The following is a 115,343-nucleotide window of genomic DNA, read 5'->3' as shown; positions in this document are numbered from 1 at the left end:
ATGCGCTTCCCATTCTCGCCGACGGCTCCACCGACGGCGTAACGCGTGATGTCCTCAATCCCGCCGATCACCGGGATGTCGTCGGCACCGTAACCGAAGTGAAGGTAGAAGAGGCTGCCCGTGTCGTCGCGATGGCGGCGGAATACGCGCCGCAATGGGCTGCCGTGCCGCCGGCCGAGCGCGCCGCCTGCCTCGATCGGGCGGCCGATATCATGCAGGCTCGTATCAAGGTGCTGATGGGCATCGTCATGCGCGAGGCCGGCAAGTCCGCCGCCAACGCAGTCGGCGAAGTACGCGAGGCGGTCGACTTCCTGCGGTATTATGCCGATCAGGCGCGCAAAACCCTCGGTCCGTCGCATCTGCCGCTCGGGCCGATCGTCTGCATAAGCCCGTGGAATTTCCCGCTGGCGATTTTCACCGGCCAGGTTGCCGCTGCCCTCGTGGCCGGCAATCCCGTGCTGGCGAAACCTGCCGGTGTCACGCCGATCATCGCTTCGGAGAGTGTCAAAATTCTCCACGAGGCCGGCGTGCCTGTCGGCGCCCTGCAATTCGTGCCCGGCAGCGGCCGCCTCGGCGCCGGCATGGTCGGGGCGCAGCAAACGGCGGGCGTCATGTTTACCGGCTCGACCGAGGTGGCCCGTATGATCCAGGCGCAGCTCGCTGAACGCCTGTCGGCAACCGGCAAGCCGATCCCGCTGATTGCCGAAACCGGCGGCCAGAACGGCATGATCGTCGATTCTTCCGCCCTGGCTGAGCAGGTCGTGGCCGACGTCGTGACATCGGCTTTCGACAGCGCCGGCCAGCGCTGCTCGGCGTTGCGTGTTCTCTGCCTGCAGGACGACATTGCCGACAGGACGCTCGCCATGCTGAAGGGCGCCTTCCGTGAATTGACCATCGGCCGCACCGATCGCTTAAGCATCGACGTAGGGCCTGTCATCAACGACGGCGCGAAGACGGAGATCGACCAGCATATCGAAGCAATGCGCGGCGCCGGCCGCAAGGTGGAACAGCTGCCGCTGCCGGAAAGCGCAGCAAAAGGCACCTTCGTTCCGCCGACGATCATCGAGATCAAATCCCTCTCGGACCTGACGAAGGAGGTCTTCGGGCCGGTCCTGCATGTCGTCCGCTTCAAGAGAAACGGCCTCGATCGCCTGATCGACGACATCAACGCCTCGGGTTATGGCCTCACCTTCGGGCTTCACACGCGGCTTGACGAAACGATCGCGCATGTGACGAGCCGCATCAAGGCCGGCAACCTCTACGTCAACCGCAACATCATCGGTGCGGTTGTCGGTGTGCAGCCTTTCGGCGGCCGTGGCCTCTCGGGAACCGGTCCAAAGGCCGGCGGCCCGCTTTATATCGGCCGCCTGGTGCAGCGCGCCCCCGTGCCGCCGCAGCAGGATTCCGTCCATACCGACCTCGCCCTTCGCGATTATATCGTCTGGCTCGATAAGAAGGGCCTGACGGGCGAAGGTGAAGCGGCGCGCGGCTATGCAAGCCGCTCGGCGCTCGGGCTCGAACGCGAACTCACCGGCCCTGTTGGCGAGCGCAATCTCTATGCGCTCCATCCGCGCGGCCGAATCCTGCTCGTGCCGCAGACCGAAACCGGACTGCATCGCCAGATCGCCGCGGCCCTTTCCACAGGCAACCACGTCGTAGTCGATGCGGCTTCCATATCGAAGTCGGTGCTGGCAGATCTTCCGGCGGCTGTCGCCAGCCGCCTTTCCTGGACATCGGATTGGGAAAAGGACGGGCCTTTCTCCGGCGCGCTCGTCGAAGGGGACCGCGACAGGGTTCTTGCCGTCAACCGGAAGATCGCCGCGCTGCCCGGCCCGCTTCTCTTGGTCCAGGCTGCGACGAGCGAGGAACTGGCAAGCGATCCGGAAGCCTATTGCCTCAACTGGCTGCTGGAGGAGGTGTCGACCTCGATCAACACCGCCGCTGCGGGTGGCAATGCGAGCCTGATGGCCATCGGCTGATCGATAGGCCGAGGGGGCAGAAATGCGCCCTCCAGGCCGGCTGCCCAGGTTCCAACTCCCCTTTCGTCATGCTCGGGCCTGTTCCGAGCATCTGCGACCGGTCGAAAGGAGCGGATCCTCGGCACAAGGCAGCACAAGGCCGACGATGACGCCGGGTAAAGAGCGAGCTTTGTCAGCGAGTCTGATGAGGCAGAAAATGCGGCGCCTCGGCCATGCCTCCGATGCTCCGAACAAACTCGACACCATTGACCATTTTTTTAGCAGTTGCGGCTATCGTCGCGCCATCAGGCGTGACCATTCCTGGGGCGGGGCTTTTATGGCGTTGATTGATCGACTGTTGCAGCGTATGCGGATTGTCACGAAGGTTCTCTTCTTCGTGGTGCCTCTGATCGTCCTCATAGCGGGCATAGGTCTTTTCGGCTATTTCACCGCCGGCACGCTCAAAGGCCAGATGACTCTGACGCGGCAGACGATCGACACGCTTTCCAGTTTCCAGCAGCTCAGATCCTCGTTGACGGCCTTTACCGACCTTCCGACGGCGGTCACGCGCGATCGGCTGATCGCCAGCATCTCCGATCAGGAGAAGGGCGCTGCGACGCTCGATGCCATGTTGATCGATCCGTCCCAGAAGCAGCAGATCTCGGCGGTGCGCGAGCTCGGCGGCAAGATGCAGGGGAGCGCCGACGCGCTTTGGGCCGTGGCACAGGAGCGCACGAGTACCGAACAGGCGATCGATACGGCTGTGGCGCAGCTTTTCAAGGAGAGCCAGACTGCCCGCAAGCAGCTCGACGTCCTTCAGGATCAGGCGAACGGAAAGGAAGCCTTCGTCCGGGCGCTTCTTCTCGATGCCTCCGCTTACAAGAACATCGCCCAGCGCATTGCGAAATTGCGCAAGGCGACCGCTCAGGCGACGGTACCCACGGATATCGCCGGCGCTCTCGGCAGCCTGCTGCCGCCGCTCGTCAAGGAGGTCGGCGGGAGCGCCGCAGTCGCCTCCGACAAGGCCCAAAGCCAGATTGCCGAGCTGAAGCCGGTATTGGACAAGCTCGCGGCGATGGCCAAGGACAGCGCTAACCTTACGCTCGACGGCTATGCCCCCGTCGACCAGGATCTGCAGGGCTTTGAGGAGAAGTTCGTAAAGCTCGCCTCAGGGAATGCGGATACCGCTATCGAGCGTTTTGTCGGCATGGATGCGAACATCGGCACGCTTCGCTCGATGGTGGCGATCGTCGGTACAGCTTTCAAATCGATCGACGATCTGCGCCTGCATCTGAGTGAACTGAACAGGCGGGTCGATGCCGAGGCGCGGGACGCCGTTCTTGTCGATCTCAAGGCGCTGCGCGAAAGCGCTGCTCAGCTTGTACCATTGAGCGGGAAAAACGCCGCCTTGCAGGAACTTGCGAAGAAGATCGAGCCCTCCCTCGCGACGATCGAAAAGGATACGTCGCTGCTGATATCCGTCGCAGACCGGTGGCGGGCAGAGCGGGGGACGGCGACCGAGCTCGTGGCCTCCGCAAGCCATACTCTGGAGCAATTTGTCAGCACCGCGCAGGAGAGCGGCAAGGACATCAGCCAGCGTTCGGCCGCCATGTCGCTCGCGGCGATGATTGCCGGCACGGTGCTTGCGATCATCGGCGGCCTCATGCTGATCGAAACGCTGCGCGGACCGTTGAAGCGGATCACCCAGACGATGACGAGACTTGCCGCGGGCGATCTTAACGTGCCGATCGGCGATGGCAAGCGTGGTGACGAAATCGGCGATATGATCCGGTCCGTGACCGTCTTCCGCGACCAGGCGCTCGAAAAGACCAGGCTCGAAGAGGTCGCTGAAACGAACAGGGCGCGGGACGAACAGGAGCAGGCTCGTCGCGCAGCCGAGCAGGCGCGCATCGAAGCCGAGCAGAGCGAGGCCCTGGACGCACTCTCCGACATGCTCGGCAAGCTTGCCGACGGCAACCTCGCAGCTGTGATGAGCGAGGAGCTGGCCGCCGATTATGTCGCGATGGCCAGGACCTATAACCAGGCGATCGATGCGCTTCGCCGCACACTCGCCGAGGTTCGCAACACCAGCTACGAAATCGCCGAGGGCAGCACCAATCTTTCAGGCGCGGCCGACGATCTGGCGCGGCGCACGGAACAGCAGGCGGCCGCTCTCGAAGACAGTTCACGTGTGCTTGGCGAACTCACCGCCAGCGTTCGCACGACAGCGGAAAATGCGCGCCAGACATCGGTTTCCGTCGCCGAGGCACATCGGCAGGCGGAGCACTCCGCGGCCGTCGTCGCCAAGGCCGTCGACGCCATGGACGCCATCAACCGTTCGTCGGACAAGGTCTCCAGCATTATCGGTGTGATCGACGAGATTGCCTTTCAGACCAATCTTCTCGCCCTCAATGCCGGCGTCGAGGCGGCGCGGGCGGGGGAGGCCGGCAGGGGGTTTGCCGTCGTCGCACAGGAAGTGCGCGAGCTTGCACAGCGCTGCGCCAAGGCTGCCCGCGAAATCAAGGATCTCATCTCCAACAGCGCATCGCAGGTGGCCACGGGCGTCAGGCTCGTCGAGGAGACCGGTGAGGCGCTTTCGGCGATAATCGAGCATTTTACCTCTATCAACGGGCTGGTGCAGGTCATCTCGACTGCCACCAGCACGCAGTACAAAGGCATCGACGAGGTCAACAGCGCCGTTCGCGACATCGAGCATATCACGCAGCACAATGCCGCAATGGTGGAGGAAAACACTGCCGAAATTCACAGGCTTCGGCAGCAGGTGGAACTGCTGAACGAGCGGATTTCCCGCTTCCAGACCGCCGACGCCGGCAAGGCTCCGCCGGCCGTAAGCCCACGGATGGCCTTGGCCTCCTGAGGGACCCGGCCTTCTCTTTGCGACGCGCTCTAGAAATCGGCGACTTTGCCCCAGGCGGACGCCGCGAAGCGGTTGGGATGATAAGGCCGCGGATCGACGATCGGCTCGTCGCCCGTGACGATATCGGCGATCAGATGACCGGCGCCGGGTCCGATGCCGAAGCCGTGGCCGCTGAAGCCCGCAGCGAGGATGAAACCTGGAAGGGTGGCGATTTCGCCGATCGCCGGCACGCCGTCCGGCGTGCTGTCGATATAGCCCGCCCAGGCGGCGTTGATTTCGGTGTTCTTCAAGGCGGGCAGCAGCTTGAGCGCCCGTGAATGCGTGAGGGTAATGGTGGCCTGGTCGACTGCCGGATCGAGGATGCGCATGCGCTCCATCGGCGTCGGCCTGTCGAGCCGCCAGCGCGCCAGAGATTCGTGACCTGAGCGAATCCCCTCCAATCCGCCGGGTGCCAGACTCCGCCAGCGGCGGGCGAACATGGGCAGGAACTGCGGCGCGAAACGAAGCTGCTGCGCGGTGGGATCGACGCGGCCGCGGCCGCTGATCGCCAGGGTGTAACCGCCGTTGCCGCGACGTGTCACGGAAACCGCCGATGTATGCAGCGCATCCGGCAGGCCGGGTGCACCCGGCGAAACCGACAGGATCGACGAACGGATCGAGGCCTGCGGAAATCGAATGCCGAGCTGGCGGCAGAAGGACGAGGCCCAGGCGCCGCCCGCCAGGATCGCGACTTTTGTCTGGATCGTGCCCTGTTCGGTGACGACGCCTGAAACTCTGCCGCCTTCAATGTCGATGCCGCGGGCCGCACAGGATTGATGCACCGTGCCGCCGAGCTTCAGGATCGCACGCGCGATGGCAGGCGCGGCTCTTGCAGGATCGGCGGTGCCGTCGGTCGGCGAAAAGACCCCACCTTTCCACGCCGTGCCGGTGGCCCGCCCGCGTTCGGTTGCCTCCGCACCGCTCAGCATATGCGTCGTGACGCCGACCGATCGGGCGAAATCGCGCCAACGCGCCCAGCCGGAGAGTTCCTCATCGCTGTTGCTGAGATAGAAGAGGCCGCATCGGCGGAAGCCGGTGTCCTCGCCGGTCTCAGCGGCGAAGCGCTCCCACAGATCGAGACTCTTCGTCGACATCGGCAATTCGCGGGCGTCGCGGTTCTGCTGCCGGCACCAACCCCAGTTGCGGCTCGATTGTTCCGCCCCGACAAGGCCTTTCTCGACGAGGGCGACTTTCATTCCACGTCTGGCCAGATAATAGGCCGCGAAAACGCCGACGATGCCGCCGCCGATCACGACCGCATCGGCGGCAGCGGGCAGCTGCGGTGTGGTGTTGACGCGCGTGAGCGGTGCGGGCATGGTATGGTCTCCGTTTCAGTCCAGTCTAGCGGATCCGACGCGGCACCTTTGCCGGAGTTCATCCAGCGACAGCAGAAGATTCCGTCTTGCGGGCCAGTCGGCAACCAATTGTGCTTCGGCATGTCCCGCAATCCGGTCGACACCCCTTTGTGATGTGCTAAGCTCGACGTTGAAAAGGCTGCAGCATAATCTGCTGCGCCGTTGGGCGATCTCGAGCAAGCGAAGGCGCGTGTGATGATGAAACTTGACCGGATCGACATAAAAATCCTCTACGAACTGCAGAAGAATGGCCGCGTCACCAATGTGGAGCTCGCCGAGCTGGTCAATCTGTCGCCGAGCCCCTGCCTGATGCGAGTGAAGAAGCTGCAGTCCGAGGGTTACATCGAAGGCTATTCTGCGCAGATCAACGTCAGCAAACTCGGTCAGACGCTGACCGTGTTTACCGAGATTACCTTGAAAAACCATCGGCAGATCGATTTCGCCCGTTTCCTCGCAGCGATCGAGAAGGTCGACCAGGTGATCGAATGCCATCTGGTTTCGGGTGGCTATGATTACCTGCTGAAATTCGTAACCGCCGGGATCGATGAATACCAGACGATCATGGAAAGGCTCACCGACATGGACGTCGGCATCGACAAATATTTCAGTTTCGTCGTCCTGAAATCGCCAATCGTCAAAGCCCACATGCCGCTGACCACCCTGTTTCCGCACTAGAGAGGATGGCGAAGGCCTTCAATGTCGGGCACCGGGGGTCTAAGACCCTTCGCGCAGGTGACGGTTTCGTCATGAAGTCACGTTCGTTGGTGTTGGCGCACGACAGAGGCTGTGCGCCAGATCTACGTTTGTGTGGCCGAGCAGCCGCTTCTGTGGCGAGGCACCTCATCGCGAGTATGCTTGGACCCTGCACGACCTTGTCATACGTCAGGCATCTCAGGCGGGATATTGCAGATTTGAGATTCAGTCGTTCAAGAAGCCGACGATGCCCTTGACCTCGGTAAACTCGTGCAGTCCGAACTTGCCATATTCCCGGCCGTTGCCCGATTGCTTGTAGCCGCCAAAAGGCGCGGCGCTGTCCCAGGCGGCACTGTTAAGGCGAACGCTGCCGGCGCGCAGCCTGCCCGCGAGCGCCCGCGCCTCCTCTGGGTCGCCCTGTATGTAGGCGGCCAGGCCGTAGGGCGTATCGTTGGCGATCGCGATCGCTTCATCTTCGCTTTGATAGCCGATAATCGACAACACCGGGCCGAAGATTTCCTCGCGCGCGATCGTCATCTGGTTGGTGACGCGGGCAAATACGGTCGGACGCACATAATAGCCCGCATCGAGATGCGGAGGGCGGCCGAGGCCACCTGCGATGAGCTCGGCTCCTTCGGCAATGCCGCGCTCGATCAGTGTCTGGATCTTGTCAAACTGGGCGCTGCTCGCGACCGGTCCGAGGTCGGTGCGCGGATCGGAGGGAGGGCCGACAACGAGCACAGCCGCTTCGCTGGCAGCGATCGAGCTTGCTTGCTCCATTCGCTCTACAGGTACCAGCATCCGCGTCGGCGCGGTACAGGTCTGGCCGGAGTTGCCGAAGCACCGGCGGACGCCTGCCGTGACCGCGGCTGAGAAGTCGGCGCTGCGCAGGATGATGTTCGGGGACTTGCCCCCAAGCTCCTGATGCACCCGCTTGACGGTCGGTGCAGCCGCCTGTGCCACGGCAATGCCGGCGCGGGTCGACCCGGTGAAGGACACCATGTCGACATCAGGGTGGCCGGCCAGTTCCACACCAACCGTGAGCCCGTCGCCCTGAACGAGATTGAAGACGCCCTTCGGTACGCCGGCCTCATCCATGATCTCCGCGAAGATTACAGCGTTGAAGGGAGCGATTTCCGATGGCTTCAATACCATGGTACATCCGGTGGCGAGGGCCGGAGCGACCTTGCAGGCGATCTGATTGATCGGCCAGTTCCACGGCGTGATCATGCCTATGGTCCCGATCGGCTCGCGTAGGATGCGGGTAGAGCCCTGCATGTAGTCGAAGGCAAATGTCTCCAAGGCTTTGATCGTCTGCTCGAAATGGGTAGCGCCGATGCCGGCCTGCTCGGCCCGGGCCATGGCGAGCGGCGCGCCCATTTCGCGCGAGATGATGTCGCCGAGTTCGTCATTGCGGCGCTTGAGGATCGCCACTATGCGCTTCAGCAGATCGATGCGCTCGGCCTTGGAGGTCCGCGAGAAGAAGGCAAAGGCCCGCCGCGCGGCCGTGACCGCCCTCTCCACATCGGCGGCGCTGCCGAGTGCTATCGTGCCCGCCGGCTGCTCCGTCGAGGGATCGATGACCTCGAGCGTTTTCGGGACGCAGGGTTCGACCCACTCACCGTCGATATAGAACCTGTAGGCATGTATCACTGATGGCTCCTACTGATTTGCCCCTCTTGCCTGCCGAACGAAACCCGCGACTCGCCCTGTCGTGGCGGCCGAATGTTTGCGTTTGCATAGAGGATGGGAGGATCGCTGTTCAAACGTGATCGTAGTCGGGAACTGACCGGAGTTGGAACCCATTATCCCGCCGCATTGTATATCTCGGCGAGGTCGCCTAGATCCCAGTTCCCGCCGGACAGCACCGCACAGACTTTCTCCTCTGGCTTCACGTGTATGCTGCCTGCCAACAAGGCTCCGATTCCGATGGAGGCCGCCGGTTCAGCGATCAGTTTTGCATCTTTAGCAAGGGCACGCATCCCGGCAATGATGTGTTCGTCTTCGACAAGAACTATTTCGTCGACGTATTTTTCGATAATCGGATAGGGGTTCTGACCCGGGACGCTTATTCTCAAGCCATCGGCAATCGTGTTCTTCAAGGGAAGCGTGGTCCGCTCCTTGTTGATCCGGCTATGAAAATACTTCGGTGTCAACGCAGGTTCCGCGCCTATGACCCGCACCGATGGCTTCGTTTCCTTTATGGCGGTGGCGATTCCCGAGATCAGTCCTCCGCCCCCTACGGGCACGATGACGGTATCCACATCGCTCAGATCCTGCAATATTTCACAACCGATCGTTCCCTGACCGGCCATTACGATGGGGTCCTCAAAGGCGTGAACAGCCGCGTAGCTGTTTTCTTCGGCGATTTCATATACCCTTTTCCATCTGGCAGCGGTGTCGCCGTCGAAGAGAATAACCTCCGCCCCAAGGGCTTTCGTGTTTTCGATTTTGATCTTGGGTGTGGTGACCGGAAGGACCAAAATCGCTTTCACACCCAGCATCCTGGCGGCATAAGCAAGCCCTTGGGCATGGTTGCCCGACGAGGTCGCGATGATCCCGTTTGCAATCTCTTCCCGGGAAAGCGAGAGAGCCTTGTTCAGGGCGCCGCGGATCTTGAACGCGCCAGTAATCTGCAGGGTTTCCGGCTTGAGATAGAGCTGACAACCAACCGCTTTCTCGATCTTGTCCGCACGCAATAGGGGAGTGTGTCTGACGTGCGATTTTAGCCGCTCTTGAGCTTCACGGATGTCGCCAATGGTGGGGTAATTGCGCATCGTCATTACTCGAAAAACTGAAAGAAGGTGCCGACGTTATTGGCTATGGCGTTATGATAAATTTTGCCGGCCGTCGTATTGTCCTGTATGGCCATACCCGTGGAGTCGAAGATCGTGATTTCGTCATCACTTTCTCGTCCCGGTTTCCTTCCCAGCAGTATCTCGCCGATTTCACCATGAATGTCGTCTTTGGTGATGATATTTTTGTTCAGGGGATGCCAGGTTTCGCCCTTCTCGGTGCACTGCCCGATCGAGTCGACGACTAGCTTTGCGTTCCTGAATATCTCCGGATCCAATTCCTGCTTGCCTTGTTGATCCGTGCCGATCGCAACAATGTGCGTGCCGGGCCTGACCCAATCCGCTTCTACGAGCGAGCCTTTTCCGCGGGTCGTGGTAACAACGATATCGGCCTGCTCGACGGCCTTCTTTTTGGAATTCGCCATCATGACAGGAATGCCAAGCTCGCCTTCAATATCCGTCTTGTATTTGAAGAGCGTGTCTGGGTTGCTGTCCCAGGCGTGGATCTCCTCGATCTTCATGATCTCGTTGATCGAGCGGATCTGCATTCTTGCTTGATTGCCAGTGCCGATCGATGCGACCGTCGTGGCGTTCTTCCTCGCCAGCGCTTTGACGGAGATGGCTCCAGCCGCCCCCGTTCTAAGACCAAGGATCAAGCTTCCGTCCATAACGCAGATCAAGGCACCGCTCCTGGCGTCGAACAGCAAAATTGTCGCCATGCCATTGGGCACTCCGTGTGCAGTCGGGTTATCAATGAACCCGCCGGAAGAGGCTTTCATGGAGATCATTTCATTGGCTTTGTAGTAGCCGAGCTTAAAGTCGATTTCCCCACGAGGCGACGGGAGATCTATCCCCAGGTAGTCAGGTTGCTCCACCTGATCATTGCTAAAGGCCTTGTACGCCTCTTCCACGGCGGCGATCACTTCGGTGACGCTGATCAGGCGACTTACTTCGTCCTTTTTAAGCAGCAGCGTTTTCATGCACCAGTTCTCTATTTCTTGATTCAACCAACGCTTCGATTATTCCGCCCAATTCCGCGATCATCATAATCGCCGAGCTTTGGCTTTATTAGCCATATGCGCGGAACCCCAGGCAGATTATTTTATATTGCGCTCAGCTTTTGGCAGAGCGTGCGGCCCGCGCCTTGTTGGCGCCCATGGATTGTGTCCTGTGCGCCATCAGCGCCGCGTTTCTATGAACCCGGCGACAGCGACGATGGCTGCATCCGTGTGCGGCCAAGCGGCTAGCCCGCCCAGCGTCACTGGTTTGATGGGCGGGCGCAGCCGATAGTAACCAGCCTCGCTGGGCGAGCCGCCACGGCATTTTGCCAGCAGTTCGACCGCAGTCAGGCCGCACAGCCGGCCTTGACATGGGCCCATTCCACATCGTGTGAACGCCTTCATCTGGTTCGGGCCCGGCACGCCGAGCGCTGCAACCTCACGCAGCTTGCCAGCCGTAATTTCTTCGCAGCGGCAGACGATGGTGCTGTCGTGCTCTGGAATCCGGAATTTCTCGCCAGAACGAAAGCGACGCTCGATGAACGTCCTGCCTCTCATGGCACGAGCTAGCTCTCGAGTGAGCCGTGCCCGACGCTCTCCGTAGGCATTTCGGTCAATGAGGTTTAAGTCGAATGAGGCATTGAGGCCAGCCAACTGCCCTTGGAGAGCGGAGGCAACCGCGCCGACGATGCCGGCACCATCGCCGGCGATCAAAACACCTGGAACGGAACTTGCGCCGCAGGCATCGACGCTCGGGCGGAAAACGGCCGAATGGTCGTCCCAGTAATAATCGCATCCCGCCGCTAGCGTGAGATTGAGGTTTGGCGCGATTCCTTGGTGCAGGAGGAGAAGGTCGCCTTCAATCTCGAGAGAATTCTTGCCCCTGCTCGCGCGCAAAGCGCTGAATTTTTCCTGCCCAACGGCCTCGATTGCGGTCACCCCGCGAATGACTCGCGCCCGCCGGTGAACATCGAAGAGAAGTTTCAGGCCTTTAAGGGCATGGGGTGAGCTGACAAAGGCGGGCAGATGAACGAGAGCCGTACGCCAGTTCTCGCGTGGCGTGGCGTCGACAACTGCGATGACATCTACGCCTGCCCGGAGAAGCTGGCTTGCCACTAAGTACAGCAGCGCCCCGGTTCCGGCGAGGATGGTGCGCCCGGACGGCACGAGACCTGACGACTTCATCAAGATCTGCGCCGCTCCCGCCGTCATGACACCCGGCATGGTCCACCCTGGGAACGGGAACGGGCGTTCGAGCGCGCCTGTTGCGAGGATCACCCGATGGGCGGCGATCGGTCGAGCAATCCCGCCGAGGGAAATCCCGACCTCGAGCGGATGCGCGCCGTCCAATTCTTCGTCAGCAGGCCCGACACTCCACACAGTCGCACGGGGGGCGTAGCTCAAGTTTCCTTGCCGAAATCGCTCGATGAGCTTCCGCCCGGCAGCGTAGTCCGGCCCCATGCGGGCGAGGTCGGCATCTGATGCATGCTCGACCGACCGATAAATCTGCCCGCCAGGGAATTCATTTTCATCGGCGAGCAAAACCGCGAGACCGTGGATCGAGGCTTCGATGGCTGCCGAGAGGCCGGCAGGGCCCGCGCCAACGACGACGACGTCATAGGCAGGCGCGAGATCGGTGGCAGACTGAATGTTTCTAATCACCCTTCCTGCCTCGGCATGGCCGCGCCCTCCTGTGTTTCGATCCGCATCCCCTCCGCAACGTTGGTCATGCAACCCTGTTGGTTCGGCCGGCCATCGATTTTGACGAGGCACTCGAAGCAGACACCCATCATGCAGTAAGGACCACGGGCGGCGCCGGAGACCGGGCTGCGACGCGTGCTGCCATATCCCGCGGCCAGCAGTGCGGCGGCAACGCTATCGCCTTGTCTGGCCATGGTCGGCATGCCGTTGAATGTGAATGAAATTGAACTCTCCTTTCGGTCAGGCAGCCGCCGGAACATGGAACCTCCGGGAATGAAATGCGGAAAGATCGTCAGAAAGCGCGCCGGCTGAAATCTGCCGCGACAGGACCAGCGCATGATTGGCCGCCAGAGTCACGCCGGAATGGCAGGCACATGCGAACGCACCAGGAAACCTCTCTGACTGCTCGTAAATGGGGTAGCCGTCCGGCGTCACCACTCGGAATGCGGCCCAGATCCGCACTGCACTGGCGTCCTTTAGAAGTGGGAATGTGCGCACGGCGCGCTCAGCCAGGACCGCAGTAATTGGCCCGCGCGGCCGCTGGTGATCGATTGTGGTTTCCTTGCTTTCGCCGATCAGCACAGATCCCTCGTCTGTCTGCCGCAGATGGCCGGTGGCATGGCTTAGGAAGGGCTTCAGCCGCTCGGTCACAATGATCTGGCCGCGGCTGGGCGAGAGCGGAACGTTCAGCCCGACCATCGGAGCGAGCGCGGTGTTGCCGAGCCCGGCAGCAAGGACGATCTTGCCGGCACCGAGTCGCCACCCGTCTCCTGCCAATTCGAACGTACCTGCGCGATGACTGATCGTAATCGTCTGCCGATGCGGCAGATAATGAACGCCACGCTGCTTAAGCGCCTTATGAAAGCCTGCGAACAGCCGCAGCGGATTAACGTGTCCATCGAGCGGGCTGAAAATCGCCCCTGCCACGGTCTCGCCGACCAGCGGCAAGCGGCGACGCGTCTCCGCCTGATCGAGTATCTCATATTCGAGCGGTGGGGTTCCTTCCGCCTCCATTCCGGGCTGGCCGGCCAGCTTCGCCATGGATGTGATCCCGCGTTCCAGCTCCGTAGACGTGAGCCGAATTGAGAAGCCGCCCGATTGGACGAATCCAGTGTCGACGCCGGTTTCGGCCTTGAGCTCGGCCGCCAACTGGTGCCAGTTTGCAGTCGAGATTCGCGACCACCGCGAATAGGCGGCGTTGCCGAGGCCCTTGCTTGAACTCCATACGAGACCGAAATTCGCCCGTGCCGCCCTGTTTGCCACATCGCCTTCATCGATGACGGCAATCCTTTGTCCGCACGTGGACAGACCCCAGGCAATCGATACGCCCACAAGGCCGCCGCCGATGATGATTACGTCGTAATCCATTTCGCTAGCTTCCTTCCATGCGTATATCAACGGCCTCTTGCTGGCCGGCACTCACGTTCAGATGGCACCTACCTTAACTTTCGAACCGTCCACCAGGCGCGACAGGCGGAAGGGGGTGGGGTCGACACAGGGTGTATCGTTGGCAACGAGGTCGGCGGCCAGGCGGCCGATGCCCGGGCCGAGGCCGAAGCCGTGCCCGGAGCCGCCCGCGGCCAGGTAAAGGCCCTTCACACCATCGGCCGGCGAGATGACCGGCACCGCGTCCGGCGTGAAATCCACGTAGGCTCCCCAGCTGTCGGCGATTTCGACGCCCGCCAACGCAGGAAACTGCTCGGTGACCCGTTTCAAAATGGCCGCGATCGTGCGGCGGCTCGGCGGCGGGTCGAGAACGCGCATCCGCTCGAAGGCCGACGGTTTACTCTTGTTCAAGCTTCCGAATGCCTCCGGACCCTGGAGGAAGGATTTGCCGATGCCGAACTGCACCGCTTTCAGACGCTTCATGAACATCGGCATGAACCAGCGGGCGTAGCGAATGCCTTGTGGAGTGATATCCAGCATTGCCCTGCCGCTGATCGCAAGCGTGTAACTCCCATCCAACCGGCGGGTCAGCGCGCAGTCCGGCGTATAGATCGCCTCACCCAGATCCTTCGTGGGCCGCGTACGAAGCGCTGTCTGGCGCACGCTCGCCTGTGGAAACACAACGCCGTGCTGGCGGCAAAACATCGACGTCCAGGCACCGCCAGCACAAAGGACGGCTTGTGTCCGGATGGTTCCCTTTTCGGTGATGACCCCCGCCACCGCTCCATTGACCAGATCGAGGCCTCGCGCAGCGCACTCCTGGTGGATCGTCGCGCCAAATTTGCGAGCGCCGTTCGCGATCGTCGGCGCGGCGATGGCGGGCTCGCCCTTGCCATCATCGATCGAATGCACGCCGCCGAGCCATCGGCGTCCATTTGCCGGGATCGTGGCAGCAGCTTCCTTTGCGCTGAGCATCTTCGTATTGACGTTGAACTGCCGGGCGGTCTCGCGCCATGCTTCCCATTCCGCCAGTTGCCGCGGATTGTCCGTAGCGTAAAGCAGACCGTATCGGCGGAAGCCCACGTCCTCACCGAGTTTTGCCGCAAACTCATCCCAAGCTTGCAAAGCGATGCCCGAGAGCGGTAACTCGCGTGCATCCCGGTTCTGCCGCCGGCACCAACCCCAGTTGCGGCTCGACTGCTCGCAGCCGACATAGCCCTTTTCGACCAGAGCTACGGACAGTCCCCGCTCCGCGAGAAAGAAAGCTGCCGTTGCACCAATAATGCCGCCGCCAATGACGACAACGTCAGCCTTTGCGGGAAGCTCTTGATCGTTTGGTATGCGCTTGACAATTGGAGACATGGGGCTGACCTGAACTGATTTTGGCGGCCGATCTATACGGCACTGTTTCCTGCTCCTCCGGAAGGAGCAACTGAGGCAATGACGGCTATCGCATCGACTTCGACGAGATAGCCCTAGTGAAGTTCCGGTACCGGAACGACGTGCGAGTCGGGCGGGAAGCGCCCAAGCCTAGCCGTTCGGACGGATGCATTTCGATGACGCCTTCCGCCGGACGCAGGAAATTCCCGACGGACAGGGCAGGTCTGGATCAAAGTTTGATGTCATCGCGCTCGAAGGGACGTCATGTGAAGCTACCGAGCGGAGGTGAGCAGCATGTATCGAATGCAAATGCAGGGGCGGCAGGAAATTCCGTTTTCGGCGGCGCGACAGTCACAGCTAGGACGGTCGACCGGGTAAGCTACAGAGCATCGTCTGACGACAGCGGTTTTTGAATTGATTTCCCGTCGAGCACGACAGATGCCCTGATCAGGTCCATGTCACCCCCGCTGCTACAGCCTCACGATAAAGAGCATGCACAATAAAAAACCGAGATATTACTATGACTACAGGCAGTTATGAGTCCCCTGCGCTTGCGATGATCCACACGGTCCACGGGATCATCCCCGCGTTCAACGAACTCGTTAGCCGCCATCTGCCCGGTTGGCGCCCGTTCAATATGTTGGATGAGAGCTTGCTGGGGAACACGATCCGCGAAGGCGCGCTGTCACGTCAGACCATGCGGCGGCTTGCGACTCACATTTGGTCGGCGGTGGATGCGGGGGCTTCCGCAGTCCTCGTCACTTGTTCGTCGCTCGGCCCTGCAGTGGATGCGGCAATGCCACTCTGCCCCGTACCTCTCTTCCGTATAGATGATGGGGTGGCAATTGAGGCCTTGAAATGCGGAGATCGAATTGGCGTCCTCGCAACGCTGTTTACAACATTGAGCCCGACGACCCATTTGATCGAACGCCATGCTCAGCGAATGGGTCGCGAAATTCTCCTTACAAGTCATCTCTGCGAAGGGGCGTTTGAGAAACTGCGGGACGGAGACAGAGCGGCGCATGATGCGCTGATACGTGAAGGCCTTGCTGCTCTGTTGGGCAACGTTGACGTGGTTGTTCTAGCTCAAGCATCGATGGCAAATGCGCTCAGCGAGGTGAAAGGCACACCGGTGGCAATACTAGCTAGTCCCGAACTTGGAGTGCTGCACATGTCCTCAGCGCTGAAGAGCGCGACGTCGGGGAAAGCCCTGAGAGGCTAGGTAACCCATCGATATTCCGGCAGCTCAACGGATGGTTGAGACTGGGTTCGCGTCGTTCAGGGGCGACGCGGCAGAAATGATAGGCGCACTGCTCATCCAAGGATCAACTGGCGGCCAGCAAAATCGGCGAACATCAGGAAATCGTGGAGCGACCTGATGAACAATGGATGTGGCATCGACAATATTTGCGCCACCTGCGCTGAAACTCGCCGAGCGTCAAGTCGCACCTACCGCTGAGAGCCTCCTTCCCGCAATTATCCGCCTCCGACGGCGCGGATCAGCTTCGGATCCTGCTTGAGCCCGTCGAGCCAGGCCGGGTCGAGCTTCGGGACGGAGGAGAACAGTAGCTGTGAGTAGGGGTGGCTCGCGCTGCTGCTCATGGCCGAGGGAGGGAGTTGCTCGATCTTTTCCCCCGCATACATCACCGCGACTTCGTCGCAGATCGCCTCGACCACGGAGAGGTCGTGGCTGATAAAAATGTAGGAGAGAGAAAGCTCCCGCTGCAGCTCCTTGAGAAGGTCGATGACGGCTGCGGCAACAACGGTATCAAGTGCCGACGTAACCTCGTCACACAGGATCAGTTTTGGCTCGGCAGCGAGCGCGCGAGCGAAGTTGACGCGCTGCTTCTGACCCCCGGACAGTTCTGACGGGCGCCGGTGCTTCAAGGCCCGGGGCAGGCGAACCATATCCAGGAGTTCGTCGATCCGCTTCTCACGCTTCTCACCTGTCGTGCCGTGATAAAAAGCCAACGGTCGCCCGAGAATATCGCTGATCGATTTGGCCGGATTGAGTGCGGTGTCGGCGTATTGGAAAACGATCTGCAGCTCTCGCAACTGTTCTCGCGTACGGGCGCCGGCGGCTGGCGCCAGCGTCTGTCCATTGAAGGTGATCTTGCCCGCGGTCGCAGGAATGATGCCGGCAATCGTTCGAGCCAGGGTGGATTTGCCGCAGCCGGACTCACCGATAATTCCCAGATTGCAACCGCTCTCAACCTCGACGCTGACGGATTTCAGGGCTTTGACGAGGGGGGTGCCATCGGCCTGGATGGGTCCATAGCCTGCGATAAGGTCCTGCACCTGAAGAATCGCTTTGCTCTGCTGCTTGTCAGGGGATTTGGCCCGCGCTTCCGGCTTGAAAGCGCCTAACAACTCCTTGGTATAAGGATGCTGCGGTCTGCTGAGGATTTGCTCGGTGCTTCCGATCTCCTGGACTTCGCCTCCTTTGAGGACAACGATGCGATCGGCAATTTGGGCCACTACGGCAAGATCGTGCGAGACGTACACGCCGCCGATGCGACCCTTGTGCATTACGGATTTAAAGGCGCGCAGCACTTCGATCTGTGTGGTCACATCAAGCGCCGTCGTGGGCTCGTCGAAGATGACAAGTTTTGGATCACCGATCAGGGCCATCGCGGCCGACAGGCGCTGCAACTGACCGCCGGAAACCTGATGCGGATACCGGGTACCGATCGTTTCCGGATCGGGAAGCGAAAGCGCCTTGAATAGGCTTACCGCGCGGGTGCGGGCCTCTTCGGCGGGCATCAGGTCATGGATGCGAGCGATCTCGATGACCTGTTCCATGATCGTCTGTGACGGATTGAAGGCCGCGGCGGCACTTTGTGGTACATATGAGACGACGGTTCCCCGGATCTTGGCCCGTTTTCGCTCCGGAAGGCTTGCCATGTCCTGACCGGCGAGCACGACGGAGCCGCCGCTGATCCGACAGCCGGCGCGGGCATGGCCCATCAGAGTGAGAGCGATGGTCGTCTTGCCTGACCCACTTTCACCGATCAGAGCGACGATCTCCCCTTCAGCGACTTCGAAACTGACGCCACGGATGATTTCGACGATGCGGCCGGAGTCGGTCTTGGCTTCGACCTTGAGGTCACGGATTTCGACGAGGTTGGCCATCATTCGCTCCGATCGCGTATTTTTTGAGGAAGGTTGTCGATCAGCAGATTGACGCTGATCGTCAGCGTGGCGATAGCGATCGAGGGGAAAATTACAGCGGGTGCGCCGAGAGGGAGGCCGCCGATATTCTCACGCACCAGGGCTCCCCAATCCGCAAAGGGTGGCTGCACGCCAAGCCCGAGGAACGAAAGACCCGATAGGAGCAGCACGATGAAGACGAAGCGCAGGCCCAGGTCGGCAAGAACCGGCCCGACAATATTGGGCAGGATTTCGGACGCGACCAAGTAAACTATACCTTCGCCGCGAGCGCGGGCTACGGTGATAAAGTCCATCGTATTGATGTTGACTGCAAGAGCCCGGGCGAAGCGATAGGAGCCGGGCGTGTAGATCACGGCAAGTGTCAGCACCAGAACGGGAATGGACGATCCGACCGCCGCCACGACCACGAGGCCGAAAAGTTTGCTTGGGATGGAATTCAGGGCATCGAGAAAGCGACTGAGAAGGGTGTCGACCCAGCCGCCAGACACCGCGGCGATCATGCCGAGCACGACGCCCGAGCAGCAGGCGATCGTAACGGCGACTAACGAAATGCCGACAGTATAGCGTGCTCCCATCAGGATGCGCGAAAGCATGTCACGCCCCAGATAGTCCGAACCGAGCCAGAACTGCTGGCTCATGGGGCCGAAATAGTCAAAATCGAGTATCTCGCCTACCGGATGGGGGATGATCCAGGGAGCAATGACGGCGATGATTGCCCAGAAAGCAATGACGGCGAAGCCCACTACACCGACCAGATTGATGCGATAGGCGAATTTCCGACGCTTTGGCGCATGTGTTTCGATCGTGGTCATCATCGTAGCCTCGGGTTGGCAAGAATAGCGATGATATCGGCCGTCGTGATCAGGATCAGATAGCCAACGCAGAATATCATCGCGCAGGATTGGATGAGGGGGAGATCGCGGGTGGCGACGGCGTCGACCATCAGCTTGGCGATGCCGGGATAGTTGAAGATCGTCTCGACGATGATTACGCCGCCCAGAAGGTATGAAAGCGAGAGGGCAATCGCATTGACGATGGGACCGAGGGCGTTCGGCAGCGCATGTTTCAACACGATGCGGCTTCGAGAGGCACCCTTCAACAGTGCCATTTCGGCATAGGGTGTATTCAGTGTTTCCACCACAGCAGCCCGCGTCATGCGGATCATCTGCGCGGAGACCCCAAAGGTGAGGGTGATCACCGGCATCGCGTATACGCGCACTATGTCGGTAATAGTGTGGACTTCATTGGTGAATGAGATCGCGGGCAGCCATTGCAAATAGACTGCAAAGAACATGACAGCCAACGTCGCTATCATGAATTCCGGGACCGATATGACGCCGATTGTAAATACGGTAACCGCCCGATCATAAAGCGAGCCCCTTACCATGGCGGCGGTGATGCCGAGCGTCAATGCAATCGGTACTGCGAACAAGGCCGTGATGCCCGCAAGCTTCATCGAGTTCGCGAACCGGCCGCTGATCAGGTCGGCGACCGGCATGTTGTTGGCGTAGGACGTGCCAAGGTCACCCGACAGCAGTCCGCCCATCCAATAGATAAAACGCAAAAACGCCGGGTCGTCGAGATGCATGGCCTTGCGCAATCCTGCGACGGCCTCCGGCGTTGCAGCCTGGCCGAGCAGGATTGACGCAGTATCCCCCGGCAGGAGCGACGTCGCTGTAAAGACCGCGAACGAGACGATGACCAAGGTGATCAGGGCGATGAGCAGCCTACTCAGCACCAGGGATAGGACCTCTTTGTTCACACTCGCTTCCTTCCAGTTATCGGAACCAAAGTGCAGAGGGGCCACAGCAAGGTGGCGGCAGCCCCAAGCCTACTTTGTCATTCAAGATTCAAACCAGACATGCTCGGCCATGCGATAACCCATCATACCTCCGAGCGGGTTGGTTTCCATGCCCTTGAGCTTGTCCGTGATGGCGTCGATCCCGGTCAGGTAGGCCGGAATGATGGTGCCGGCCTCGTCTGCAATCATCACCTGCATCTCATTGTAAATCGCTTTGCGCTTCTCCTGATCGAGCGAGCCGCGCGCCTCGATCAGCATCTTGTCGAATTTGTCCGATTTGTAATGGCTCTCATTCCAGGGTGCGCCGGATGCGTACAGCAACGAGAACAGGATGTCGGGCGTCGGCCTGTAATTGATATTGCCGAAATGGATCGGCGCCTTGAGCCAATACTTGTCCCAATAGCCGTCGGAGGGCACGCGCTGGACGTCGAGCTTCATGCCGATTTCGGCGCCCGCGGCCTGAACGATCATCGCCATGTCGATTGCGGAGTTCGCGGCCTCGGACGCGATCACCGGGATCGACTGACCGAGAACGCCCGCCTTGTTGAAATAGAACTTAGCCTTTTCAGGGTCGTACGGCTTCGACTTGAGATCGTCGTTGCGATAGGGGTTGCCCGGGAAAATAGGCTGGTCGTTGCCGATTTCACCGCGCCCGCGCAGAGCTGCCCTCAGGATCTGCTCACGATTGACCAGGTGCTTCATGCCCGCGACGAAATCGCTGTTTTGACCAGGGGTCGCATCAAGGCGCATGTTGAGGTTGGTGTAGCTGTTGGCGCTCGATTTCGACAGAACGAAGCCGGGCCTGCCTTCGACGAGCCGCTCCGAGCGGGGATTGATAGCGGCCGCGACATGGATGTCTCCCGACAGCAAGGCATTCACGCGCGAGCTGTCGTCGCTGATCGCAAAGAACTCAAAGGAGTCGACAAATGGTCCTTTCGACTTCCAGTAATGGTCGTTCCGCCGCATAAGCGAGCGCACACCGGGTTCGAAGTTTTCGAGAACGAAAGGCCCTGTGCCGTTCCCCTTCGAGAAGTCGGCGGTCCCTTCTGCGACGATCATGAAGTGCTGTAGTGCCAGGATGGTCGGCAGGTCGGCGTTGGCGTCTGCGAGTGTTATTTCGAGAGTGAGATCGTCGAGCGCCTTGAACCCCGTCATTTGCTTTGCGATGGCATTGACCTTGGAGCCGACGTTGGGATCCAGGTGGCGCTTGAGCGAGTAGATCACATCTGCGGACGTAAGTTGTTTGCCGTCGTGAAAGGTGACGCCCTTGCGCAGCTTCACGGTCCACACCTTGCCATCGGTGCTCTCGATGCTTTCCGCCAGCTCCATCTCGACCGCGCCGGACCTGTCGAGGTTGGAAAGGCGGCTATAGACTGCGGAACACCGTGAATAATCCGTTGAATTCGATGCTTTGGCCGGGTCGAGCGTGTCTGCGGTCGAAGACGTGAAGCCTGCCGCCTTGAGGTGTCCTCCGGTGACAGGAGTGGCGGCGATCGCTTTGGTGGCGCGACCAACGATGACGCCGCCAGCGGACATGGCGACGCCCCCAGCGAGAAGCATCTGCAGCAGTTCACGGCGGGTGGCGCCGCGTCTGATGGCGCATTCGACCACTGCGTCGTCGGCGCGGGTCCAGTTCGTAGTCCTTAAGTCGGTCATGGCATTCCCCTTTTCTTTCTGTGACGGCCGCCTGCCGGCGAGCCGATCCGGTTTTAAAAGTCAGGCGCGCGAAGTGGCCACGGCCTCCGCGGGGCGGCCATCGACGTGAAATGATCGGGTGCGGTGAACTCCGCCGGCTCGATCGTGCCGTCGCAGCCCTTGTGGGCATGCCGCCGCTCCCGCAGCGGCCCGCCGGCGGGCAGGCCAAGCTCCGTCCCGCTCGCGAGATAGGCGCGCACGAGATCGTCGGGAAAGAGGTCATCATCGTCTGAATAGCGGTGGGCCTCGCGATAGAGGCTGAGCGTCGCCCGCTCGCCATGGATCTCGTGTCCCGTTTCGGCTGAAGCGATGAGCAAGCCGACCTCGTCGAAGCCCATGTAGCTGATTTCCGGAAGACTTTTGCTCACGCGAATTCCCCAGTGTTCGGCTCCGATGGAGCGCGGCTTCTCAAAGAAGAATATTCCGTTCCCGGCAGGATCGTTGTCCCGCTCTTGTATCAAGGCCGGATTTGTTGTGATCCGTGCCTTTCGTCTGTTTCAGTTTGTCACTTGCGCTGCGCCGGATTCTCCGAAAAGGCGCCCTGGCGCGGCACAAAACACCGAATCTAACCGTTTCGCGCTATTCTCAGACCCGCAGCGCCCCGCGCACATCCGGGTCCTCAAGCGTCTCGTCCAGCGTCAAACGCGTGCGCTCGACGATCGCATCGATTTCCGTTTCGGTGCAGCACAGCGGCGGCGCATAACCGAGCACGCCGTTGCCGAAGGCGCGGATGACGAGGCCGTTTTCCCAGGCGCGATCGAAGATCCGGCGGGCGGGTTCGGCGGATGCCGGCAGCGGCGTTTTGTTGATTTTGTCGGCCACGAGCTCGACGGCGGCGAGCATTCCGCGGCCGCGGACATCACCGACGAGCGGGTGATCTCTCAGCGATTCCAACCCCTGCATCAGCCGCGTCCCGGCCTTGACGCCATTGTCGAGCAGGCCGTTTTCATAAAGCGTCAGGACTTCAAGGCCGACGGCGGCGCTGACGGGATGGGCCGAATAGGTGTAGCCGTGTCCGATAGCGGCGGCGCCGGCACCCTCGGCAATCGTCTCATAGACGTGGTCGGCCATGAAGACGGCGCCCATCGGGACGTAGCCGGAGGTGAGACCCTTGGCGGTCGTCATGAAATCCGGCACGACTCCCTCTTCGCTGCAGGCAAAAAGCGGCCCTGTGCGGCCAAAGCCGGTGATCACCTCATCGGCCACGAAGAGGATGTCGTGCTCGCGGCAAAATTCGCGCATCGCCTTCACCCAGCCTTTCGGCGGTACGAGCACGCCGCCCGAACCCTGGATCGGTTCGACGTAGAAGGCGGCGACGCGCTCCGGCCCGATCGCCTCGACCTTGCTTCTCAGCGCTGCCAGCGAGGCCTCGATAATCGCCTGCGGATCCTCGCCGACCGGGTTGCGGTAGGCGTAATGAGACGGAATTTTATGCTGCCAGTCGAAGGGAAGGCCGAAGCCGGCATGGAAGGCGGGCAAAGCGGTCAGGCCCGCACCGGCCGTCGAGGAGCCGTGATAGCCCTGTTCGACCGAAATGAACTGATCGCGCTCGGGCCGTCCCCGAGCATTCCAGTAGTAGCGGATGAACCGGATCGTGCTGTCCACCGCGTCAGAGCCGCCGAGGGTGAAATAAACATGGTTGAGATCACCAGGCGCCCGATCGGCGAGTTCTGAGGCAAGCCGGATCGCCGGCTCGGAGCCGAGGCCGAAATAGGCCGTTGCATAGGGAAGCTCCCGCATCTGCCGGGCTGCTGCCTCGACGATGCTTTCGTGGCCGTAACCGGCATTGACGCACCAGAGGCCGGCGAAGCCGTCGATCAGTTGTTTGCCGGAGGCGTCGGTGACCGTTGCGCCCTTGGCCGAGGCCAGTACGCGCACGCCGTGCTTCTCGTGACTGCGGTAGGAGGCCACAGGATGGATGAGATGGGCGCGGTCGAGTTCGATGAGCGAGTTGGCGTACATGGGGTCTCCGATCAGCCCAGCGCCTGGCTGGCAAGGGCGAAGGTGGTGGCAGCAGGGGCGGCGGCGTGGCCGGCCGATGGATTTCGCATTGCGATGCCGCCGCCGACATGGGCGAAGCCCTGTTCGGCGAGCCAAGGGGAAAGTCCTGTTTCGGCGGTGGTATCCACCCTGAGGAAGTGTCCTGGGCGTCTCGCGATGTGATGTTCGATGAGTTTCCTGGCGTCCTCGATGTTCGTTGCAACCACGGGTCCGATCACTTCGCCACGCCCGAAGGCGCGCATGCACGCGAAGCCCGAGACGCCGCCGTCGCGGCGAATGACGGCGAACTCGCCGACCTTGGCGAGATAGGAGAGCAGGTTTTCGCGGTCGGCGCCGAAGGCAACGCGATCGAGCGTCATGATTTCAGGGAGGTCGTCAGCGGTGGCGGCCTCAGTGCCGGCAGGCGCAGGGATTTCTCGGGCAAGGCCCTGGTGCTGCAGCACGGTTCCGGTTTCATGGAAGCCAAGCTTTTGGTAGAGCGGCAGGCCCGCCGTCGTCGCGACCAGCCGTAGCGGCCGGTCTCCTGCGATCCGCAGCGCGGCGTCCATCAGCCTGCGGCCGAGGCCACGCCCACGTATGGTTTCGTCGACGATGACCATGTTGATCGTCGCGCAATCTTGCTTGTATGGCGTGACGAGCACAGTGCCGACGACCCTGTCGTCTTCGAGTGCGATCATCCCGTCGCTCAAGGCGAGCGCCATCTGCCAGTCTTCCGTCCGATGCGGCCAGCCCGCCTGTTTGGAGAGCGCGACGGCGGCGGCCAGGTGGTCGAGGCTGAACGGGACGATTTCGATCTGGCTTGCTTGCATGGGGGCGTCCTTCATGTCGTGCCCGCCAGTCTGCCGGAGCGCCGGCGGGCAGATCGTCTGAAGGCGGTGGTTCAGGCAGTATCTTATGGCTTTGCGATCACCGGCCGCCGCATCTTATGCTGGAGGACCGAGCCTTTCGCAAAACCTTGTCACCGCATCATCGCCAGCGCTGCGCCGAAGAAATCTTCGCCGCCGAAATTTCCTGATTTCAACGCCAGAAGCATGTCGCCCTGCCTATTGCCGACCGTGCGCAGCACCGGCACGCCGGGCGCAATTTCGGGGCCGATCAGAAAAGCCGGGATGGCGAGCTTGTCGACTGCGGCTCCCGAGGTCTCGCCGCCTGCGACGACGAGGCGCCGCACGCCTCGATCCACCAGCTCGGCGGCGATAATCGATGTGGCGGTCTCGATCACGTGGCCGGAGGCCTCGCGCCCATATTGCGATTGCAGCCGGGATACCGTTTCGGGCGCCGCGCTCGCGGCGACCACGACCGGGCCGGCAGAAATGCGGTCTCCCGCCCACGAAATCGCCGCGGCGATCTCATCCGGACCGGCGGCCAGCAGACGCTCCGGATCAAGCCGCAGCACGGGCATCGATTGCTCGGCGATGTCGAGTTGGCGCAGCGTCGCTTTCGAACAGCTGCCGGCAATGATCGCCGAAAGCCCGCCGACTGGGCGAATGACGTCTTCACCTGTCGCGCTGCCGGATATCCGGCCGGAGCGGACGAGCGCGCGGGCAAGGCCGAGGCCGAGGCCGGACGCACCGGTGGATACCGGCATTTCCAGCGCGATCTCGCCCAACGTTTCCAGATCCCGCTCGAAAATCGAGTCGGCGATAGCCATGGTCGCGCCCGTCGTTCGCAGGGCGTCGAACTTCGCCTTGGCGGCGGCCGGCCCGGCAGCGATGGCTGCCAGATCGATCAGTCCGACGGCGCCGAGCGATTGCCGGGCGAGAACCCGGACGAGATTGGCATCGTGCATCGGGTTCAGCGGGTGGTCCTTGAGCGGGCTTTCGTTCAATGGCTGGCCGCCGACGAAGAGGTGGCCGAGATAGACGGTGCGCCCGGTTTCCGGAAAGGCTGGCGTCACCAGCACGCCACCGCCGCCCGCAGCCTCGCTCAAAGCCTCGGTGACGGGGCCGATATTGCCGGCATCGGTGGAATCGAAGGTCGAACAGATCTTGTAAAGCACATGGCCCGCACCCTGGTGGCGCAGCCAGCGCTCAGCTTCGGTCGCGGCGGTCACGGCCTCCGAAGCCGGAACGGAGCGAATTTTCAGGGAGACGACCACCGCATCGACCTCCGGCAGCGCGAGCGACGGATCGGGAATGCCGACCGTCTGCACTGTCCGCAGACCGTTCTTCGTCAGCGTGTTGGCGAGATCGGACGCGCCGGTGTAGTCGTCTGCTATTGATCCAAGTGAAATGGCCATCGTCTAGCTCCGTGCAAAAGGTTTGAACCAGCCAAGGCCATCCAGTGTCTGGCTGCGCGGGACGTATTCGCAGCCGATAAAACCGTCATAACCCAGCCGGTCGATTTCGCTGAACAGGTAGGGATAGTTCAGCTCCTCTCCATCAGGCTCGTTGCGGGAGGGCACGCTGGCGATCTGGATATGGCCGGTGATCTCTAGCAGGCGCCGCAACGCCTTGGTGACGTCGCCATGGAGGATCTGACGGTGATAGATGTCGAATTGCAGTTTCAGGTTCGGCAGGCCGCATTCGGCGATCAGCCGTTCGGCGATCGCGAAGTCGTTGAGGAAATATCCCGGCATGTTGCGCCCGTTGATCGGCTCCAACAGCAGATCGATGCCTTTTTCCGCAAGCCGGCCGGCAGTGTAGGCGACGCAGCGCCGGTAGGAGGCGGCGGCCTCTTGATCATGAGGGTCGGCGATGCCCGCCATCAGGTGCAATCGCTTGACGCCCGTCGCCGCCGCATAGTCCAACGCCCGCTCGACATCCGCTTTGAGATCGTCGAACCGTTCGGGGAGAGCCGCGATCCCGCGCTCGCCCGCACCCCAATCCCCTGGCGGCAGATTGAACAAAGCCTGCTGCAGATCGTTGCGGGCAAGTCGTTCGGCGATGGCCTCCGGCGCGGCCTCGTAGGGAAACAGATATTCGACGGCGGAAAACCCCGCATCGGCTGCGGCGTCGAAGCGGTCGAGGAAGTCCCATTCATTGAACATCATCGTCAGGTTGGCGGCGAAAACGGGCATGTCGATAGTCCTTAGCGGCTCTGTGGTTCTTTGGCGGAGCCGGGCAATTGCGTGCCGGAAAGCTGCGCGTAGAGGCGCGCGAGCGAGGAATCGTCGTCACGGCCCATGCCGGCTCCGGCCGCCGCCAAATACATCTGCAGAGCCGCCGCCGCGAGCGGTGCCGGATAACGCTCGGAACGGGCCATATCCTGGACGATGCCGAGATCCTTGACGAAGATCTCGATGCTGCTGAGCGGGGTGTAATCTCCGGCCAGCACATGCGGCATACGATTTTCGAACATCCAGGAATTGCCGGCCGAGGCGGTGATGACTTCATAGACCTTGTCGAGGTCGAGGCCCTGCTTGGCGGCAAAGCTTATCGCCTCGCAGGCGGCTGCGATGTGCACGCCGGCGAGAAGCTGGTTGATCATCTTGAAGGCGGCGCCCGTTCCGGCGGCATCGCCGAGCTCGTAGACCTTGCCGGCCATGGCGTTCAGAGCGGGGCGCGCCGCATCGAAGGCTCGGCCGGAGCCGGAAGCCATGATCGTCAGCTCGCCAAGTGCGGCCTTGGCCGCGCCGCCTGAAATCGGCGCATCGAGATAAAGCAGGCCGAGGGCCTCCGTCCGCGCCGCCAGATCGCGCGCGACGGCGGGATCCATGGTCGCCGACGAGATGAAGACGGCGCCGGGCTTCATCGTATCCGCAGCGCCCTGCGGCCCGAACAGCACGGTCTCGGTCTGAGCACCGTTGACCACCACGGAAACGACGATGTCGGCGTTTTTGGCGGCCTCGGCTGGCGTCGCTGCGCCGCGCCCGCCTTCGGCGACGAAGCGGTCCACCGCTGCCGGGGTTATGTCATATCCAACGACGTCGAGACCCGCGCGCTTCATCGACCGGGCCATTCCCAGTCCCATGGAGCCAAGACCGATGACGGCCGCGACGACGGCAAAACCTGGGTTTTCAGCAAGCGGTGTCATGAGAGGTTCTCCAGTCTCGTGAGGAAGATCCGTGCCCCTCCGGAAGTCGTCCCGGAGGGGCTGTCGCTTAGCGATTGACGGTTTTAGCCGGGACCGTCAACACGGCCAGCGAACCGATGACGAGCGCGGCCGCCAGCAGATACATGCCGGCGCTGTTGGTGCCGGTGAAGTCCTTCAGATAGCCGACCAGAAACGGTCCGAGGAACCCGGCGAGATTGCCGACCGAATTGATCCAGGCGATGCCGGCCGCAGCGCCGGTGCCGGCGAGGAAAGCGGTCGGAAGCGACCAGAAAAGCGGCGCGCAGCTGATGGCGCCCGCAGCAGCCAGCGAGAGGCAGATGATCGACACCGTCGTGCTCGTCGCGAGCGTTGCGGCAACGAAGCCGCCGGCGGCGATAAGAGCCGGGACGACGAGGTGCCACCGCCGTTCGCGCAGCCTGTCGGCGGAACGTCCGAGCGCCAGCATGGCGACGAATGTGCAGATATAGGGGATGGCGGAAATGAGGCCGATGTTGAGATTTCCGCTGACGCCCGAGGCTTTCACGATGGTCGGCATCCAGAAATTCAGGCCATATTGCCCGAGCACGAAGCAGAAATAAATCAGGCACATCAGCCAGACGCGACGGTCGGTCAGCGTGCCCGAGATGCTGTGCGGGCTTGCTGTCTTGGCTTTATTCTCCGCCTCGATATTGGCCGTCAGCACCCGCTTTTCCTCATCGTCCAGCCACGTCGCGTCAGCGATCCTATCATCAAGATAAAAGAACGTCGCGACGCCGAAAAGAATGGCCGGAACGGCTTCGATCAGGAACATCCACTGCCAGCCGGACAGACCGTGCGTTCCGTGAAAGCTGTCCATCAAAAAGCCTGAAAGCGGATTGCCGAAAATGGCGGATACTGGGATAGCGGACATGAAAGTGGTAATGATCTTGGCGCGGCGATGCGCCGGATACCAGGATGTCAGATACAAAATGATGCCGGGGAAAAATCCTGCCTCGGCAACGCCCAGCAGGAAACGCAGGACATAGAACACGGTTTCCGACGAGGTGAACATGAAGGCGGCGGAGATGATGCCCCAGGTGATCATGATGCGGGCAATCCAGACCCGCGCACCGACCTTATTCATGATGACATTGCTTGGCACTTCAAACAGAAAATAGCCGATGAAGAAAATGCCGGCGCCGATGCCGTAGGCAGCTTCCGAGAGGCCGAGCTCGCTCGACATCTGCAGCTTGGCGAAGCCGACATTGACGCGGTCGAGATAAGCGACGACGTAACACAACATCAAAAACGGCACGATGCGCCAGAATACCTTGCCATAGGCCCGATCCTCCGTCGCCTGTGCGGGATATGCGCCAGCGATTGGCGCCTCTGTATGCAGCGTCATGATTCTCTCCTCCGATCGTTGCCGCGATCTCCGACAGGTCCTCCCGCGGCGCGCTGATCCTCTTTTGGCAGCGCTGCCATTCCTCTTAATCCATTTTGGCAGCGCTGCCAACCGCGAATTGGCAGCGCTGCCAAAAAAATCTTGCTTCTTGCCCGAAGTAGTGAAAAATGAATCTCGCCTGTGACGGTGTTGCCAGACGCTTCGCGCCGGAAGGCTTGCTCATATCGGGTTCAAAATTGACGATGGAATTGAAACAACAGGCGACGGTCACCCTCGCGGAGGTCGCGGAAGCGGCCGGCGTCGGCGAGAGCACGGTGTCGCGCGTGCTGCGCAACCATGGTTCGTTTTCAGGCAAGACCCGGGAGCGGGTGATGGCCGCTGTCGAGCGGTTGGGCTATGTGCCGAACCGGATCGCCGGAACGCTGGCCTCCACCGGTTCGCGTCTCGTCGCTTTCGTCATTCCTTCGCTGTCCAACATCGTCTTTCCCGATGTGCTGCGCGGCGCCAGCGCCGTTCTGGAGGAAAACCGATATCAGTCGGTTTTTTCGGTGACCGACTATGATCCGGGCAGGGAGGAAGCGCTCGCCGCCGCAATGCTCGCCTGGCGGCCGGCGGCGGTGATGCTGGCAGGATACGAGCATACCGACGGCACGGCGAAAATGCTGCGCGCCAGCGGATGCCGGGTCGTGGAACTGCTCGATCTGGACGGCGACGCCCTCGATATCGCAGTCGGCTTCTCGAACCGCGCGGCCGGAAGGGAGAGCGCTGCCTTCCTGCTCAAGCGGGCTTATCGCAGGATCGGCTATGTCGGTCACGACCTCCAGCGCGATACCCGCGCCGGCAAGCGCTTTTCCAGTTTCTGCGAAACGCTCGAGGCCGCCGGCGCCCCGCTCATCGCCCGCGAAATTCTTGCCGGCCCATCCTCGGTGGAGAACGGCAGATTGGGACTGGAGCGATTGCTTGCACGAGCGACCGATCTGGATGCCGTCTATTTTTCCAACGACGATATGGCGCTGGGCGGTTATTTTCATTGTCTCGCCCAAGGGATCGCGATCCCCTCGCAGCTCGCGATTTTTGGTTATAACGGCCTCGATATCGGCCGGGCGATACCACAGCCCTTGTCGACCATCCGGACGCCGCGCGTGGCGACCGGTGAGATAGCCGCGCAACTCATCGTCGCCAATGCGCCGCCGCAGGTCGTCGATCTCGGCTTTGAACTGATCGAGGGGGCGACCGCATGAATTGGAGGAACTGTCATGTCCGACGCGCGCCTGCGTGAGGAAATCTGTCGATACGGCCGGTCGCTGTTCGAGCGCGGGCTGACACCCGGTTCGTCGGGCAACATATCGTTACGGCTGGAGGACGGCGGCTGGCTGGTCACGCCGACCAACGCTTCGCTCGGCTTTCTCGACCCGGCGCGTATTTCAAGGCTCGATGCCGAAGGCCGGCTCCTATCCGGTGACAAGCCGACCAAGGAAATCCCGCTTCACACCGCCCTCTACGACACACGCGGCAGCGCCCGCGCCATCGTCCATCTTCATTCCACGCATGCGGTGGCGCTGACGATGCTGCCGGAGATCGATCCGCGCGCCGCCTTGCCGCCGATGACGCCATACTATCTCATGCGCGCCGGCGAGACGGCGCTGGTGCCCTATTATCGCCCCGGCGATCCGGCGGTGGCCGATGCGATCCGCGGGCTGGCGGGCAAATACTCGTCGGTGCTTCTGGCCAATCATGGACCCGTCGTTGCCGGTGACAGCCTGGAGGCGGCGGTCTTCGCAACCGAGGAACTGGAGGAAACGGCGAAGCTCTATCTGCTGCTGCGCAACCTCAATCCCCGCTTCCTCAGCCCGGAGCAAGTGGCCGATCTCGTCAAGACCTTCGGCCTCGATCTTCCCTCGCATCATGACCACGACCACGATTGAACCGAGAGCACGCAACCTTCTGCCAAACGCCGCTTTCTATACGATAGATTCTGCTTCCGATGCCGCCCAATTCAGGTAAGCCGCGGATAAAGCGGTGCCTATGATTGTGAAACATCCCGGTTCCAATCATTCAAGGATACGCAGATGACGACGTTCCGCCCGAAATACATCACCTTCGACTGCTACGGCACGCTCACCAACTTCCAGATGGCGGAAGCGGCACGCGATCTCTACGGCGACCAACTCGACGAACCGCGCATGGCGGAGTTCGTCAAGAATTTCGCCGCCTATCGTCTCGACGAGATCATGGGCACCTGGAAGCCCTACGCGGAGGTGGTGCACAACTCGCTCGAGCGGACATGCAAGCGCAACGGCGTGACGTTTCGCGATGAAGCCGCTCGGATGGTCTACGCACGTGTTCCGACCTGGGGGCCGCATCGCGACGTACCCGAGGGTCTTGCCAGGGTTGCCCGGGAAATTCCGCTGGTGATCCTGTCCAATGCCATGGACGCGCAGATCATGTCGAATGTCGAAAAGCTCGGCGCGCCCTTCCACGCGGTCTATACCGCGCAACAGGCGAATGCCTATAAGCCCCGTTTCCAGGCCTTCGAATATATGTTCGATATGCTCGGCTGCGGACCGCAGGACGTGCTGCATTGCTCGTCCTCCTTCCGCTACGATCTGATGTCGGCCCACGATCTCGGCATCAAGAACAAGGTCTGGGTCAATCGCGGTCACGAGCCGGCCAATCCCTATTACGGCTATGTCGAGATTGCCGACATCTCCGGCTTGCCTGGCGTTGTCGGCCTCTGACGGAGATAAGAGGATGCAGTTCCAGTCCTACTGGCACGACACAGCGCGTGCTTTTGCCGATGCGGCTCAAGGTCCTGTCGAAGGACATTATGATGTCGCCGTGATCGGCGCGGGCTTTACCGGGCTTGCAGCGGCGCGCCAGCTTGCTAAAGCCGGCGTCAAGGTCGTCGTGCTCGAGGCCGAGCGGGTGGGATGGGGTGCATCGGGACGCAATGGCGGCCACCTCAACAACGGACTAGCCCACAGCTTCCTCTCCGCCAAATCAGCGCTCGGCACGGAGAGGGCTATGGCGCTCTATCGGGCGTTCGATGAGTCCATCGATACGATCGAGGCGATCGTCGCCGAGGAGGGCATCGATTGCAATTTCCGTCGCGCGGGAAAGCTCAAGCTTGCCTCCAAGCCTCAGCATTTCGATGCCATTGCCCGCAACTTCGAGGCTGTGCATAGAGAGGTCGATCCGGAGACGGCGCTTCTTTCCGCGAATGACTTGAAGAGTGAGGTTGGCTCGCCCTTCCATGGCGCCATGCTCTCGAAAAAGAGCGCGATGATGCATATGGGCCGCTATGTCGCCGGACTCGCCGCCGCGGCCGTCCGCCACGGCGCCGTCATCTTCGAAAAGGCTGCCGTGACCGAACACAGGCAAGGCAACGGCCGCCACAGCCTGGAGACCGGACGGGGCACCGTCACCGCCGATCACGTGCTCGTCGCGACAGGCGCCTACACGCCGTCGCTCTTCGGCTATTTCCGCCGCCGGATCATTTCCGTCGGCAGCTTCCTGCTCGCTACCCGTCCGTTGAGCGACGCCGAAATCGCAGCGACGATGCCGGGGAACCGGACCTGTGTCACGTCGCTGAACATCGGCAATTATTTCCGGCTGTCGCCGGACAACCGGCTGATCTTCGGCGGCCGCGCACGCTTTTCCGCCACCTCGGATCAGCGATCGGATGCAAAGAGCGGCGATATTCTGCGCGCCGGTCTGGCTGAAATCTTCCCGCAACTTGCCGGCGTCGAGATCGATTATTGCTGGGGCGGGCTCGTCGACATGACGAAGGATCGCTATCCGCGCGCCGGTTACGTCGATGGCGTGTGGTACGCCATGGGCTATTCCGGCCACGGCGCCCAGCTCTCCACCCACCTTGGCATGATTATCGCCGACGCCATCATGGGCAAGGCGGACCGCAATCCGGTAAAGGGGCTTGATTGGCCTGCTGTTCCCGGCCATTTCGGCAAGCCGTGGTTCCTGCCGGTCGTCGGGCTCTACTACAAGACACTTGATCGCTTCATGTAAGCGCGGCGTGGCGAGGGCGGCTAGTCATTCTCGCGCCTGTGTCGCAAAATCTCGCAGCAGTGGGTGACAGGCAGAATCCAAGATCCCTGGCTTGCGATAGCGTTTAGGAAGGGCGCCGGAATGATCTCCCGGCGCCCTTTGTTTTCTTGTCGATCAGGAGAGTCCGCCGATGTGGAAGCTCTTCATTTCCAGATATTCCTCAATGCCGCATTGGGCGCCCTCACGCCCGAGGCCGGATTGCTTGACGCCGCCGAACGGAGCGACCTCGGTGGAAATGGCGCCGGTGTTCAGGCCGATCATGCCGAATTCGAGCGCCTCACCGACCCGCCAGGACCGCTTCAGGCTCTCGGTGTAGAAATAGGCCGCAAGGCCGAAGGGGGTGGAATTTGCAATGCGGATCGCCTCTTCCTCGGTGTCGAACCGAAACAGCGGGGCAACCGGTCCGAATGTCTCTTCGCTGGCAAGCTGCATGTCGGTCGTCGCGCCGCCAAGCACCATCGGCGCCGCATATTGATCGCCTGCCGGCACGGAATCTGCAGTAGAGAGGATCTTTGCTCCCTTGTTTACCGCATCCTCCACGTGCCGGTTGATCTTCTCGATCGCAGCTTTGTTGATCATCGGTCCGATATCCGTGCCGGCCTCGGTGCCTGCCCCGACCTTCATGGCCGAGACCCGCGCGCCGAGTTTGGCGGCAAAGGCATCGTAGACGCCAGACTGGACGAGAAGACGGTTGGCGCAGACGCAAGTCTGTCCGCCGTTGCGGAATTTCGATGCGATGGCGCCTTCGACGGCAAGGTCGAGATCGGCATCGTCGAAAACGATGAAAGGCGCGTTGCCGCCGAGTTCGAGGCTGAGCCGCTTGACGCTGTCGGCGGCACCTCGCATCAACAGCGAACCGACGCGCGTCGAGCCGGTGAAAGAGATCTTGCGGACGGTCTGGTTCGACATCAATTCGTCGCCGATTGCGGTCGGCATGCCGGTGACGATGTTGATCACGCCCTTGGGGATGCCGGCGCGTTCCGCCAGAACGGCGAGCGCCAGCGCCGAAAACGGGGTCAGGTCGGATGGCTTGATGACAACCGTGCAACCCGCCGCAAGCGCCGGCCCCACCTTGCGGGTGATCATCGCATTGGGAAAATTCCAGGGCGTGATGATCGCCGATACGCCCACGGGCTCCTTGAGAACAACGATCCGCCGGTCCGCGATAGGTGAGGGGATGGTCGTTCCGCCAATGCGGCGCGCTTCCTCGGAAAACCATTTGATGAATGAGGCGCCGTAGCGGATTTCGCCCCGCGCTTCCGTCAGCGGCTTGCCCTGTTCCGTCGTCAGGATCAGCGCCAGGTCCTCGATATTGTCGAGCATCAGGTCGTGCCAGGCTTCGAGCAGGGCGGCGCGCTCGGCATGGGTCTTTGCCCGCCATGGACCAAACGCTTTTTCCGCCGCCACGATAGCGGCCCGTGTGTCGGCTCCGTCCATGTCGGGCACGCTGCCCAGCACATGCTGCGTCGCCGGATCGATCACCTCGATCGTGCGCCCGGCTGCGCCCCCGCACCATTCTCCGTCGATGAGCCCCTGCTGACGCAGCAGGCTTGCATCCCTCAATCCGTTCATCTTGTCCTCTTTCATAAATACCTCCACAAATCCGGGCGCAAAGCCGCAGCGTGTTTTTGCGACGTGCTCTAGCCGAGTGCCGAAAGCACCGATGCCGTGATCGCCTCCGTCTTGTCTTTGCCGGGAACGGCGCCGATGCCTCGCGCCGTCGTCGCCTCGATGGCGGCCATTACGCTGCCGGCGGCGGTCGCCTCTCCGAGGTGTTCCAGCATCATTGCGCCCGACCAGATGGCCGCGATCGGATTGGCGATTCCGAGATGAGCGATGTCCGGCGCGGAGCCGTGGACGGGTTCGAACATGGACGGCGCCTGGCGATCAGGATTGATGTTGGCGGATGCCGCAAAGCCGAGCCCGCCCTGGATGGCGGCGCCAAGATCGGTCAGTATGTCGCCGAACAGATTGGATGCGACCACGACATCGAGACTATCAGGCGCCATGACCATGCGGGCGGCCATGGCGTCGATATGGTAGCTCGTGACTTCGACATCCGGATATTCCGCCGAGAGCCTGTGGGTGATCTCGTCCCAGAAGACCATCGAATATTTCTGCGCGTTGGACTTGGTCACCGACGCGAGTTTGCCGCGCCGCACACGCGCCTGCTCGAAGCCGAAACGCAGGATGCGTTCGACCCCCTTTCGGGTGAAGATCGAGGTTTCCACCGCCACCTCGCTGTCGGTGCCTTGATGGACGCGGCCGCCGGCGCCGGAATATTCTCCCTCGGTGTTTTCACGGATGCACAGGATATCGAAGTCTTGCGACCGCAGCGGTCCCTGCACACCGGGCAGCAGCTTGTGCGGGCGGATGTTGGCATATTGTACAAAAGCCTTGCGGATGGGCAGCAGCAGCCCATGCAGGGACACGGAATCCGGCACCTTGCTGGGCCAGCCGACGGCGCCGAGCAGGATGGCGTCGAAGAACCTCAGCGTCTCGATCCCGTCGGCCGGCATCATGGTGCCGTTTTCGAGATAATAGTCGCAGGACCAGGGGTAGCGGGTCGCTTCAAGAGAAACACCGCTCGCTCCGGCTGCCTTTTCGAGCACGGCCCAGGCAGCATCGGTCACGTCGCGGCCGATGCCGTCTCCCGGCAGAAGGGCAATCCTGTAAGTCTTCATCTGAGCTCCTTAAAGGCTGATGAGCACGCTCTTGCTCTTGCGGTTGGCGTGATAGGCTTCGCGGCCGAGGTCCTTGCCGATGCCGGACTGCTTGTAACCGCCGGTCGGCAGGATATGATCGCGCGACCGGCCGTAACGGTTGACCCAGACGGTGCCGGCCTGCAGGCGCCGGGTGAGGCGGATCGCCCGCGAGAGATCGCGAGTGAAGAGGCCGGCGGCCAGCCCGTAGGTTGGATGGTCGGCCAGCCTCAGCGCCTCCTCCTCATCCTCGAAGGTCTGTATGGTCAGGACCGGTCCAAAGATTTCCTCGAGAACCGCGGGCGATTCGGCCGTCACGCCCGAAATCAGCGTCGGCGCGTAGAAATATCCCTCACGATCGAGCTGGCGGCCACCCGTAAGGCATTCGGCCCCGCCGGCTATGGCGGCGCGGATGATACCGTCCATACGGGCGATCTGGCGTTCGGAAATAACGGGCGAATAATCGGTCGTTTCCTCCCAGGTCGGCCCCGGTCGGATTGCCGCCAGTCTGGAAAGCAGTGCCGCTGCGAGCGCGTCCGCCACCTTCGCGTCGACGATGAGACGAGATCCGCATATGCAGGCCTGGCCGGCATTGGACAAGATGCTGGCGGCGATGGCCCCTGCCGCAAGATCGAGATCGGCGTCCGCAAAGACCAGCTGCGGGCTCTTGCCGCCGAGCTCCAGCGTCATCGGCTTCACGCCTGTCCTGGCAATATTGGCCATGATCGCCGCGCCAGCCGCGGTCGAACCGGTGAAGCTGACCTTGGAAATTCCCGGATGCCCGGTGATGGCCGTTCCGGTGATCGGCCCGTCACCCAGCACGACGTTGACGAGGCCGGCGGGCAGGCCGGCGCGCACCGAAAGCTCGGCAAGATAGAGTGTCGAAAATGGCGTCATCTCCGAAGGTTTCAGCACCACCGCATTGCCCGCGGCCAGTGCCGGAGCAAGCTTCCAGCCTGCCATTGACAAGGGGAAATTCCAGGGTGTGATGGCGCCGACCACACCATAGGGTTCCGTCACGATCATGCCGAAATTCGTGTCGTCGGTCGGGACGAGATCGCCGCCTTCCTTGTCGGCGAATTCGGCAAAGAAGCGGATCTGCTCGGCGGTGACGGCGATATCGCCGGCGACGAGATGGCCAACGGGTCGGGTCGAGGAGAGGGCCTCAAGCCTGGCAAGTGTCTCCGCCTCGGCTTCGATCAGATCTGCCCAGCGCTGCAGCGCCTTGGTGCGCTCGCGCGGCCGCACACCACTCCAATTGCTTCTATCTAACGCCCCCCTTGCCGTCTCCACGGCTTGGTCGACAAGGGCTGCGTCGGCAAGCGGACAGCCGGCATATGCCTTGCCGTCGGACGGCCGGTGCATATCGATGGCGGCTTCGGCCGGAACCAGCCGGCCGCCGATGAAATGCCCCATGGGCAGGGAAATCGAGTTCGGATCGAAGCTGAGTGTCATTGCGTATCCTCGGCATGAGCTGAGGTAAGCCTAGCTGGGGAAAGCGAGCAGCATGCATCGACCGGCGGTGCCGGGGCGGCGAAAAATTGCGTTTTCGCCGCCGCCATCAGTCAATTCTACGGCGTCACGTCACGGTCACGTAGATCTTGCGCACCGTCTCGAGCGTCTTCCAGACGCCGACGAAACCCGGCTTCATGACAAAACTGTCGCCAGCCTTATAGACCACCGGTTCTCCGCCTTCCGGCGTGAGTTCGACCAGGCCGGAAAGGATATGGCAGAACTCGAAGGTCTCGCCCTTGATCGAACGGGTCTCGCCGGGCGTTGCCTCCCATACGCCGGTATGAACGGTGTCTGCGCGAGCAACATCCTGCGCCCAGGTCTTGAAGGTGGGGTTGCCCGCGATCAGACGCTCGGGTAGGGGACCGGACTCACGCGGCGCATGGGACGGGTTGGTGTCGATTGTCTTAAGCAGGGACATGACTTTCCTTTCGAGGTGTGGATGGTTGGTGAGATGATCAGTAGCCGCGGCTGCGATCGATCAGCCCGATCGGGTCGAGGCCCGCCCGGTGCCGTTTGATGTTGCCGATCACGGCGGCCGCAGCGGTTTCGGCTTGGGTGACGCTGGCAATATGCGGCGTCAGTAAAATCTTGGGATGGCTCCAGAAGGCGTGGCCGGATGGCAGCGGCTCCGGATCGGTAACATCGACGACGGCGCCGGAGAGATGTCCGGCGTCAAGGGCTGCGACGAGCGCCTGGTGATCGAGCTGGGCGCCGCGACCGACATGAACGAGTGCGGCCCCGATCGGAAGCCTGGCGAAAAGCTCGGCATCCAGCAAGCCGCGCGTCTCCCCGGTCAGCGGCAGCATGCAGACGAGAATGTCGGTGGTAGCAAGCAGGGTCTCCAGTCCCTCGCCGCCACTGAGGCATCGAACGCTGTCGATCTCGCGGGGAGTGCGGCTCCAGCCGGACAGCGGAAAGCCGAAGGGGCGCAAACTCTCAAGCACCGCGCTTCCAAGCATGCCGAGCCCGAGCACGCCGATGCGGCGTTCCGCCGCCTGAACGGCTGCGATCGGTTGCCAGATCCCGCGGCGCTGCTGGTCGAGATAGGCCGGCAGATCGCGATGGAGCGCGAGGACGGCGAGCGTCACATATTCCTGCATCATTCTGACGATGCCGTCCTCGACCATGCGCACCACTTTGACCCGAGCAGGCACGGCGTCGATGCGGAACTGGTCAATGCCGGCGCCGATCGAAAACAGGATTTCGAGGTTGCGGTAACGGGCGAGATCATCCGGCACGGTCCAGGTGATCAGGTAGCGCACAGCCTCCGGTTCGACCGAAGCCGGATCCATGGCGAAGGCCATGTCGGGCAGCTCGCGCGCGAAGGCGTCGGCGAATATCGCGCCGCGCTTCGCATCGGAATTGAAGAGAAAGGTCATCGCAACGGCTCCTTGATCTGACGTCAGGCGGTGCAACGTCGGGCGAGTGCCTCGATCATGCCCTGGCAGGCCAGGAGCTCGCTCGCTAGGATGAATTCGTCCGGTCGGTGAGCACGGGCGATATCGCCCGGGCCGCAGATGATCGCATCCATGCCGGCGCGCTGGAAAAGGCCGGCTTCGGTGCCGTAGCTGACGGCGGCGAGCGGCTCGATACCTGTGAGTTCGCCAAGCAAGTGAGCAAGCGGCGCATCGGCTGCAAGCGACAGCGCCGGATAGGCGCTGAGTTCGCGCCATTCCGACTGAAAGCCGCGTTGCGTCAGCGCGTCGGCCGTTGCTCGCAGCGGCGCCAGCAGCGTGGCCGGGTCGATTCCAGAAATAGCCCTGGCCTCGAACTCGGCTTCGCAGCTATCGGGAATGATGTTGACCGCCTGGCCGCCCTTCAATGTGCCGACCTGAAGCGAGGAATAGGGCGGTTCGAACACAGGATCGAACGGACCCTGCGTCAGCCGCTCGGCTACGGCGCTGGCGCAAGCCAAGACCTCGGTCATGGCGTGAATGGCATTTAGTCCCTGGTCCGGGCGGGAGGAGTGGCCGGAGCGGCCCCTGACAGTCAGCCGAGCGGCGGCCTTGCCCTTGTGTGCGCGGATCGCCCGCATGCCGCTCGGTTCGCCAATGATCGCGCCGAGCGGATGTGCACAGAGCTCAGGCAGGCGCGCGATCATGTGCGGAACGCCGCGGCAGCCTGCCTCCTCATCGTAGGAAAAAGCGAGGTGGATGGGCCGGCGGAGGCGCGCCGCCGCGAGTGCGGGGACGGCGGCAAGCACGACGGCGAGAAAGCCCTTCATGTCGGTGGTTCCGCGACCGTAGAGGCGGTCCGCTTCGGCGCGGAGACGGAACGGATCGCTGCTCCACCCGCCTTCCACGGCGGGAACGACGTCCATATGGCCGGAGAGGATGTAGCCCGGCGTCTCCCTTGGGCCGATCGTTACGAAGAGGTCCGACCGGTCGCCCTCGGGACCGGCAATCTCCGTGGCGACAATACCGTGGCTTTGCAGGTAATGCCTGATCCACCCAACGATCTCGCCGTTCGGCGTGCCGACGACCGAGGGAAAGCCGACCAACCTTTCGAGGATTTCAACTGCCTGCATGAGCGTCCTCGCCTCGCGGGATATAGAAATTGCACCGGCCCACTCGCGGGCAACGGCGCAGCCGGCGGTCGGGGTCTGGTCAATGACTGTAGGGACCCGGCCAGGCTTTATTTGCCGAAACTGCACCGGATTTGGACGATTGTTGTGTTTGCACGGGCTTCGCCAGTGAATTGTATCGCGCGATCCGTCCTAATCTCGACGAAGGAACTTCCGGGCGCAGCTTTCCCTATGGGGTGGCCGGACAACACCGCAGGAGGGCGGGAGTGAGTGCACTGACATCCGAATCCAGGTTGGTCGATAGTTTCGAGACGCGCATAACCGGGATCGACAGCGTCGATCTCGACAAACTGCATGCGCTTTCCATGTCCGTCGCCTGGCCACACCGCCGTGAAGACTGGCAATTCCTGCGCGAATTCGGGCAAGGTATTGCGGCCATCGATGAAATCGGTCGCATCCTGGGCTCTGCGATGTGGTTTCCCTATGATGGCCGGTTCGCCACGATCGGTATGGTGATCACCTCGCCGCGCCTGCAGGCCAATGGCGCCGGGCAGTGGCTGATGGGCCATGCGCTCGACCAGGTTGCGGGAAGAAATCTTGGGCTGAACGCGACGCGGGCGGCGCGACGCCTTTATCTGGCCTTGGATTTTGTCGGTGAGGCGCCCGTGTTTCAATGCCAGGGCGAAGCGACAGTGCCGCAGAATTTGGAACTGCCGGCCGGTGCCGCGATACGGCCCGTAGAAGCTGAAGATCTGGAGGCGATCGCGGAACTGGATCGCGTTGCCTTCGGCACGGACCGCACGCTGCTTCTGACACGGCTCATGGCACATTCCAAGGGCGTCGTATTGGTTCGCGCCGGCCAGGTCGAGGCCTTCTCGCTTTGCCGAAGGTTCGGGCGCGGCCATGTCGTCGGCCCGGTGGTGGCGGTCAGTGACGCAGACGCAATTGCCGTCGTTCATCCGCATGCGCTCGAACATGCGGGGTCATTCCTGCGCCTCGATACGCGCGAGAAAGCCGGAATATTTGCCGATTTTCTCTCCCGCTGTGGCCTTGCTGTCTTTGACTTCGTGACAACCATGTCGCTGGGCGACCCTTGGCTTCCAATTCCGGCAGGTCATGTGGGGCATCGGCCGAAAACCTATGCGCTGGTCAGCCAGGCGCTCGGCTGACGGAAATTAGGCGCCGGGAGAAATGGGCATGGCGGCCGAAGCCTAGATACTTTCGCGTCGGGTCGGAAGGAACGATATTGCCAAAGGCCTTGCGCCGTTTCCCGCCGGTATACGGTCTCGAGCCAGAACACCGTGTCATCGATCGGCAGGACAGGATGCCAAGCAGATGCTCAGCCGATCGAGCGCAGCCCGAGGTAGGCCGCCAGGCTAATGGCAGAAAGCGCAATGGTCAGACTCGGGCGGGCGTCGTCGAACATTGCCGCCAGCAAAAGGCAGAGCATCAGCACGACGGATTTGGCCCAGAGATTTTGGTCGGAGATGGTAAAGGCGACTGCCGCCAGAAAGACCGCGCTTGCGACGATCGTGACGGGAGCGGATTTTTCAGCGAGGTCGCCGCCGGGAAAATACGGCAGAAGAAAACGCCGCATGCTCAGGCCTGAAGCGACGCTTAGAAGAAGGCAGGTCAAAACAAGGTGCAGCATATGGTCGGCGCCGGTCGTTCTACAGATCTGCATAGAGACGCAATCTCCATGCCAGCCGCAAAATGTCCTGTAGCGGGGACGATCCAGGGTTTGCGTGGCTATTTCGGTGGCGTCTCGGTCTTTTTTTCGGCAATCACTTGGCTGTCCGGCCTGCCGATGGCGCGGACATCATGAGAAGGTCGCGCCCGGGAGCGATTCCGGTTTTTGCGCCTGTGTCTAAACCCGCTTGAGCTCGGGTGATGATTTTTATATAGAGAACGATGACTCGCTTTAATTCCGGAAAAGAGATTTTTATTGGACCTTTCGTCAATCGAGATATTCCTCGCCGTTGCCAGCGATCGCAGCGTTACGAAGGCTGCAAAGGCCGTCGGGCGGGTGCCGTCGAATGTGACGACGCGCATCCAGCAATTGGAGGAGGACCTTGGCGCTTGCCTGTTCAGCCGTGACGGGAAGAAGATGACGCTGACGCGGGAGGGCGAAACCTTTCTCGCCTATGCGAATCGCCTGATGGCGCTGTCGCTCGAAGCGCGCCAGGCCATGCGGCCTCTTGCCCCATCGGGAACATTGCGGGTTGGCACGATGGAGAGCACGGCGGCAAGCCGGCTGCCGGCGGCGTTGACGCAATTCAACCAGATGTGGCCCGACGTGTCGCTGCATCTGACGATGGGCGCGTCTCGCGATCTCGCCCGCGATGTTCTGGCCGATGCGCTGGATTGCGCGCTTATTGCCCGCCCACCGAAGGCGATGCGGGAGGAGGATCTGGATTTCGATGCCGAACTCGAAGCGCTGGAGATGGAGACGGTCTTCATCGAAGATCTATTGATCGTGCTGCCATCCGGGCATCCCGCCATCAAATCCGCGGCCGACCTGCGTGTCGGGTCGATCGCGGCTTTGGAACCCGGCTGCACCTATCGCCGGATTGCCGAAGATTGGGCGCGCAAATCGAGCGGCCTGCCGACGATCGAGCACGGTTCCTATCATGCGATCCTGGCGAGTGTTGCGACCGGCAATGCCGCGGGTGTGATGCCAAGGTCCGTTCTCGATCTCATGCACTGGCCGACTGCCGTTCAAACCCATCAGCTCGGGCCGGTCGAGACCCTGCTGGTTTACCGCAAAGACGATTGCCCTAGCGCCTTCAGTGCCTTTCATGAAGTGCTTGGCGCAACCAAAGGCAGAGATGTCAGGCTAGCGGCAAACTAGCTCCGGCGTCTCGTCCTCCACCTCCAGATAATCCCTCGCTCCCAATTGGTCTTCGCATGCAATTTCCCGTTTCACCGAAGGTAGGGCCGAGCCGTTTTCGCCGCTTTCGATTGTTTTCGCCCATTCTGGCCGGCGCGACGCTAAGAGAACGATTGATCGCCTGTTTCGGGGCCTTGCTGGGCATCGGTCTCACTGGCGTCATCAGCGGTTATCTGTTCGGTCAGGGGCCGCATCTTCCGCTGATCGTCGCACCGATGGGGGCGTCGGCGGTGTTGCTTTTCGCGGTGCCGGCAAGCCCGTTGGCGCAGCCATGGGCGATCGTCGGCGGCAATACAATTTCCGCCCTGATGGGGATTATTGCGGCATATTTCATTCGTGATCCGATCATCGCGACGGGCGTCGGCGTTTCGCTGGCCATCGGCGCAATGTCGTTCACGCGATGCCTGCATCCGCCGGGAGGGGCTGCGGCACTGACCGCCGTGCTCGGCGGCCCCGTCGTTGCCGGGTGGGGGTTCCTCTTTCCCTTCGTGCCCGTCGCTTTGAACTCCTGCATTCTCGTCGGGCTCGGGCTGCTGTTCCACAAGCTTTCAAGGCGGAACTATCCACATGTCGTGCCGAAGCCGGCGGAGAACACCCACCAGACGATCGATCCGCCATCCGCCGCGCGGGTGGGCTTTCGCGAGGAGGATGTCGATGCCGCCCTCGAAGCGCTCGATGAAACATTCGATATCGATCGTGCGGACCTCGGCAGACTGCTGCAGCAGGTCGAGCTGCAGGCGGCCATCCGATCGAACGACAAGATCAGCTGCGCCGAGATCATGTCGCGTGATGTGATCGCCATCGGCGAGACGTCCGAGCCGGACGCCGCGCGACATCTTCTTTTGAAGCATAATATCCGCACCCTGCCGGTGAACGATCGGGAAGGCCGTCTGATCGGCACTGTCGGATTGCGCGAATTGTTTGGGGGCGGCGATACGATTGCCCACGCGATCTCCAAGCCGGCGGTGGCAAGAGCTTCGGATCTCGCCCTGTCGCTGCTGCCGGTTCTGACGGACGGGCGCACCCATGCCGTCATCGTCGTCGACGACGACCACCGGATCCTCGGCCTGATATCGCAGACCGACCTTTTGAGCGCCGTTGCACGGCTGCTGCCGAACGACGGCGACACGATCGCGGCTGTGGCGTGAAACGTGCGGAGCGGCTCGGATTGCTGCCGGCCCGTCACGGCCGCCGAAGTGCCTTCGGCGTCAGCCCTTCCGATATGATCTCGGCTATGAGCTGAAGCGGATGCGGGATGCGCTCGTCATCGATTGCGTGCCGGCGCAGTCACCGGCGTGGTCGGGCGTCCGTTTGTCTCAAACAGGCCGCGGGCCGCCTGAACCATCGACTGCAGATGATTGGGATCGCGCACGCCCTGTCGGTAGAGCTCGATGATGATGCTCGCCATTCGTTCGGCTTCGTCGCTGTCTCTTGCCACTGCGTAATCGGCGCTGAGCTTGTCGAAGACGCGTTGGCAGGTTTCGAGATCGCGGGAGTCCAACGGCACCTGCGATCGGCTTAGGATCGTTTGAACCATCTTCATTCTCTCGGAAAAGGCCCGCCCGGCGTGTCCGGGCGAGCCTGAGACCCTGACTTAAAAGTCCATACCGGCGCCGGGCGGCATTGCCGGAGGAGCATCCTTCTTCGGCTTCTCGGCGATCATCGCTTCCGTCGTCACCAGCAGGCCGGCGATGGAGGATGCATCCTGCAGCGCGGTGCGAACGACCTTTGCCGGATCGATGACGCCCTGCGCGTAGAGATCGCCGAATTCGCCGGTCTGAGCATTCCAGCCATAGGAGAAGTCGCTCTTCTCGCGCAGCTTGCCGACGATGATAGAGCCTTCGGCGCCGGCGTTTTCGGCAATCTGTCGAGCCGGGGCCTCGAGCGCACGACGGACGATGTCGACACCCACGCGCTGGTCGTCATTGGCAGTCTTGATATTGCCGAGCGCCTTGACCGCGCGCAGCAGCGCCACGCCGCCGCCCGGCAGGATGCCCTCCTCGACCGCTGCGCGGGTGGCATGCAGCGCATCGTCGACGCGATCCTTCTTCTCCTTCACCTCGACCTCTGTCGAGCCGCCGACGCGGATGACGGCAACACCGCCGGCGAGCTTGGCGAGGCGTTCCTGCAGTTTCTCGCGGTCGTAGTCGGAGGTGGTTTCTTCGATCTGGGCCTTCAACTGGGCAATGCGGCCTGAAATTTCCTCCTTCGAACCGACGCCGTCGATGATGGTCGTGTTTTCCTTCTCGACCGTGATCTTTTTTGCCCGGCCGAGCATGTTGAGCGTCACATTCTCGAGCTTGATGCCGAGATCTTCGGAGATGACGGTGCCCGCGGTCAGGATGGCGATGTCTTCCAGCATGGCCTTGCGGCGGTCGCCGAAGCCGGGCGCCTTGACGGCGGCGATCTTCAGGCCGCCGCGCAGCTTATTGACGACGAGGGTCGCAAGGGCTTCGCCTTCGACGTCTTCAGCGATGATGAGGAGCGGCTTGCCCGACTGAACGACAGCTTCGAGGATCGGCAGCATCGACTGCAGGTTCGACAGCTTCTTCTCATGAATGAGAATATAGGGGTCCTCGAACTCGACCCGCATCTTGTCGGCATTGGTCACGAAGTAGGGGCTGAGATAACCCCGGTCGAACTGCATGCCTTCGACGACTTCGAGTTCGGTCTCGGCGGTCTTGGCTTCTTCAACGGTGATGACGCCGTCATTGCCGACCTTTTGCACGGCCTCCGCCAGGAAGCGGCCGATTTCGGCGTCACCATTGGCGGAGATCGTGCCGACCTGGGCAATTTCGGCATTGTTGGATATCTTGCGGGCGTTGGCCTTCAGTTCTTCGACGATCGCGCTGACGGCGAGATCGATGCCGCGCTTCAGGTCCATCGGGTTCATGCCCGACGTCACGGCCTTGGCGCCCTCCTTGACGATCGCCTGGGCGAGCACCGTCGCGGTCGTGGTGCCGTCGCCGGCGATGTCGCTGGTCTTCGAAGCGACTTCGCGGACCATCTGGGCGCCCATGTTTTCGAACTTGTCTTCGAGCTCGACTTCCTTGGCGACCGAGACGCCGTCCTTGGTGATGCGCGGCGCACCGAAGGACTTGTCGATCACGACGTTGCGGCCTTTCGGGCCGAGCGTCACCTTTACGGCGTTGGCCAGGATGTCGACTCCGCGCAACATTTTTTCGCGGGCTTCGACGCTGAATTTGACTTCTTTAGCAGCCATGTCCTCACTCCTTCATCGGCAGCTTGCGCATGTCGCCAAGTGTACAGCGGTTTTGCGAGGACGACATGCGTAGAAATTAAGATCTAAAGCGCGAGGAGCGAATCTCAGAGATCGCACCGCGCTTCAGCATTGATTTCCGACTTGATGGACTCAGGCGGCCTCTTTCCGCTCGCTCTGAGCTTCGATGATACCCATCACGTCGCTTTCCTTCATGATCAGCAGGTCCTCGCCGTCGATCTTGATCTCCGTGCCGGACCATTTGCCGAACAGGATGCGATCGCCGACCTTGACGTCGAGCGCCTGGATCTGGCCGGCATCATTGCGCGCACCGGGGCCGACGGCGATGACCTCGCCTTCCTGCGGCTTTTCCTTGGCGGTGTCGGGAATGATGATGCCGCCCTTGGTCTTTTCTTCGGAATCGACGCGGCGGACGAGAATGCGGTCATGAAGCGGTCGGAACGACATGTCTTCCTCCATAGACAAACAATGACGACGTTGTCGGCTCTGGCCGAACCGGATTGACGAGGTCCGGGTGCAAAGTCGCGCCTTGCGCGAATGATCTGGTTCGAGCGTTTTTCGATTTCAAGAGGAGCAGGAGAAAAATTAGCACTCTCTACCGGCGACTGCTAGCAGCTCTCCCCGGGGAACAGAAGGCCCACTGCTGCGTTCGGCATAATGACGATCTCGTCCCCTCGGCTCGAAGGCGAGTTCAAACTGTACATGGCTTGAATCCGGATGTCGGCGTTCCTAGCTCTCAGGCGATCGAGGCTCGAAGAGCTCGATCACCGTCCCACGTCTTTAGGAGTGAGTGACATGGAAGAGAAGACCAGTATAATCAAAGACCTCACTATCGAGGAACGCGAGGAGATCTTCGTCGATATCGCTCGCACGCTGGAGGATACGGCGCGCGAGGCGCTTGTCGAAGGCAATACGCACTTTGCCGTACTCTCCAACAACATGGCCGAAGCAATCCGCGTCAATGCCGACGAACTCGCTCGCGACGATCCCGAGAATGCCGAGCGCGTGTTGCTTCAGGCAACAGCCATGATCTCGCAGTTCGAGGCCGTGCACCCTTATCGCATGGTGAGCATGGCCGTTCACTGATTGCAGGCAGCACGGTTCGGCTCGACCGCCCGCCCGAATCAATCGCCAGCATGCGGAACTCTCGCCGCTGGCGGAGGTTATTGGATCACAGCATCGAAAGGTGATCCATGACCACTTCCCCAACCAACATGTCTCCCGAGAACGGAACCGACGATGCGCGCTCCTTCGACACGCAGCAAGCCGAGGCCGATCGCCAGGCGGCATTGGAAGCCGCTCGACGCAACGCGCGTTCGACGGTTGATCGCGATAGCGGTACTGAGACACCAAGCCTGAAACTCGCGAAGGAGTATCTCAGCCTCGGCGGGCGCCGCCGGTCCAAAATTGATGACAACATCACCACTGTTCGCCAATGGGAGGAGGATCCCCCGGCGGCCGAAAGCTTCTGGAAAGAGCGGGTGGAGACCCTCCCAAAGGATGAGCGCAAGCAAGTGGAAGATTTTCTTCCCACCATCAACACGCCTTGAAAGACGAAGCTGCGCTGAGAGCCGTCGGGAGCGCCGGAGCCAGACGAACGCTGCAAGGTCAGGTCGAAACTGGAGAAGATCATGGCCATAGACAAACACGAGCAGATACGGCGGCGCGCCTATGAAATCTGGGAAGCCGAAGGTCGCCCTGAAGGTTCGGACCTGCGTCATTGGATGCAGGCCTGCGACGAGCTGGCTGGCGAAGACGAGCATGAGACGCTGCAAGACCTGCTTGATCAAGACGACAGAGATGATGCGGCCTTGCTTCAAGGAGCCGGGGAAAGCGGTGACCTCGACCCGCCGCAAGCCGGCCTTGCTCAAGTTGCCGGGGCGACGACACCCGATATCGAGATAACAACGGGAGAGAAGCCTTCCCGGCGGAAAATCAGAAGGACCGAAGGACCGTAACCGCGATGCAGCATCTCGACCATGCCATGCAAATCGCCATAGAGGCGCATGAAGGGCAGGTGGACAAGACCGGCCGGCCATTCTTCGAGCATTGCCAGCGGGTCGCGCTTCTCGTGTCGGGAGAGGAGGCGCGAACGGTCGCCTATCTTCACGACGTCGCCGAGAAAGGCAGCGGCTGGACGCTCGACAGGTTGAGGGAGGATGGCTTCCCGCCGGCGATCATCTCCGCGGTGGATGCCTTGACACGGCGGTCCGAGGAGACTGATGACGAATTCGTCAGACGCGCCGCATCGAATCCGCTGGCCCTGCCAGTCAAACAGGCCGACCTTGAAGACAATCTCCGACAGGCCGAACAAGCCGGCGAGAAAACCGAAAAATACCAGCGCGGTCTGGATCTCCTGCACGACATCCGGAACGAACGCTAGGTCTGGGCGACGCCGAAATCTCAAGGAATGTCCTGCCGGGGTCGTCTTGCTTCACCTGGTATTTTCCGCGTCGCCCGCAACCGTTCTTCAACCATAGAACGTGGCGCACCCTGGCGCCGACCTGGGGTGAGGGGCGTGTTAACCCGTACGACTTATAGTCGCGTCCATGTGGACGAAGGGGGAACGGTCGTGTCCGGCGAATTGCACACAATCTTGGCAATGGATAGCACGTTGGCAGGCCTGCATGGCGTCGGTCACGCCCTTGAGCGGCATGGTATCGTGCTGCGCCTTCACCTCGATCGAGCTGAGTTTCACGATTTGGCCGTCAAAAGACCGCTGCCGGCGCTCATTCTGCTGGACGCCCTGTCGCCGGAGGGACGCGGTCTCGAAGACTGCCGGCGTCTCAAATCAAACCCCATAACGTGTGATATTCCGGTCATCATCGTGGTCTCGCCGGAGGATGAGGAGGGCAGGATCGGAGCGCTTGCCGCCGGTGCTGTCGATTGCGTTTCCAATCTTGTCTCCGCCGCGGAGCTCGTCGCCCGCATTAACCGACATATCGAGCTCGGCGCAGTCCAGGCGGACCTGCGGCGGCGCAACGAGCAACTCGATACGGCGCTTGCCAGCATGGGACAAGGCGTCTGCCTGTTCGACGAGGCCGGCCGGCTGCTGCTTTCAAACAACCGTTATGCCGAAGTCTACGGACTTGATCCCTCCGTCATCCATCCGGGACAGTCACTCGAAGACATACTCAAGCTGAGACAGGGGGTCGGCGCCGTTCCCGCCACCTCGACCTCGGAATATCTCGCCTGGGCCGAAGCGACCAACAGGGGCGATACGCCCCGAGACTGGATCAAGGAACTCAAGTCGGGCCAGATCATCCGCGGCTATCATCAGCGCACGTCGGACGGCGGCTGGGTATCGACCCATGAGGACATCACGCAGGCTTGGCAGGCTGAAAAAGCTCTTGCGAAGGCGCATGTCCAGGCAGAACGCGCTGAGCAGGAGGCGCGGGCGGCGCATGCACGTCTTCTGGCGGCTTTCGAAGTCGTCCCCGAGGGCCTCGTATTGTTCGACGAGGAAGACCGCTTCGTCCTGTGGAACCAGAGATATGAGCAGCTTTACGCCGAAAGCGGCGATATGCTCGTGAAAGGCATGCGCTTCGAAGACCGCCTGCGTGCTGGTCTCGAACGCGGCCAATATCCGGAAGCGGTCGGGCGCGAGGAGGAATGGCTGGCGGAGAGGCTGGCCCATCATGCAAAGCCCACCAGCAAACACGAGCAGCGCCTACCCGGAAACCGCTGGATACGGATCGAAGAACGCCAGATCTCAGAAGGCGGCAGTGTCGGCATACGTGTCGATATTACCGACCTTAAAATGCAGGAGGCGTCGTTCAGGCTTCTGTTCGAAGGCAACCCGATGCCGATGTGGGTTTACGATCATGAAACGTCGAGATTTCTCCACGTAAACCAGGCTGCCATCGATCACTACGGCTATCGTCTGGAGCGATTCCTGACGATGCGGCTGTCCGATATCGAGGCGCAGGAAAGTAACCCGCCGCAGGGCGTCGTTTTCGATGTCGAGGATCCTGCCTCGTCCCACTCTTCCCGCCATCTCAAGGGAGATGGCACGGCCATCGAGGTTACCGTCTATTCCACCTGCCTGAACTACAAGGGTCAGGCGGCATCGCTGATGGCTGTCGTCGACGTCACCGAGGCCAAGCGCGCCGAAAAGGCATTGCTGCAGCACCGCGACACGCTTGAAGAGATGGTGCGCTCCCGCACGGTCGAGCTGGCGCGGCAGACAGAAGAGCTCGAACGCATGCTCGAACAGGAAAAGCAGATCAACGAATTGCAGCGGCAATTCGTCTCGATGGCGTCGCATGAAATTCGCACCCCGCTTGCGGTGATCGACGGCGCGGCGCAACGGCTCATCCGGCGCAAAGAGGCAGCGACGCCGGAGTTTCTTTGCGAAAAAGCCGATCAGATCCGCGGTTCGGTTTCGCGCATGCTCGAACTGATGGAAAGTATCCTTGCTGCCGGGCGGTTGGACCACGGAAGGATCAATATCGTGCACAAGCCGTGCTCGATCGCGGAAATTATCGAAATCTGCGGCGCCCGCCAGGAGAGCATCCGGCGCACCCACCGTTTTCTCCTCGACCTCGATCGGCTTCCTTCGACCATTTATGGGGATCATCCTGCGCTCGACCAGGTCTTCAGCAATCTCTTCTCGAACGCCGTGAAATATGCGCCGGACTCTCCAAACGTCCACGTCACCGGATGGCAGGAAGGGGACAGCGTTTGCATCACTGTCCGCGACGAAGGCATCGGCATCGACGCCGATGACCTCCCGAAGATGTTCCAGCGTTATTTCCGCGCCAGAAGTTCCACCGGCATTGCCGGCACTGGCATCGGCCTTAATCTCGTCAAGCAGATCATCGAACTTCACGGCGGATCAATAGAAGTGGCAAGCAGTCGTGGGAACGGCACGACATTTACACTTCGGATTCCGATCGGCGCGGAGATGTCGGATGAACTGCGCGTTGCTGCTGCCCGCTAGGCAAGGAGGCGGGAATCAGGCCCGCTGGCGGAGGCGTTGAAAAAGGCCATCAGAAGCGTTGGCCTTCATCGCGCCAAGCGCGGATCTCCTCCGGCGTCGTGACCTGACGGCCGGCGCGCTGTGCCTTGATCTCGGCGACCAGCGCATTGATATCGTTTGACGGTGGAGTTCGGCAAGCCGGTCCGCGTCGATGAAATTGTCTTCTACTTTCGCGCAGACTTCCCGCATGATTCCTGGTGGAAAGAGGTGAGCGTCACCTTCTCGAGCGGCAAGACCTCTCGTTTCCCGCTCGTCAAATCCGGCGCGGCGCAGGGCTTTTCCATCGAGCCTTGCATAGTCGAATGGGTTGAACTACACGGCCTCATCAGGGCCGAGGACATCTTGCCCTTTCCGGCGCTGACGCAGATCGAAATCTGGGGAACGGAGGTGGCCGGCGCTGCAACCTTCGGCATCGATGATGAGGTCGGGCGCGCGCCCCTTCCTCTTTCTCTATGAGCCCGGGGCCGGTTTCGTCCGGGCCGCGCTCGGCGGGCTGTCATGCAGGCGGTTCCAGGCGCGACGGAGTTGCCGGGCCGAGCCGAAGCCGGCGCGCATTGCCACGGCCTCCATATCCAGCCTTGAGCCGGCGAGCATCTCCCGGGCGAGTGCTACGCGCATGCGGTTGACGAAATCCGTGACACTCATGCCGGTATGTTCGTTGAACAGCCGTGAGAGGTTTCGCGGGCTGGCGCCGCTGAGGCGCGCGAGCGAGGCTACCGACCAGTCGCGGGAAGGATCGGCGGCGACTGCATCCTGAACACGATGGATGGCCGGGTGGATATGGTTGCGGCCTTCGAGCCAGGGCGAAAGCTGCGGATCCGAGCCGCCGCGCCTGAGATAGACGACGAGATAGCGCGCCACCGCAAGCGCACAGGCATGTCCCGCCGCTTCGGCAACGATATGCAGCATGAGGTCGATGCCGGCGGTGATGCCGGCGCTCGTGAGGCGCTCCCCATCCTCGACGTAGAGCCGATTGTCCCGGATGCGCGCGGTCGGCGCAAGCCTTGCCAAGTCCTCCATGCAGCCGTGATGGGTGGTGCATTCGCGGCCGTCGAGCATTCCGGCCTCGGCGGCGAGCAAGGCGCCCGAGCAGATCGAGGCCAGCCGAACGCCCGGGCGAATGGCCCGCTTCAGCCAGGCGACGATCGCGGCCTGGGAGGCACGCTCCTTTTCGTCCCAGGGACCATTGTTTTCCATCGGCGCGTCGGCGCTGCCGGCGATGACCACAAGCGCACGATCGGGCAATCGCTCCGGCAAGGCGGCGACACCAGTCACCGCAAGGCCGATCGAGCTGCCAACGGTTGCCGACGGACCGACGTAGGTGACGCTGAAACGGACTGCCTTTTGTTCGAGGTTCGCCTTGCGCAGCACTTCGATCGGACCGGCGATGTCGAGCAGCAGCACGCGCGGCGGCACGACTGCGAAGACCGGGATATCGAAGGGCTGCGCTGTATCAGTCATGCCGCGAGTTGCTCTCCGCGCCCCGCCAGCGCCTGTTCGACGGTGGCGATCCGGGCGAAACGGCCCGACAGGACCAGTTCCGTGCGGCCCCGGATTTCCCCGGCGCTCCATGTGCGTCCCGATGCGTCGGTCATCGGGAAGGTCAGGGTCGCGTCGCCGACGTAGTCGACTTGATAACCGAGATCCGAGGCATGACGGGTCGTGGTCTCGCAGCACTGTTCGGTGCGGATGCCGGAGACGATGATGCGGCGAACGCTATTCTCGGTCAGCCACACGTCGAGGCCGGAACCGACGAGTGCACTATGACGGCTCTTCCTGAAGGTGGCGTCGGGAGCGATCCTGAGAGGGGCGAGCGTTCTGACGAAGCCCGAGCCTTCTGAAAACGGCCCGCGTCCATCGACATGAAAGATCTGGATGACGGGTATTCCGCGGGCTTCTGCGCCGTCGATCAGAGCCTGCTGGCGTTCAATATAGGCGGGTGCGAGGCTTTCATCCCAATAATCACGCTGCCGGAAGGACTCCTGGGCGTCGATGACGAGAAGAATGGTATCATAGCCGGACATTTCTTGCTCCTTGGATGTTGATGATGAAGCCATATTCGGCAATCTCAAGCCACAGGAAAATGCCCGCACTGGACAAATAGCGGACAATTCGCGCCAATGGATGCCATGAATGAGATTGACGCCGGAGGGGAAGGCGATATCCGACGCCTGCCGGCCTTGCATGCGCACGCTTCCGCCAAGCCCTCCGCACGTGTTAAGGGGGTTGGATGAGACTGCTTGTGGTGGAGGACAACAAGGATCTGGCGGCCTGGCTGGGCAAAGCCCTGCGGCAGGCGCAGTACACTATCGACCTTGCCTATGACGGCGAGGACGCCCAGCATCTGCTCAAGGTGGCGGAATATTCGGCGATGATCCTCGACCTTTCGCTGCCCAAGCTTGACGGGCTGACGCTTTTGAAGCGGCTGAGACAGTCCGGCAGCAAGCTGCCGGTCATCATCCTGACTGCGAATGCGAGCCTGGACGGCCGTGTGGCCGGGCTCGACAGCGGCGCCGATGACTATCTCGCCAAGCCGTTCGAAATCGCTGAACTCGAGGCGAGGATCCGTGCCGTGGTGCGCCGCGGCCAGGACCGGGCATCCTCCGAGATCACCGTCGGGAACCTGCGTTTTTCCGGCGGGACGCGGCAGTTCTTCGTCGCCGACGAACCGCTGCAATTGACGCCGCGGGAATATGCCGTTCTCGAACAGCTCGTCATGAAGCTCGGCACCACGGTCTCGAAAGCCGCCCTCTCCGAAAGCGTCTTCGGTTTCGACGACGAGGCCGATCCCAGCGCCATCGAAATCTACGTCCACAGGCTGCGCAAGAAGCTCGAGAACAGTTCGGTTCAGATCGCGACGCTGCGCGGGCTCGGCTATCTCCTCAGACATGTCCAATAGTGTCGTGACAAAGGCCGGCGGAACGATCGTGCGGCTCAGCCAGAGTCTGAGGGTGCAACTGCTCTGTTGGGTCCTGCTGACGCTCTTCGGCGCCATCGCCTTCAATCTCTACGACAGCTTCTGGTCGGCCGACGCGACGGCAAAGCTGGTGACGGATCGAACGCTCCTCGCCTCGGCGCGCGTCATCGCCGAGGCGGTGCGCGTCGACGAGGGCGGCAATGTTCAGGTGGATGTGCCGCCGGCCGCGCTCGAGATGTTCGATACCGGCTTCGGCGACCGTGTCTTTTACAAGGTCATCACCGCCTGGGGCAATCTGGTGAGCGGCTTTCCCGATCTGCCGCTGCCGGCCGTCCAGCGCGCCGGCGAGGATCGCGCCTTCCACGGCGCCGATGTGCGCGTCCTGATGCTCGATCATCCGGTCGTCGGTCTTCCCAACGACGGCACGATCTCGGTGACCGTCGCCGTGACGCATAACAGCCAATATGCGATGCGAAGACAGTTGTGGCTTTCGGATTTTTCGAAGCAGTTCGTGCTCGTCTTTCTCGCAAGCCTGGTGACCATCCTAGGGCTCCAGCGCGGCCTTGCGCCGGCGCTCAGACTGCGGGACGCGGTACGAAAGCGAGGGCGCAACCGTCTCGATCCGCTGCCGCCGGAGATGGTTCAGATCGAACTACGCCCGCTCGTCCATGCACTGAACGATTATATGGAGCGCGTCCAGAGTCAGATGGCCGCACAGCGGCGCTTCGTATCGAACGCGGCGCATCAGTTGAGGACGCCGCTCGCGCTGATTTCGACGCAGGCGAGTGTCGCGTCCCGCGAAGACGATGCAGCCCGCCGCGACGAGGCGCTTGCTGCCCTGCGCACCAGCACGCGGCAGATTTCGCGCCTGGCCAGCCAGCTTCTGACCTTGTCGCGGGCCGAGCCCGGCAGCCGCCGCCCGCGCAGCGATGCGACCGATCTCAGCAAGGCTGCCCGGGAGATCCTGGAGACCTATGCCGAAGAGGCGCTCAAGCGCAACATCGATCTCGGTTTGGAGGCGGACCGCCCCGTTATCGTCGAAGGCGACGGGACGATGCTGCGCGAGATGCTGGTCAACCTCATCGACAACGCAATCCGCTATAGCAAAGCCGATGGACGGGTGACCGTCGCCGTCGGTCAGGCGGGCGGCAGTGCCGTCGTCACCGTCGAAGACAACGGGCCGGGTATTCCCCAAGAGGAGCGCGAGCAGGTTTTCGAACGGTTCTACCGGATCATGGGAACGGAAAGTGAAGGAAGCGGTCTGGGCCTTTCGATCGTGCGCGAGGTCGTCGAAGGCGCCGGAGGTTCGGTTTCGCTCGGTGCTGCTGAAGGCGGCGGCCTCGTCGTGACGGTGCGGCTTCGGCTTTAAACAGGCGACACATCAAATGAATAAGGCCGGGCATCGCGCCCGGCCTTCGCTTCGATCTGCCTTGGGAGGAGGCGGATTACTGCGTATCGAGCTGCTGCTGCGGACGCCATTTCGCAAGGCGGTTTTCGATCAGCGTCATGATGTATTCGGCAACAAGGGTGACGACCATGACGAGGAGAATGGCCGCGAACATGCCGGCGGCATCGAAGGTGCCCTTTGCGATCGAGATCAACTGGCCGATGCCGAAGCGGGCGCCGACGAATTCGCCGACGATTGCGCCGATGATCGCAAAGCCGAAGGAGACGTGCAGGCTGGCGAAGATCCAGCTCATCGCCGAGGGAATGACAACCGTGCGCGTCACCTGCCAGTCCGATGCGCCGAGGATGCGGGCATTCGCAATCATGTTGCGGTCGGCTTCGCGCACGCCTTGGAACGCGTTGGCGAAGACGACGAAGAACACCATGATGAACGCAAGCGCCACCTTGGACGGTAGGCCGAGACCCATGATCATGATGAAAATCGGGGCCAGCACCACGCGGGGGATCGAGTTGATCGCCTTGATGTAGACGGAGAAAATGTCGGACAGAAAGCGGTTGCGGCCGAGGCCGATGCCGACGAAAACGCCGGTGATCGAGCCTGCGAAGAAGCCGATCAGCGCCTCCTCCATCGTCACCCAGAGATTATACCAGAGCGACCCTTCGGTGGTGCCTTCGGTCGCCCATTCATAGAGACGCTCAAGCACGCCGCTCGGGCTCGAATAGAAAAACGGATCGATCCATTGCATGTTGGAGGAGAGCTCCCACATGCCGATCACGAAGACCAGGATGGCGATCTGCCAGAAGCGTACGAGCGTGTTGCGCCGGCGTATCGCCTTCAGCGCGGAGGCTTCGATCTCGGCATCTGACGTGCCCGGACGAAACAGGGTGGCCGAACCGGCCTCGAAAGTCGTGCTTGCCATGATATCCTCCGTCAGGCCGCTTCGCTTGCGCGGCGGTAGCTGGTCTCGACCTCTTCGCGCAGGTCTTCCCAGATCGTCTTGCAGTAGTCGATGAAGCTCGGCTCGTAGCGGATCTCCGACACCACGCGCGGGCGGGGAAGGTCGATCGGGTAGACCGATTTGACCGTGGCGGGACCGGCGGTGAGCACATAGACCTTGTCGGCAAGCGCCACGGCCTCTTCGAGATCGTGGGTGACGAACACCACCGAGGCTTTGCGCTCCGCCCAGAGCTTCAGAAGTTCTTCGTGCATGACCGTGCGGGTCTGCACGTCGAGCGCCGAAAAGGGCTCGTCCATCAGCAGGATCTCAGGTTCGTTGATGAAGGTCTGTGCCAGCGAGACGCGCTTGCGCATGCCGCCCGAAAGCTGATGGGGATAGTGGTGGAGAAACTTCGACAGGCCGACGCGGGCCAGCCAGTCGCGGGCGCTCTGTTCCGCTTCGGCGCGTGACTTGCCGCGAAACAGCGGGCCGGCCATGACGTTTTCGATCACGTTTTTCCAGGGGAAGAGCGCATCCGTCTGAAACGTGAAGCCGACACGCGGGTCGATGCCGGCAATCGGACCACCCATCAGCCGCACTTCGCCGGCGCTCGGGCGTGCGAGGCCCGTCACAAGATTGAGCGTCGTCGACTTGCCGCAGCCGGTCGGGCCGACGACGGCGACGAATTCGCCCCGGGCGACCGTCATGTTGAAATCGCGCAGCGCAGTGAGCGACTTGCCGGTCGGAGAGACGAAGCGTCGGCTGACATTGATCAGCTCGATCGCCGGGGTCTGTTTGTTGTCCTGTTGCATGGTGATACCTGGGGCGTGCTTAGGGGCGCGCGCACGCGATGCCCGTGATCGAACGGACGCCGCTTCCGCTCAGGAGCTGGAAGCGGCGCGGCGGCCTCACTTGACGTTCTTGACGAACTCGGTCGTGTAGGTCTTGGAAAGGTCGATCTGCTTGCCCTTGACGTTCTTGGAAAACTCCGAGAGCACGGCAAGCACGGTCTGCGGACCGTCTTCCGGCATCACGCCGTCGGGCGTGAACATGCCCTTGCCCTCTTGGAGAGCCTTGACGTAGCCGTCCTTGTCGCCGACGTAAAAATCCTTCGGCATCTTGTCCGCGATCTCGGCGGCGGAATGCGTATTGATGTATTTCAGCGTCTTGACGAAGGCGTTGGCGAGTTTTTGTGCCTCGTCCTTATGTTCCTCGACCCAGGACGTTTCCATGTAGAGCGAGGCCGCCGGATAGGTGCCGCCGAGCGCCTTCCGGGTCGCTTCGACCGTGCGCATGTCGACGAGAACGCTCGCTTCGCCTGTCTTGATCATGCGCGAGATCGTCGGCTCCGTCGTCATGCCGGCCTGGATCTGATCCTGCTGCATGGCGGCGATGAAGGTGCCGCCGGCGCCGACCGGAACGGTAACGACGTCGCCGGGCTTGAGGCCGGCCTTGGAGGCCATGAAGAGGGTGAGGAAGTTGGTGGAGGAGCCGAGGCCGGTGACGCCGAGGCTTTTGCCCTTGAAGTCGGTCGGCGACTTGATCTCGGGGTGCTTGTTCGAAACCATCTCGACCTCGCCCGGCGCCTGGCTGAACTGGACGATGGATTCGACGAACTTGCCCTTGGCCTGGAGGTCAACACAGTGGTCATAGAAGCCGACGACACCCTGGACGGCGCCTGCCAACAGCTGGTTTTCGGCATCGACGCCGGCTGCTTCGTTCAGCAGTTCGACGTCGAGACCCTCATCCTTGAAGTATCCGAGGGATTCGGCGAGCTTGGCGGGCAGATAGATCTGCTTTTCATAGCCGCCGACCATGATGGTGATCTTGTCAGCCGCGCTGGCGGCGCTCGCCGTGAATGATGCTGCAGTAAGAAGCGTGGAAAAAGCGACGGTGTGAAAAAGGCTGCGTGAAGAACGCATTAATATCTCCTCCTGGTGGTTTGCACGCATCGTCGTCTCGTCACCTTGACCGTGTCTCCTCCACGATGCAGCCCTTTCCTAAGACGTCGAAGCTTTCAACTAGCTTTCAGCCGCAGTCCAAACATCACGCCGATTCGGGTACGCATGGGTTTTACAATAAACGCGGCTGGGCAACGGGTCAGCAGATTTGCGCGCAGCGGGTGGGATGGCGGTTGGTTGGAGATGTTGAAACAGTTGCAGCTTTTTGCGCCGGCCTTAGCTGGTAAAGCTTCGCGGATCCTTGAGCAGGTTGCGATATCTTGCCTGGCTGCCGACCAGATGCTCGCGCATGGCATTGCGGGCGGCCTGATCGTCCAACCGCTTTTCCTTCTCGACTGCTTTGCCAATGAAAATTCGGCATTGTATTTCTGACGACCTCAACGTTGCGTCAGCCTGCCGGCAAGCCTCAGTCGGACGCCATGATCTACAGTTCTGGATGCAATCTAAATTAATCGCAATGATTATAGATGATTGATGATGAGGAGTTTTCGGTGGAGACTAAAGTTCTGACGGCCCATGTTCCATTGCCGCTTGCGCAGAAGGTCGATCAGCTCGCATCTCGGCTCGAACGTTCGCGGGGCTGGATCGTCAAGCAGGCCCTGACTGCATGGATTGACCAGGAAGAGGAGCGCCGGCGTTTGACGCTTGAGGCGTTGGCCGACGTGAATAGCGGCAAAGTTGTCGATCACCAGTCTGTTCAAGCCTGGGCCGATAGTCTCGATACCGACGCGCCGATTTCATTCCCCTGGTGATCGAAGTCAAGTGGACGAGCAAAGCGGTCTCGGACATCGTCCGCTTAAACGACTTTCTCTCCCCGGTCGACCGACGCCCCGCGGCCCGAACTGTACAGGCACTGACGGCAGCCCCCGCACGGCTGCTCGAACAGCCGCGTCTCGGCGAACGGCTTGAGGAGTTCGATCCTCGTGAGGTCCGCCGCATTCTCGTTGGCCGTTATGAGCTACCCTACGAAATCCAGCAGTCGACGATCTACGTATTGCGGCTTTGGCATACGCGTGAGGATCGGTAGAAGCCCTTACAGCCGCCTTGTCGACTCCCCGCGCACGAATCTCGGCGTCAGGATGAAATCCTGCGGCGGCTCGGCGGCGGCTTCGGGGCTTGCGATCCTGGCCAGCAGGCGCTGTGCCGCCAATTGGCCGAGCTTCTGAGCATCCTGCACGACCATGGTGATGCGGGGCGTGATGACGTTGCTCCAAGGCACGTCGTCGACCATTGCCAGCGAGACGTCGTCGGGGCAGCGAAAGCCCATTTCCTGCATCACCTGCAGGGTTGCCAGCCCGGTCATGTTGTTGGCGCCGATAATGGCGGTCGGCCGGTCGCGGCGGGTGAGCAGGCGCATCGCCTGCGTATGGCCGCCGCTCCTGGTATAGCCGCCCTCGACCACGAGCGACGGGTCGACGTCGACGCCGGCGCCGGCCATCGTGTCCACGAAGCCCTTCAGGCGCTCGTCGGCGGTGTGCAGGCCGCTCGGGCCGGAGATGAAGGCGATGCGCCGATGGCCGAGTTGCAGCAGGTGCTCGGTCAGGATCGTCGTCGTCAGCCGATTGTCGGAGCCGACGAAGTCGCGCTCGGCGCCCTCCACCTTCTGGTCGAACATCACGATCGGCGTCTTGAAGGCGCGCAGGAAGGTTGCGTATTCCTCGCCGCGTCCGTTTGCCGCCAAGGCGATGCCTGCGATCTTCTGCGCCTGCAGCCGCTCCAGAAGCGCCCGTTCGAGATCGGCCCGGCCGGAGGAGTCGGCGATCAGCACGAAATAGCCGTGGTCGAGCGCCTGATGTTCGATCTCGCGGCGGATGTCGCCGAAGAACATGTTGCTGAGATTGGCCGACACGAAACCAATGAGCGAGCTGCGCCCCCGCGCCAGCGTCTGGGCCACGGGGTCGATGCGGTAGCCAGTCGAGGTTATCGCCTGCTGGATGCGGTCGAGCGTCTCGGCTCCGACCCGCCTCGGGCTGTTGAGCGCGAGCGAGACGGTCGAGATCGAAACCCCCGCCAGGCGCGCGACATCTCGTATGGTCGTCATGTGTGTCGAACCGGTTCTACAGCTTTCTTTTGTCATATTTTATTCGTCTATGCAACAGAACACGGCGAAATGCATGTTCTGACGGGCAAATTGCTAAGGGATTTACGAGTTGTGAATTCTAGCTTGACAGAGGCTGGATCAAGGAGGATGTTCACTCACCGAACCGGTTCGACATGAAGTTGAGCCCGGAAAAACAGGGAGGAGAATCCTGTGACGAGTTCGGAGCGCCAGCCGGAAAATTCGATGCCGGGAGCGGGTAAGCATGCCTGGTTCAGTCATGACCGCCTCGGCATGTTCATCCATTGGGGGCTTTATGCTCTTGGAGCGCGGCATGAGTGGTTGAAAAACCGCGAAGAGCTCACCGACGATCACTACCAACGCTATTTCGACAATTTCGATCCCGATCTTTACGATCCCAAGGAGTGGGCGCGCCGCGCGCGTCTCGCTGGGATGAAATATGTCGTGGTGACGACCAAGCATCACGAGGGTTTCTGCCTGTGGGACAGCAAGGTCACCGACTACAAGGCGCCAAACACGCCCTGCGGCAGGGATCTGCTGACGCCGCTCGTCGAGGCCTTCCGCGCAGAAGGATTGAAGATCGGCTTCTACTATTCGCTGCTCGACTGGCACCATCCGGATTTTCCAATCGACGTCCACCACCCCTTGCGCAATCATCCGCAAGCCGAGTCGCTGAATGCCGGCCGCAACATCGCCAATTACGCTGCCTATATGCGCGAGCAGGTGCGCGAGCTTCTGACCGACTTCGGCCGCGTCGACATCATCTGGTTCGATTTCAGCTATCCCCGCCGCGAGTATCGCGGCTTGCCCGGCAAGGGGCGCGCCGACTGGGAGAGCGAGAAGTTGCTGGAGCTGGTGCGCGAGCTGCAGCCGGAAATCATCGTCAACAACCGTCTTGATCTGCCACCGGGCAAGCTGCCCGACATCACAACGCCGGAACAATACACGCCGCGCGTGGCGCCTGCCATCGCCAGCCAGGGAGTGCTCTGGGAAGCCTGCCACACCTTCAGCGGTTCCTGGGGCTATCACCGTGACGAGGATAGCTGGAAGAGCCCGGAACAGATCATCCAGTTGCTGATCGATTCCGTCTCGCTCGGCGGTAACCTGCTGATGAATGTCGGCCCGACCGGCCGCGGCACTTTCGATGCCCGCGCCATCGAGGCGCTCGAGGTCTACCAGCGCTGGATGGAGGTCAATGCGCGCTCCATCTATGGCGCCGGCCCGTCCGAACTTCCGGTGCCGGCCGGCTGCCGCTACACGCAGCGCGGCAACCGCCTCTATCTGCATGTCTATAACTGGCCTTATCGCCACATCCATATCGAAGGCCTCGCCGACAGGATCGCTTATGCGCAGTTCCTGCACGACGCCAGCGAGGTGCGCTGGCTCAGCCAGACGAAGGAAGTGGATTCCAATATCGGCGTGATGGTGCCGGAGGGCATGATCACACTCGAACTGCCGGTCCGGCGACCTGACGTTACCGTCCCGGTGATCGAGATCATCCTCAAGGCGTGAACTCGGTCGCATTCGCGTGTTCATTGCGTCATGGAGGGAGGAGAAACCCATGAAGGTTCTGAAGAAAACGCTTTTGCTTGCCGCAATCGGCGGCAGCCTCTTTGCTACAGCAGCATCGGCCGAGCAGATCAACCTGACCTGGCAGATGTGGAGCGGTTCCGATGCCGACACCAAGGGCTGGCAGCACCTGGCCGAAATGGTGACCGCCAAATATCCCGATATCAAGGTAACGCTGACGACGACGGGCTGGGTCGACTACTGGACCAGGCTGCCGGTGCTGGCTGCATCCGGTCAGCTCGCCGACATCGTTTCCATGCAGTCGCTGCGCATGCCGAATTTCTATTCGCTGCTCGAACCTTTGAACGACCGGATCGCGGCCGACAAGTTCGATGTCGGCGCCTTCACGCCCTCCATCATCGGCGGCATGTCCGTCGACAAGCAGCTCTACGGCCTGCCCTATGACGTCGGTCCATGGGTCATCTACTATAACCAGGATGCGCTGGAAGCCGCCGGCATTCCGCTGCCGAAGCCGGGCTGGACACTCGCCGAATTCACCGACGCCGCAAAGAAACTCACCAAGGACGGCAAATACGGTTTCGGCATCACGCCCCAGAACTATTCGGTCCTCGCCTCGGCCTGGGGCGACAAATATGTCAATGATTCAGGAGAACTCGACCTTACCAATCAGAGCGCCATCGGCGCTGCCGACAGGGTGATCGGCTTTGCCGCAAAGGACAAGATCGCGCCGCTGGTGCCATCGAGCGCCGATGCCGGAACGGTCATCCAGGGCCGGTTCAATTCGGGCAATGTCGCCATGTATATCGACGGTCCCTGGTCGATCATCGGCATGAAGGACAAAGCCAGGTTCAAGATCGGCCTCACCACCCTGCCCCGCGAGAACGACAAGGACCTTGCCGCGGTCACGGCCGGCTCCGGTTTCGGCATTGCCACGACGAGCAAGAACAAGGATGCGGCCTGGAAGGCGATCCAGGTGCTGACGAGCCCCGAAGCGCTGCAATATCTCGCTGAACAGGGCCGTGCGCTGCCCGCCCGCACGGCCTCGCAATCCTCCTGGTACAAGGTGGCGGCCAAGGACATCACCAATGGCGGCGAGGCGCTCGATTATTCGCTTGCGCATTCGGTGCCCTATGCGATCACCAACAATTGGGCGGCGGTGGAAAACCTGTTCAACCAGTATTTTCCGCCCGCCTTTGGCGGCAGCGCCGACGCCAAGCAGACGATGGAAACCATCCAGAGCCTCGCGCAGCAATAGAGCGTGTCGCGCTAGAGCTCGGCGGCGGGAGCTGCCCCGCATGGAGGAAAAGATGTCGGAAAGCGCCGTTGCCGAAATCGGCCTGCGACCCGCTCAGCCCAGGCGCTTGCTGAAGCCCGAGACGCAGACGGCCATGCTGTTCCTGCTGCCGAGTTTCCTTGGCTTCATGATCTTCATGGCGCTGCCGATCCTGGCGTCGCTTGCGCTGTCCTTCACCAACTGGCAGCTGCTGACGACGCCGTCCTTCGTCGGCTTTCAGAACTATATCAAGCTCTTCACCGTCGATCCCGCCTTCTACACGATATTGGGCAATACGCTGTTCTTCGCCGTCGAATATCTGGCCGTGAATATCATCGTGTCGCTGACGCTGGCGGTCTGGATATCGAGCCTCAAGCGCGGCAAGGCGATCTTCCGGGTGATCTTCTTCCTGCCGACCTTTACCCCGACGATCGCAGCCTCCGTGGTGTGGCTGCTGATCTTTACGCCGGACGGGCTCGCCGACAGCGTCATCCGGTGGCTCGGCCTCGGCCTGCCGAATTTCCTGCTGAGTTCCAGCTGGGCGATGCAGGCGGTCGTGCTCGTCACGCTCTGGGCCAATGTCGGCTACAACGTGGTGATGTTCAACGCTGCGCTCGACCTGGTGCCGAAACACTATCTCGAAGCGGCGATGATCGACGGGGCGGGTCCGTGGCGGCGCTTCTGGCGCATCCGCCTGCCGCTCATCTCGCCGACGGTGTTCTTCGCCACCGTCATGACGGCCATTACATCGCTCCAGGTCTTCGACGAGATTTTCGCCATGACGCGCGGCGGCCCGGGCTCGGCGACGGCGACCCTCGGCTTCGCCATCTACCAGAAGGGCTTCACCAATTTCCAGATGGGTTATGCCTCGGCGCTTGCCTGGGTGATGTTCGTCATGATCATGGGCCTCACCATCCTGCAGTTCCACATGCAGCGCAAATGGGTGCATTATGACGACTGAAGCGACCTCACGGCATCCGCATTCCCAGTCCCAGAGCCGGCATCGCATCCTGCGGCGGATCGGCACCTTCATCAGCTATGCAGGCCTGTCGCTGATCGCGCTGCTCTTCCTCTTCCCCTTCTTCTGGATGGTGTCGAACGCGGTGCGCTCCAATACCGAGGTGCTGGCCGTGCCGGTCCGCATCCTGCCGGAGGAATATCAGTGGGGCAATTTCGTCGAGGCGCTGGTTTCGCTGCCCTTCGGCACGTTCCTGATGAATTCCTTCATCGTCGCCTGCGGCGTGACCGGGATCGTACTCGTGGTTTCCTGCCTTTCCGCCTATGCGTTTGCACGCTTGCGGTTCCCCGGACGGGAAGTGCTGCTGCTCACCTATCTCAGCACTCTGATGATCCCGCAGGTGATGCTGGTCATCCCGCTCTTTCTCGTCGTCAGCAAGCTCGGCTGGATCAACACCTATCACGGCATGATTCTGCCGGTCGCCTTCTCGTCTTTCGGCACCTTCCTGCTGCGGCAGTTCATCCTCGGCATTCCCAAGGATCTCGACGAGGCGGCGATGATGGACGGGGCGTCGCGCCTGCGCATCCTGATCACGGTCATCGTGCCGCTCGCCATGCCGGCGATCGGCCTGCTCTCGCTCTTCACCTTCATCGCGCAGTGGAAGAGCTTCCTTTGGCCGCTGATCGCCACCAGCGGCCTCGACAAGGCAACGCTGCCGCTCGGGCTCACTCTGTTCCAGACGCAGCAGGGCACCTCCTGGAACTACATCATGGCCGGCGCGACGATATCCATGGTTCCGGGCGTCGTTCTCGCGATCGTGCTGCAGAGGGTGATCTACAGGGGCATCACCGTCGGCTCCGGCTTCGGCGGGCGCTGAAGTGAAAACAATGACTTGATGCCGTCGCATCAAGTTCGGCTTGATCCGCCCAAGTCCAGCCGCTTGGCGACTTAAGATCGTGCGTTAATTTCTCGCTTCGGGGCGAAAAGTAAAATTTAACCAAGATTTGAAATAACGCATTCCAAATCCGGATTGCGCAGGGGAATTCATGAAGACGGCTACGCTTGCATCCATCGCCCTGGCGATGTCGGTCACTGTTGCGAATGCGCAGACGATCGGCGTTTCGATGTCCGATCTCGACAAATTCAGGACGGCGCTTCTCAACGGCGTCGTCAATCACGGCGAGACGATCTCCGGCCTCAAGCTCGTCACCGAAAACGCCAAGGGTGATAACGAGCTGCAGAAGAAGCAGGTCCAGAAGCTCATTGCCGACAAGGTCGATGCGATCATCCTGGCCGTTTCCGACGGCGACCTCGGGCCGCAGATGACCAAGATGGCGGCGGATGCCGGCATCCCGCTTGTCTACATCAACAACGTCCCTTCAAACCTGCTCGATCTCCCCGAAAATCAGGTGGTGGTCGCCTCCAATGAGAAGGAATCCGGCACGCTGGAGACGAAGCAGGTCTGCGCGCTTCTGAAGGGCAAGGGCCGCGTCGTCGTGCTGATGGGCGAGCCCTTCCACGCAGCCGCCCGCGCCCGCACCCAGGACATATCGGATGTCATCGCAACGCCTGAGTGCAAGGGTCTTGAGATCGTCGAGCGGCAGGCGGCCTATTGGTCGCGTGATTATGCCGACCAGCAGATGCAGGAATGGCTTTCGGCGGGCGTCAAGTTCGACGCCGTGATCGCCAACAATGACGAGATGGCGCTCGGCGCGATCCGCGCCATGAAGAAGGCCGGCATGCCGATGAAGGATGTCGTTGTCGCCGGCGTCGACGCGACCGACGATGCGCTAGCCGCGATGGTGGCCGGCGATCTCGACGTGACCATTCTCCAGAGCGCTGTCGGACAAGGTGCCGCGGCGGTCGACGCCGCCGTGAAGCTCGTCAACAAGGAGAAGGTGCCGCGCGAAAACAACGTTCCCTTCGAACTCGTCACACCTGAGAACATCTCCACATACCTGCCGAAGAGCCAGTGAGCATAAGAGGCCTATAATGTTGCATTTCTGGAATAAATTCGGCATCCGAGCGCAGATCACTTCCGGCTTCGTGCCGTTGATCCTTCTGATGAGCCTGCTCACCGTCAGCGCGATCTCCGGCATGAACGGGCTTGCCGCCATCTTCGCCTCCTATCGCGCCACGGCAGGCCAGAGCCTCGCCATCTCGGACTACAGCGACCAGCTGCACGAGATCCAGATGTCGGCCGAAGCCTTCCGCTCGACGCCGACGCAGGCTGTTGTCGACAGTTTCCGTGCCGGCGTGAAGGCTTTCGAGGCGGACGATCCGCGTTTTGTCGGCAATAAGGAGCTGCAGTCCGGCCTAGCGATGATCCGCCAGGATATCGCTGCCTACGGCAAGGCCTTCGAACAGATCGTCGCCCTTCAGGCCCGGCGCGACCTGCTGATCTCCAAGGTCACCGAATTCGGCCCTTGGACCAGCATCGCGCTCAACGACGTCATGCGCAGCGCCTGGCGCCAGAACGATGTCGCCCTGCTGCACATGACGGCAGAAACGCTGGAAGCCCTGAACCGCAGCCTCTATTTCTCCGAGCGCTTCGTGCATTCGGACGATTTTGCCGCCTATGACACGGCGCAGGCAGCGCTTGTCCAGGCGGTGGCGCTGAATGACGCCGCCGCCAAGGCCGCCAAGAACGAGCTGCAGAAGAAGCGTTTGATGGGCGCCGGCCAGCTCATGCAGAATTACACCGCGCGCCTCGGCGACATGAAGGAGGTGCTGCAGACCTCCGGCAATATCCGCCAGACGCAGCTCAACGTTTTGGCGCCGAAGATCGCAGGCGAGTTCAAGGACCTGCAGGCGACCGTGACAGGCGCGCAGAAGAACCTCGACGGCTCGGTCGAAGCAACAGTTGCCTCGGCCACCAGCACGACGCTTGTCATCAGCGGCCTGTTGATCGTCATCGGCCTCGTGCTTTCCTATTTCGTCGGTCGCCTGATTTCCTCAGCGGTGCGCGGCATCGCACAGTCCATGGAACAGCTTGCCCGCGGCGACGATGCCATCGTGATCACGGGCGTCGAGCACCGGCACGAACTCGGCGCCATGGCGCGTTCGCTGAAGGTGTTCCAGGAGACCGGCCGCGCCAAGCTGATCGCCGAAGCCAATGCCGAGCGAGCGCGTCTGGCGGCCGAAGAAGAGCGGCTGCGCCAGGAAGCCGAGCGTCTCAGCGATGCGCAGGTGATGGAACATGCCTTCCACCAGATTTCGATTGGGCTTGATGCGCTCTCGAAGGGGGATCTCTCGGTCCGCGTCGGTGAAGTCGACCATCGCTATGTCCGAATCCGTGATCACTTCAACAGCTCGGTCGCGAGCCTTGAAGAAGCGGTCGACTCGGTCATCCGCGCGGTCACCACCATCCGCTCCGGCCTTGCCGAAATCTCCACCGCTTCCAACGATCTTGCCCGCCGCACAGAGCAGCAGGCGGCTTCGCTGGAGGAAACCGTTGCAGCCCTCGGCGACGTCACCCGCGGCGTCAACGGAACGGCCGAGGGCGCCAGCCGCGCCCAGGCGGTAGTGGCAACCGCCCGCACCAACGCTGAAAAGGGCGGCGAGATCGTCTCCCGCGCCATCGCTGCGATGACGGAAATCCAGAATTCGTCGTCGAAGATCGGCAACATCATCAGCGTCATCGATGAGATCGCCTTCCAGACCAACCTGCTGGCGCTGAATGCCGGCGTCGAGGCTGCGCGAGCCGGTGAAGCGGGCAAAGGCTTTGCCGTCGTCGCTCAGGAAGTGCGCGAGCTCGCGCAGCGTTCGGCCAATGCGGCAAGGGAGATCAAGGAACTGATCTCCACCTCGTCGATGCAGGTCAAGACAGGCGTCGATCTCGTCGGCGAATCCGGCGTCTCGCTCGAACAGATCGTCGAGCAGGTGACCGCGATGAATGCGACCGTCGCTGAGATCGCGGTGGCCGCCCGCGAGCAGGCCACCAGCCTGCGCGAGGTTTCGGCCGCCGGCGACCAGATGGACAAGGTCACGCAGCAGAACGCCGCGATGGTCGAAGAGACCACGGCCGCGGCCCAGAGCCTGACGCAGGAAACCGAGAGCCTTGCCGAATTGCTGCGGCGGTTCAGGACGCGCGGCGGCCGGGCGACAGAGCATCGGCACTACGCAATGGCGTCCTGACCGTCCGTCTGCACGAACGCTTGACCTTTCCCGCCGGAGCAAACCGGCGGGAAAGGGTGAAGTTCATGGAAAGGCGAAAACTCAAGCTGACTTAAGGTCATGATCCTGAAGACGGCGCTGGGTTAGGCGACGCAGATGTCTGCGACCGCGACCTTCTGGAAGAGGTGCGGTGACGCGATTGCCGACGACGGATAGGCTGAGCTCTTGGCTCTGAACTCGGGATGGATAAAGGCGGCCCGGAAATGCGCGTTCGATTCCCAGACGGCGTAATTGAAGTAGGTCGGGTTTTCGCCGACTGCGCGATGCAGCTGCGTGGAGATGAAGCCGGGCTGGCGCTTCATGAAGGCGGCGTCGGCCTGCCAGACCTCGAGGAATCTGGCCTCGTCCGCCTTGTCGAGAGTGAAAAGATTGATGAGCACGACCGGGGAGGCTTCGAGCTCGATTTGCCGGTTGATCGGGAAGGCGGGGTCCATCGGACGAATGTGTGACATGACTTGCTCCATTCTATATGGTTCTATGGTGTCAATTCGACATGATGGAAACATAATTAATTGACACTATGATGTCAATTAAACCGCATGGTGCCAAATGGCTGAACCCGAACGAACCGCCGCCGGATCTGCGTTGACCGCTCTCGTCCTTGACCTGTTCAGACTGAACAACCGGATGCTGACATCAGGAGACAAGCTCGTCGCCAGTCTCGGGCTGACGAGTGCGCGCTGGCATGTTCTCGGTACAATCGCAGCCTCGGAACGTCCGCAGCCAGTCGCCTGGCTTGCGCGCGACATGGGAGCCAACCGCCAGAACGTGCAGCGCATCGTCAACGATCTGGAGAAGGAGGGGCTCGTCGCTTTTGCAGCCAACCCCCATCACCGGCGGGCGCAGCTCGTCGTGCTGACGGAAAAGGGACGAGACACCCAGAAGGCGGCCATGCGCCTCCAAGCTCCATGGGCGAGTGGTCTCGCTGACGGCCTCGAGGTTGTGGAGATCGAGACGACGCACCGCGTCATTAAAACGCTTCTTCACAAGCTGGAAGGAAGCGAAGAGGTTGGTGAAGAGGCCTAAGGTCGGTCTGCGGCAGGCTGTGTGCCCGACGCGGCTTCAGTGGCTTCCGTGTACCGCGCTATGCGGTGCGCCGGCGATGCTCCGGCGAACGTGGCGAACGGCGGTCCAGACGGCAAAGAGCACCAAAGGGATGGCTGCGAGCACGGCGAGCTTGGTCATATGCGGATCGACGCCCAGTTCGGAAATGCTTTCGAGACAGATCTTGGCAAGGCCAACGGTATAATACGTGATGGCAATGACCGAGAAGCCTTCGACCGCCTGCTGGATATGCACCTGGATGCGCGCCCTCTCTTCCATGGAGGTGAGCAGAGAAGCATTCTGATCCTCGAGCTGAACCTGCACGGTGGTTCTGAGCAGATCGCCGGCGAGACTGACCCGTTCGGCGAGCTCATCGAGGCGGCGCTCTGCGGCATGCACGGAACGAACAGCCGGCTGAAAGCGCCGTCCGATGAAGGTGCCGATCCGCTGGCGCTGCTCGACGCGTTCCTCGCGCAGCTCCGAGACCCGGCTGGCGACGATCTCGGCATAGGCTTTCGTCGCTCCGAAGCGGTGGCGCGCCAGCGCAGAGAAGTTGAGGACGTCGGAAGAGAGCCTTGTCACTTCGGAAAGCAGCGCCTTGTCAACTTTTACGGCGCTTTGCATGTGCGTGATCAGGAGATCGAGGCGCCGGTCGAAGGCCGACAGCTGGGAGATCGTCTCGCGCGCCATCGGCATCGCCAGCATCGCCATCATCCTGTATGTCTCGATTTCGAGGACGCGCCGGACCATCCGGCCGGTGCGATAGGCGTTGAGATTGCGGTTGAAGAACAGGAATTCGACGAAGCCGCTGTCGCTGAGGCGGAAATTCGAATGTACTTCGGCATCGCCGCCGCCGACCTTGGAGGCGACATAGTCGAGCATGGGTTTTTCGAGAGCCAGTCCGTCCTTCTCGTCGCGAACCAGCACCCGGACGGCGGCGATCACCTTTCCGTTGATCCTGTCGCAGCTGGCCCTGAAAGCCTCGGGCGGATGACTACCAGGCGCAGAGGCTGCAGGTGTGACAAAGGTGAGGGTGAGGAACTCGGTATGCGCCTCCCATTTTAGCCGGCCGTCGCCAAAGCGGCCGATGCCGTGGTTGCCTCCGAGAGTGGTCGAGACGTCCTCCAATCCCGGCAGGGAAACCGGCAGCGGAGGCGAGCCGTTGTCGCCGACGATGGCGACATGCCAGACATCGGTGTCGCCATCGAAGTAAAGCGACGGCCGCGCATGCAGTTCGTCATGCAACTCCCTGCGCAGCGGATGCTCGGAACCGATCGGCATGGGAATGCACCTCTAGATGGTAGACGGATCGACGGCTGACGTGACCGGGATTGCCGGCGTTTTGAACTGACTACCAGGCCTATAGCCTCTCTCACGGCACGTGTCACGACGACTTCTCCGCCGAATGTGTAAGACTGCCTGAATATACTTGATCGGGCGGCAATACTCTGGAACTTGCTCCGCTGTACGGTAACGGCGGTCCGGCGCGATGCCGGTGACAATCCGATCTCTTTCGCGATCAACGGATCGGCCGAAGGATCAGCCGAAGCATGGCCAAAAAACGATCAGCCACGGCCCGTTGCGAGGTCGTGGCTGATGCGGCGCGCAATCTGTGGGAGACAGGCGCGGCCGGTTACTTGTTGGCGGCGAGCGTCACGTTGATCTTGTCGACGTCTGCGCTCATCGCCTTGAAAGTGTCTTCGAGAGAAAGCTCGCCGACGATCAGCTGGCTCATCCGCTGGACGATCAGCTGATAGATGGCGCCCGATCCCTTGAGGCGTTCCAGATCGCGGGCGGCCTGTGGCGCGCTGTCGCGGGCCGCGAGGAAAACGGCCATGGCTTCCTTGGCGTTCTTGCTGTCGAGCTTGTACTGCGGATCCTTGATGTCGGCGCCGGTCAGGATGACGTAATTTTCGGCGATTTCACGCTGCACCTTTTCAGAGCCGAGGAACTCGATGAACGAGGCGACGGCCTGCGGATACTTGGTGCGCTTGAAGCCGACGATTGCCGTGCCGCCGGGCATTGCATAGCAGCCGGCATCGCCGCAAGGCGCGCTGATCGCCGTCCACTCGAAGCCGTCGCCGATCTTCTTCTGGAACGGATTGACCATCCAGTTGCCGGCCAGATAGGTCACGACATTGCCATTGACGAATTCGTCACCCATGTTCTTGTACTGGGTTCCGCCGGCCGCACCCCACATTTCCTTGGGGAAGGAGCCGTCCTTCGTCCAGTTGTAGAGATCGGTGATATAGCGCTTGGCGGCATCGTCGGGGAATGAGAACTTGCCGTCCTTGACGTAGTTCGAGCCGTAGGAGAAGGCAGCACCCGAGAAGCGGTGGCCGGAGCGGTCCATCGTGAAGGGAATCTGGGCGCCGGTCGCCTTGGCGACGCGCGCGGAAGCCTCGACGATTTCCTTCAGCGTGGCGGTTGGCTTCGGAAGGGGTTCATTCGCCTGTTCGAAGAGCGTCTTGTTGACGAAGGGCAGGTTGAAGGTCTGTGACGCGACGTAGCCGTTGATCGAATTCGGATCGTTGACGCCGGGGAAGCGAAGCGTGTTCAGGCTGTCGCCGTGCAGCTTGGCGAAGCCGTCCGGATCCTTCATCAGCGGGCGCATGTCGAGGTAATAGGGCGCCAGCTGCCAATCGGTGATCTTGGCAACGTCGGGCCCTTCGCCGATGGCAAGCTGCACCGGCAGCTGTTTGGCGACGGCATCATAGCCCGACGAAACGAAATTCACCTTGATGTCGGGATGCGCCGCCTCGAATTCCTTGCTCAGTGCTTCCATCCGCTCGACGTAAGCCTGGTCGTCGTCGGTGAAGAGAAAGGTGATCGTCTGGGTTTCCGCCATGGCGACGCTCGACCAGGCGAAGGAAACGGTGGCCAGCGCCAGTGCGAAAGCCCCTGAGAGATAGGTTTTCATTTTCATCCTCCCATGAAAACATTTTCATCAATCGCGGCCTCAGCCATCGATAAGTGAATTTCATATACTTGACATTCCTCCCGTCAAGCTATTTTCTGGCGCTGCTGCGATGTTTTGAGGGTTTCTTGAAGACGCCGCACACAAATGAAGTAATGAAAATATTTTCATAAGATTGCGGAGGAGGCGATCTGTGCAGGCGGAAAGCGTCAAGCAACCCGACGACATGGCGCCAGCCTATGGCGTTGCCAAAGGCGAGACGATAACGGCATGGGCCGTGTCCGGCCTCATCGCCGACTATTTTCCCGGCGAGCCGGCTCCTGCCGAAGATCGCGTGAACTATCGTTTCATCAACGGTTTCGTCGATGTCGGCGACCTGCCTTGCCGGAAGGCCTTCTGGTCGACCATGGTGGGGCGGCCGCTTCTGCCCGACGCGTCCTGGCCGACCACAAGCCTTCATCTCCCCGGCTCGAACCGCCGCGTCGAGTTCACCAGCTTCTGGCATGTGCCGACGCATGTCAGGAAATGGCTGAAGGGCACGTTCAGGACAGAGGCACCGCGCACGCTCAATCTGGCGCTGAAGACCTGCGGCGGGGTGCGCATATGGGTGAACGGGCAGGAGGCGGTGCGCTTCGAGCCCTTCAAGCGCAATGTCGAGAGCGCGACTGAGATCAGCTTGCAGCTCGAAGCCGGCGACAACGAGGTTCTCGTCCACACCGAAGATCTTGCCGAGCGCGACACGACCTGGTTCTTCGAACTTGAAATGCTGGATGAGGAACCACTCACGGTGCTGCTGCCGGTGGCGCTCGACCAGGATGAGGTTCGCGAGCTGGAGGGCCTTGTGCGCGGCGTTCGCCCGGCCCATGACGTCTTCGTCAATCAGCCTGTGGAAATCATCTTCGACACCGCGCCCGAGCGCGACCTGCCGGTGGAGATCAAGGTCGTCGGCCATGGTCACGAACGGCCGCTCCTCGCCCATGTGCATTTGATCCTGCATCCGCAGCAGAACCGGTTGATCGCCGAGGATATCTGCGCCATTGCGGACGGTTATCACGGCATTCACATGACGATCGGCTCCGGACCGGGCTCGGTCACCCGCGTCATCGACGCTGCCTTCATGAGCGCCATTTCTCCATTGCCGGCCGAGGCATCGCTTTCCGCCCGCAAACGCCAGGCGCTGCAATACAGCGCCCGCTTCGGCGCCAACCGCGCCGGTCGTCTCATTGCGATGATGGAAACCGGCTACGAAGACCGGGAGAGCTTCGAGCGCATCGTCAATGCCACGCTTGCCTCCATCGATGCGCGTGAGGACTGCTCGGATTTCATCATGGTGCCGCTGCTCTGGCTGCTCGGCGCCTACGGCGACCGGATGCCCAGGGCGACGGTCGACCGCATCCGCCATTCCGTTCTCACCTATCGCTACTGGGTCGACGAGCCGGGCAACGATGCGATGTGGTTCTGGAGCGAGAACCACGTGCTCTGCTTCCACACGAGCCAGCTTCTGGCCGGGCTTCTTCTGCCCGACGAGGTCTTTTCCGCTTCGGGCCGAACCGGGCGGCAGCAGGCGGCGCTCGCCGTCGAGCGCCTCGGGCGCTGGTTCGACAGCGTCGAAGCCCATGGTCTCGCGGAGTGGAACTCGGCCGCCTACTACCCGATCGATTTCATCGGCCTGCTGGCGCTCGAGCGCTGGGCCGAGAGCGGGATTGCCGACCGCGCCCGCGGCCAGATCGATCTCATCTTCCGCATGATCGCCCTTCACACGCTCGCCGGCGTTCCCGCGGGATCGCAGGGCCGTGCCTACGACAAGGAACTGCGCGCCGGCCCGCTGACGGAGTTGGCGCCCTTCGCCCAGGTCGCCTTCGGAACGGGCTGGCTGAACAACGGTGTGGCTGCTTTGACCATGTTCTGCGCCGGCGATTATGAGCCGCCGGCCGATCTTGCCGAGCTTGCCGCACTTCCGCGAGGACGAAGCGTCGAGGCGCGCTATAGCCAGGGGCTCGAGAGCGGAAAGCTCGTGCTGTTCAAGAACGAGGCCGCGCAGCTTTCGACGGTGGTCGACCACAAGACCGGCCGCAAGGGGCATCAGCAGCATGTTCTCGACATCAGGCTGGCCGGCCACCCGATGGCAAGGCTCTGGGTCAACCATCCCGGTGAAGACGATCCCTGGGGCAATCAAAGACCGTCCTATTGGGCCGGCAACGGCATCCTGCCGCGCGTCGCCCAGCATCGCGACGTCGCGCTTTTGATCGAAGATACGGGTGACGCGCGGCATGCCTGGACGCACGCCTATGTCGGCCGCGACGGTCTCGACGATCTCATTATTGAAGGCAAGTGGCTGGTCGCCCGATCGGGCAGGGGATTTGCCGCCCTCTGGGCGTCGAACGGCCTGGAACTGATCACCGATGGCCCGACCGCCGATCGTGAGGTGCGCTCGTACGGACCGCTCTGCGGCTGGGGAGCCATCATATCATCCGGCAATGACGATGCCTTCAAGGCTTTCATCGAGCGTCTGTGCCAGACGACGGTTTCATTCGATCCCACGCTTCGGCGTCTTTCCCTGACGCCGCCGGGCGGACCGGCGATCGCTCTTTCCTATGCCGACGGTCTTTCGATCGCCGGTAAGCCCCGGCCGTTCACGCATGATCAGCCAGATCCGATCCTCACCCACGATAGCGCCGTGTCCCAAGCCGGCACTGACGGGCCCTTCTACTCCTGAAACATAGGTTTCCAGCATGAACACAGCATCTGCCGACATCGCCGCCCTCCAGACGACGATCGATCGCGTGGCGACGGCTTTCAGCCGGCTCAAGGGCATCAAGGAAGGTCTCGTGACGGACAATGCCGCCTCCGGCATCCAGTTCGACGAATGGGACTGGGAAGTCGGCGTCGGCCTTTATGGATTCCTCCGGCGTGCGATTTCCGCCAATGACCAGAAAGCGCTCGAGGAGCTCGTTGCCTGGTACAGCGCCCAGATCGAACGCGGTATTCCGCCACGCCAGATCAACAGCACGGCGCCGATGCTGCCGCTCGCAATCCTCGTCCAGCACATCGACCGTCCGGATTTCCGCGCCCTCGTCGAAGACTGGGCCGAATGGCTGATCAAGGAATTGCCGAAGACCGAGGATGGCGGCTTCCAGCACGTCGTCAAGGAGCGTCTCAACGACGGCGAATTGTGGGACGACACACTGTTCATGGCCTGCCTCTTCCTTGCCCAGGCCGGCGTCCTCTGCGAGCGCAATGACTGGATCGACGAGGCCGTCTATCAGTTCATCATCCACACCCGCTATCTCTCCGATCCGGTGAGCGGCCTCTGGTATCACGGCTGGACCTTCAACGGCCGGCATAATTTCGCCAACGCCTTCTGGGCGCGGGGCAATGCCTGGATCACCGTTGCGATCCCCGAGCTCTTCGATCTCGTGCCGACGCTCGGCGAGAAGGATCGGCGTTTCCTCTCGAACGTCCTCGTGAGCCAGGTGCGCACGCTGAAGGCTTGCCAGCGGCCTGATGGCATGTTCACGACGCTTCTGGACGATCCGTCCTCGCCGCTCGAAACCTCGGCAACGGCGGGTATTGCCTATGGCATATTGCGCGCCATCGATGCCGGCATCCTCGACAAGAGCGACAAGGTCTATGCAGAGCGTGCGCTCAAGGCCGTGCTGGCACAGATCGATGACGAAGGTGTCGTCCACGGCGTTTCGGACGGCACGCCCATGGGCCGCGATCTCGATTTCTACCGGCGCATCCCGAACCTGCCGACGCCTTACGGCCAGGCGCTGACCATGCTGCTTCTGACCGAAGTCTTTATCGAGAGTGGCCGCCGCCAATGAGTGCTCCTTCCCTCGTCGCGATTGAGCCGCTCGACAGCGACAATACCGACCGTCTGCAGGCGGCGATCGACCGTCTGTCGGCTTCCGGCGGCGGGCGCCTGGAACTCCTGGCGGGCATCCACCTCTGCAGGGGGCTCCGGCTGCGATCCGGCGTCGATCTGCACCTGGCCGCCGGTGCGATCCTGCGTCCCATTCCCGATTATGCCGCTTATGCGCATACGACGGTTTCGGTGATCGCGGAAAAGTCGGATCGCGGCATGATCGTGGCGAGCGATGCGCGGCGGATCAGCCTGACGGGAAAAGGACGCATCGAAGCCGGTTGCGAGAACTTCATCATTGGCGACGACGAGACGGTGGGAACTTTCATTCCTGCCGAATTCCGTCCTCGCGTCGTCGTCTTCGAAGGCTGCGACGAGGTCGAGATCAGTTCCGTCACCATCAGCCGCTCGCCGATGTGGACGCTGCATTTCGTCGATTGCACCGATGTCGCGGTCCGAAACGTCACCATCGAAAACGACCGTCGCCTACCCAATACGGATGGCATCGTGCTCGACGCCTGCCGCGGCGCCGTCATCGAGGATTGCAGCATATCGACGGCCGATGACGGCATATGCCTGAAGACGAGCATCGGCCCTGAAGGTCTGGCGATTGGCCGGTGCGAGAACATTCTCGTGCGCCGCTGCTCCGTTCAGAGCTTGAGCTGCGCGCTGAAGATCGGCACGGAAACACATGGCGATGTCACCAATGTTCTGTTCGAGGATTGCAGCGTCTCGTCCTCTAGCCGGGCGCTCGGCATATTCTCCCGCGACGGCGGCCGGATCTCGAATGTGAGGTTTTCCCGAATATCGGTAGAGTGCCGCGAAACGCCGGATGGTTTCTGGGGTTCTGGGGAGGCGCTGACCGTCAATGTCGTCGACCGTATCGCTGAACGCCCTGCGGGCGCCATCGAAAATCTCATCGTCGAAGATGTGACCGGCCGGATGGAAGGCGCGATCACCATCATTGCGGCAGCGCCGTCAGGCATCCGGAACGTGTCGTTGACCCGTATCGCCGTCGATCAGCAGCCCGGAGAGCTCGGCACCGGGCGGACCTACGACCTGCGCCCGACGAATGCCGACCTCGCGCCGAGGGCCGATGGCGGCGGGCGTGCCAATGCCTGGACCCGCGGTTCGGACGGGCGGGTGATCGGCCTGCAGGACTATCCCCGGGGGATGCCGGCCGTCTATGTGGTCGATGTCGCCGGAATCTTGATGAAAGAGGTGCGGATCACGAGGCCGACACCATTGCCGCAAGGCTGGAACGAAAACGACGTCGTCTTCGAAACGGCGGCACCTGATGGGAGTGGGGCATGGCAGAACTGAAACTTTCCACCGTCAACAAGTCATATGGCGCCGTCAAAATCCTGCATGACGTCGAACTCGACATCAAGGACGGCGAGTTCGTCGTCTTCGTCGGTCCGTCGGGGTGCGGCAAGTCCACTCTATTGCGGGTCATCGCGGGCCTTGAGGAGGTGACTTCGGGCGCAATCGCGATCGGTGGCCGCGACGTCAGCGCGCTGTCGCCGGCCGAGCGCAAAATCGCGATGGTCTTCCAGTCCTATGCGCTCTATCCGCATATGAGCGTACGCAAGAATCTTGCTTTCGGCCTAGAAAATCTGAAGTTCAAGCGTGCCGAAATCGAGGCGCGCATTGCCGAGGCGGCCAGAATGCTGGCGATCGAACCTTATCTCGACCGGCGTCCGAAGCAGCTTTCCGGCGGCCAGCGCCAGCGTGTAGCGATCGGACGGGCGATCGTACGCGAGCCCGACATCTTCCTCTTCGACGAACCGCTGTCGAACCTCGATGCGGCCCTGCGCGTCCAGACCCGCGCCGAGATCACCAAGCTCCATCGCGACATCAAGACGACGATGATCTATGTCACTCACGACCAGGTCGAGGCGATGACCATGGCCGACAAGATCGTCGTTTTGCGCGCGGGTCGGGTTGAGCAGGTCGGCGCACCGCTGGAGCTCTTCGATCATCCGCGCAATCTCTTCGTCGCCGGATTCCTCGGCTCGCCGCGCATGAATATCATCAAGGGCAAGGTCTCGGGCGTCGGCGAAAGCGGCGTCGTCGTCGATGTCGGCAACGGAGGCACGATCGTCAGCAATGTCGATCCCGCCGGCGTTGCGGTCGGTCAGTCGGTTATTGCCGGTATCCGGCCTGCGCATTTCACCCGATCCAGCGAGCGGGGCCTGCCATTCGTCGCTGAGTATCACGAAGGGCTCGGGACCGAGACTTATGTCTATGGCAGTCTCGCGGGGCAGGACGATCAAATCATCATCCATGAAGCCGGCCATTTCGCGCCGGTCTCGGGCGAACGGATCATGATCGACGCCGATCCAGCCCGCGTTCATCTGTTCGATCCCGAAAGCAGCCTAGCCTTCGGCAGACGGTCAGGGCAGGGGAGGCGCTGAGATGGCAGAGCTCACGGCCGGTACATTGCTTTCCCAGACAGGCGAAACGGCGATGAGGGTGGTCGAGGCGCCGATGAATGCCATCGAGCGTCTGTTCGGCCGGAAGCGGATGCCATGGCTGTTCCTGGCGCCGAACCTCATTCTGTTTGCCATCTTCACCTTCCTTCCCATCGCGATCGCGGTCGGCTACGCCTTCACCGGCGGCACCAATCTGTTCGTTTCGGAGCGGCCGTTCGTCGGTCTTGACAACTTCCGCACCCTGCTGACCTGCGGCAATTATCTGCAGCCGGGAACCTGTCAGGAATCGCTGTTCTGGACGGCGGTGTGGAACACAGTTTGGTTCGTGGCCTGCAATGTCGTCGCCACGCTGCTGGTGGCGCTGATCACGGCGCTGATCCTCAACCGGGCGATCTTCGCGCGTGGCTTCTTCCGGGCGATGTTCTTCTATCCCGTTCTGCTGTCTCCCGTCGTGATCGGCCTGATCTGGAAGTGGTTCCTCGATCGCAACGGGCTGCTGAACGCCTTCTTTGAGATGCTTGGCGTTCCCCCTGAGATCTTCCTGCTTGATGTCGGCTGGTCGCGCTTTTTCGTCGTGGTCGTGTCGGTCTGGTTCCATATGGGCTTTTACACCCTGATCCTGCTCGCCGGCCTCCAGGCGATCCCAAAAGATCTTTACGAGGCCGCGTCCATCGACGCCGCTTCGCCGCGCCGCACACTGTTCAGGATCACGCTTCCGCTTCTTGCTCCGAACCTGCTTGTCGTATTCATCCTTCTGATGATCAAGTCGGTGCAAATCTTTGACGAAGCCTGGGTTCTGACCAATGGCGGCGGTCCGGGCACGGCCAACAGCTTCATCGTCCAATATATCTACCAGATGGCTTTCGGCAGCGATCTCCGTCTCTTCGGGCTTGCGTCGGCCGCATCGGTTCTCATGGGGATGGTGCTTCTGGTTCTCACCCTCATACAGCTGCGCTTGGGCAAGCGAATGGAGTCCTGAGATGAACCCGATCAGTTTTCTCTCACGCACACGCCGAGCCGGACGCATCGATATCACCGATGTTTTGTCATGGGTCTGGCTGATCGGCGGAACGCTCGCCGTGCTCATTCCCGTCGTCTGGGCAGGCCTCTCCTCGCTGAAACCGGCGGCCGAGATCACCCGCTTTCCGCCGTCGCTGCTTCCGCGGGCCGCCGTGGAGCAGACCGTGCCCGGATTCGACAAGCCGCTCAGCCTTTGGAACGTCACGATTGACGGCCAGCAGCGTGAAAGGGCCATGATCAGGCGCATCGGTCTCAAGGCGCAGATGGTCGATCCTGCAAATCCGGGACAACCGCTCGGTGTCGACGTGAAGGGGATCACGCCGGTCCAGCATCTGACCGTTGCCACCGAGAACTACACCGATCCTCTGACGCGCTTCAACTTCCTGACCTTCCTGAAGAACTCGGTCTTCGTCACTGTGGTTGCCACGCTGCTGACGCTTATCGTCAACGCCATGGCTGCCTTTGCGCTGTCGAAATACAAGTTTCGGGGCGATACGACTGTGTTCGTCATCATCATCTCGACGCTGATGATCCCGCTCGCCGTCGTCATGGTCCCTGCCTATCTCGTCATCGTCGGGGTCGGACTCGCTGATAATCTCTGGGGTGTGATCCTGCCGACCGTCGCCTCGCCGACGGCCGTGTTCCTGCTGCGGCAATACATGCTGACCATACCCGACGAGCTGATCGAGGCGGCACGCGTCGATGCGGCGAGCGAATTCTGCATCTTCTGGCGGATCATCCTGCCGCTGACGGCGCCGGCGCTTGCCGTGCTGGCGATCTTTTCCGTGCTCTGGCGCTGGAACGATTTCCTCTGGCCGCTGATCGTCCTCAACAGCCGCGAGAATTTCACCCTGCAGGTCGGACTCAATGCCTTCCAAGGTGAGTTCTCGGTGCAGTGGCACTATATCCTGGCGATGACCTTCCTCAGCCTACTGCCCGTCACGATCGTGTTCCTGTTCCTGCAGAAGTACATCACCACGGGCATCGCTGGTACAGGAATGAAGTGAACGAATCCTGGCGCACAGCACCGATTGGAGTCGAGGTCGAGGAAACCTCCAAGAATTTAAGACTGCCTTTCCAATTTCGTCGCGCCAGCTGAAGCGCACCGCAACTGGTCCTGCGGTGTGCGCTTCGGTCCTATTCAGATGGGAGCCGTGCCGGATTGACTGGCAGAGGCCATCACAAAACGGTCTCGAATAGCGGGATCAATGCTGCGCCGACCGCGCCGGGGGCATCGATGATCTGGGCCACTGCGAGCTGCGGGATGTCGCGCAAGGCGCCATGCCGAGGCAGATTGTTGAATTCGGTGCGTTCGATCAACATTCTCGCAAGCGAATGTGGAAGCTCGCCGCCAAGCACGATCAATGCCGGGTCGAAGATCGCACAGATCGCGTTGATGGCACGATTGTGGGCCGGAGTGACGCGGTCGATCCATTCCTCGACACCATCCCACTCCACCATATTTTCGTCCTTCAGATCCCTCAGGGTCAGGCCGCTGCGCCCCTTGCCGCGAAGATGCTCGAGCAGCTGGTTGAGAGCGGGGCGATCATCGTAGTCCTGACGCCCGAAAAGAACGGAGATTTCGCCGGCATTTCCGAAACTGCCGCGAAACGGCATGCCGCCGGAGACAAGGCCGCCGCCATAGCCATGAAGGTGGGCGATATAGGCAAAATCGGCAACGTCACGCCCGACGCCGAAAATTGCTTCCGCCAAGGCCGCAGTCCTGGCGACATTGTCCGCCCAGACCGGCAGCCCAAGCCGCTCCCCAAGCACTGGCGCCAGATCGATCAGCGACCAGTGGGCGAGCGGCAGGGGACAATTGAAAGCCGTATCCAGCATACGATGGCCGGAGACGGCGAGGCCGACGCCGAGGATGTCGCGCCGCTTGGCGCCGCGCCGGGCGAGGATCTGTTCGACGGCTGCTTCGATCCGCTCCATTTCCAGGGATAGCGACGAGCCGGCCTGGGGAATTTCCATATTATCCAATGGTTCGCCGAAACCCATGAGGCAAAGGCCAATCGTTCCGACGTTGATGGAGATGCCGAGCGTCAGACACCACTCCCTTCGCAGTGTCAGCTCCGGACTTGGTGGACCGGCGCGCCGGTTTTCCGATTGGGAAAAGACGACCATTCCCCGATCATGAAGCCGGCCGACGATTCTGTGCAGCGATTGCTGAGTGAGATCGAGTGGGTCGGTCAGGCTGGAGCGCTCGATGCCGGGCGACTTCCAAATCAACCGCAAAAGGTCCCGTTCGTTACGGGAGGCTACTCTCGCGGGCTCTGTGTCTCGCAGGAAATGTGGGGCAACGTGGTCCAGCGGAGCGTACTTCATTTTCCAAACATATTGATTTACACTGTAAGTGTGAAGCAGGTGGAGGGGACGCTTTGCTTCTGCGGGGCAACGAAATCATCCGTGGTTTTGCCGGTCCTGCTTAACCCATCAAGATTGGCCAGACCAGTCGCGATGATGTCAGGCGGCAGAAGAAAAGAACCGAGCGGCATGGATGCGTTAACACGGGAGAAAATGGCAATTGCCGAGCATCGTGGTTATGGATTCGAGCCCACGCATGGAGGCACCAGCTTCGAATCAATGGTTCAGGCCTTTACGGCTGGTTACGGCGTTTTCGGCGCACAGCCGTTGAAGGATGACCGAAAATTCGCCTGGGGCGCGGATCTGAGAAGGACCGAGGCGCTCACGGTGCTTCATTCGGTCTATCAGAGTTCCTGGACGATTCGGACGCTTGATGACTCTCCGCAGCATCTCGCGTTTTTCATGCCGCACACAGGCTCTTTTCGACTGTCGATAGGAAAGAGAACGGTCGAAAGCGGCGCCGGTTACTTTCTCATGGCCAACAATCACGAAGTCGGCGATCGTGTGGTCCAGGGAGGACCGCACCGCTCGGACGCCCTTTTTCTGGACTGGAAGGTTGTGAAAAGGGTCCTCGCCTCGCTGGTGGAAAAGCCCCTCTCGGAGTCGTTCGATCTCGACCCGATTCTCGATCGCGCGACGCAGTCAGGCCAACTGATCGGCAATCTGCTCCAGACGATCGTGCAGGGCATGCGCGGCGCCGGTCCGTTGCTATCTTCGCCTCTTGCCGCAGCCGCGATGAGCGAAACTCTTGCTCACCTCGTGATCCGATTTGGCCGGCATCGGTTTTCCGATCATCTGGAAAAAAAGAAAGTATCGTTGATCGCACCTTGGCATGTCCGACGCGCTATCGACTACATGCATGCCAATATCGCGGAACCTATCACTATGACGATGGTTGCCGATGGCGTCGGCGTTTCGCTTCGGGCGCTGCAAACGGGCTTCAAGGCGTTCAGGGGAACCTCACCGGCCAGCTACCTCCGCACGATCCGGCTGCAGGCGGCCCGCGAGCAGCTTCGGGATCCGACAAACCAGCAATCCGTCCGCGAAATCTGCGCGATCTGGGGTTTTGCGCACGCCGGCAGGTTCTCCATCATCTACCGCAGCACTTTTGGTGAAAGCCCGAGGGATACGCGGTTACGGGCTGAGCGTTTGCGCTGATGTGAGCTTCGGAGCTTCGAAAGGCTGGCTCTTCCGGCCGTTCAGCGCGGCGGTGCGATGCTGCCCCGCAGGACGAGATGGCAGCCGAGTTCGAGGCGATGAGCCGGCCGTTGCGGATCATTGGCGATCAGCCGCTGTTCGATGAGCGCGAGCGCTGCCGCCCCGAGACGGTCGGTCGGCACGCTCACGGTGGACAGCGGCGGGCGGCTGAACTCGCCGGGAACGATGTCGTCGAAACCGAGCACAGATATCGCGTCGGGCACGCGTATCTCGCGATCGGCCAATGCCTTCAGGCAGCCGAGCGCCAGATTGTCGGCCGCGCAGAAGACGGCGGTGGCGCCTTTCAGCGTGGGATCGCGATGGAGCAGCGCGTTGATGGCCGCTTCGCCATGCCGGGGCTCATATCCCTCGGCCTCGATGATCATGTCCTCCGGCACCGGAAGCTGTGCGGCCAAATAGGCATCGGAAAAACCGTCATACCGGCGCTGGATGGTCGTGCGGCCTTTCCAGGTCAGATGCAGGATCCGGCGGTGGCCGAGCGCCATGAGGTGCTCGATGCCGAGCCGTGCGCCGAAGCGGTTTTCAGGCGTCACAGTATCGACCAGCATGGCCGGATCCTCACCGTTGACGATGACGACGGGCATGTTAGCCGAGGCGAGGCTGCGGATGAGTTCGGGCTGATCATCGTTCAGCACCACGATGCCGTCAGCGCGTTCTGCTATCGCGATCTTCCTGACCTCGGCGCCGTCGATGCGCCGGCCGCTGCTGACATAGGGTACGATGCGGACGCCTCGACGCTCGCATTCCCTGCGAAGACCGTTGAGAATGGTCCAGCTCACCAGGTTGAGATCGCTCTCCGGCGCGGCATCGTCAGGAATGGCGAGAAGCAGAACGTGCAATGCGGCGATCGTCGCCTTCTTTCTCCGGCGGTCGAGATAGCCGAGACGTTTTGCCGAATCCAGCACTCTTTCCCGCACCTCGATCGTGAGCGGCGCAGTTCCGTTCAGGGCGTGCGAGGCCGTGCTCAGCGACACGTCGGCATCGCGCGCGACATCCTTGAGATTGACTTTACGTTCCACTTTTTCCGCCAGGAATTCAGATCGTACCTTCGAAGCATAAGCTAACTCGATGTTTTCACATAAAGACTTTAGAAAAGCTATGTGCTTGCGTCGATATTTTCGTCATTCGCAATCAGCGGCGTTCGGCAAGCAGCCCGTTGAACAGCAGATCGAAATAAGCCCGCATGAAGGCGTCCTTGTTGGGCGTCGGCACGCGGCGATCATCGAATATCAGCCGCAGAACTGTCGTCGTCAGAATCGGCGCGACCACGAGGTCTGAGAATTCGACAGGAATTTCGCGAAATTCCCCCAACGCAACACCTTCCAGGATGAGAGCGTCGATCCTGGCGATAATTGGCGCTATGAATTGATCGTGGTGGCGATCGATCAGGTCGGGGAAGCGCTGTCCTTCCGAAATGACCAGCCGCGTCAACTCGCGGGTTGTACGATCCTCCGCGATTTGGTCGTAAAGTAGACCGAGAATGGACGTCAACCTATCGGTGGCAGTGCCGCTGAGGCCAGCGGTGATTTCAAGCAGTTCCTGAAAGGGGACGGAGAAGTGACTGATCATGGCTTCGAACAGCTTTTCCTTCGTCTCGAAGTAGACGTAGACCGTGCCCTTTGTGACGCCGACCCTGTCCGCGATGTCGTCGACGCGGGCGCCGGTGAACCCGTTTCTGACGAATTCCTCGAATGCGGCATCCAGGATCTGAATGGGTCGCAGCGCCTTCTGTTCCGCGCGCGTGAGTTTCTTCTGAGCTGCCATTCGTGCCTCGGCTCCCTTGTTTTGTGCTGCCGTTCCGGTGGCAAAAGTTTCATTGACTAATCCGTCAGTCAATTATATAGCAGCTGCCGTTGAGAGCAAGAGGTCAACTATGAGAACCATTCTGATCGCCACAGCGATCGTATGCACGATCGGTCTCGTCTCCTGCAGTGAGCCTGGCGGGCCGAGCGAACCTGCCGCGCGCCAGGTCGGCGTCGTCGTTGCGAGGTCTGAGCCGCTGAGTGATGGCGGTGCGCTGACGGGAGAGGTGCGCGCCCGGGTCCAGACCGATCTGTCCTTCCGGGTCAGCGGCAAGATCATCGAACGGCTGGTGGAAGTTGGTCAGTCAGTAAAGTCGGGGCAGGTACTGGCGCGCATCGATCCGGAAGAGCAGAAGGCCGATCTCGATGTGGCGGCGGCCAATCTTCAGTCGGCTGAAGCCCAGCAGACCCAGGCACAGCTCGCCTTCGACCGTCAGCAGAGCCTGTTTCGAACGCAGGTGACGACGCGGGCCGCACTCGACCAGGCACAAGAGGCGCTCTTGACGGCGCAGGCCTCGACGAAGTCGGCGCAGGCGCTCTTCGAGACCGCGCAGGACACCCTGTCCTATACGGAGCTGAAAGCTGATGCCGATGGCGTGATCACCGCCCGCAATGCCGAGGTCGGGCAGGTGGCGCAGGCCGCGCAGGTTGTCTTCACCCTTGCCCATGACGGCGACCGGGACGCCGTCTTCGAAGTTGTCGAGAGTGCGTTCCTGCGTCCGGTCGAAGGCGACGGCACTGTGAACCTGCTGTCGAACCCCTTGCAGAAGATCACGGCGAAGGTGCGCGAGATTTCGCCGACGATCGATTCTTCCACCGGCACCATCAGGGTCAAAGTCGCCATTACGAGCGATGCTCCCATTCCGCTCGGCGCTCCCGTCGTCGGGAAATTCAGTTATGTCCCCCAGGACGTCATCCAGCTGCCCTGGTCGGCAATGTCCTCCAAGGACGGCAAGCCAGCCGTCTGGATCGTCGATCCTGCATCCTCAGCGGTTTCGATGAGAGCGATCGATGTCGCCAGCTACGAGACCGGCAGCTTCGTCGTCAAATCGGGTGTGTCGGCGGGAGATGTCGTGGTGACCGACGGGACCAAATTCCTCAGGCCCGGTGAAACCGTGTCTTATGTGAAGGAAGTATCCAAGTGAGTATTCGTCCCAAGATAATGGCCCTGATGATGGGTACGGCCCTGATCTCCTCCTGCACGAAGCCGGAGGAAAGCACGCAGGAGGCGCCCCGTCCCGTGCTGTCGATGACGGTCAGGCAGACGCCCGCCACAAGCCTCAGCCTGACCGGCACGATTGAGCCGACGATCGAGACCGAACTCGGCTTCCGGATCCTCGGGCGGATGATCGCCCGCAACGTCAATGTCGGCGATGTCGTCAAGAAGGGTGACGTGGTTGCTGCCATCGATCCGCTGGCGCTGGAGCTTGCCGTGCGCAGCGCCCAGTCCGATGTCGAGAATACCGACGCCCAGCTTCGAAACGCTGTAACGACGGAACAGCGCCAGCGCGCGCTGGTGGAATCGCGCTCGGGCACGGAAGCCTCGCTCGAAGAAGCCGAGCAAGCGAGACGGACGGCCGCGGCCGCCGTCGCCAAGGCGCAGGCCAATCTCGACAAGGCCAAGGAGCAGCTCGGCTATGCGCAGCTTCAGGCGGAGTTTGATGGGGTCGTCACGGCGACATCGGCCGAGGTCGGCCAGGTCGTGTCGGCCGGCCAGACCGTCGTCACCATCGCCCGGCCGAACAAGCGTGATGCGGTGGTCGACGTGCCTCAGGCCGCTGCCCAGAAACTGAAGATCGGCGCGCCCTTCGACGTGACGCTGCAGCTCGAGCCTTCGATCCGCACGACGGGCGTCGTGCGCGAAATCGCGCCGGAGGCGGAAACCGCCACCCGCACGAGCAGGACCAAGATCGCACTTGCCGATCCGCCTGAAGCCTTCAGGCTCGGCGCGGTCATCACAGCCTCCGCAACCATCGCCGCCGACCCCGAGATCGTGCTGCCTTCCTCGGCGATCCTTGCCGGCAGCGACGGCGCCAGCGTCTGGATCGTCGATGTGCCTGCCAAGAAGGTGGCGCTGCGCCGCGTGAAGATCGACGGCGACGTCGTTGACGGCGGCACCGTCCGCGTCACCGAAGGGCTCGCTCCCGGAGAGAGGGTCGTCGTGGCAGGCGTGCATAAACTTGAGGATGGCCAAGCCATCAGGATCGACCAGGAGATCAGCCAGTGAAGTCCTTCAATCTTTCCGACTGGGCGCTCGAGCACCGTTCGCTCGTCTGGTACTTCATGATCGTCTTCATTCTCGCAGGCGCCTTCTCCTATCTGAACCTCGGCCGCGAGGAAGACCCGAACTTCACCATCAAGACAATGGTCATCACCGCCCAGTGGCCCGGCGCCTCCGCCGAGGAGGTGACGCGGCAGGTGACCGACAGGATCGAGAAGAAACTCCAGGAACTGGAATCGCTCGACTACACCAAGAGCCAGACCGTCGCCGGCCAGACGACCGTCTTCGTCGAGCTGCTGCCGACGACCAAGGCTAGGGACGTCGCGCCTACCTGGCTGCGCATCCGCAACATGATCGCCGACATCAAGGGGGATTTCCCGAGCGGGGTCGTCGGTCCCTTCTTCAACGACCGCTTCGGCGACGTGTTCGGAAACATCTATGCCTTCACCAGCGATGGGCTCACCCAGCGCCAGCTTCGCGATCTCGTGGAAAATGCCCGCTCAGAAGTTCTGACGGTCCCGAATGTCGGCAAGGTCGATGTGATCGGCGCCCAGGACGAGGCAATCTATCTCGAATTCTCCACACGCCAGATAGCGGCACTCGGCATCGACCAGCAGTCGGTCATCCAGACGCTGCAGGCCCAGAATGCCGTCACGCAGTCCGGCTTCGTCGACGCCGGTCCGGAGCGCATCGCATTGAGGGTGAGCGGACAGTTCACCTCCGAGGAGAGTCTCAGGTCGATCAATCTTCGCATCAACGACCGCTTCTTCCCGCTGACCGATGTCGCCACAATCAAGCGTGGTTACGTCGATCCGCCCTCGGCGCTGTTCCGCTTCAATGGAGAGCCGGCGATCGGTCTTGCCATCGGCATGAAGCAGGGCGCCAACCTGCTCGAATTCGGCGAGGCGCTCGACGCGCGGATGAAACAGGTGGTCGCCGATCTTCCGATCGGGGTGGATGTCCACCGCGTTTCAGACCAGCCCCATGTCGTCGACGAAGCCGTCTCGGGCTTTACCCGCGCGCTCTTCGAAGCGATCGTCATCGTGCTCGTCATCAGCTTCATCAGCCTCGGCCTGCGCGCCGGCATGGTGGTAGCGATCTCCATTCCTCTCGTGCTCGCCATCACCTTCGTGGTAATGGAATATTCCGGCATTTCGCTTCAGCGCATCTCGCTCGGCGCGCTCATTATAGCGCTCGGGCTGCTCGTCGACGACGCCATGATCGCCGTCGAGATGATGGTGGCCCGCCTGGAGGCGGGTGACGACCTGAGGAAGGCTGCGACCCACGTCTACACATCGACGGCCTTTCCGATGCTGACGGGAACGCTGGTGACCGTCGCGGGCTTCATCCCGGTCGGTCTCAACAGCAGTGCGGCGGGCGAATTCACCTTCACGCTTTTCGTCGTCATCGCGGTTTCGCTTGTGGTCTCCTGGATCGTCGCCGTGCTGTTCACGCCGCTTCTCGGGGTCACTATCCTGCCGAAGACGATGAAGTCGCATCACGAGAAGAAGGGGCGTTTCGCCGCCGTCTTCTCGTGGCTGCTGACGCTCGCTATGCGCTGGCGCTGGATCACCATCGTGCTGACGGTCGGCGTCTTTGCGCTTTCGGTCGGCGGCATGGGGCTGGTGCAGCAGCAGTTCTTCCCGAACTCGGACAGAACCGAGCTCGTGATCGACTGGAACCTGCCACACAACAGCTCGATCGCCGAGACCAACAGGCAGATGGGCAAGTTCGAAAAGGAGATGCTGGCCGACAACAAGGATATCGATCACTGGACGACTTATGTCGGCCAGGGCGCCCCACGCTTCATCCTGTCCTTCGATGTGCAGACGCCCGATGTCACCTTCGGGCAGACCATTATCGTCACCAAAGGTCTCGACGTGCGCGACAAGGTGCGGGCGGAGCTGCAGGATTATCTGACGAAGACCTTCCCCGGCACCGACGCCTTCGTGAAGCTTCTCGATATCGGCCCGCCGGTGGGCAAACCGGTTCAGTACCGGATCAGCGGCCCGGATATCCAAAAGGTACGTGATATTTCCCAGCAGTTTGCAGGCGTTGTCGGTACCCATCCGCTGCTGTCGAACATGGTGCTGGACTGGAACGAGCCTTCGCGGGTGGTGAAGGTCGATGTGCTGCAGGACAAGGCGCGCCAGCTCGGCGTCTCTTCCGAGGACATCGCGACCGCCCTCAACGGTATTGTCGAAGGTTCGACCGCGACGCAGATCCGCGACGACATTTACCTGGTCAATGTCATCGGCCGGGCCAGGGCGTCCGAGCGCGATTCCGTCCAGACGCTTGAGAATCTGCAGCTCTCGACCTCCAACGGCAAGGTCGTGCCGCTCTCGGCCGTGGCGAATTTCCGCTTCGAACTTGAGCAGCCAACGATCTGGCGTCGCGACAGGCAGCCCACCATCACGCTCAAGGCGGCCGTCATCGGTTCGACACAGCCGGCTACGATTGTCGATCAGCTGAAGCCGAAGGTGGAGGAATTCCAGAAGAACCTTCCTGTCGGATACAGGGTGGAAATCGGCGGCGCCGTCGAATCCAGCGCCGAGGCGCAAGGGCCGATTGCGGCGGTGGCTCCGCTGATGCTGTTTACGATGGCGACGATCCTGATGATCCAGCTGCAGAGCTTCAGCCGCCTCTTCCTGGTCTTTGCGGTCGCGCCGACGGCGCTGATCGGCGTGGTCGCAGCCCTCCTGCTGAGCAATGCCCCCATGGGCTTCGTCGCCATCCTGGGGATTCTGGCGCTGATCGGCATCCTGATCCGCAACTCCGTCATCCTGGTGGTGCAGATTGAGCAACTGCGTGCCGAGGGATTGGCGCCATGGCAGGCTGTCATCGAGGCGACCGAACACCGCATGCGGCCGATCATGCTGACGGCGGCGGCGGCAACCCTGGCGCTGATCCCGATCTCGCGCGAGATCTTCTGGGGGCCGATGGCCTACGCCATGATGGGCGGCATCGTCATCGGCACCGCGCTCACACTGCTGTTCCTGCCGGCACTCTATGTCGCGTGGTTCAGGATCCCCAGGGATGAAAGTGTTCGGGCGGAAGCCTTGGCTGAGGCATGAAACCGGGCTTCGACGGCCATCGCCTACGGCCGCCGCGGCGGCCGCTGCAACACGGGCCGCGACGAAATAGGTGGGATGGCGCAGGCGATGCCGTCCCACCCCGGAGCGGGAATGGCATGGCGAATGATGACGTGGTCAGAACCACACGCCGGAGAGCGTCTGGATCTGAGGGAAACGGATCGATAATGCAGCGACATTTCCGAGGCCTGCCAAAGCCAATGCTCGCGATCATCGTCACCATCGGCCTGGCGACGCTCGCCGGCTGCGCCACGCGGCCATCGGCTGAGGTCTTGACGCCTGTTCATCTGAGCGTGCCGGCCCGTTCGGAAACGGCGCCGGACAGGGTGAGCGTGCTCGTCGCGACCAACAGGACCCCGGATCGCGTGCGGGGCGGGTTCGACAGCACATGGGCCGAGAAGCTGACCTATGAGCAATACGCGTTCTCGGTTCCTCCCGTCAGGAAGGATACCGTTATCATCTATCCCAAGTCGAAGCCGGATCCGGAGCGGCAATTTGCCGTCGTCAAGCGCAGGCAGCTGCCTAGGGATGCGTTCGTGCAGCAGGCGCTCGCCTCCGTGCAGCCCGACGGCACCGTCGGCATCTTCGTCCACGGCTACAATTACAGTTATCAGGAGGCACTTTACCGCACCGCGCAGATTGCCGCCGACGCGAAGATGCCGGGCGCTCTGATCCTGTTTTCCTGGCCTTCGGCGGCATCCGTCGCCGGATATGTCGCCGACCGCGACGCTGCGCTTTCCTCGCGCAGCGAACTCGATTCTCTCGTTACATCTCTCTCGGCGTCGGGCAAGGTGAAGCGCATCATCCTGTTCGGGCACAGCATGGGCGGGTTCCTGGTGATGGAAACGGTGCGAGAGCTCAAGCTGCAGCATCGCAACACCGTGATCGGCAAGCTGGCGGTGGTGCTCGCTGCTCCAGACATCGACGTCGATGTCTTCCGATCGCAGCTGAAGGACATCGGTCCAATGCCGAACCCGATCTCCCTTCTGGTTTCCAAGGACGACCGGGCTCTTGTGGCCTCAAGCTTCATCGCCGGCGAACGAGCGCGCGTCGGCCGCCTCGATATCGACGATCCCGTCATCCAGGAGGCGGCCTTGCAGGCGAGGCTCCGGGTCATCGACATTACCTCGATCAAGACCTCCGACGGGTTGGGCCACGACCGCTACGCATCGCTCGCGAAGTTCGGCGCCCAGCTTGCTTCCTTCGAGAGCGGCAGGCGGTCGACCTCCGGCGATGTCGGCGCCTTCGTCTTCGATGCCGCAGGCGCTGCAGTCGCAAGCCCGTTTCGCCTGGCTGGGCGTGTCGTTCGCCCGCAATAGACCGATAGCCTGCTCATCTGGTCGATCAGGATTGTGTACAATGTGACTATTAAATTGTCAGATGCCCAAATGAAGCGCAGACTTCCATCGTGGCCGAGTCGGCCACTGGGGATATGGGAGGGCATTATGAGCATTCAAAATCCGTCTCCCTCGTTGTATAACGAGGATCTGGCGCCCGCGGAGGAGCGTAAGTGGGGTGCATTCAGCATCTTCAACGTCTGGACGTCGGACGTCCATAGTCTCTGGGGCTATTATCTGGCGGCAAGCCTGTTCCTGCTCTGCGGCAGCTTCGTGAACTTCGTCATCGCCATCGGCATCGGCTCTCTCGTCATTTTCTTCCTGATGAGCCTGGTCGGCAATGCCGGCGTGCGTACCGGTGTCCCCTTTCCGGTTCTGGCGCGTGCCTCCTTCGGCACGTTCGGCGCCAATGTTCCGGCGCTGGTCCGGGCGGTGGTCGCCTGCTTCTGGTACGGGGCGCAGACCGCCGCGGCATCCGGCGCGATCGTTGCCTTGCTGATCCGCAACGAGAGCCTGCTCGCCTTCCATCAGAACAGCCACATGCTCGGGCATTCGACCCTCGAACTCATCTGCTACATCATCGTCTGGGCGCTGCAGCTGCTGATCATTCAACGCGGCATGGAAACGGTTCGCAAGTTCCAGGATTGGGCGGGTCCTGCCGTCTGGATCATGATGCTGATCCTGGCCGTCTATCTGGTCGTCAAGTCAGGCACCTTCTCGTTCGGTTCAGAAATCCCGCGCGACGTGCTGATCGATAGGACCAAGGACGCAGGCGTGCCGGGCGAGCCCGGCTCGATTGCGGCACTTGCCGCGGTGGCTGCGACCTGGATCACCTATTTCGCCGCGCTCTACCTGAACTTCTGCGATTTCTCGCGTTACGCGACGAGCGAAAAGGCGCTGCGGAAGGGCAATCTCTGGGGCCTGCCGATCAACCTCCTGGCATTCTGCCTCGTCGCAGGTGTCACGACCACGGCCGCCTTCACCGTATACGGTGAGGTCCTGCTGCATCCGGAAATGATCTCGGCAAAATTCGACAGCTGGTTCCTGGCGCTGCTTGCGGCGCTGACATTCGCGGTGGCAACGCTCGGCATCAACGTCGTGGCGAACTTCGTCTCGCCGGCCTTCGACTTCGCCAATGTCTTCCCGCGCCAGATCAACTTCAAGCGCGGCGGATATATCGCCGCTTTGATCGCCCTCGTGCTCTATCCGTTTGCTCCCTGGGAGACGGGTGCGGCGCATTTCGTCAACTTCATCGGTTCGACGATGGGGCCGATCTTCGGCATCATGATGGTCGACTACTATCTCATCCGGAAGAGCCAGTTGAACGTCGAGGCGCTCTATCAGGAGAACGGCGAATTCCGGTTCCAGAACGGCTGGCACGGCAATGCCTTCATCGCATTTGCGGTCGGTGCGCTGTTCTCGTCGATCCTGCCGACCTTCACCTCCATCCTGCCGGACTGGTGGGGCACCTATGGCTGGTTCTTCGGCGTCGGCATCGGCGGGGCGATCTATTTCGTGCTGAGAATGGGCGCGCGGCGCACTCCGGCCTTCGCCTCATGACGAAATAAAGGCGCCTGGCCATCGCCGGGCGCCTTCATGCCCTGTTTGGAAAACCTGCTGCCGGAGGGAGCCGGTCATTCGCCCGGTTCAACGGCGTACCGCCACTGCATGGATGGCCGTACGGCGTATGAGTATTGCGCCGTCAATTAGGCAGAAGCACTTTTAATGTATTGCGTTCCGCGTTACATTCTCCTATATACCTTCCCGATGCCTCATGAGGGAAACCATGGCAAACACCGCTCCCCGCAAGGAAATACCCGTATCAATGCGTTTTCGCGATGATGATCTGGCAGTCATTGACCGTGGTGCAGCGCTCACGGGTCTCTCCCGGACAGAGTTTATGCGACGCGCTGCCGTGCATGAGGCGCAGATGGCGATCCTGAACGAAAGCGTCATCCGCCTGTCTCCCGATGCTTTCGATGCCTTTGTGACGGCAATCGAGGCGGCACCATCCGCGCCATCGCCGAAAGTAGTGGAACGCTTGCAGCGCAAGGCGCCTTGGGAAAATTGACCGGTGGCGCTGTCAAATGTCGAGCTTCTTGACGGGCGTCATCGACTTCAGGGGTTTTCCTGTGGCAAGCCATCCCTGGATTCTTGGCTACAGAACTTTGCAGCATCGAACCAGCAACGTGGATTTACACGGACGTTTGTCGTTTGCGACGACGATAGGGTGATCGGCTATTACGGCCTCGCACCGACGGTCATCGAGCCCAACGTCGTATCACGCAAGATCAGAACTGGACGTCCGCCCGATCCGATTCCCTGCCTCTTGATCGGGCAATTGGCCGTGGATAGCCGCTATAGGGGCAAAGGTATCGGATCGGCACTCGTGAAGGATGCCTTTCTTCGCTGCGTTGCCGGAGCCGATATCATCGGCGGACGGGCCATCGTCGTCCGTGCGATCGATGAAGAAGCCGAGCGGTTCTGGCAGAGCTGGGATTTTATGCCCTCGCGCGACAACTCATCGATTCGTATTCGCTCACTGGAGGATATTCGTGCATGGCTTTCAGGTCTCGGTGGATAGAGATGCAGGCGCGCCGCCCTCTGGCTATTGGATGGGCGTTTTTCGATAGCGAGGGTTTAGCAAGTCGCCGTGCGGAAGCGGATGCATGTTTTACGAAATGGCATTATGATCGGCGCAACGCTTGACCGGCGTTGGATGCGGATACGTGAGCCGCGGAACGGGGAGGACGGCAGGATTTGGAACGGCTGAAGGATCTGGACAGTGTTTCCGCGCGGGTCGGCAGCGGGACGGCGTCGCCTCCTTATGAACGACGCGGCGTCGTAGCTGCCGCCGTCTACGAGCATGGGCAGCGTATTCGCGACATCAAAATAGAGGAAGCCGGCGAGTGGCGGAACCGGGAAAATGCCATCGTCTGGATCGGCCTGCACGAGCCGGATGAAGTGCTGCTGCACCAGATCCAGGCCGAGTTCAATCTGCATCCGCTGGCGATCGAGGATGCGGCGCAGCCCCACCAGCGCCCGAAGCTGGAAATTTATGGGGAGGCGATGTTCATCGTCGCCCGCACCGCCCATATGAAGGACGGCGAAATCGTCTTCGGCGAAACGCATCTCTTCGTCGGCCGCGGTTACGTCGTTTCGGTCCGCCATGGGGAGTCGTCCTCATATCTGGCGGTAAGGCAGCGTTGCGAGGCGACGCCGGCAGCGCTTGCCCATGGTGAGAACTACATTCTCTATTCCATCCTGGATTTCATCGTCGACAACTACATGCCTGTCATCGAGGTGGTGCAGGAAGAGGTCGAGATGCTCGAGGATCTCGTGCTGCGCGAACAGTTGGGAAAATCTGACATCGAGCGGCTTTACCTGCTGCGGCGCAAGCTCCTTCGCCTGCGCAACGCCGTGGTGCCGCTTGTCGACGTCTGCCGGCGATACGAGCATATCGACCTTCCCGGCATGGATCCGACACTGCAGTCGCTGTTTCGCGATGTCACCGATCACGTGCGCCGGGTTCAGGAAGATATCGACGCGCTGCGCGAGGTACTCGCCTTCGCCTTCGAGGCCAGCGTCATGATCGGCCAGACGGAGCAGACGGCGATTGCCCGCAAGCTCGCCGCCTGGGCGGCGATCCTCGCCGTTCCCACCGCGATCGCCGGCATCTACGGCATGAATTTCAGCGATATGCCGGAATTGAAATTCCAGTATGGCTATTTCGTCGTATTGGGCGTCATCGCTGTCCTGTGCCTCAGCCTTTTCGGCTTCTTCCGCCGGCGAAAATGGCTTTAGTCAGGACAGCGCTTTCAACAGCCGATTTCGGTGTATCCCGATATAGCCGATGTCGTTCAGATAGAGCCTGGCGTCTCCTGCATCGACGTCTTCCGCGAAGATTTCGTCGCCGGCCGCAGCCCTTGCCAACATGAAATCGACGAGGGCTTGAAGCCGGCTGCAGATCATCTCGGGAAGCTGGCGCCGTTCTTCCATCGTCGCGCCATAGGCGTTGCAGAAGATTTTCGCCCGCCGCAGCTGGTCGTCCAGACCGAATGCCACCGAGGGGTTGGCAGGATCGGAGAGGGGCGCCCAGCGATAGACCGCATAGGCGAGATCCCAAAGGCGCGGGGCGGGATGGGCAGTGTCGAAATCGATGATCCCGACAGCCTCCTGATTGACGGCCGCGACATTATAGGGCGCATAGTCTCCGTGACAGACGATCTCACGTGGCTCCTGCGGCGGCAACATCCATATCTGAGCATCGTCATCCGATTCCAGAAAGCCTTGAGATGCAGTATGAAGATCGCGCAGAAGTCTCGCTGCTGACATCAGCATGCGCTCCGATCCGACAATGGGATCACTGAGGTCTTCACAGACGCGCCCGGCGACGTAGCTGACGACCTCCTGATCGTCGCCGGTAATTTGAATGGGCTGCGGAGCTGCCGAAAAGCCTTTCCTTCCGAGATGGCGCAAGAACCGGTGCGTGGTCGGCGTCCATGCGCCGGATGGTCTGATGACGGTATCCCCGTCGCGCCAGATCTGTCCGGTTCGCCCGCCCTCCAATAATTTCACGCATGGCCTCCAGATTTCAGTTTTTCGATATGGGCCTGAACCGTAGCGGCAAGGTTCGTCTCATGGCAGTTCCGGTAGAACGCCGCCGCGCCCAAAGGCATCCCGTCGGGAATGGCGACGAAGTCGTCAAGACGGAAACCATTTGTAATGCCGAGTTCAGAGTCAGCCAGCTGGCTTTCACACAGACCGCCGATGCGAACAGCCAGGGCTTCGAAATAAGCAAGGTTCTCATCCACCGCCGAAGGCGAAGATGATCTGCCGTGCGCGGGAATGACCAGTCTCGCATCAAGGTCACGGATCCGCGTGAGTGAGGAGCGGATCTGGCGAAGATCATGGGCACTCCTGCTCCAGACTTCGGGAATGGGAGTTTCCACCGCGTCGACGGCCAGGCAGATCCGGAGTTCCGGGATCCAGACGGCGATATGGTCAGGCGTGTGTCCCGGCGTATGAATGAGTTCGAGCGTCAGATCGCCGCCGTTCAGGGCCATCGAGCCGGAGAAGGTGATATCCGGGCCGATGAGTTCGACATTCGCAAACCGCGTCTCCAGTCTTGCCTTGTCCTTCAGGATCTGCTGCGTGGAGGCATCACGCAGACGGTCGAGTGCCGCGGCATGCGCGATGATCGGAGCACGCCCTGAAACCGCAGAGTTTCCCCAGAAGTGATCCCAATCCATATGCGAATTGACGACGATCAGCGGGCGATCCTCGCCTCTGTCGCCAAGCAGATCCAGCGCCATCCGGCACAGCTCGGGCGTGCCGAGCGTATCGATCAGGACATTGAACCTCTCGGTCCGCACAAACACGGCATCGACCTCGTCTCCCGCCCGGAGGATAATGATGCGCTCGTCAAGACCGGGATAGGAGCACAATTCTACCGCTTGGTTCACGTCTGCCCGCCATATTGCAACCGCAGTGATATCATCTACTACATCAAATCTCGTTTGGATGCTCGCCCCCTAAGGGCTCCCAGATGTCCCCTCCACGGGCACTGGCACATCCCACCGTTCCATCACGGCGTTCGGCACAGTGACCGCACAGATCACCATTAGGCTGGGCTTCGAGCGGCGGAGGTTCTTCGGCGTCCATTGCGCCTGGAGCGGGACGGCGCATCGGGGAACCAGCACCTTCGCGTTCGGTTCCAGCACGTTCCAGCGCTGGTGCCCCCTGGCGATCTCCTGCGTGATGAAACGCCCGGCCTCCTCGCGGATTTCGAACAGGCCGTGCTTATCAGGTGCCGAGCGGTCGGTCTCGATGCTCCAGGAGGCGAGGAAGGGTATGCAAGCCGGGAGGGCGGTAATGACGACTATTGATCGAAGCATTGATGGGTGGGCTCTCAACCGCTCTATGATTTCCGGATTGGAAACAGTCAGAGGATCTTTTAGCGCATGGCGGCAATATCTCTACCGGCAAATCCCAAGACTTCCTTCTCTCGTTGAGCGCGACGACCTGGCTGATGATGTCGTCTCCCGTCCGCATGCCCCATGCAGCCGTGAATTGACGGTTTGAGTGGAACAACCTCCGCCAAAGGAAGTTTGCCTGAAAAGCAACTCGAGGCGGCGGCCGATGTTACTCTCTGCGAAGCAGGGTGCTTTCAGCACCCCACCCCGGATCTATTATGTCAACCCGCTACTTCTCCAAGGTATCGATGCATGGCGTGAGGTTTTCGGCCATGCGGCGGATACCGGCTTTGATTATGTTCTGACCGCGCCGCTCTTCGAGCGGGGCGGGGACTGCAGCGTCTTTACCTCCCGGGATTTCGATCGCCTCGATCCTGACCTGCAGCTCGGCAGCGCGGTCGATGATGGGCTATCGCGCTTGGTGGAGGCTGCTGACAAGAGCGGCGTCGGCCTGATGATGGACCTGATGCTCGACGGGAAAGTCGGCGATGCACAAGTCTTTCGTCCGGTCGATCCTCGGCGCTCGCCGCTCGATCCGGCGGAGCCGATGAACACGATCGGGTCCGAGCGGCAATTGCGTTTGTTGGGAGAGTGGACCGAACGGCTATGGCGGCTGTCCGGGCTCGGCCTCTCCGGCTACCGAGTGCTCGGGATTGATCGCGCCGCACCGTCGCTTTTCAAATCGCTGATCGCTGCCGTGCGCGAGAAGGCTGACGCTCAATTTCTCGCCTGGACGCCCGGCACCGATTTCGCGGTAAGAAGAGCGATCGCCGATGTAGGCTTTTCAGGATGTTTTTCATCGATGGCCTGGTGGGATCTCGACGAGAGATGGTTCATCGAGGAGCACCGCGTCCAGGAGGCGCTCGGCTGGCAGGTTGCCTTTCCCGAGCCGCCCTTTGCCAGGCGGATCGCGCATGGGACCGAGAGCCGTGAAATCCTCGAGCGGCGTGCCGTCAGAGCGCTGCGGCTTGCCGCCTCGCTCGGCGGTGGTCTCATGGTTCCGATCGGTTTCGAATATGGTGCGGCGACGCCGCTCGATCCCACGCATGGCGATGGTTCGGGCCTGAGGAGGCTGCGCCATGATCTCGCCTTCGACATCTCCTCCGAAATACGCCTCGCCAATGCCGAGATCGGCAGGTCCGGCCACGCGCGCGCTCCATCGCTTCGCCTGATCCGCAACGCCAATGGGCCGGTTTCGGCGCTTGTGCTATCCGAGGAGCAGGATCTTCGCAACGCATCGAATGTGCGGTTCGTCCTGATTAACAGGGACCTCAGGAGAAGCGCTTCCCCACCGATGACGGCCCTTCGCGAAGTTGCCTCCGGTTATCTTCCCGTCGCCGCCGATGCGGTCCTGCGCCTGCAGGCAGGGGAGATGCGGATCATCGAAGCCAAAGCGCCCGAGCCGATTGCATCCCGGCCAGCTATCGACGTTGAGCAGGCAATCGCTTCGCCGCGGCTTGCCATCGAAAACATCATGCCTCGGGTCGATGACGGCCGATTTCCCGTAAAGCGTGTGGTCGGCGAAGCCGTCACAGTCGAGGCCGATATATTCGCCGACGGCCACGACCCCCTCGCCGCCGTGCTGCTCTGGCGGCCGCTCGATGCCATGGCGGAGTGGAACGAGACAGAGATGCAACTGGTCGAGAACGACCGCTGGCGTGCCGAATTCCTGCTGGAACGCGTCGGGCGCTATGAATTCGCGGTCGAAGCGTGGAGGAACCCGTTCGCGATCTTCCGCTACGAGTTGACCAAGAAGCACGATGCCAGACTGGACCTGAAACTGGAGCTGCAGGAAGGATTGGAGCTCGTCCACAGCGCGAAAGCCGAAGCGCGGGCGGCACTCGGCGCTGAGCTGCAGGCGCTCATCGACAGTCTTGAAAACGCTTCCGATGCCGAGCGCACGGCGATCTTGCTCGACCCCGAGACAGCCGAGTTGATGAAACGGGCCGATAAGCGGCCTTTCCGGCTTCGCTCCACGACAAGCGCCGTCGATGCCGAACGCAAGTCGGCGGCCTTCGCCAGCTGGTACCAGATCTTCCCGCGGTCGCAAAGCGGGGATCCGAACCGGCACGGGACCTTTGACGACGTCATCCCGAGACTGCCGGATATCCGCGGCATGGGCTTCGACGTGCTCTATTTCCCGCCGATTCATCCGATTGGAACGACCAACCGGAAGGGGCGCAACAACAGCCTGAAGGCAGCACCCGGCGATCCGGGAAGTCCCTATGCCATCGGCTCCGAGGAGGGCGGCCATGATGCAATTCATCCAGAGCTTGGCGATTTCGAGGATTTCGGCCGGCTGGTCGAGGAGGCGGGCCGGCATGGGCTGGAGATCGCACTCGACCTTGCGATCCAGGCCTCGCCCGATCACCCATGGCTGACGGAGCATCCCGGCTGGTTCGATTGGCGCCCCGATGGCACAATCAAATATGCGGAAAATCCGCCGAAGAAATACGAGGATATCGTCAACGTCGACTTCTACACGAAGGACGCGCTGCCCTCGCTCTGGGTGGAACTTAGGGATATCGTCCAGCTTTGGGTCGACCAGGGCGTCAAGCTGTTTCGGGTCGACAATCCGCACACCAAGCCCTTCCCGTTCTGGGAATGGCTGATCGGCGATATCAGGGCGCGCCATCCCGAGGTCGTCTTCCTGTCGGAAGCCTTCACCAAGCCGAAGGTCATGTACCGGTTGGCGAAGATCGGCTTCTCCCAGTCCTATACCTATTTCACCTGGCGCAATACTAAGTGGGAGCTCGAGCAATATATGCGGGAGCTGACCGAGACGGCGCCGAGGGAATTCTTCCGCCCGCATTTCTTCGTCAACACCCATGACATCAATCCGGATTTCCTCCAGAACGCGCCGCGCCCGGCCTTCCTGATCCGCGCGGCATTGGCCGCGACGCTTTCCGGACTGTGGGGTGTCTATAACGGCTTCGAACTCTGCGAGGGGCGTCCCGATGCCAAGCGCAAGGAATATGCCGACAGTGAGAAATACGAGATTCGCGCCTGGGATTACGACAGGCCAGGCAACATCATCGCCGAAATCCGGATGTTGAACCGCATCCGGAACGAAAACACCGCGCTGCATTCGCATCTCGGGCTGACGCTGCTGAACGCGTGGAATGACAATATCCTGTTCTTCGAGAAGGCGAGCCGCGCCCGCGACAATGTCCTGCTGATCGCGATCAGCCTCGATCCCCACAATTTTAAGGAGAGCAATGTCGAGCTGCCTCTGTGGAAATGGGGACTTGGGGACGGCGGCGCGCTCGACGCCGAGGATTTGGTCACGGGGCACCGGTTCAGGTGGAACGGCAAATGGCAGAGAGTGAGTTTCAATCCTCAGATCCTGCCCTTTGCGATCTGGCGCGTTCGCGCAGCGGAGGCATGAATGGACACGATGAATTCCGGTAGCGTCGACCCGCTGCTCTGGTACAAGGATGCGATCATCTATCAGCTGCACATCAAGTCGTTCTACGACGCCAATGGCGATGGTGTCGGCGATTTTGCCGGACTGCACCAGAAGCTCGATCACATCGCAGCGCTCGGCGTCAACGCCATCTGGCTTTTGCCTTTCTTTCCCTCACCGCGCCGCGACGACGGATACGACATCGCCGACTATGGCAATGTCAGCCCGGATTACGGGACCATGGAGGATTTCCGCGCCTTTGTTGACGCCGCCCATCAGCGAAATATCCGCGTCATAATCGAGCTCGTCATCAACCATACCTCCGACCAGCATCCCTGGTTCCAGCGCGCACGCCATGCACCTGCGGGATCGCCGGAGCGGGATTTCTATGTCTGGTCAGATAGCGACCAGAAATTCCCGGAAACGCGCATCATCTTCCTCGATACGGAGAAATCGAACTGGACGTGGGATTCGGTCGCCGGCGCCTATTATTGGCACCGCTTCTATTCTCACCAGCCCGATCTCAATTTCGACAGCCCGCTGGTTATGGAGGAGCTGCTGAAGGTGATGCGCTTCTGGCTGGAGACCGGCATCGACGGTTTCCGCCTCGACGCAATTCCCTACCTCGTCGAGCGCGAGGGGACGATCAACGAAAATCTTCCCGAGACCCATGCGATCCTCAAGCGCATCCGTGCCGCTCTCGACGCCACTCATCCCGGCGTGATGCTGCTTGCGGAGGCCAATCAGTGGCCCGAGGACACGCGGGAATATTTCGGCGATGGCGACGAATGCCACATGGCGTTCCACTTCCCGCTGATGCCGCGCATGTATATGGCGATCGCCAAGGAAGACCGCTTCCCGATCACCGACATCCTGCGTCAGACGCCTGAAATCCCGGAGAATTGCCAGTGGGCGATCTTCCTGCGCAATCATGACGAGCTGACGCTTGAGATGGTCACCGACGCGGAGCGGGACTATCTGTGGGAGACCTATGCATCCGACAAGCGCGCCCGCATCAATCTCGGCATCAGGCGGCGCCTGGCGCCTCTGATGGAGCGCGACCGCCGGCGCATAGAGCTGATGAACGCGCTGCTTCTGTCAATGCCGGGAACGCCCGTGATCTATTATGGCGATGAGATCGGCATGGGCGACAACATCTATCTCGGCGACCGCGACGGGGTGCGGACGCCGATGCAATGGTCACCGGACCGCAATGGCGGCTTCTCCCGGACGGATCCGGCGCGGCTCGTCCTGCCGCCGATCGCCGATCCGCTCTACGGTTTCGAGGCCGTCAATGTCGAAGCCCAGAGCACCGACGCGCATTCGCTGCTCAACTGGACGCGAAAGATGCTGGCGTTGCGTGGCCGGCATCCGGCCTTCGGACGCGGATCGCTGCGTTTCCTGTCGCCTGAGAACCGCAAGATCCTGGCCTATCTTAGGGAATATAACGGCGAGACGCTGATGTGCGTCGCAAACCTCTCGCGACTGCCCCAGGCGGTCGAGCTCGACCTCTCGGCCTTCGAGGGCCGCGTGCCGATCGAACTAACGGGCATGTCGCCGTTTCCACCGATCGGGCAACTGACCTATCTCCTGACACTGCCGCCCTATGGCTTCTTCTGGTTTCAGCTGGAGGCCGATGCCGATCCGCCGGCATGGCGCACTGCTCCACCCGAACAGCTTCCCGATCTCGTGACGATGGTGATCCGCCGCGGTCTGCTCGACCTGGTCGATGAGCCGCGGTTGGGACGCGTCCTCAGCAACGAAATTCTCCCCGCTTATCTCGCCAAGCGGCGCTGGTTCGGCGCCAAGGACCAGCCGCTTCAGGCGGCCCGGCTGATCTCGGCGACGCCGATCCCCTATGCTGACGGCGTCGTCCTCGGCGAATTGGAGGTGGAGCTGCCGGATCATAGCGAGTCCTATCAGCTGCCGTTGGCGATCGCCTGGGACGACGCGCAACCCTCTGCTCTGACGCAGCAGCTTGCGCTCGGGCGGGTTCGCCAGGGCAGGCGGGTCGGCTTCCTGACGGATGGGTTTGCGGTCGAGCCGATGGCGCGCGGCATCCTGCGCGGACTTGCCGACCGTTCGCGCATTACCGGGCGCACCGGCACCCTCGAATTTTTCGGAACCGAACGGCTCGACCGCCTCAATATCACCGACGAGATGCCGGTCCATTGGCTCTCGGCCGAGCAATCCAACAGCTCACTGATCGTCGGCGACGTCGCCATGATCAAGCTGATCCGGCACATCTTCCCGGGTGTCCATCCGGAGGTGGAGATGACGCGGTTTCTGACCTGCGCGGGTTACGACCACACCGCGCCACTGCTCGGCGAGATCGCGCACACCGATTCCAGCGGCCGCCGCTCGACCTTGATCATCGTCCAGGGCGCGATTCGCAACCAGGGCGATGCCTGGAACTGGATGCTGAACAATCTGCGTCGCGCGGCGGACGAGTTCGTCTTGAACGATCCGGCGCTTGAGCCGGACGACGAGGTCTTCCAGCCGCTCATCAACTTCGTCGCAATGGTCGGCGTGAGGTTGGGCGAGCTGCACGCAGTGCTTGCTGGAGAAAACGCAGACGAGGCGTTCAGTCCTGTCGTCGCCGGCGACGATGAGGTCGAGGCCATCAAGAAGGCAGTGTCGGGCGAAGTGGCCTATGCCATGTCGAGGCTTGCCGAGCGCGAGGAAAACGCCGATCCCATGATCGATCAACTGGCCGGCCCGCTTCTCGATCGGCGATCGGAACTTATCGAGCTTGGCGCGAGACTGGCGGAGAGCGCCCGCGGCTCGCTGATGACGCGCACGCATGGCGATTTCCACCTCGGCCAGATTCTGGTCAGCGAGGGTGACGCGGTCATTATCGACTTCGAAGGCGAGCCAGCGAAAAATCTGGCCGAGCGCCGCGCGAAGACCGTTCCCTTGCGCGATGCCGCCGGACTTTTAAGATCGCTCAGCTATCTCGTCGCCACCGCCCAGCTCGAAAACGACGCCATTACCGAACATGAGAGCGAGGTTCGCCGCGACGCCATCGCGCGGTTCGGCCGAAGGGCCAAGGAGGCCTTTCTCGGCGCTTATTGGCAGGCGGTTTCGACATCCGCGGCGCTCGCTATGCCGCCTGATCAGCGACGGAGGGTTCTCGATGCCTTTCTTCTTGAAAAAGCCGCCTACGAAATCGCTTATGAAGCCCGCAACAGGCCGAAATGGCTGCCGATCCCGCTTGCCGGCCTTACCGAAATCGTATCGCGCTTAGCGGGGGTAACGGCATGAATGTTGAACGCTCGGAACTTCTCGCCGGCATCGGGCATGATGCCCTCGGGGCCCTGATCGAGGGACGCCATGGCGATCCCTTCTCGATCCTCGGCCCGCACGAAAGCGGCGGCATGACGATCGTGCGCGTCTATTTGCCGGGTGCCGAGGGCGTCGATCTCATCGAAGCGGCGAGCGGCAAGGTGGTGACGCCCTTCAGCATCGCTCACCCCGCCGGCCTGTATGCGGCGGCGATGGGATCGAGGATGCCTTACCGGTTGCGGATCACATGGCCGGATGGCGAGCAGATCACCGAAGACCCCTATAGCTTCGGGCTTTTGCTCGGAGAGCTCGATCTCCACCTGATCTCCGAGGGCACCCATTACAGCCTGAGCCGGACGCTCGGCGCGGTTGAAATGTCGGTTGACGACGTCGCGGGCGTCCGCTTCGCCGTCTGGGCGCCGAATGCCCGCCGCGTTTCGGTTGTCGGCGATTTCAACGCCTGGGATGGGCGGCGAAACCCGATGCGGCTGCGGCAGTCGGCGGGCGTCTGGGAGCTGTTCGTGCCCCGGCTCGCGCCCGGCGAAAGATACAAGTTCGAGATCATCGATGCGCACGGACACTGCTTGCCGCAGAAGGCCGATCCGGTGGCGAGAGCCAGCGAGGCCGCTCCGTCCACCGCTTCGATCGTCGCATCGTCGACGCGGTTTCGATGGACGGACGATGATTGGATGAAGGGCCGGTCGCGACAGGAAAGACTGGGAGGGGCGATTTCCGTCTACGAGGTGCATGCCGGTTCCTGGCTGCGGGAGAATGGCGGACGGTCGCTCGACTGGGTCGAGCTCAGCCAGCGGCTCGTTCCCTATGTTCGCGAGATGGGATTCACCCACATCGAGCTGCTGCCGATCATGGAGCACCCCTTCGGCGGCTCCTGGGGATATCAGCCGCTCGGCCTCTTCGCCCCGACCGGCCGTTATGGCACGCCCGAGGATCTCGCCTATTTTATCGACCGCTGCCATGGCGCCGGCATCGGCGTCATCCTCGATTGGGTGCCGGCCCATTTTCCCACCGACGTCTGGGGGCTCGCCCGCTTCGACGGCACCGCGCTCTACGAGCACGAGGACCCGCGCGAGGGCTTTCATCGCGACTGGAACACGCTGATCTACAATCTCGGCCGCAATGAGGTGAAAGGCTTCCTGATCGCCAGCGCGCTCGAATGGCTCGAACGCTACCATATCGACGGATTGCGCGTCGATGCCGTTGCCTCGATGCTCTACCGCGACTACAGCCGCAACGAAGGGGAATGGATTCCGAACCGCTATGGCGGCCGCGAAAATCTGGAAGCGGTGGAGTTCTTCAAACACCTGAACAGCATCGTCCATGAGCGCTGCCCGCACGCAATGACGATCGCCGAGGAATCGACGGCCTGGCCCGGCGTGACGAAGCCGCCGGAAGAGGGCGGGCTCGGCTTCGACATGAAGTGGAACATGGGCTGGATGCACGACAGCCTGAGCTATATCGAGAAAGATCCCGTCTATCGGAGCTACCACCACGGCACGATGACCTTCGGCATGATCTATGCCTATTCCGAACGCTTCATTCTTCCGATTTCGCACGACGAGGTGGTCTACGGAAAGGGCTCGCTGCTCGGCAAGATGCCCGGCGACGAGTGGCAGAAGTTCGCCAACCTGCGCAGTTACCTCGCCTTCATGTGGGGCCATCCCGGCAAGAAGCTGTTATTCATGGGAAGCGAGATCGCTCAACCCGGCGAGTGGAACCATGACGCTTCGGTGAGCTGGGATGTGCTGGATCGGCCCGCGCATGCAGGAATCCAGCGGCTGGTCAAGGATCTGAACGGCTTCTACAAAGACGAGCCGGCATTGCAGTTCGGCGATTTCCATCACCAAGGCTTCGAATGGGCGACGGCGGATGACGCAGTCAATTCCGTCCTCGGCATGCTGCGGTATGCCCCTGACCGCTCCTCGTCGGTGCTCGTCGTCTCGAATTTCACGCCAGTGCCGCGCTATGGCTATAGGATCGGCGTGCCGCAGGATGGCGTTTGGATCGAGAGGATCACGACGGATGCGGGCGAATATGGCGGCTCGGGCCTCGTCAACGGCGCAGTGTCGAGCGAACCAGTATCTGCCCACGGGAGGCCGCATTCGCTCTCGCTGACGCTGCCGCCGCTGGCGACGATCTTTCTCAAGTCGCCTTGATAGGGCTTCGCCTCCATCCGGTCATTCGTGCGGAGCCGGATGGATGAAGGGCCAGGGGCTTGCCTCCGATCCCTTTTCAACTGGAACTTCGATGAGGACGGGCTCGTCGAGTGCAAGGGCTTTCTCCAGCACGTCCCGCAATTCGTCGGGGCTCGTCGCCTTGAAGGATCGGATGCCGAAGCTTTCGCCGAGAGCGACGAAATCGGGATTGGTCAGATGCGAGCCGAGAGTGCGGCCCTTATAGGTCTGCTTCTGGTCGCGCAGCACATTGCCATAGGCGGAATTGTTGAACACGATGGCGACGACGGCGATCCTGTGCTGTACGGCGGTGGCAAGCTCCTGAACGCCGAACATGAAGCCGCCATCACCCGAAACGGAGATCACGGCCTTGTCGGGATGGGCGACTTTCACGCCCAAGGCGGTGTTGAAGCCGAAACCGAGATTATCCTGATAGCCGCATGTCACATATTGACGAGGACCGTAGGCCGGGAAGGCAAAGCGGGCGGTAAAGCCCATCTGGCTGACTTCCTCGACGAAGAAGCCGTCTCTCGGCAGGGCCTCGCGAATGGCTTCGAGATAGCCAAGCTGCGGCTGCACCGCCGAAAAACGAGACCTTGCCTCTTCATTGAGTTCGGCAAATTCACGTGTGCGATCCTCGCGGCCGGAACCGGCCAGCGCATCGATCAGCGCTTTCGTTCCATCCCTGGCGTCCGCGACGATACCGACATCCGGCTTGAGGCGGACCATTTCGGTCGGATCGATATCGATGCGGATGATCTTGAGCCCCTTGGGAAGCCACTTCCAGCGCATGAACTGCAATTCGAGCCGGCTGCCGACCCCGATCAGCACGTCGACCTTCTTCCAATATTCATAGGCGGCGACGAAATTCAGATAATTCGGATGGTCGTCGGGGACGATGCCCTTGCCGGAGCGATGCGATGTCACCGGTGCCTGCCGCAGTTCCGCAAGCGCGGCGATATCCGCGCCGGCATCCGCCGCGCCACCGCCAACCATGATCATCGGATTACTGGCGCTTGATATCAGCGCCGCCGCGGCGGCGATCTGATCGGGATTGATTGCCGGATGAGGCGCTCTCGCGCCAATGGGAATGTCTACTTCAGGGCCGGATTGTCCGAACACGTCCCAAGGGGCTTCAACCGCTCCCGGGCCCTGGCGGCCGGAGCGCATCTTGGCGACAACCCCCGCCATGATGACACCGGCTTCGGACTGGTGATTGATGCGTTCCGCCGTCTTGGCAATCCCGCGCATTGTCGCGAGTTGATCCGGCAGTTCGTGCAACTGTCCTCTGCCTCGGCCAATCAGGTGCGACATGATATTGCCGGTGATGCAGAGCACCGGCGCGTTGGCGCCGTAAGTGGTGCAGAGGGCCGCGCCCGAATTGAGGACGCCCGGGCCGGGCACGACGGTATAGGCGCCGATCCGGCCGGTGGATTTGGCATAGCCGTAGGCCATATAGGCCGCACCCTGTTCGTGCCTTGTATGGATGAATCGGATCTTGTCGCCGGCGTCATAGAGCGCATCGTTGAAATCATACATGTGGGCGCCGGGGATGCCGAAGACCGTGTCGATCCCATGGGCGACAAGCGATCGGGTGATCGCCTGGCCCGTCGTTTCTTTCCTGCTCATTCGGAGGCTCCAACGGAGTGTTGATTTATTTACTTCAGGCAGCCTTCGGCCCTGAGCGCGGCGACGATGGCGCCGGCATCGGCGGGCTGCATGCCGGCAAGATTCATGCGGCCGGAATCCGCCATGTAGATGCCATGGTTTGCCCTGAGCGCGATCGCCGTTTCCTTACGCATGGAGAGATTGGAAAACAGGCCGCGCTGCCGGCTGATGAAGGCCAGTTCGGTCGAGGCAGCAGCCAGCGCCGCGCGATTGCCGTTGATGCGCTCGCACATTTCTTCGAGTTCGGCGCGCCACATTGCCGTCATTTCTGCGCTTTCGAGAATGGCCCTGACGACGGCAGCCCCATGATCCGGCGGCATGGACCAGTTGACGCGGGCAAGCGCCGCCATGTTGCTTTCCGCCTTTCTGACGTCATCGGCATTGCGAGCCACGACATAAAGTGCGCCGACGCGTTCGCGATAGAGGCCGAAGTTCTTGTCGCAGGAATAGGCGATCAGCGCCTCGTCGACCGCATCGAGGATCATGCGTGTCGGGGCGGCATCCTGTTCGAGGCCGTCGCCGAGCCCCTGATAGGCAAGATCGATGAAGGGCACCAGCCTGTGCGCGACGAGGAGGTCGGTAATCTTTCGCCACTGCTCGATGGTGAAATCGATGCCAGTTGGGTTATGGCAGCAACCGTGAAGCAGCACGACGTCGCCTTCCCCGGCGGAAGACAAGGCGGAGACGACGCTGTCGAATGTCACCTGCTGTGAAGTCAGGTCCACGAAGGCGTATTCCTTCACGCCCAAGCGTGCCGAAGCGAAAATCGGTGCATGGTTGGGCCAGCTCGGCGTTCCCAAAAAAACCTTTGCTGATGGGTTTGCCGTTTGAATGAGCTCCGCGCCGAGACGGAGCGCGCCGCTGCCGCCGGGCGTTTGAATACCGGCGAGCCGTTGGGCGAATTTCGGCGCGTTGCCGAAGATGATCGGCTCAAGCAGGCGCACGAATTGCAGATCGCCTTCGGGGCCGAGGTATTTCTTGCTGCCCTGGGTCTCCAGGAGAAACTGCTCCGCCGCCTTGACGGCCCGCATGACGGGCGTGCGTCCCATGCCATCGCGATAGACGCCGACGCCGAGGTCGATCTTTCCGGGACGATCGTCGGCCTGGAAGGCCTTGATGAGGGCGAGCAGGCTATCGGCCGGCCGGCTGTTCAGTTGGTCAAACACAGTTCCACCTCGCTTTTGCATTGTGGCTGGAGATTAACTGAACTGTCACGGCGAATTTCTGCGATTTTCACCCCTGGAGTCCGCGATCGTGCAGACAATCGGCGGAGGCGGCCTATAATGTGCAGAAAATCACCGTCTGGAGTGATGGTCATGCTTGATCCGTTTGATATCAAATTGCTCGCCGCCCTCCAGCAAAACAGCGAGATGACGCAGGGCGAGTTGTCCCAGAAGGTCAACCTGTCCGCCACTCAATGCGCGCGCCGTTTGGAAAGACTGCGCAAAGAGCAATATATCCAGAGCGTCGTCGCTATCCTCAATCCGGTGAAACTGGGTTTCACCGTCGTCGCACATACGCTCGTCAGCCTTCGAGCCCATACGGAAGGCGGAAACGAGCGGCTCCATCGTTTCATCGAGACTGCGCCGGAGATCCTGGAATGTTACTCGCAGACGGGCGACGCCGACTTTCTGATGAAGGTCATGACGCGTGACCTCGACCATCTCAGCCAGTTTCTCGAAAGAATGATCCGGGTCACCGACAATCTGGCGTCGGTCAAATCGAGCATCGTCCTCAAGACGATTAAAAAGACGACCGCTTTGCCGCTGCAGATCGTGGCGTGAGAGCGGCCGTTCTCACCTGAGATAGTGGATATGCGGGCGCGAATGATGGGGGGAGGCTTCGATGCGGGCTTCGACCGAAAAGACCTCGCGCAGCAGCGCCTCGCTCAGCACATCCTCTGGCGCGCCTGACGCGACGATCCGGCCCTGCTGCATGATAGCAAGCTCGTCGCAGAACATGGCGGCATGGTTGAGATCGTGCAGGGCGACGATGCTGGTGATCGGCAGGCCGGAAACGAGCCGCATCAGGCCGATCTGGTGCTGGATGTCGAGATGGTTTGTCGGTTCGTCGAGGATGAGTTCCTGCGGCGACTGGGCAAGCGCCCTGGCGATGTGGGTGCGCTGCTTTTCGCCGCCCGATAGGCTCTGCCAGCGATCGTTGCGCTTTTCGGCCATGCCGGCGCGGGCGAGCGCTGCCTCGACCGCCTCTTCGTCGGCCTTCGTCCAGCCGGAGAACATCGACCGGTGCGGGAAACGGCCGAGCTTGACGACGTCGACGACCTTGAGATTGGCGTTCGTCGTTGCGTGCTGCTCGACGAAGGCGATACGCCGGGCGATCGAGCGGCGGCTGATCGTGCCGATATCGCTCCGGTCGAGTGTGACGCGGCCGGAATGCGGCCGCTTCAGGCCGGCGAGAAGCCGCAGCAGCGAGGTCTTGCCCGAGCCGTTCGGCCCGAGCAAGCCGAGCATCCGGCCGGGCTGCGCCTCCATGGAGACGCCGTCCAGAATGGTCTTCCTGCCAATTTTCCAGGTAAGGTTGTCGGCCTTGATGCTCATGACGCGCGCTGGAACCGGTAGAGGATGATCGAGAAGAAGGGCACGCCCACCAGCGCCGTCACGACGCCGATCGGCAGGATCTGGTTGGGAATGAGGGCGCGCGCGGCGATGTCGGCGAGCACCATGAAGATGGCGCCTGATATGGCGCAGGCCGGCAGAAGACGGATATGAAGCGGCCCGACGACGAAACGGGCGACATGCGGCACGACGAGGCCGACGAAGCCGATCGAACCCACCATGCTGACGATCGTGGCCGTCATCATGGCCGTCAGTGCGAAGAGCGCCATTCTGGCGCGGCTGACATTGACGCCGAGCGAGGATGCCGCCTCGTCGCCGAAAGCGAAGGCGTCGAGCACGCGGGCGTAGAGCAGGCAGGCGGCGAGGCCGAAGCCGACGACGATCGAGACCAGCGCAAATTCCGGCCAGCGCACGCCGCTGAAGCTGCCGAGCAGCCAGAACATCACGTCGCGGGCCTGCTGCGCATTGGCCGACGTGGTGACGATATAGGAGGTCGAAGCATTGAAGAGCTGCGAGGCGGCGACACCGGCAAGGATGGTGCGGTCCGCGCCGCCGCGCGTGCCGTTCGACAGCAGCGCCACGAAGAAGAAGGCCGCGAAGGCGCCTGCCGAAAGCGATACGGCGCCCGCGCCGACGCCTAAAATGACGATCGCAACGGCACCGGTGGAGGCGCCGGCCGAAATGCCGAGCACATAGGGTTCGGCGAGCGGATTGCGCAGCAGCGACTGCATGATGGCGCCAGACAGCGCCAGTCCCGCGCCGCAGAAGGCGGCGACGAGCGCGCGGCTCAGGCGATAATCCCAGATGACAGTCTCATGGATGCGGTTCAGCTCGACAGCGGTCCAGCCGAGCCGGTTGGTAACGGCCGAGAAGGTGGTCGCAAGCGGGATCGGCAGGTCGCCGATGCCGACGCTGACGCCGATGGCGACAGCGATGAGGCAAAGGGAAGCTCCAGGAGCAGTGCGATGACTGCTCCCAGCTGCCGGAAGAGACGGCCTGCGTGGGTCACTTCAGGAGACCGAGGGCCTTCAGCTGCGCGGCCACCTGTTCGGCCCCGTAGATCGTGCGGATGGTTGGGTTCATCGCCTGGCCGTCCATCACGACGAGCGCCTTATTCTTGACGGCAGGAATCTGGCTGACGGCCGGATCTGTGTTCAGGAAGTTGATCTTGGCTTCGGGTTTGTCGAGTTCCCAGCGGTTGCGGTCGAGGCTGGCGACGACGATGACGTCGGGGTTGGAGGCGATGATGCCTTCCCAGCCGACAGTCGGCCATTCTGCGTCGGCGGTGATCGCATTATGTCCGCCGAGCAGATCGGCGATGAAGGCGGAGGCGCTGTTTTTACCACCAACATAGGCGTCGGCCGACGGGCTGGGGCTGGAAAACCAGAAGACGTAGGACAGGTTCTGGCCGTCCTTGGCAACGCTCCCGCGAAGCTTGGCTTCACGCGCCTTGAAATCGGCGATCAGCGCCTGGCCCCGATCGGCGACATCGAAAATCTGAGAGAGTTCGTCGATCTCCTTGTAGAGAAGATCCATGTTCCACAACTCGCCGCGGCTGCCGTACTGGTCCTTGACGTCCTTGGTGCTGAGGCAGGTGCTCGGCGAGAGGTAGCTTGGGACGCCGACCTTGTCGAAATCCTCGCGCTTGGCGATCTTGCTGTTGGGGCCGACCAGGCTTGGCAAGGCCACCGCCACGAAATCGGGATTTTCCGCGAGCATCGACTCGAAGGTCGGCATTTCGACGGTGAGAAGCTTGACCTTGGCATTTGCCTCGGCGAGCTGCGGCAGAACCCTGCTCGGCCAGAAGGCGGTGCCGACCATCTTTTCCTGAAGGCCGAGCAACAGAAGGATTTCCGCGCTGTTCTGGCCAAGCCCGATCGCCCGCTCGGGCGCCTTCTTGAAGGTCACCTCAGCGCCGCAGTTTTCGAGCGTCAGCGGGTAGGTGGTCGAGCCGGCGAATGACGGAGCCGCGGCAAGGCCGATCAGAGCGGAGAGGCCGCAGGCGGCCAGAAGTGATTTAAAGCTGATCACTGTAGAAATCCCGGTGCGTGAGTTTGTGGGCGGGGGTATAGCCACAGGAGGCGCAGGAAAACAATACCAAAAGGATCAACTTATCGCAAAAATCGACGATGCTGGACACTGCGCCCGGTTAGCTCGCCTACCAGACCATGTCCTAAGTCCAGATACTATCACTATTGTTTTCGAGAAACTTCCGGATCGCCTGCGAGAGAGCTTGTGGGTTCTCCTCGGCCACGTGATGGCCGCTGTCGATGCCGAAGCCGCGCACGTCCTCGGCCCAGTTTCGCCAGATAGCGACGGGATCGCCATAGATCTGTTCCATATCGTCGCGCAACGACCAGAGGCACAGCATGGGGCAGGTCACTTTCCGGCCGGCGTCGCGGTCCTCGCGGTCGTGGCGGTGGTCGATACTGAGGCCGGCGCGGTAATCCTCGATCATCCCGTGGATCACGGCTGGATCGTGGATAATGTCGATAAGGTCGTCATAGGCCGGCCTTCCCATCAGTTCAGGCGAGAGTTTGTCGTACCATGCCAAGGGATCGGCCATGATCGCCCGCTCCGGCTTTTCCGGCTGAGCGAAGAAGAACCAGTGGTACCAGTCCCGGGCAAATTTCCAGTCGGCGCGTTCGAGATGCTCGATCACGGGGATGCCGTCTGCGATGACAAGTTTCTGCACGCGATCGGGATGGTCCATCGCCATGCGGAAGGCAGTCAGGCTTCCGCGGTCGTGGCCGACCACCGCGAAGTTTTCGTGCCCCAGTCGCCGCATCAGCGCGACCAGCGCTTCAGCCTTGGCGCGCTTCGAAGAGTTGCTGTTGTCGGGAGCATCGGCCGGCTGGTAGGAGCGGCCGAAGCCGGGAAGGTCGGGGCAGACGACCGTGTAGTCGGGCGCCAGCAGCTCAGCCACTTTCCCCCAGGTCATATGCGTCCTGGGATGGCCGTGGAGGAGAAGAACGGCTGGTCCTGATCCGCCGTGTCGGACGCGAAGCAAACCTGGTCCGACGTCGACGGAATCGAGAGAAAAGCCTTGGAACATGGTCAGCTGAGCTTGCCCACGAGCTTGGCATAATCCGAAAATGTCGCCCCTTCGCCTTTGCTGCCGGCCTCGCCGGCAAGCTGCAGCACACGGATTGGAAATAGGATTGCCGCCAGGTTGGCGCCGGAGAGCTCATGGTCGTCGTCCTCCTCGATCGCCTTTTTGGCTTTCGAGAGCGCGGCATCGATTTCCGCGCGCGTAAGCAATTCCTTTTCGACGATCGCGTCGCATATCGAGGCCATTGCCATGATCAGGCCCTTGAGCTGCAGATTGGCGGTATTCATGAGAACTCCCGGGTGAAGAAAGGATTTCTAGTCCTGTTCGACCGGCCGGATTGTGTCGACCGAGACCGTGCCGTCGAGGATACCCCGCTTTATATCACGTCTGCCCCGATCGATCTCGATCACGGTGTAAAGCTTGTCGTCACGAAAGGCGCTGGCATTGGCCGTGGTGACATCTTCGGCAGGCGCCGCATCGACTTCCATGAAATCGAGCTCGCGTGCCGCGGCAACGATTCTGGCATCGCCCGGCGTCCGGGCGGCGACGACGATGGCGCCGTGATTGGGAGCGTTGCCCCATCTGGGATCATCGGGTTTGGCGATCGGCTCAAGCCGGTAGATGTTCAGCACCTCGCCGCCGGTTTCGGACGATGCCTCCGCCGCGGCATCCTGCATCTGCGCTTGGCTCTCGACCGACCTGCCGAAGGTCGTCGGGCTGGTCGCATTGTTGATCTCGTCTTTCCCTGTCCTTGAGACGTTCGACATGTCGTTCTCCTTGTCAGGACGGAAACGATGGCCAGCGGGAAACTGTTCCCACGCCGGCAAAGTTTGGCCGTCGACACTGGGTTAGGCCTACCTCCGCAACCCTGCGGCACACCCATAGCCTTTTTCCAGTCGAGCACTAATTACCCTCTGTCGAACAGGGGGGATTTCGTGAGCACGCAAACCGGTGAATTTTCGCGCGACGGCGCTGCGGCTGAGAGCATCAACGGGCACGACCACAAAAGCATGGCGTATGACGATGCCAGCGCCCTTTTAGAAGTGCTGGTCGCGGTCAGGCGCGGCGACTTTTCCGTGCGGATGCGCTCTGACCTGACCGGCGTGACCGGCAAGGTCGCCGATGCGCTGAACGACATCATCGCCGCCAATCAGCGCATGGCCCGGCAACTCGAACATGTCGGCCAGGTCGTCGGCCGCGACGGGCGGACAAGTACCAGGGTGCGCTTCGGCCTGTCGGATGGTTCATGGTCGGAAATGGAAGGCTCGATCAATGGTCTGATCGACGATCTCCTGTGGCCGACCACGGCGGTCACCCGCACGATCACCGCGGTCGCCAAAGGCGATCTCTTGCAGACCGTGCCGCTCGATGTCGACGGGCGGGCGCTGAAGGGCGAATTCCTGCGCTCGGCCGATATCGTCAACACGATGATCAAGCAGCTCAGCGTCTTCACCTCGGAGGTGACGCGCGTTGCCCGCGAAGTCGGCACTGACGGCAAGCTCGGTGGGCAGGCGCAGGTGC

At 61.6% G+C, this 115,343-nt stretch carries 99 protein-coding genes and 3 pseudogenes (2 of these 102 cut by a window edge); 48 read left to right on the top strand and 54 right to left on the bottom strand.

Annotated features, from left to right (window positions below):
* Both putA and NXC14_RS30685 read left to right on the top strand, forming a co-directional pair.
* Positions 1-1,979, top strand: partial view of a trifunctional transcriptional regulator/proline dehydrogenase/L-glutamate gamma-semialdehyde dehydrogenase gene (putA, locus tag NXC14_RS30690; protein ID WP_085781761.1) — the 3' portion only. 1,729 nt of this gene lie to the left of the window's left edge; 1,979 of the gene's 3,708 nt are visible here — the last part of the coding sequence; the start codon falls outside the window, past its left edge; its stop codon occupies positions 1,977-1,979.
* Positions 1,980-2,295: 316 nt separating this feature from the next.
* Complete coding sequence (locus NXC14_RS30685) at positions 2,296-4,836, top strand: methyl-accepting chemotaxis protein (RefSeq protein ID WP_085782069.1); 2,541 nt, start codon at positions 2,296-2,298, stop codon at positions 4,834-4,836.
* Positions 4,837-4,865: 29 nt separating this feature from the next.
* On the opposite strand, the gene NXC14_RS30680 is transcribed toward NXC14_RS30685, so the two are convergent.
* Positions 4,866-6,191, bottom strand: coding sequence for an FAD-binding oxidoreductase (locus NXC14_RS30680; protein ID WP_085781760.1), 1,326 nt, complete (start codon positions 6,189-6,191; stop codon positions 4,866-4,868).
* Between the two features lie 237 nt (positions 6,192-6,428).
* On the opposite strand from NXC14_RS30680, the gene NXC14_RS30675 reads away from it, so the two are divergent.
* On the top strand, positions 6,429-6,905 hold the full coding sequence (locus NXC14_RS30675; protein WP_064693246.1) for an Lrp/AsnC family transcriptional regulator: 477 nt from the start codon (positions 6,429-6,431) through the stop codon (positions 6,903-6,905).
* Positions 6,906-7,148: 243 nt separating this feature from the next.
* Here NXC14_RS30675 and NXC14_RS30670 read toward each other — a convergent pair whose 3' ends face one another.
* From NXC14_RS30670 to NXC14_RS30640, 7 genes are all read right to left on the bottom strand, one after another.
* Complete coding sequence (locus tag NXC14_RS30670; protein WP_085781759.1) at positions 7,149-8,576, bottom strand: aldehyde dehydrogenase family protein; 1,428 nt, start codon at positions 8,574-8,576, stop codon at positions 7,149-7,151.
* Positions 8,577-8,728: 152 nt separating this feature from the next.
* Complete coding sequence (locus tag NXC14_RS30665; protein WP_198175582.1) at positions 8,729-9,706, bottom strand: threonine/serine dehydratase; 978 nt, start codon at positions 9,704-9,706, stop codon at positions 8,729-8,731.
* Positions 9,706-10,698: an ornithine cyclodeaminase family protein gene (locus NXC14_RS30660; RefSeq protein ID WP_085781758.1), complete on the bottom strand. Its 993-nt coding sequence runs from the start codon at positions 10,696-10,698 to the stop codon at positions 9,706-9,708. Before NXC14_RS30660 ends, NXC14_RS30665 begins: the two co-directional genes overlap by 1 nt.
* A 198-nt stretch (positions 10,699-10,896) precedes the next feature.
* Positions 10,897-12,378 carry an NAD(P)/FAD-dependent oxidoreductase gene (locus tag NXC14_RS30655; RefSeq protein ID WP_198175581.1) on the bottom strand — a complete coding sequence of 494 codons (1,482 nt, stop codon included), beginning with the start codon at positions 12,376-12,378 and terminating at the stop codon, positions 10,897-10,899.
* Entirely contained in the window at positions 12,375-12,677 is a 303-nt protein-coding gene (locus tag NXC14_RS30650) for a (2Fe-2S)-binding protein (protein WP_064812800.1), read from the bottom strand. Before NXC14_RS30650 ends, NXC14_RS30655 begins: the two co-directional genes overlap by 4 nt.
* Entirely contained in the window at positions 12,658-13,785 is a 1,128-nt protein-coding gene (locus NXC14_RS30645; protein ID WP_085781757.1) for an FAD-dependent oxidoreductase, read from the bottom strand. Before NXC14_RS30645 ends, NXC14_RS30650 begins: the two co-directional genes overlap by 20 nt.
* A gap of 57 nt (positions 13,786-13,842) precedes the next feature.
* Positions 13,843-15,165: an FAD-binding oxidoreductase gene (locus NXC14_RS30640; protein WP_085781756.1), complete on the bottom strand. Its 1,323-nt coding sequence runs from the start codon at positions 15,163-15,165 to the stop codon at positions 13,843-13,845.
* Between the two features lie 538 nt (positions 15,166-15,703).
* Between NXC14_RS30640 and NXC14_RS30630 the strand changes: the two genes are divergently transcribed.
* Positions 15,704-16,405 carry an aspartate/glutamate racemase family protein gene (locus tag NXC14_RS30630; protein WP_085781755.1) on the top strand — a complete coding sequence of 234 codons (702 nt, stop codon included), beginning with the start codon at positions 15,704-15,706 and terminating at the stop codon, positions 16,403-16,405.
* A 254-nt stretch (positions 16,406-16,659) separates the two neighbouring features.
* Here NXC14_RS30630 and NXC14_RS30625 read toward each other — a convergent pair whose 3' ends face one another.
* From NXC14_RS30625 to NXC14_RS30575, 11 genes are all read right to left on the bottom strand, one after another.
* Positions 16,660-18,315 carry an ABC transporter ATP-binding protein gene (locus NXC14_RS30625; RefSeq protein WP_085781754.1) on the bottom strand — a complete coding sequence of 552 codons (1,656 nt, stop codon included), beginning with the start codon at positions 18,313-18,315 and terminating at the stop codon, positions 16,660-16,662.
* The gene (locus tag NXC14_RS30620; RefSeq protein ID WP_245362234.1) at positions 18,315-19,166 is read right to left on the bottom strand and encodes an ABC transporter permease; all 852 of its coding nucleotides are present in this window, start codon (positions 19,164-19,166) and stop codon (positions 18,315-18,317) included. The genes NXC14_RS30625 and NXC14_RS30620 overlap by 1 nt, the downstream gene beginning before the upstream one ends.
* Positions 19,166-20,116: an ABC transporter permease gene (locus NXC14_RS30615; RefSeq protein WP_085781752.1), complete on the bottom strand. Its 951-nt coding sequence runs from the start codon at positions 20,114-20,116 to the stop codon at positions 19,166-19,168. The genes NXC14_RS30620 and NXC14_RS30615 overlap by 1 nt, the downstream gene beginning before the upstream one ends.
* A gap of 81 nt (positions 20,117-20,197) precedes the next feature.
* Positions 20,198-21,811: an ABC transporter substrate-binding protein gene (locus NXC14_RS30610; RefSeq protein ID WP_085781751.1), complete on the bottom strand. Its 1,614-nt coding sequence runs from the start codon at positions 21,809-21,811 to the stop codon at positions 20,198-20,200.
* A gap of 53 nt (positions 21,812-21,864) precedes the next feature.
* Entirely contained in the window at positions 21,865-22,218 is a 354-nt protein-coding gene (locus NXC14_RS30605; RefSeq protein WP_225881203.1) for a hypothetical protein, read from the bottom strand.
* A gap of 217 nt (positions 22,219-22,435) precedes the next feature.
* A complete protein-coding gene (locus NXC14_RS30600; RefSeq protein ID WP_064824006.1) occupies positions 22,436-23,812 on the bottom strand; it encodes an aspartate aminotransferase family protein in 1,377 nt (458 codons plus the stop codon).
* 11 nt (positions 23,813-23,823) lie between these two features.
* Complete coding sequence (locus NXC14_RS30595; protein WP_085781750.1) at positions 23,824-24,660, bottom strand: GNAT family N-acetyltransferase; 837 nt, start codon at positions 24,658-24,660, stop codon at positions 23,824-23,826.
* A 149-nt stretch (positions 24,661-24,809) separates the two neighbouring features.
* Positions 24,810-26,090 carry a 3-oxo-tetronate kinase gene (gene otnK / locus NXC14_RS30590; RefSeq protein WP_085781749.1) on the bottom strand — a complete coding sequence of 427 codons (1,281 nt, stop codon included), beginning with the start codon at positions 26,088-26,090 and terminating at the stop codon, positions 24,810-24,812.
* 3 nt (positions 26,091-26,093) lie between these two features.
* The gene (gene otnI, locus NXC14_RS30585; protein ID WP_085781748.1) at positions 26,094-26,870 is read right to left on the bottom strand and encodes a 2-oxo-tetronate isomerase; all 777 of its coding nucleotides are present in this window, start codon (positions 26,868-26,870) and stop codon (positions 26,094-26,096) included.
* Positions 26,871-26,881: 11 nt separating this feature from the next.
* Positions 26,882-27,826, bottom strand: a complete 945-nt coding sequence (gene ltnD / locus NXC14_RS30580) for an L-threonate dehydrogenase (RefSeq protein WP_004678965.1) — start codon at positions 27,824-27,826, stop codon at positions 26,882-26,884.
* Positions 27,827-27,893: 67 nt separating this feature from the next.
* Positions 27,894-29,210, bottom strand: coding sequence for an MFS transporter (locus NXC14_RS30575; protein WP_016735889.1), 1,317 nt, complete (start codon positions 29,208-29,210; stop codon positions 27,894-27,896).
* A 242-nt stretch (positions 29,211-29,452) separates the two neighbouring features.
* Between NXC14_RS30575 and NXC14_RS30570 the strand changes: the two genes are divergently transcribed.
* The 4 genes from NXC14_RS30570 (at position 29,453) to NXC14_RS30555 (ending at position 33,236) form a co-directional block, all read left to right on the top strand.
* Positions 29,453-30,451, top strand: coding sequence for a LacI family DNA-binding transcriptional regulator (locus NXC14_RS30570; protein WP_016735888.1), 999 nt, complete (start codon positions 29,453-29,455; stop codon positions 30,449-30,451).
* 15 nt (positions 30,452-30,466) lie between these two features.
* Complete coding sequence (locus tag NXC14_RS30565; RefSeq protein WP_012490043.1) at positions 30,467-31,135, top strand: aldolase; 669 nt, start codon at positions 30,467-30,469, stop codon at positions 31,133-31,135.
* Positions 31,136-31,279: 144 nt separating this feature from the next.
* Positions 31,280-31,948 carry a haloacid dehalogenase type II gene (locus NXC14_RS30560; protein WP_085781747.1) on the top strand — a complete coding sequence of 223 codons (669 nt, stop codon included), beginning with the start codon at positions 31,280-31,282 and terminating at the stop codon, positions 31,946-31,948.
* A gap of 13 nt (positions 31,949-31,961) precedes the next feature.
* A complete protein-coding gene (locus NXC14_RS30555) occupies positions 31,962-33,236 on the top strand; it encodes an FAD-binding oxidoreductase (protein WP_085781746.1) in 1,275 nt (424 codons plus the stop codon).
* 153 nt (positions 33,237-33,389) lie between these two features.
* Here NXC14_RS30555 and NXC14_RS30550 read toward each other — a convergent pair whose 3' ends face one another.
* From NXC14_RS30550 to argE, 6 genes are all read right to left on the bottom strand, one after another.
* Positions 33,390-34,847, bottom strand: a complete 1,458-nt coding sequence (locus NXC14_RS30550; RefSeq protein ID WP_085782067.1) for an NAD-dependent succinate-semialdehyde dehydrogenase — start codon at positions 34,845-34,847, stop codon at positions 33,390-33,392.
* A 68-nt stretch (positions 34,848-34,915) separates the two neighbouring features.
* On the bottom strand, positions 34,916-35,959 hold the full coding sequence (locus NXC14_RS30545; RefSeq protein ID WP_085781745.1) for a tartrate dehydrogenase: 1,044 nt from the start codon (positions 35,957-35,959) through the stop codon (positions 34,916-34,918).
* A gap of 9 nt (positions 35,960-35,968) precedes the next feature.
* A complete protein-coding gene (locus tag NXC14_RS30540) occupies positions 35,969-37,432 on the bottom strand; it encodes an aldehyde dehydrogenase family protein (RefSeq protein WP_085781744.1) in 1,464 nt (487 codons plus the stop codon).
* A gap of 124 nt (positions 37,433-37,556) precedes the next feature.
* A complete protein-coding gene (locus NXC14_RS30535; RefSeq protein WP_085781743.1) occupies positions 37,557-37,910 on the bottom strand; it encodes a cupin domain-containing protein in 354 nt (117 codons plus the stop codon).
* Positions 37,911-37,947: 37 nt separating this feature from the next.
* Positions 37,948-38,871 carry a glyoxylate/hydroxypyruvate reductase A gene (locus tag NXC14_RS30530; RefSeq protein ID WP_085781742.1) on the bottom strand — a complete coding sequence of 308 codons (924 nt, stop codon included), beginning with the start codon at positions 38,869-38,871 and terminating at the stop codon, positions 37,948-37,950.
* Between the two features lie 23 nt (positions 38,872-38,894).
* Positions 38,895-40,019 carry an acetylornithine deacetylase gene (gene argE, locus NXC14_RS30525; protein ID WP_085781741.1) on the bottom strand — a complete coding sequence of 375 codons (1,125 nt, stop codon included), beginning with the start codon at positions 40,017-40,019 and terminating at the stop codon, positions 38,895-38,897.
* A gap of 263 nt (positions 40,020-40,282) precedes the next feature.
* On the opposite strand from argE, the gene NXC14_RS30520 reads away from it, so the two are divergent.
* Positions 40,283-41,185 carry a GNAT family N-acetyltransferase gene (locus NXC14_RS30520; RefSeq protein WP_085781740.1) on the top strand — a complete coding sequence of 301 codons (903 nt, stop codon included), beginning with the start codon at positions 40,283-40,285 and terminating at the stop codon, positions 41,183-41,185.
* Here NXC14_RS30520 and NXC14_RS33785 read toward each other — a convergent pair.
* Together NXC14_RS33785 and NXC14_RS30515 are read right to left on the bottom strand one after the other, a co-directional pair.
* On the bottom strand, positions 41,155-41,334 hold the full coding sequence (locus NXC14_RS33785; protein WP_245362259.1) for a hypothetical protein: 180 nt from the start codon (positions 41,332-41,334) through the stop codon (positions 41,155-41,157). The two genes, NXC14_RS30520 and NXC14_RS33785, sit on opposite strands and share 31 nt — an antisense overlap.
* Positions 41,335-41,355: 21 nt before the next feature.
* The gene (locus NXC14_RS30515) at positions 41,356-41,667 is read right to left on the bottom strand and encodes a hypothetical protein (protein WP_085782066.1); all 312 of its coding nucleotides are present in this window, start codon (positions 41,665-41,667) and stop codon (positions 41,356-41,358) included.
* Between the two features lie 294 nt (positions 41,668-41,961).
* Between NXC14_RS30515 and NXC14_RS30510 the strand changes: the two genes are divergently transcribed.
* Both NXC14_RS30510 and NXC14_RS30505 read left to right on the top strand, forming a co-directional pair.
* Positions 41,962-42,867 carry a LysR substrate-binding domain-containing protein gene (locus tag NXC14_RS30510; protein WP_085781739.1) on the top strand — a complete coding sequence of 302 codons (906 nt, stop codon included), beginning with the start codon at positions 41,962-41,964 and terminating at the stop codon, positions 42,865-42,867.
* Between the two features lie 56 nt (positions 42,868-42,923).
* A complete protein-coding gene (locus tag NXC14_RS30505) occupies positions 42,924-44,054 on the top strand; it encodes an HPP family protein (RefSeq protein ID WP_085781738.1) in 1,131 nt (376 codons plus the stop codon).
* Positions 44,055-44,170: 116 nt separating this feature from the next.
* Here the strand turns inward: NXC14_RS30505 and NXC14_RS30500 are convergent, their stop codons facing one another.
* The 3 genes from NXC14_RS30500 to groES all read right to left on the bottom strand — a co-directional run bounded on the left by NXC14_RS30500 (position 44,171) and on the right by groES (position 46,594).
* The gene (locus NXC14_RS30500) at positions 44,171-44,443 is read right to left on the bottom strand and encodes a hypothetical protein (protein ID WP_085782065.1); all 273 of its coding nucleotides are present in this window, start codon (positions 44,441-44,443) and stop codon (positions 44,171-44,173) included.
* A 57-nt stretch (positions 44,444-44,500) separates the two neighbouring features.
* Positions 44,501-46,129 carry a chaperonin GroEL gene (groL, locus tag NXC14_RS30495; protein ID WP_085781737.1) on the bottom strand — a complete coding sequence of 543 codons (1,629 nt, stop codon included), beginning with the start codon at positions 46,127-46,129 and terminating at the stop codon, positions 44,501-44,503.
* 150 nt (positions 46,130-46,279) lie between these two features.
* Positions 46,280-46,594: a co-chaperone GroES gene (gene groES / locus NXC14_RS30490; RefSeq protein ID WP_085781736.1), complete on the bottom strand. Its 315-nt coding sequence runs from the start codon at positions 46,592-46,594 to the stop codon at positions 46,280-46,282.
* Positions 46,595-46,942: 348 nt separating this feature from the next.
* Here groES and NXC14_RS30485 point away from each other — a divergent pair, with 348 nt between their 5' ends.
* From NXC14_RS30485 to NXC14_RS30455, 6 genes and pseudogenes are all read left to right on the top strand, one after another.
* The gene (locus tag NXC14_RS30485; protein ID WP_085781735.1) at positions 46,943-47,233 is read left to right on the top strand and encodes a hypothetical protein; all 291 of its coding nucleotides are present in this window, start codon (positions 46,943-46,945) and stop codon (positions 47,231-47,233) included.
* A 107-nt stretch (positions 47,234-47,340) separates the two neighbouring features.
* On the top strand, positions 47,341-47,697 hold the full coding sequence (locus NXC14_RS30480) for a hypothetical protein (protein WP_085781734.1): 357 nt from the start codon (positions 47,341-47,343) through the stop codon (positions 47,695-47,697).
* A gap of 81 nt (positions 47,698-47,778) precedes the next feature.
* Positions 47,779-48,105 (top strand): DUF2934 domain-containing protein, encoded by a 327-nt coding sequence (locus NXC14_RS30475; protein ID WP_085781733.1) that lies wholly within the window; start codon positions 47,779-47,781, stop codon positions 48,103-48,105.
* 5 nt (positions 48,106-48,110) lie between these two features.
* The gene (locus NXC14_RS30470; protein WP_085781732.1) at positions 48,111-48,530 is read left to right on the top strand and encodes an HD domain-containing protein; all 420 of its coding nucleotides are present in this window, start codon (positions 48,111-48,113) and stop codon (positions 48,528-48,530) included.
* 219 nt (positions 48,531-48,749) lie between these two features.
* Positions 48,750-51,089 carry a PAS-domain containing protein gene (locus tag NXC14_RS30465; RefSeq protein WP_085781731.1) on the top strand — a complete coding sequence of 780 codons (2,340 nt, stop codon included), beginning with the start codon at positions 48,750-48,752 and terminating at the stop codon, positions 51,087-51,089.
* A 156-nt stretch (positions 51,090-51,245) separates the two neighbouring features.
* Positions 51,246-51,584 (top strand): annotated as a pseudogene (locus NXC14_RS30455) (carbohydrate-binding protein); the annotation flags it as partial.
* Here NXC14_RS30455 and NXC14_RS30450 read toward each other — a convergent pair.
* Entirely contained in the window at positions 51,579-52,589 is a 1,011-nt protein-coding gene (locus NXC14_RS30450; protein WP_085781730.1) for a helix-turn-helix domain-containing protein, read from the bottom strand. The pseudogene NXC14_RS30455 and the gene NXC14_RS30450 sit on opposite strands and share 6 nt — an antisense overlap.
* Positions 52,586-53,152: an isochorismatase family protein gene (locus NXC14_RS30445; protein ID WP_085781729.1), complete on the bottom strand. Its 567-nt coding sequence runs from the start codon at positions 53,150-53,152 to the stop codon at positions 52,586-52,588. The genes NXC14_RS30450 and NXC14_RS30445 overlap by 4 nt, the downstream gene beginning before the upstream one ends.
* A 206-nt stretch (positions 53,153-53,358) precedes the next feature.
* Between NXC14_RS30445 and NXC14_RS30440 the strand changes: the two genes are divergently transcribed.
* Both NXC14_RS30440 and NXC14_RS30435 read left to right on the top strand, forming a co-directional pair.
* A complete protein-coding gene (locus tag NXC14_RS30440) occupies positions 53,359-54,027 on the top strand; it encodes a response regulator (protein ID WP_085781728.1) in 669 nt (222 codons plus the stop codon).
* Complete coding sequence (locus NXC14_RS30435; RefSeq protein WP_085781727.1) at positions 54,017-55,414, top strand: sensor histidine kinase; 1,398 nt, start codon at positions 54,017-54,019, stop codon at positions 55,412-55,414. Before NXC14_RS30440 ends, NXC14_RS30435 begins: the two co-directional genes overlap by 11 nt.
* Positions 55,415-55,490: 76 nt before the next feature.
* On the opposite strand, the gene NXC14_RS30430 is transcribed toward NXC14_RS30435, so the two are convergent.
* The 4 genes and pseudogenes from NXC14_RS30430 to NXC14_RS33780 form a co-directional block, all read right to left on the bottom strand.
* Positions 55,491-56,372 carry an ABC transporter permease gene (locus NXC14_RS30430; protein ID WP_085781726.1) on the bottom strand — a complete coding sequence of 294 codons (882 nt, stop codon included), beginning with the start codon at positions 56,370-56,372 and terminating at the stop codon, positions 55,491-55,493.
* Between the two features lie 11 nt (positions 56,373-56,383).
* Positions 56,384-57,202, bottom strand: a complete 819-nt coding sequence (locus NXC14_RS30425; RefSeq protein ID WP_085781725.1) for an ABC transporter ATP-binding protein — start codon at positions 57,200-57,202, stop codon at positions 56,384-56,386.
* A gap of 96 nt (positions 57,203-57,298) precedes the next feature.
* A complete protein-coding gene (locus tag NXC14_RS30420; RefSeq protein WP_085781724.1) occupies positions 57,299-58,312 on the bottom strand; it encodes an ABC transporter substrate-binding protein in 1,014 nt (337 codons plus the stop codon).
* A gap of 255 nt (positions 58,313-58,567) precedes the next feature.
* A pseudogene (locus NXC14_RS33780) lies at positions 58,568-58,672 on the bottom strand (GntR family transcriptional regulator); the annotation flags it as partial.
* Positions 58,673-58,818: 146 nt separating this feature from the next.
* On the opposite strand from NXC14_RS33780, the gene NXC14_RS30415 reads away from it, so the two are divergent.
* On the top strand, positions 58,819-59,103 hold the full coding sequence (locus tag NXC14_RS30415; protein ID WP_245362233.1) for a ribbon-helix-helix domain-containing protein: 285 nt from the start codon (positions 58,819-58,821) through the stop codon (positions 59,101-59,103).
* Complete coding sequence (locus NXC14_RS30410) at positions 59,103-59,378, top strand: type II toxin-antitoxin system RelE/ParE family toxin (RefSeq protein ID WP_085782063.1); 276 nt, start codon at positions 59,103-59,105, stop codon at positions 59,376-59,378. The genes NXC14_RS30415 and NXC14_RS30410 overlap by 1 nt, the downstream gene beginning before the upstream one ends.
* 6 nt (positions 59,379-59,384) lie before the next feature.
* Here the strand turns inward: NXC14_RS30410 and NXC14_RS30405 are convergent, their stop codons facing one another.
* The gene (locus NXC14_RS30405; RefSeq protein ID WP_085781723.1) at positions 59,385-60,392 is read right to left on the bottom strand and encodes a LacI family DNA-binding transcriptional regulator; all 1,008 of its coding nucleotides are present in this window, start codon (positions 60,390-60,392) and stop codon (positions 59,385-59,387) included.
* A gap of 210 nt (positions 60,393-60,602) precedes the next feature.
* Here NXC14_RS30405 and NXC14_RS30400 point away from each other — a divergent pair, with 210 nt between their 5' ends.
* The 6 genes from NXC14_RS30400 to NXC14_RS30375 all read left to right on the top strand — a co-directional run bounded on the left by NXC14_RS30400 (position 60,603) and on the right by NXC14_RS30375 (position 68,308).
* Positions 60,603-61,922: an alpha-L-fucosidase gene (locus NXC14_RS30400; RefSeq protein WP_085781722.1), complete on the top strand. Its 1,320-nt coding sequence runs from the start codon at positions 60,603-60,605 to the stop codon at positions 61,920-61,922.
* Between the two features lie 49 nt (positions 61,923-61,971).
* Complete coding sequence (locus NXC14_RS30395) at positions 61,972-63,195, top strand: sugar ABC transporter substrate-binding protein (protein WP_085781721.1); 1,224 nt, start codon at positions 61,972-61,974, stop codon at positions 63,193-63,195.
* A gap of 52 nt (positions 63,196-63,247) precedes the next feature.
* Positions 63,248-64,174, top strand: coding sequence for a sugar ABC transporter permease (locus NXC14_RS30390; RefSeq protein WP_085782062.1), 927 nt, complete (start codon positions 63,248-63,250; stop codon positions 64,172-64,174).
* On the top strand, positions 64,164-65,048 hold the full coding sequence (locus NXC14_RS30385; RefSeq protein WP_085781720.1) for a carbohydrate ABC transporter permease: 885 nt from the start codon (positions 64,164-64,166) through the stop codon (positions 65,046-65,048). Before NXC14_RS30390 ends, NXC14_RS30385 begins: the two co-directional genes overlap by 11 nt.
* 169 nt (positions 65,049-65,217) lie before the next feature.
* Complete coding sequence (locus tag NXC14_RS30380; protein ID WP_085781719.1) at positions 65,218-66,147, top strand: substrate-binding domain-containing protein; 930 nt, start codon at positions 65,218-65,220, stop codon at positions 66,145-66,147.
* Between the two features lie 16 nt (positions 66,148-66,163).
* Positions 66,164-68,308 carry a methyl-accepting chemotaxis protein gene (locus NXC14_RS30375; protein WP_085781718.1) on the top strand — a complete coding sequence of 715 codons (2,145 nt, stop codon included), beginning with the start codon at positions 66,164-66,166 and terminating at the stop codon, positions 68,306-68,308.
* A 122-nt stretch (positions 68,309-68,430) separates the two neighbouring features.
* Here the strand turns inward: NXC14_RS30375 and NXC14_RS30370 are convergent, their stop codons facing one another.
* On the bottom strand, positions 68,431-68,799 hold the full coding sequence (locus tag NXC14_RS30370; protein WP_085781717.1) for an antibiotic biosynthesis monooxygenase family protein: 369 nt from the start codon (positions 68,797-68,799) through the stop codon (positions 68,431-68,433).
* A 97-nt stretch (positions 68,800-68,896) separates the two neighbouring features.
* On the opposite strand from NXC14_RS30370, the gene NXC14_RS30365 reads away from it, so the two are divergent.
* Positions 68,897-69,373 (top strand): MarR family winged helix-turn-helix transcriptional regulator, encoded by a 477-nt coding sequence (locus NXC14_RS30365; protein ID WP_085781716.1) that lies wholly within the window; start codon positions 68,897-68,899, stop codon positions 69,371-69,373.
* Positions 69,374-69,409: 36 nt separating this feature from the next.
* On the opposite strand, the gene NXC14_RS30360 is transcribed toward NXC14_RS30365, so the two are convergent.
* The gene (locus NXC14_RS30360) at positions 69,410-70,672 is read right to left on the bottom strand and encodes a DUF3422 domain-containing protein (RefSeq protein ID WP_085781715.1); all 1,263 of its coding nucleotides are present in this window, start codon (positions 70,670-70,672) and stop codon (positions 69,410-69,412) included.
* 352 nt (positions 70,673-71,024) lie between these two features.
* On the bottom strand, positions 71,025-72,311 hold the full coding sequence (locus NXC14_RS30355) for an ABC transporter substrate-binding protein (protein WP_085781714.1): 1,287 nt from the start codon (positions 72,309-72,311) through the stop codon (positions 71,025-71,027).
* A 190-nt stretch (positions 72,312-72,501) separates the two neighbouring features.
* Here NXC14_RS30355 and NXC14_RS30350 point away from each other — a divergent pair, with 190 nt between their 5' ends.
* Genes NXC14_RS30350 through NXC14_RS30325 form a run of 6 tightly spaced genes read left to right on the top strand, consistent with a single transcriptional unit; the run spans position 72,502 to position 80,635 of the window.
* Positions 72,502-75,024, top strand: a complete 2,523-nt coding sequence (locus NXC14_RS30350; RefSeq protein WP_085781713.1) for a hypothetical protein — start codon at positions 72,502-72,504, stop codon at positions 75,022-75,024.
* Positions 75,025-75,040: 16 nt separating this feature from the next.
* The gene (locus NXC14_RS30345) at positions 75,041-76,135 is read left to right on the top strand and encodes a glycoside hydrolase family 88 protein (protein WP_085781712.1); all 1,095 of its coding nucleotides are present in this window, start codon (positions 75,041-75,043) and stop codon (positions 76,133-76,135) included.
* Positions 76,132-77,496: a glycoside hydrolase family 28 protein gene (locus NXC14_RS30340; RefSeq protein ID WP_085781711.1), complete on the top strand. Its 1,365-nt coding sequence runs from the start codon at positions 76,132-76,134 to the stop codon at positions 77,494-77,496. Before NXC14_RS30345 ends, NXC14_RS30340 begins: the two co-directional genes overlap by 4 nt.
* The gene (gene ugpC, locus NXC14_RS30335; protein ID WP_085781710.1) at positions 77,484-78,590 is read left to right on the top strand and encodes a sn-glycerol-3-phosphate ABC transporter ATP-binding protein UgpC; all 1,107 of its coding nucleotides are present in this window, start codon (positions 77,484-77,486) and stop codon (positions 78,588-78,590) included. Before NXC14_RS30340 ends, ugpC begins: the two co-directional genes overlap by 13 nt.
* A 1-nt stretch (position 78,591) precedes the next feature.
* Positions 78,592-79,587, top strand: a complete 996-nt coding sequence (locus NXC14_RS30330) for a sugar ABC transporter permease (RefSeq protein ID WP_085781709.1) — start codon at positions 78,592-78,594, stop codon at positions 79,585-79,587.
* Between the two features lies 1 nt (position 79,588).
* On the top strand, positions 79,589-80,635 hold the full coding sequence (locus tag NXC14_RS30325; RefSeq protein ID WP_085781708.1) for a carbohydrate ABC transporter permease: 1,047 nt from the start codon (positions 79,589-79,591) through the stop codon (positions 80,633-80,635).
* A gap of 172 nt (positions 80,636-80,807) precedes the next feature.
* Here the strand turns inward: NXC14_RS30325 and NXC14_RS30320 are convergent, their stop codons facing one another.
* Entirely contained in the window at positions 80,808-81,959 is a 1,152-nt protein-coding gene (locus NXC14_RS30320) for an ROK family transcriptional regulator (protein WP_085781707.1), read from the bottom strand.
* A gap of 168 nt (positions 81,960-82,127) precedes the next feature.
* Here NXC14_RS30320 and NXC14_RS30315 point away from each other — a divergent pair, with 168 nt between their 5' ends.
* Complete coding sequence (locus NXC14_RS30315; protein ID WP_085781706.1) at positions 82,128-83,156, top strand: helix-turn-helix domain-containing protein; 1,029 nt, start codon at positions 82,128-82,130, stop codon at positions 83,154-83,156.
* Positions 83,157-83,197: 41 nt separating this feature from the next.
* Here NXC14_RS30315 and NXC14_RS30310 read toward each other — a convergent pair whose 3' ends face one another.
* Positions 83,198-84,235: a LacI family DNA-binding transcriptional regulator gene (locus tag NXC14_RS30310; protein WP_085781705.1), complete on the bottom strand. Its 1,038-nt coding sequence runs from the start codon at positions 84,233-84,235 to the stop codon at positions 83,198-83,200.
* A gap of 112 nt (positions 84,236-84,347) precedes the next feature.
* Positions 84,348-84,980 carry a TetR/AcrR family transcriptional regulator gene (locus NXC14_RS30305; RefSeq protein ID WP_085781704.1) on the bottom strand — a complete coding sequence of 211 codons (633 nt, stop codon included), beginning with the start codon at positions 84,978-84,980 and terminating at the stop codon, positions 84,348-84,350.
* Positions 84,981-85,089: 109 nt separating this feature from the next.
* On the opposite strand from NXC14_RS30305, the gene NXC14_RS30300 reads away from it, so the two are divergent.
* The 8 genes from NXC14_RS30300 to NXC14_RS30265 all read left to right on the top strand — a co-directional run bounded on the left by NXC14_RS30300 (position 85,090) and on the right by NXC14_RS30265 (position 95,472).
* Positions 85,090-86,163: an efflux RND transporter periplasmic adaptor subunit gene (locus NXC14_RS30300; RefSeq protein WP_085781703.1), complete on the top strand. Its 1,074-nt coding sequence runs from the start codon at positions 85,090-85,092 to the stop codon at positions 86,161-86,163.
* Positions 86,160-87,245 carry an efflux RND transporter periplasmic adaptor subunit gene (locus NXC14_RS30295; protein ID WP_085781702.1) on the top strand — a complete coding sequence of 362 codons (1,086 nt, stop codon included), beginning with the start codon at positions 86,160-86,162 and terminating at the stop codon, positions 87,243-87,245. Before NXC14_RS30300 ends, NXC14_RS30295 begins: the two co-directional genes overlap by 4 nt.
* Positions 87,242-90,313 carry an efflux RND transporter permease subunit gene (locus tag NXC14_RS30290; protein ID WP_085781701.1) on the top strand — a complete coding sequence of 1,024 codons (3,072 nt, stop codon included), beginning with the start codon at positions 87,242-87,244 and terminating at the stop codon, positions 90,311-90,313. Before NXC14_RS30295 ends, NXC14_RS30290 begins: the two co-directional genes overlap by 4 nt.
* 185 nt (positions 90,314-90,498) lie before the next feature.
* A complete protein-coding gene (locus tag NXC14_RS30285; RefSeq protein WP_198175579.1) occupies positions 90,499-91,650 on the top strand; it encodes an alpha/beta fold hydrolase in 1,152 nt (383 codons plus the stop codon).
* A 126-nt stretch (positions 91,651-91,776) separates the two neighbouring features.
* The gene (locus tag NXC14_RS30280) at positions 91,777-93,228 is read left to right on the top strand and encodes an NCS1 family nucleobase:cation symporter-1 (RefSeq protein WP_085781700.1); all 1,452 of its coding nucleotides are present in this window, start codon (positions 91,777-91,779) and stop codon (positions 93,226-93,228) included.
* Between the two features lie 226 nt (positions 93,229-93,454).
* A complete protein-coding gene (locus tag NXC14_RS30275) occupies positions 93,455-93,739 on the top strand; it encodes a DUF1778 domain-containing protein (RefSeq protein WP_085781699.1) in 285 nt (94 codons plus the stop codon).
* A gap of 3 nt (positions 93,740-93,742) precedes the next feature.
* A complete protein-coding gene (locus NXC14_RS30270) occupies positions 93,743-94,252 on the top strand; it encodes a GNAT family N-acetyltransferase (RefSeq protein WP_085781698.1) in 510 nt (169 codons plus the stop codon).
* 176 nt (positions 94,253-94,428) lie between these two features.
* Complete coding sequence (locus NXC14_RS30265) at positions 94,429-95,472, top strand: magnesium and cobalt transport protein CorA (protein ID WP_085781697.1); 1,044 nt, start codon at positions 94,429-94,431, stop codon at positions 95,470-95,472.
* On the opposite strand, the gene NXC14_RS30260 is transcribed toward NXC14_RS30265, so the two are convergent.
* The 3 genes from NXC14_RS30260 to NXC14_RS30250 form a co-directional block, all read right to left on the bottom strand.
* Positions 95,473-96,246, bottom strand: a complete 774-nt coding sequence (locus tag NXC14_RS30260; protein ID WP_085781696.1) for a phosphotransferase — start codon at positions 96,244-96,246, stop codon at positions 95,473-95,475.
* Positions 96,243-97,133 (bottom strand): MBL fold metallo-hydrolase, encoded by an 891-nt coding sequence (locus NXC14_RS30255; protein ID WP_085781695.1) that lies wholly within the window; start codon positions 97,131-97,133, stop codon positions 96,243-96,245. Before NXC14_RS30255 ends, NXC14_RS30260 begins: the two co-directional genes overlap by 4 nt.
* 69 nt (positions 97,134-97,202) lie before the next feature.
* Positions 97,203-97,565, bottom strand: coding sequence for a hypothetical protein (locus NXC14_RS30250; RefSeq protein ID WP_085781694.1), 363 nt, complete (start codon positions 97,563-97,565; stop codon positions 97,203-97,205).
* 244 nt (positions 97,566-97,809) lie between these two features.
* Here NXC14_RS30250 and NXC14_RS30245 point away from each other — a divergent pair, with 244 nt between their 5' ends.
* The 3 genes from NXC14_RS30245 to glgB are packed head-to-tail and all read left to right on the top strand — an operon-like array spanning position 97,810 to position 106,508.
* The gene (locus NXC14_RS30245; protein WP_085781693.1) at positions 97,810-101,031 is read left to right on the top strand and encodes an alpha-1,4-glucan--maltose-1-phosphate maltosyltransferase; all 3,222 of its coding nucleotides are present in this window, start codon (positions 97,810-97,812) and stop codon (positions 101,029-101,031) included.
* On the top strand, positions 101,032-104,313 hold the full coding sequence (treS, locus tag NXC14_RS30240) for a maltose alpha-D-glucosyltransferase (RefSeq protein WP_085781692.1): 3,282 nt from the start codon (positions 101,032-101,034) through the stop codon (positions 104,311-104,313).
* The gene (glgB, locus tag NXC14_RS30235) at positions 104,310-106,508 is read left to right on the top strand and encodes a 1,4-alpha-glucan branching protein GlgB (RefSeq protein ID WP_085781691.1); all 2,199 of its coding nucleotides are present in this window, start codon (positions 104,310-104,312) and stop codon (positions 106,506-106,508) included. The genes treS and glgB overlap by 4 nt, the downstream gene beginning before the upstream one ends.
* Before the next feature lie 21 nt (positions 106,509-106,529).
* Here the strand turns inward: glgB and NXC14_RS30230 are convergent, their stop codons facing one another.
* Positions 106,530-108,155 carry a thiamine pyrophosphate-dependent enzyme gene (locus NXC14_RS30230; protein ID WP_085781690.1) on the bottom strand — a complete coding sequence of 542 codons (1,626 nt, stop codon included), beginning with the start codon at positions 108,153-108,155 and terminating at the stop codon, positions 106,530-106,532.
* Positions 108,156-108,184: 29 nt separating this feature from the next.
* Positions 108,185-109,360 carry an amino acid aminotransferase gene (locus NXC14_RS30225; RefSeq protein ID WP_085781689.1) on the bottom strand — a complete coding sequence of 392 codons (1,176 nt, stop codon included), beginning with the start codon at positions 109,358-109,360 and terminating at the stop codon, positions 108,185-108,187.
* 150 nt (positions 109,361-109,510) lie between these two features.
* On the opposite strand from NXC14_RS30225, the gene NXC14_RS30220 reads away from it, so the two are divergent.
* Entirely contained in the window at positions 109,511-109,978 is a 468-nt protein-coding gene (locus tag NXC14_RS30220; RefSeq protein ID WP_085782060.1) for an Lrp/AsnC family transcriptional regulator, read from the top strand.
* Positions 109,979-109,990: 12 nt separating this feature from the next.
* On the opposite strand, the gene NXC14_RS30215 is transcribed toward NXC14_RS30220, so the two are convergent.
* The 6 genes and pseudogenes from NXC14_RS30215 to NXC14_RS30190 all read right to left on the bottom strand — a co-directional run bounded on the left by NXC14_RS30215 (position 109,991) and on the right by NXC14_RS30190 (position 114,589).
* Complete coding sequence (locus NXC14_RS30215) at positions 109,991-110,752, bottom strand: ABC transporter ATP-binding protein (protein ID WP_085781688.1); 762 nt, start codon at positions 110,750-110,752, stop codon at positions 109,991-109,993.
* A pseudogene (locus NXC14_RS30210) lies at positions 110,749-111,779 on the bottom strand (iron chelate uptake ABC transporter family permease subunit). The gene NXC14_RS30215 and the pseudogene NXC14_RS30210 overlap by 4 nt, the downstream one beginning before the upstream one ends.
* Positions 111,776-112,801, bottom strand: coding sequence for an ABC transporter substrate-binding protein (locus tag NXC14_RS30205; RefSeq protein WP_085781686.1), 1,026 nt, complete (start codon positions 112,799-112,801; stop codon positions 111,776-111,778). Before NXC14_RS30205 ends, NXC14_RS30210 begins: the two are co-directional and overlap by 4 nt.
* 142 nt (positions 112,802-112,943) lie before the next feature.
* On the bottom strand, positions 112,944-113,825 hold the full coding sequence (locus NXC14_RS30200; RefSeq protein ID WP_085781685.1) for an alpha/beta hydrolase: 882 nt from the start codon (positions 113,823-113,825) through the stop codon (positions 112,944-112,946).
* A 2-nt stretch (positions 113,826-113,827) separates the two neighbouring features.
* Positions 113,828-114,109: a hypothetical protein gene (locus NXC14_RS30195; RefSeq protein ID WP_085781684.1), complete on the bottom strand. Its 282-nt coding sequence runs from the start codon at positions 114,107-114,109 to the stop codon at positions 113,828-113,830.
* Positions 114,110-114,136: 27 nt separating this feature from the next.
* Positions 114,137-114,589 (bottom strand): hypothetical protein, encoded by a 453-nt coding sequence (locus NXC14_RS30190; RefSeq protein WP_085781683.1) that lies wholly within the window; start codon positions 114,587-114,589, stop codon positions 114,137-114,139.
* Between the two features lie 168 nt (positions 114,590-114,757).
* Between NXC14_RS30190 and NXC14_RS30185 the strand changes: the two genes are divergently transcribed.
* Positions 114,758-115,343, top strand: partial view of a HAMP domain-containing protein gene (locus NXC14_RS30185; protein ID WP_085781682.1) — the start only. The gene runs 5,714 nt beyond the window's last position; only the first 586 of its 6,300 coding nucleotides appear in the window; the start codon lies at positions 114,758-114,760; its stop codon lies off the right edge, out of view.

It is taken from the genome of Rhizobium sp. NXC14 (assembly GCF_002117485.1).
Taxonomy (GTDB): domain Bacteria; phylum Pseudomonadota; class Alphaproteobacteria; order Rhizobiales; family Rhizobiaceae; genus Rhizobium.
Note: the sequence above shows the minus strand (reverse complement) of the source record. Positions and strands in the feature narration are given on the sequence as shown.

Coding starts and splice junctions, on each gene's coding strand:
- NXC14_RS30685 (WP_085782069.1), top strand. CDS start 2,296: ATGGCGTTGATTGATCGACTGTTGCAGCGTATGCGGATTGTCACGAAG.
- NXC14_RS30680 (WP_085781760.1), bottom strand. CDS start 6,191: ATGCCCGCACCGCTCACGCGCGTCAACACCACACCGCAGCTGCCCGCT.
- NXC14_RS30675 (WP_064693246.1), top strand. CDS start 6,429: ATGAAACTTGACCGGATCGACATAAAAATCCTCTACGAACTGCAGAAG.
- NXC14_RS30665 (WP_198175582.1), bottom strand. CDS start 9,706: ATGACGATGCGCAATTACCCCACCATTGGCGACATCCGTGAAGCTCAA.
- NXC14_RS30660 (WP_085781758.1), bottom strand. CDS start 10,698: ATGAAAACGCTGCTGCTTAAAAAGGACGAAGTAAGTCGCCTGATCAGC.
- NXC14_RS30650 (WP_064812800.1), bottom strand. CDS start 12,677: ATGTTCCGGCGGCTGCCTGACCGAAAGGAGAGTTCAATTTCATTCACA.
- NXC14_RS30645 (WP_085781757.1), bottom strand. CDS start 13,785: ATGGATTACGACGTAATCATCATCGGCGGCGGCCTTGTGGGCGTATCG.
- NXC14_RS30640 (WP_085781756.1), bottom strand. CDS start 15,165: ATGTCTCCAATTGTCAAGCGCATACCAAACGATCAAGAGCTTCCCGCA.
- NXC14_RS30630 (WP_085781755.1), top strand. CDS start 15,704: ATGACTACAGGCAGTTATGAGTCCCCTGCGCTTGCGATGATCCACACG.
- NXC14_RS30625 (WP_085781754.1), bottom strand. CDS start 18,315: ATGGCCAACCTCGTCGAAATCCGTGACCTCAAGGTCGAAGCCAAGACC.
- NXC14_RS30620 (WP_245362234.1), bottom strand. CDS start 19,166: ATGACCACGATCGAAACACATGCGCCAAAGCGTCGGAAATTCGCCTAT.
- NXC14_RS30610 (WP_085781751.1), bottom strand. CDS start 21,811: ATGACCGACTTAAGGACTACGAACTGGACCCGCGCCGACGACGCAGTG.
- NXC14_RS30600 (WP_064824006.1), bottom strand. CDS start 23,812: ATGTACGCCAACTCGCTCATCGAACTCGACCGCGCCCATCTCATCCAT.
- NXC14_RS30595 (WP_085781750.1), bottom strand. CDS start 24,660: ATGCAAGCAAGCCAGATCGAAATCGTCCCGTTCAGCCTCGACCACCTG.
- otnK (WP_085781749.1), bottom strand. CDS start 26,090: ATGGCCATTTCACTTGGATCAATAGCAGACGACTACACCGGCGCGTCC.
- otnI (WP_085781748.1), bottom strand. CDS start 26,870: ATGCCCGTTTTCGCCGCCAACCTGACGATGATGTTCAATGAATGGGAC.
- ltnD (WP_004678965.1), bottom strand. CDS start 27,826: ATGACACCGCTTGCTGAAAACCCAGGTTTTGCCGTCGTCGCGGCCGTC.
- NXC14_RS30575 (WP_016735889.1), bottom strand. CDS start 29,210: ATGACGCTGCATACAGAGGCGCCAATCGCTGGCGCATATCCCGCACAG.
- NXC14_RS30570 (WP_016735888.1), top strand. CDS start 29,453: ATGGAATTGAAACAACAGGCGACGGTCACCCTCGCGGAGGTCGCGGAA.
- NXC14_RS30565 (WP_012490043.1), top strand. CDS start 30,467: ATGTCCGACGCGCGCCTGCGTGAGGAAATCTGTCGATACGGCCGGTCG.
- NXC14_RS30560 (WP_085781747.1), top strand. CDS start 31,280: ATGACGACGTTCCGCCCGAAATACATCACCTTCGACTGCTACGGCACG.
- NXC14_RS30555 (WP_085781746.1), top strand. CDS start 31,962: ATGCAGTTCCAGTCCTACTGGCACGACACAGCGCGTGCTTTTGCCGAT.
- NXC14_RS30550 (WP_085782067.1), bottom strand. CDS start 34,847: ATGAACGGATTGAGGGATGCAAGCCTGCTGCGTCAGCAGGGGCTCATC.
- NXC14_RS30545 (WP_085781745.1), bottom strand. CDS start 35,959: ATGAAGACTTACAGGATTGCCCTTCTGCCGGGAGACGGCATCGGCCGC.
- NXC14_RS30540 (WP_085781744.1), bottom strand. CDS start 37,432: ATGACACTCAGCTTCGATCCGAACTCGATTTCCCTGCCCATGGGGCAT.
- NXC14_RS30535 (WP_085781743.1), bottom strand. CDS start 37,910: ATGTCCCTGCTTAAGACAATCGACACCAACCCGTCCCATGCGCCGCGT.
- NXC14_RS30530 (WP_085781742.1), bottom strand. CDS start 38,871: ATGACCTTTCTCTTCAATTCCGATGCGAAGCGCGGCGCGATATTCGCC.
- argE (WP_085781741.1), bottom strand. CDS start 40,019: ATGCAGGCAGTTGAAATCCTCGAAAGGTTGGTCGGCTTTCCCTCGGTC.
- NXC14_RS30515 (WP_085782066.1), bottom strand. CDS start 41,667: ATGCTGCACCTTGTTTTGACCTGCCTTCTTCTAAGCGTCGCTTCAGGC.
- NXC14_RS30505 (WP_085781738.1), top strand. CDS start 42,924: ATGCAATTTCCCGTTTCACCGAAGGTAGGGCCGAGCCGTTTTCGCCGC.
- NXC14_RS30500 (WP_085782065.1), bottom strand. CDS start 44,443: ATGGTTCAAACGATCCTAAGCCGATCGCAGGTGCCGTTGGACTCCCGC.
- groL (WP_085781737.1), bottom strand. CDS start 46,129: ATGGCTGCTAAAGAAGTCAAATTCAGCGTCGAAGCCCGCGAAAAAATG.
- groES (WP_085781736.1), bottom strand. CDS start 46,594: ATGTCGTTCCGACCGCTTCATGACCGCATTCTCGTCCGCCGCGTCGAT.
- NXC14_RS30485 (WP_085781735.1), top strand. CDS start 46,943: ATGGAAGAGAAGACCAGTATAATCAAAGACCTCACTATCGAGGAACGC.
- NXC14_RS30480 (WP_085781734.1), top strand. CDS start 47,341: ATGACCACTTCCCCAACCAACATGTCTCCCGAGAACGGAACCGACGAT.
- NXC14_RS30475 (WP_085781733.1), top strand. CDS start 47,779: ATGGCCATAGACAAACACGAGCAGATACGGCGGCGCGCCTATGAAATC.
- NXC14_RS30470 (WP_085781732.1), top strand. CDS start 48,111: ATGCAGCATCTCGACCATGCCATGCAAATCGCCATAGAGGCGCATGAA.
- NXC14_RS30465 (WP_085781731.1), top strand. CDS start 48,750: ATGGATAGCACGTTGGCAGGCCTGCATGGCGTCGGTCACGCCCTTGAG.
- NXC14_RS30450 (WP_085781730.1), bottom strand. CDS start 52,589: ATGACTGATACAGCGCAGCCCTTCGATATCCCGGTCTTCGCAGTCGTG.
- NXC14_RS30445 (WP_085781729.1), bottom strand. CDS start 53,152: ATGTCCGGCTATGATACCATTCTTCTCGTCATCGACGCCCAGGAGTCC.
- NXC14_RS30440 (WP_085781728.1), top strand. CDS start 53,359: ATGAGACTGCTTGTGGTGGAGGACAACAAGGATCTGGCGGCCTGGCTG.
- NXC14_RS30435 (WP_085781727.1), top strand. CDS start 54,017: ATGTCCAATAGTGTCGTGACAAAGGCCGGCGGAACGATCGTGCGGCTC.
- NXC14_RS30430 (WP_085781726.1), bottom strand. CDS start 56,372: ATGGCAAGCACGACTTTCGAGGCCGGTTCGGCCACCCTGTTTCGTCCG.
- NXC14_RS30425 (WP_085781725.1), bottom strand. CDS start 57,202: ATGCAACAGGACAACAAACAGACCCCGGCGATCGAGCTGATCAATGTC.
- NXC14_RS30420 (WP_085781724.1), bottom strand. CDS start 58,312: ATGCGTTCTTCACGCAGCCTTTTTCACACCGTCGCTTTTTCCACGCTT.
- NXC14_RS30415 (WP_245362233.1), top strand. CDS start 58,819: ATGATTGATGATGAGGAGTTTTCGGTGGAGACTAAAGTTCTGACGGCC.
- NXC14_RS30405 (WP_085781723.1), bottom strand. CDS start 60,392: ATGACGACCATACGAGATGTCGCGCGCCTGGCGGGGGTTTCGATCTCG.
- NXC14_RS30395 (WP_085781721.1), top strand. CDS start 61,972: ATGAAGGTTCTGAAGAAAACGCTTTTGCTTGCCGCAATCGGCGGCAGC.
- NXC14_RS30390 (WP_085782062.1), top strand. CDS start 63,248: ATGTCGGAAAGCGCCGTTGCCGAAATCGGCCTGCGACCCGCTCAGCCC.
- NXC14_RS30385 (WP_085781720.1), top strand. CDS start 64,164: ATGACGACTGAAGCGACCTCACGGCATCCGCATTCCCAGTCCCAGAGC.
- NXC14_RS30380 (WP_085781719.1), top strand. CDS start 65,218: ATGAAGACGGCTACGCTTGCATCCATCGCCCTGGCGATGTCGGTCACT.
- NXC14_RS30375 (WP_085781718.1), top strand. CDS start 66,164: ATGTTGCATTTCTGGAATAAATTCGGCATCCGAGCGCAGATCACTTCC.
- NXC14_RS30370 (WP_085781717.1), bottom strand. CDS start 68,799: ATGTCACACATTCGTCCGATGGACCCCGCCTTCCCGATCAACCGGCAA.
- NXC14_RS30365 (WP_085781716.1), top strand. CDS start 68,897: ATGGCTGAACCCGAACGAACCGCCGCCGGATCTGCGTTGACCGCTCTC.
- NXC14_RS30360 (WP_085781715.1), bottom strand. CDS start 70,672: ATGCCGATCGGTTCCGAGCATCCGCTGCGCAGGGAGTTGCATGACGAA.
- NXC14_RS30355 (WP_085781714.1), bottom strand. CDS start 72,311: ATGAAAACCTATCTCTCAGGGGCTTTCGCACTGGCGCTGGCCACCGTT.
- NXC14_RS30345 (WP_085781712.1), top strand. CDS start 75,041: ATGAACACAGCATCTGCCGACATCGCCGCCCTCCAGACGACGATCGAT.
- NXC14_RS30340 (WP_085781711.1), top strand. CDS start 76,132: ATGAGTGCTCCTTCCCTCGTCGCGATTGAGCCGCTCGACAGCGACAAT.
- ugpC (WP_085781710.1), top strand. CDS start 77,484: ATGGCAGAACTGAAACTTTCCACCGTCAACAAGTCATATGGCGCCGTC.
- NXC14_RS30330 (WP_085781709.1), top strand. CDS start 78,592: ATGGCAGAGCTCACGGCCGGTACATTGCTTTCCCAGACAGGCGAAACG.
- NXC14_RS30325 (WP_085781708.1), top strand. CDS start 79,589: ATGAACCCGATCAGTTTTCTCTCACGCACACGCCGAGCCGGACGCATC.
- NXC14_RS30320 (WP_085781707.1), bottom strand. CDS start 81,959: ATGAAGTACGCTCCGCTGGACCACGTTGCCCCACATTTCCTGCGAGAC.
- NXC14_RS30315 (WP_085781706.1), top strand. CDS start 82,128: ATGGATGCGTTAACACGGGAGAAAATGGCAATTGCCGAGCATCGTGGT.
- NXC14_RS30305 (WP_085781704.1), bottom strand. CDS start 84,980: ATGGCAGCTCAGAAGAAACTCACGCGCGCGGAACAGAAGGCGCTGCGA.
- NXC14_RS30300 (WP_085781703.1), top strand. CDS start 85,090: ATGAGAACCATTCTGATCGCCACAGCGATCGTATGCACGATCGGTCTC.
- NXC14_RS30285 (WP_198175579.1), top strand. CDS start 90,499: ATGCAGCGACATTTCCGAGGCCTGCCAAAGCCAATGCTCGCGATCATC.
- NXC14_RS30280 (WP_085781700.1), top strand. CDS start 91,777: ATGAGCATTCAAAATCCGTCTCCCTCGTTGTATAACGAGGATCTGGCG.
- NXC14_RS30275 (WP_085781699.1), top strand. CDS start 93,455: ATGGCAAACACCGCTCCCCGCAAGGAAATACCCGTATCAATGCGTTTT.
- NXC14_RS30250 (WP_085781694.1), bottom strand. CDS start 97,565: ATGCTTCGATCAATAGTCGTCATTACCGCCCTCCCGGCTTGCATACCC.
- NXC14_RS30245 (WP_085781693.1), top strand. CDS start 97,810: ATGTTACTCTCTGCGAAGCAGGGTGCTTTCAGCACCCCACCCCGGATC.
- treS (WP_085781692.1), top strand. CDS start 101,032: ATGGACACGATGAATTCCGGTAGCGTCGACCCGCTGCTCTGGTACAAG.
- glgB (WP_085781691.1), top strand. CDS start 104,310: ATGAATGTTGAACGCTCGGAACTTCTCGCCGGCATCGGGCATGATGCC.
- NXC14_RS30230 (WP_085781690.1), bottom strand. CDS start 108,155: ATGAGCAGGAAAGAAACGACGGGCCAGGCGATCACCCGATCGCTTGTC.
- NXC14_RS30220 (WP_085782060.1), top strand. CDS start 109,511: ATGCTTGATCCGTTTGATATCAAATTGCTCGCCGCCCTCCAGCAAAAC.
- NXC14_RS30215 (WP_085781688.1), bottom strand. CDS start 110,752: ATGAGCATCAAGGCCGACAACCTTACCTGGAAAATTGGCAGGAAGACC.
- NXC14_RS30200 (WP_085781685.1), bottom strand. CDS start 113,825: ATGTTCCAAGGCTTTTCTCTCGATTCCGTCGACGTCGGACCAGGTTTG.
- NXC14_RS30195 (WP_085781684.1), bottom strand. CDS start 114,109: ATGAATACCGCCAATCTGCAGCTCAAGGGCCTGATCATGGCAATGGCC.
- NXC14_RS30190 (WP_085781683.1), bottom strand. CDS start 114,589: ATGTCGAACGTCTCAAGGACAGGGAAAGACGAGATCAACAATGCGACC.